Here is an 82,482-nt window from a genome sequence, read left to right as displayed (position 1 = left end):
AGAATCACTTCCATGTATCGTGCTCAATGATCTGATCGCAGTTTTCGAGAAAGGTTCCCTATTTAGTCAACAACGCCAGTTGAACAAGCCAACGCTGCGTATTCTAGTTCGAATGATTAAGTTAACAAATTGGTGAGTAAGCATAACTTGTACGTCACTTTATTAATAAGTTGAGAGCTTTATCACTTAATCTTTGTGAGCTTTTTTTGATATCTTCTTGTGCGATTTATTTAATAAAGTTAATTAAGGAATAGTTATGCAGTGGTACATCAACGTTTGGAAGAATGCGTTTAATTTTTCCGGTCGTGCGCGTCGTAAAGAATATTGGATGTTTTATTTAATCAACATGTTGGTATCTCTTGCGCTGGTTTTTGTCGATATGGCAATCAGTGGTGGTTCGCTAGAATCTGGCGTCGGTATTCTCAGTATTATTTATAGTTTTATCTTGGTTATACCCGCTCTAGCAGTGACGTTTCGTCGTTTACACGACACCAGTCGCAGTGCTTGGTGGATATTAATTTGTTTGATCCCTTTGGTGGGCGCAATTATATTGCTTATTTTCATGGTGCTTGATAGCTCTGAAGATGAAAATAAGTGGGGTGAAAACCCAAAAGCACAATAACCCACATTCGCAAGGAAGCAATATGCAAACCGTTTTAATCTCGGGGGTTGGCCGAGGGATTGGCCTAGAGTTGTGTCGCATTTTTTTAAGCCGTGGTGATAAGGTGATAGGCACTTACCGCGGTAATATTGGTGCTGCGCTGCAAATGTTAATTGGCCCGCACCTTACTTTAGTGGAATTAGACGTCACAGATAACGTCGCCATTACTGAATTAGGCAACAAGTTTGCCGATACTGCCATCGATTTACTCATTAATAATGCGGGAGTGATTGGCCCTGAAGGCAGTTTAGCGCAAGATATTGACAGCCAGCAATGGCTGCATACTTTTCATGTCAATACCATAGCGCCATTTCAGCTAACGCAAGCATTATTGCCCGCTTTACAGCAATCATCGAAAGGGCGTGTGATGACTCTTTCTAGTCAAATGGGCTCACTGCATCGAGCAACGACAGGCATGGTGGCCTATCGCACTTCAAAAGCCGCAGTAAACAAAGCCATGCAGGTTTTAGCCCTAGAATTAACCCCTATGAAGATCGCTATGTGCATGGTTCATCCAGGTTGGGTGCAAACTGATATGGGCGGCGCAGACGCCGATATTAGCGTGGTAGAGAGCGCGCAAGGTTTGGTTAAAGTGAGCGATCAGCTCAATATGGATCGAACCGGTCAATTTTTAACTTGGCAAGGCGAAGTGCATCCTTGGTAAATGCCCTTTGCCCTGAGCAAGGCTTACTTTCTGTAGAGCTGGTTATCAAGCTTACGCTACTGTAGTTTGACTGACGTGGCTATCAATGTAGCGACTACGCTTGTTGGCTTTAAGCTGATTAAGATCAACCAAGACCAAGCCGTCGATGCAATTATTAAAGTCTGGGTCGACCCCAAAATCCAAAAACTGCACACCGCCAAAGTCACATACTTCACTGTATTGCTTATAAAGGGTAGGCACGGCGGTACCCATGTTATCTAACACGGTTTTTAAGGTCGTAAAATCTTTCTTGTAGTCGTTTCCGACAAACTCAACGCCCAAGGATTCGGGCAAATTTTTATCTACCAAATAAGGTACGTTCGCTGTGGCTAAGGTTTGCGGAGCGGAAAAGTAAAGCTGGTAAAAATATATTAATAAGTCTTTGGCGTTTTTAGGCAATTTATCGCTGATGCTTACTGGGCCAAATAAATAGCGGTACTCCGGGTGCTTGGCAATAAAAGCGCCGATGCCAAGCCAGAGGTAATCGAGACTGCGCCTGCCCCAGTATTTGGGCTGCACAAAGCTGCGACCAAGCTCAAGGCCTTGCTCAAAATAGGGGGCCATTTCATTCTGATACTGAAACAGCGTTTGGCTATACAAGCCTGTATCAGCGGCTTGTTGCAAACACTTCTTAGCTTCTGCAAAACGATACGCTCCCGCTATTTCAAGGTCGTCAGGATCCCACAAAACTAAATGCAAATAATCACTGTCGTAATGGTCTATGTCTCGCTTGGTGCCGGTACCTTCCCCGACGGCTCGAAACGCTAGCTCTCGTAATCTACCAAGCTCTCGTAAAATGGCTGAGCTGCCACTGTGGCGATAAAGGTAAATATGTTTGTTATCTGGGGTGAAGCCAAGCGCTTCGCACTGTTCTATTGCTTGTTTTAACACTACCCTATTCTCGGGGTGGGCAATGGGGCTTTCTGTGCGAAAGTAACCATTTTTACCCTTGGCCACACGGTAGGTTTGTTTTTGAAACAGCCTGACCTTGGCGCTCTTAGACAGCTGCGGCCCTTGATAACTGTCGTAAGGCACCATTTTTCCCACCGTCATTTTCACCGTGTTGGCATTTTGTTTGAACATCTCTTTGACTAACAACATGGTGGCCAATGGTTTATACAGCATGGAAGTACCGTAAAACAGCGCGGAGTTTCGGGCTTGAATATGAATGGGCAAAATAGGAGCTTGAGCGCGGCTGGCAATGCGCAAAAAACCACTGTTCCATTTTGTGTCTTTGATGCCGGTAGGGCGCAGACGTGAGACTTCGCCCGCAGGAAAAATAATCAGAGCACCTTCGCTTTGCAGGTGGTTATGAATGTTTTGCAGATTGTCTTTGACCGTCAGTCCATTCATGTTGTTAACGGGCAGCAGGGTCGGGCGCAGTGGTTTAATCGACATTAACAGCTCATTGGCAACCACTTTAACGTCGGGGCGAATGCGTTGCAGTAATTGTAATAATGCGAGACCGTCTAAAGAGCCGATAGGGTGGTTGGCGATAATCACAACCTTGCCGGTGACAGGAATACGGGCGATTTCGCGGTCTGTGGTACGATAGCTAAAGTCAAAGTAGTCGAGCACTTTCTCAACAAAATCATAGCCACTGAGGTGGGGGTATTGTTGTTCAAAGTCGATGAATTCTTGCTCGTGTAATAACCGGCGTAAAAAGTAAGTTAAAGGTTTTCTAAGCCACGGCTTATTGTTCAGTTTTGGAAAGTGCTGAGAAACGACTTGGTCGACAGAGAACATAACATTGATTCCTTTTTGTACGACCATAGGTAAGCAATGTGACAGTTCAGCGGCAAAAAAATGGCAGCTTGATGAAATGTTGCGCAAATTGTGATGAAAGCAGCGTTGTTTGACTGGCAGATCAGAGGGATGTGTTATCCTTAGTAGAAATAGTTTAATGCTTGGTTTTATTTATGTTTTTTTCGTCTAAGACATTGCTTGTCGCGACCATTGTGCTTGCTAATAGCCCCGTTTTTGCTGCACCTTGCTCAGATGTTGATTTACCCGCGATAGATGCTTCCGAGAAATCCCTTACCGCGCTAAATGCGCAGCTGCAATCTGCGCCCATATTGTTGGATGAAGAGAAAGTGTTTGATATGCAAGGCAGCGCTGATGAAAAGCTGGTCGCGATCATTGAAACCTTGGCGCAGAGTTATTGCCTTGCCGGGTTCAGTTTTGCCGCAACCGTGCAGCAGCTGGCGAGTGACCCAGAAGGGCAGATCTATCCTTTTAACGGTATCGGCAATGAGATCAGAGGCACCATGACGACCCTTGATTTCCTATTGCAATCTGAAGAGGGACAAACGTTGGCTCAACAACGTGGCTGGGTGGATAAAGCGTATTTAGAGTGGTATAGAAAGGCGGGCATGTAGAAACAAAAAAACCGGCAACTGCCGGTTTTTTTAGAACTGGAGTTGTAGATTATGCGAAGTTCGCAGCTACAAATTCCCAGTTTACAAGTGCCCAGAAACCTTTTAGGTAATCAGGACGTACATTGCGGTAATCAATGTAGTAAGCGTGCTCCCAAAGATCCACTGTTAGGATTGGGGTAACGCTTTCGTCTGTTAGCGGAGTAGCAGCGTTTGACGTGTTTACAATCGCTAGGCTACCGTCAGCATTTTTCACTAACCAAGTCCATGAAGAACCGAAGTTGTTCACAGCTTTGTCGTTTAGCTCTGCTTGGAAAGCTTCGAAAGAACCAAAGCTTGCATTGATAGCGTCTGCTAGTGCGCCTGTTGGCTCACCGCCACCGTTAGGGCTTAGGCAGTTCCAGTAGAACGTGTGGTTCCAAACTTGAGCAGCATTGTTAAAGATGCCACCTTCAGAAGTTTTTACGATCTCTTCTAGAGATTTTTCAGCTAGCTCAGTACCTTCAACTAGGCCGTTAAGCTTAGTAACGTAAGTCTGGTGATGTTTACCGTAGTGGTAAGACAACGTCTCAGCTGAGATGTGTGGTTCTAGTGCATCTTGTGCATAAGGTAATGCTGGTAGTTCAAATGCCATTGCTCTTCTCCATTGCGACGCTTTGCTTTGGCAAAGCTTATTATTTTTCCGGCTACACTTTAGCGTTTTTTCGTGGTTTGATCTAGAACAAGATGCGGACAATTGCATAATCCTTTCAAAACAGAAAGTGGCCTTGAATAGCCCTATAAAATATGCGTTTTTTGTCGCTTGGCTTTCCGCTACAATAGTGCGCAAATATTGCAGTGTGAGAAAATCATGGAAACATTAGACAAGATCAAAAGCCAAATTGAAGAAAACACCATCCTTCTATACATGAAGGGATCACCTAAATTCCCAAGCTGTGGCTTTTCAAGCCAAGCTTCGCAAGCCTTGATGCAATGCGGTGAGCAATTTGCTTACGTTGATATTCTACAAAACCCTGATATCCGTGCTGAATTGCCAAAATACGCTAACTGGCCAACTTTCCCACAGCTGTGGGTGGAAGGCGAGCTGATCGGTGGTTGTGACATCATCATGGAAATGTTCCAACAAGGTGAATTGCAGCCTTTGATTAAAGAAGCGGCTGCAAAAAGCCCTGCGCAAGACGCAGAGTAACCAGAGATACAGATGTAAGGGCGTGGCTGCGGCTGAAATCGCATGACCATTACCCCATAAAAAAAACGGCGCCGAATGAGGCGCCGTTTTTGTTTGCTGCCTTGTGTTACCACACCATGGCGGCAACCCAGCCAAATATCAGCAATGGAATGTTGTAGTGAATAAAGGTAGGCACTACCGAGTCCCAAATATGGTCGTGTTGGCCATCGGCATTTAAGCCTGACGTAGGTCCCAAGGTGGAGTCGGATGCTGGCGAGCCGGCATCGCCCAAAGCTGCTGCCGTACCCACTAGTGCCATAGTTGCCATCGGCGAGAAGCCAAATTGCAAACAGAGTGGGACATAAATAGTAGCGATAATCGGAATCGTCGAAAATGAAGAGCCTATACCCATAGTAATGAGCAGGCCCACCACAAGCATTAGCATGGCGGCCAACGCTTTGTTGTCACCTATCATGCCGCCAATAGACGTTACCAAGCTGTCGACGCCATTGGTCGCTTTCATCACCGCTGCAAAACCGGCGGCGGCAATCATGATAAAGCCTATCATAGCCATCATACGTACACCTTGGGTAAAGGCGTCTTGGGTTTCTTTAAACTTGATCACACCGCCCAAAGTGAAGATGGTAAAGCCGGCAAGAGAGCCTAAGATGATGGAGTCTGCATATAATTGCAAAGACAGGGCCACCACAATCGCAATCACGGCAACCACGATATGCGAAGGGCGAAAGGTTTTGTTCTCCGGCTCAGCTTGCAGAATTTTCTCTTCTGAGTAATGGCGCGGTTTGCGGTAAGTGTAAAACAGCGCTACGAACAAACCCAACACCATGCCACCAACGGGTAACGCCATGGCCAAAGGCAAATCGCCTGCGACCGCGTTTAAGCCGTTATCGTTGAGGTTTTTCAATAAGATATTATTTAAGAAGATACCACCAAAGCCAACGGGTAGTAGCATGTACGTAGCAGTAAGACCTAAAGTGATCACACAAGCAACCGCACGGCGGTCGATTTGAAACTTGGCCATCACGTGCAGCAAAGGCGGAATCAAAATCGGAATAAAAGCTATATGAACCGGCACCAAGTTTTGTGAACTCACCGCAACCAGCAAAATAGAGCCAAATAATACGGTTTTAAACCAAAAGGTATTATTATTGTTTGCGCTGCCGCCAAACGTTTTGATCACCTTTTGAGCCAGTAAATCTGTGATGCCAGAACGCGAAATGGCCACCGCAAATGCGCCCAGCATGGCATAACTTAAGGCGATGGTTGCGCCACCGCCCAGGCCGCCATTAAATGCGGCGATGGTTGCCGTCAAATCTAAGCCGCCAACCAAGCCGCCGACAATGGCACTTAAGGTTAACGAAATAACCACATTGATTCGAAGTAAACTTAACAGCAGCATTAAACACACTGCTATAACAACCGCATTCATCAACTATTCCTTTTTGTTTGGGCAAAAAATAAGTGGCCATATTAGCCACTTAAGAACAGTTGTTATGGTAGCAAACATCGCCAGTTAAAAGTGGCATTAATGCTAAAACATTGACTGAGCGCAAGCCTGTTAGTCTAGTAAAGGCCAGCCACCCAGTGCTTTCCACTTGTTAACCATGTGGCAAAATAGCTCTGCGGTCCGTTCGGTGTCGTACAGGGCGCTATGGGCTTCTTTATTATCAAAAGGAATTTTTGCGCTTTGGCAGGCTTTGGCTAGCACGGTTTGGCCTAAGGTGAGACCGGCCAGCGCTGCGGTATCAAAGCTGGCAAAAGGATGAAACGGTGAACGCTTGATGTTGCAACGCTCTATCGCGGCATTCACAAAACCTAAGTCAAACGCGGCATTATGCGCCACCATAATAGAACGATTACAGCCAATCGCTTTTTGTTGCTTGCGAATGGCCTTGAAGATTTCTTTTAAGGCATGGTCTTCAGACACCGCGCCGCGCAGCGCACTGTGCGGGTTAATGCCGTTAAACTCCAATGCGGCAGGATCTAAATTTGCCCCTTCAAATGGCTCAACGTGAAAGTGCAAAGTTTGACTCGGCACCAGCCATCCGTCTTCGTCCATGTCGGTCAATACGGCTGCAATCTCAAGCAAGGCGTCGGTTTTGGCGTTGAAACCGGCTGTTTCAACGTCAATGACAACCGGAAAGTAGCCGCGAAATCGTTTTGAAAGAGGGTGAACAGTTTTACTGGTGTCAGTCATAGCAATCTTGGTTTGGGATAAAGGCGCATATTATGCCAGAAATTTTCAAATGGAATGAAAAAACATTAAAGAAAGCCTGTCTGTTGCCGATAGCAGTATTATGGTTACGACTGGATATCGACAATGAAACAATGGCAATGGCTTGCTTTGGCGGTGTTATCACCGGCAGCAATGGCTGGCAACAAAGTATTTAAAGCGGATTTAAATAATTCTGTATGGGAAATTACCCAAGCGAATCCGATCCAGTGTACTCTAGACCACAATATTCCACGCTTTGGCCACGCTCGCTTTACTGTGCGGGCGAGCAAGTCGGTTAACCTCGACTTTGCCCTTGACGCCAGAAGGGACACCCCGGTCACACGGTCGGTAACGTTGCGTTCAGTGCCACCTGCTTGGCGACCCGGCGTAGCCGCCCAAGACATAACCTTGGCAAAATTTCATGAAGGCTTTGACGGCTACATTAATGGCCAAAGCGCTTGGGCCATGCTGAGCGAGTTGGCCGACGGGCATTTCCCCACCTTCGTTTATCGCGATTGGTACAACAGTGATAAAGTGACCCAAGTCGCCCTGTCATCGGTTAACTTCAGAAGGCAGTACAACGACTTTGAAGATTGTGTGTCGCAGCTATTACCTTATTCGTTTGAAGACATTTCTTTCAGTATTTTAAACTATGAGAAAAATGGCGCCAAGCTTACGCGACGCTCAAAGCAACGCCTGAAAATGATAGGTGAGTACATCCGTCATGATGAAGCCGTTAATGTTATTTTGGTGGACGGTTATTCAGACAGTTACGGTGGTCGTTGGCACAACCAAGAGTTATCGGAAAAGCGGGCCAATAGCGTTAAAACGTATCTTACCGAACTGGGCATTAATGACAGCAAATTCAAAATTGAAGGTTACGGCGAAAAACGCCATATTGCCGATAACCGGATGAGCTTGCAGCGACCGAAAAACCGTCGCGTGGTGATTTCTTTAGGCAGAGAAGAAATATAGCCAGAAGCTGATTACAAAAAGCCGTTAGATAACAAAAAAACCATACCTAACGTATGGTTTTTGCTTTTACGCTGGAAAAGTATTAGCCATTATCTGTTTTTGTGTAAGCTCAATATCTGCTCTAGGTGCATCGGCTTGTAGAAATAAAAGCCTTGTACCACTTCCACCCCGAGTGACTTGATTAAATCGAGCTGTTCTACCGTTTCAACGCCTTCTACGACGATGCGCTTATTGAGCTGTTGGCAGATCTGCAGCATGCCTTTTAAAATGGCTAGCGCGCTGTCGCTGTGGTCGATAGAGCTGACAAAAGAGCGGTCTATTTTAATCACGTCAAGGGGTAACTTAGCCAAGTAAGCAAGGGAAGAGTAACCCGCGCCAAAATCGTCGAGGCACAACACAAACCCTAACTCCTTCAGCGCGCGCAAATGCAAAATGGCCATGTCGCTGCGGATCAAGGCGTTTTCGGTGATCTCAATTTCAATGCGCGCAATGTCGACGTCGTATTGCGCCATTAACGTTTTTAACTCGCTGATAAAGTCGTGATGATGTAACGAATTGGCTGATATATTGATAGATACAGGCAAATCAATTTCTGGGTGATTGGTCAGGAGCATCAACGCTTGTTTGAATACGTACAAGTCCAACTCAAAATACAGCCCAGAATGTTCCACAATAGGGATAAACGCGACGGGCGGTATCAAGCCTTTTTGCGGGTGTTGCCAACGTATAAGAGCTTCGTAGCCAATAATGCGCTGATGATGTACGGCAACTTTGGGTTGCAGCACCAAGAACAGTTCATGATGGGCTAAGCCATTTCTAAAGTCGGCCAGCATGTCCAGGCGACTGCGCTTGTCTTGTTCAAATTGCGGTTCAAAGCACTTTCCGGCGCCGCGGTGCTCTTCTTTGGCTACCTTTAGTGCGATCTCTGCGTGGCGCAGCAATTCGTCGGCATTAAGTTTATATTGTCCGGCATTTTCATGAGCTTCCCCGAGGGTCACACCAAGGCGAATAGAGTTGCCTTCAACGATCAGGGGTTTTGAACATATTTTGCTGATGGCTTTAATGTCAAATTTAGAATCAGGTAGGGCGATGGCAAACACGTCAGTGTGCAGGCGCGCAATAATGGCTTCGCTGGCAAAACTTTGCCTCAGCTGAAAGGCCATTTTCTTGAGCACTTCACTGCCAAAGTCGTAACCTAGGCTGTCGATAATTTCGTGAAAGTAGTCGATATCAACAATAAAAAGCGTCAGTTTTTCTTCACAGCTTGGATAGCGCTGCTGAGCGTGTTCCATTAAACCGGTACGACTGTATAAGCCCGTTAAATTGTCTGTGTAGGCGGCCTCATTTAAGTGGCTAAAAAATTTCGCATTTTCTAAGCCTAGAGAAATATTTACGCAAAAGACTTTGAGGATTTCTTGGTCGATAACGTCGGGATCCAGGTTGCCTTTCGTGACAATGACCCCTTCCCATTGCGACGGCGTAGACAAGTACAACGCGCTGTATTCTGAGCCAAATATATGTTGTTTTTGTTGCAGCGCGGATTCAACTAACTCGGTTTCTAGGCTGCGGTCGATGTCTTGTAAGGTTTTGCCGTGAATTGTGTTGTACTGCGGCGACGTGGCAACGATTTGAAATGCATTTTGCTGGTCGCTAGCAAGCTCTTCTGGGCCTTTTTGTGGTCGCTGAGAAACGCAGAAAATCCCCTGCGCGCGTAAATTAAACATGGCATTGATTTGTTTTAATACGCCATTGGCAAATTCGTGCACAGAGCGCTCTTTCATTAAGTTGGCCGATGCTCGGATCACGTGACGTAAGCCTTCTTTACTTTCTTCCAAAGAGCACAAATGCACATAAGAACGAATAGCGGTTGCAATTGAGGTATACAACTTGTTGTGGGTTAATTCACTTTTAGTCTTGTAGTCGTTTATTTCGTAGCGGGAGATCACGTCTTCTTCTGGAGCGTAGCCTGGTTGACCAGTGCGCAAAATAATTTGCAGGTTGTTTTGCTGCAAGTCGGTGCGAATGCGGTCAGCAAGTTTTAGGCCTGAGTCGGCTTCTTCCATCACCACATCGAGTAACACCACGGCGCAATCCGGGTGTTGCTGTAACAGTTTAAAGCCCTCTTCGCCGCTATAGGCGCTGATGAACTCCAACTTTTTATCGTTAATGATAACGTCAGCTAAGGCGAGTTTTGTCACCTGATGGACGGCATCTTCATCGTCAATGATGGCAACTTTCCAGCTGCTGAGGTCTTCTCTTTGTTCGTCTTTGATGGCTTTCTCGGCGGAATCATCGACGATATTGATTAACAAATCACTCACTGTCGGCCTCACTCCTTGGGGCTATTAATGGCAGCATCAGCTCAAACGTGGTGCCAAGACGACTGTCCACGGTGACGCTACCCCCTAGTAACCCTGAGATAATATTGTGGACGATGTTTAAGCCCAGCCCTGAACCACCGCGCCCTAACTTAGTGGTAAAAAACGGGTCAAACACTTTGCCGATATTCTCTGGTGGAATACCTTGCCCATTATCAGAAAATAAAATCTTCAATTGATCGCTTTTTTGCTCAAACCGTATTGTGATTAAGCCTTCACCTTGTTCTTCAAATCCATGCAGTACCGCATTGTTAAACAAGTTAGTAATAACTTGGCCAAAGGGACCGGGGTAGCTGTCCATAACAATGTGCTCGCAACCTTCTATTTTGCATGATATGTGGCTGCGTTTGATTTTGTGTTGCAAGGTCGACAGAATTTCTTCCAAGGTTTCTTTCACTTCAAACTCTCGCCTTTTTGAGCTGGTTTGATCGGTGGCAACTTGCTTAAAGTTATGGATCAAGTGAGAGGCTTGTTCCAAAGAGTTATTTAATAATTGCAGCGATTGCAAGGAGTCCGCTTCAAACTTGTCTAAGTCGCTGAGTTTGATTTCGCCAGACTTCACTTTTTCTAAGAAGTGTTCAAAGTTTCTTGCGAGGGTTGTGGAAATTGTCACGCTGACGCCTATAGGGGTATTAACCTCATGAGCCACGCCCGCCACGAGCGCGCCAAGAGAAGCCATTTTCTCTGTCGCAATCAACTTACTTTGGGTGGCTTGTAGCTCTTCTAGGGCTTCTTCTGCCTTTTCTTTTTCCGAGGTGATTGCTTTTTGCATGCCTTGTTCTTTGGATCTTAGCTGGTCAAGTTCTACCAGCTCGGCTTGAAATTGCTTAAGGCTGACGATGACGTCGCTTAACTCGTCATGGCGGCCACTGTCTGGGATCTCAAAGTTGCGTTCTCCCTTACGCAGGGCATCAATTGTTTGGGTGATGGTGTTTATCGGACGAAAAATGTAGCGTCGGGTATACACTGTAATCGAAATAACAAACAGTAATGTTGCAAGACTGGCGATGCCGATCACCCAAGTGATTTGGTCAGCTAGTTCACTTAAGCCCAACATGGCTCGGTCAACTTCACTTCTTGATTGGTATGAAATGTCGTCGAGTAAATCTTCTGCATCTTTAAAGTTTTGATGTTCAAGGTCATCAATTGCTTCTAAGGCTTGCAGCTTAGTGCGAGCTTGGTAACCGTCAAATATGCGGGTTCCGCCTTCTTTAAGCTCGATAAACAGGCGTTTTATTTCTCTTAGCTTGATGATTTCTTCGGGTTTGTTCTCGATTTTTTTAAGTTGCGCTAGGTAGGTTTCAAATTGCAGCGCGTTTTCAAAAAAGGATCGCCGAGCGTTGGAGTCGCCTAATACAAAGCGGTCTAAGTCGGCTAACATATCGCCGGCTTCGTCGACGAGCTCGAGGTAAAATCGAATGCCGGGTAAATCATCTGAAATGACTTCATTTAAGTCTTCTTGGGTACCAATATCGGCTATTTCTTCCTCTTTCATCTCGTTGAGCAGTTTTTCTAATGGTCGGCCAACATTGATCAATAATTGATTTATCTCATTTGCCGCATGGCTTTCTGCTATCGGATTGTAGACTTCAAATACCCTCAGGCGAGCAATTTCTTCATAGGCATCAACGATGCGCTCGAGGTGTTCAATGGTGTTATTGCCGACAAAGTTTTCGGGTATCAAACGACGGAAACGGTGGAATTCATCGAGGTTTGAATAATACTCATGCTTTTCTTCTTTCTCTCCAAGCACGTATTCCAGCATGTTGGAGTTCATGTCACCGAGCTCTTCCAGCATGGCTAAGGTGTTTAATGCCGCGGGCATGTCATGGGCAATCACTTTTTCGGATGCTTGATTAACTTGAGTGCCCAGGTACACCACAGTCGTGGAGAACAGCAAAATGACGAGGGCAATGCCTCCTAATATGAGATACAAACTTGAGGCAATGGAATGTCGCTTCATACACACTTCCTATTAGGCGAATATTACAAGTCTAGTAGAAGTCATGGTAACGACGAGTGGCAAAGGTTGAGATTGTCATTAATTTGATACACTTCACTTTTGCTGCGCTGTAGAACCATGGCTTTTACTGAAATGCACAAATAGTTGGCGATTTATTTGCCTGAACGTCAGAAAAAAAGATAAAAATAATACCTGTTTCACGCTTTAATCTTTGTGAAATTGGCTCAAACCCTTGGAGTGTTAAGCTAAATGCTCGGATTTGCATTGTTAATTTTGCTCATATTTAGAAGGACTTTCACTTGTTTAAAACGCCTGCCTTTTCATATCGCCCCGTTGTCTTGGGAATGATACTCAGTGGCTTGACTGGCTGTGCCACCAATGACGGAGTAAACAAAGAGCTGATCCCGGTAGAGGGGCGTGGGCTTTATGTGATAGGTAATTCATCGCCAGAGTCTTTGATGCATTTACAATATGGCACCATCAAGGAAGGGGTGTTTTATGAGCAACCTTTGTATCAACCGGATTACCAGCGCGTAGGCCCAGATAAGTACATCGTTGGCAGTGCGCGACCGGGGGATGTATTAGCGGTGACGCGTATCGATTTATCAAAAGACGGTATTCATGCCTTTGGCTCGTATGCGCCTTGCGGAGATACCCCGACCTTGGTGTTTGAAATGCCCGCAGAAGGTGGCATTTTTTACATCAATACAGGTCGCTTTGATTACTACATGAATTACATCGACATTGATTATAAATACCAGGCGCAGCGAGCAAAAGATTATTTAATAAAACACTTTCCTGCATACGCAGAGCGAGAAAAGGCAAAAACCGCGCAACAAGTTGCGGCTGCCTGGCGCGCGATAGAGCAAGACATTGCAGAGAAAGCGGAAGCGAGTACCGCAGTTGATGAGCTTGAGCCACTGGCTGAGCCTGTTGTGTTAACCGACATGCCGGCATCTGAGCTTGCTGCAAGCGACACTGGCTTCGCGGAATCGGTCAGCGACTCTGATGACGGACAGGCGGTAAGTGACGGCCTCAACCAATCTGCGACCCTGCCTGACTCGAAAAACACAGACGTATCACAGGTGAATGAGCCTTTATCCCAGGAGGCGACTCAACTTTCCGAGCTACAGCCTGAGCCAGAGCTTGAGCCAGAGCCTGACCAAGAGATTGACCAAGCTCACTCTGCGGAGCAAGCAGAAGCTGGCACACTGGAGGGGGACAGTGTTTCCCCACAAGATGACGAGATTGCGATTGAGAGCGCCCTTGAAAAAGAGGGAATAGGTGATTCTGAGAGTCTTGTCAGTACTGAGATTGATATTGTTGGCGAGCACTCTGCGCCGCAACAAGATGATTCAGATTTACCTCTTGTCATCATTAATGAAGAGGTTGCCATTACTGCAGAATTGAATGCAGCAGCGTTTGATTTTAAAGACGTGGTCGATGCAGACAAGATGGCCAACGTTGACCTTGCACCCAACCTTGCCACTGAATCGAGTACTTTAGTGGTCGACGGCGCTGCAGCGTCGCAAGATACCCTAGAAACAGAAACAGAAACAGAAACAGAAACAGAAACAGAAACAGAAACAGAAACAGAAACAGAAACAGAAACAGAAACAGAAACAGAAACAGAAACAGAAACGCAGTATGCGGCAAATGGCCTAGCGCCCAGCGTTATCGATAACCAACCGGCAAATGACGCACCCGCTCCAGCAGTGGAAGGCGTCTTCGCAAGTGCCGAAGATATTTCAGTGCAGGCTGTTGATGCGGATATAACTCATCAAGGCGTTGATGCCGCAACTTTAGATAAGACGAAGAACGCAGAAATTGCTGCGAGTATGGACTCAGCAGGTATCGATAAGCCGCAAGGTAACCGCGAAGCTGTAACAGACTCGCAACCCGATGGGCAAGACGGGGAGTTAATACAAGAGAAAGTGGCCTATGTGATGCAAGGTGGCAGTTTTATGATGCTACCCACCAGTGTTACTTGCCCTGTAAATTGAGAGAGGTTCGAATTTAAGGTAAAAAAAGGCCATACGTCAGGGTATGGCCTTCATCAGCTAGTCAGGTTTTGCTATTGGCCGTAACGTTTGATCCATTCTTTTTCAATGTATCCTACCCAGCTTGGGTGAAGCTCAACCAAAATGTGCCCCAGTTGCACCGGCGTTAAACTGGCTGGATGGCGTTCAATGGCGTTGAAGCTTGTGGTTTGCTGCGGGGTTAATTTATTTAATGCCAATACCGTTGGGTCGCCCCAAATTGCGGGATCCGCTTTTCTTGCTTGAGCTTCTGGAGATAACAAGAAGTTAGCGAACACTTTGGCACCGGCTTTCGCGTTAGCGTTGTACGGAATAGCAACAAAGTGGGTATTGCCTAAGCTGCCCGCTTTATGGACGTAGGTTTTCACCGTTTCAGGCAGTTCCCCGGTTGCAATGCTGTTGGCTGCATCATTAGGGTTAAAGCTGAATGCAATGGTGATGGCTTCATCATTGAGTTTAGCTTTGAGTTGCGCTTGGCTGCTTACAAACGTTTTACCTTGGCGCCACATTAGCGGGTGCAGTTGGTCTAAATAGTGCCAAAGCGGCGCCAAAACTTGCTCAGGGGACTCGCTTTGTTCGATATCTTGGTACAAGGCCGGGTGTGCATTACTGGTTTCAATCAGCATCTGTTTTAAAAAACTCACACCATGAAAATCAGGCAGCTTAGGATAGCTGAATTGCCCCGGGTTTTGTTTTAAGTACGCCAATAACTCTAACGCTGAGGCGGGAAATGGTTTCACTTTAGCGCTGTCCGCCATAAATACAAACTGTGCCATGCCCCAAGGTGACTCATACCCCTCCACTGGGGTGCCAAAGTCGAACGCGATAGACGGCTTTTGTTCAATATCCACCAAGACAAAGTTAGGCAATGATTCAGCAAACGGGCCATGGAGCAGTTCGTTGGCTTTCATGGAAGCAAAGTTCTCGCCGTTAATCCACACTAAATCCACGCTGCCTTGGGCATGTTTCCCAGCTGTTTTTTCGGCTAATACCTGATTAACCACATTTGCTGTGTCGGCCACTTTGACGTGTTTGACTTCAATACCATATTGAGACTGCGCGGCGCGAGCAGCCCAGCGAATGTAATCATTGATACTTTGAGAGCCGCCCCAAGCATAAAAATACACGGTTTGCCCTTTGGCTTTGGCTAAGGTCTCAGGCCAGGTCTCTTGACCCCATGAAGAAGCGGATATAAAGAAACATAAAAACACCCATAACTGCCGCATTGCTGGCTCCTAGTTAACGTTTGTGGTTTGATGGCACACATTACTCAGTGAGTGACTCACTGCTTCGGCTTCTTTTACGCCTTGAATGCCTAAGTAAGTCATTAAGTTTGTGGTCTCAGTTTGTGTTGAAAGGGGAAGTTGACTTGCCAGGGTGTCAATTTGCTGCTGTAAGTCTCGCTCTAAACCCAGTTCGGTTATGAGTATGTGTGAATATTGCTGTGGCGCAAGCTGTTTTACTTGCATTCGCACCGCTCGCAATGGCCGTAATATACTCTGTTCAAATATTTCAGCACAGTCTCGGCATTGTTGCCAGAAACTCTTTGAATAAAATAGCGTTTTCTCATCTAATTCAATGGCTAATAGCAATAAGTTAACGTTGCATTGATGCGTATTTTGCAGCGCGTGTAATGGCCCTTGGCTGTTGCTGTGATACCGCCGCTCAATCTCTGGCCATTGCCAAGGGCATGTCATTGGCTGCCTTTTTTAAGCTCGGTGGCACATTTTTCGGAAGCACCTTGGTTGTTTGGGTGGAGCTGTTTAGGGGAGTGGGCGACATCTTCTTGGCTTAGATCGCTGCAACAACTGCCAAAATGCACTTGTTCAAGCCATTGCTGTAATTCTTCTTCGCTGACCTTGTTAGTTTTTGACATCATATTGCTCTTAATGGGGTTACGATACTAAGAATAACAAACATATTTGTCGCTGGGCAGGCTTGTATTTGCTTGCAACGATACATTTCGTTAAAGTCCTAGCAAAATGAAACAAGAGAGAAACACATGAATATTACCAAAGATGCTGTGGTGCAATTTGCTTACGAGTTAACGGACCAAGCCGGGACGGTGTTGGAATCGAGCCAAGGTGAGTCTATTGCTTACTTGCATGGCCATAACAACATGTTATCAGGCATTGAAAAAGCGTTAGAAGGTAAAGCTGCAGATGAGCAAATTAATGTGACGCTGGCGCCTGAAGAGGCTTATGGTGAGCGCAAAGAAGATGCTGAGCAACGGGTGTCGGTCAAGCACTTACAAGGCGCCAAAGTGTGGAAGCCAGGCATGGTTGCACAAATTAATACCGAGCAAGGCCCTCGTCAGGTCACGGTGATCAAAGCCGGTAAGTTCATGGTAACTGTGGATACTAACCATCCTTTTGCTGGTAAAACGGTGACTTTCGACCTGACAGTTAAACAAGTGCGCCCTGCCACTGAAGAAGAGTTATCCCATAAACACGCTCACGGAGAAGGTGGCCATCAGCACTAATTTTGTGCTTGGCCGCTGTATCGCTTGACCCTGAAAGGAGCTTTTGCTCCTTTTTTTGTGCAAAAAATTGGGCCAAAACCGTCCCTAGGCCATGACCTGGAAAGGGTTTTAATTTACACTTAGCGCCAATTTTTGGCAGTGAGAGCAGTAAGTATGACAACACAAATAACCATAACTCGTCCTGATGATTGGCACGTACACTTACGCGACGGAGAGGTGCTTGCCGATACCAGTCGTGATATTAGTCGTTACATGGGCCGCGCTATCATCATGCCTAACCTAGTACCGCCTGTCACCAATACCGAACTTGCTTTGGCGTACCATGAGCGCATTATGGCGACGCAACCGGCTGCTACTTTTACGCCGCTAATGACGTTATATTTAACCGATAACACAAGCCCTGAAGAAATTCGTAAAGCCAAAGCCAGCGGTAAAGTTTACGCCGCGAAACTTTATCCCGCAGGGGCAACGACTAACTCAGATTCTGGCGTGACTTCGGTAGAGAAAATTGCCCCGGCGTTAGCCGCGATGGAAGAAGTAGGCATGCTGCTGTTGGTTCATGGCGAAGTGACGACCGCGGAGATTGATATTTTTGACCGTGAAAAGGTCTTTATTGAACAAATCATGCAGCCGCTTGTAGCCAGCTACCCTCAGTTAAAGATTGTCATGGAGCACATTACTACCAAACACGCGGTAGACTTTGTTGCTTCAGCTAATGACAATGTGGCTGCAACCATTACCGCGCATCATTTATTGTTTAATCGTAATCATATGCTGGTGGGCGGCATCAAGCCGCACTTTTACTGCTTACCGATACTCAAGCGTAATACTCATCAACAGGCGCTACTTGAAGCGGCTACCAGTGGCAGCAAAAAATTCTTTTTAGGCACTGATTCTGCGCCGCACGTCAAGCACGCGAAAGAAGCGGCTTGTGGTTGTGCCGGTTCGTATACTGCTCACGCTGCCATTGAGCTTTACGCGCAAGCGTTTGAAATGATGAATGCGTTGGATAAACTAGAAGGTTTTGCGAGTTTTAATGGCCCTGACTTTTATGGCCTGCCGCGTAATACCGATACCATTACGCTCACACGCACGCCTTGGCAAGTGCCGGAGTCTTATCCGTTAGGCGGTGACAAAGTGGTGCCAATCTTTGCGGGTGAACAAATTGACTGGCAAGTTATTTAATTAGATCCAATGTGCAGTTGAGACAATTAAACTAGCCAAACCTCAGGGTTTGGCTTTTTTTTGTCCGTATCACAACAGTAATAGGCCTACACTAAAAACAGCAGCGGCGACGAGTAAGGCTGCAGAGCAATAACTGATGAGTTTGTAAATGATGTGTTGTTGCAGCTGTAAGACGCTATAAAGGGCCAGTAATAAGGTAAAGCATGCAGCTAATAAATAGCCTCGGCCAGTCTGGGTGTCAGATAATTGTTGTTTAAAATTGACAAAATCTAAACTGCTTTGCTGGTATAAATAGAAACTGGTGTCAAACCAACCATATAACAGTACGGCCATGGCCAACAAAAACATAATAGCAACGGCCAAAGGGTGGGCTTTAACGCCAGAAAAAGTTAAATCTCGCATATTACAACTGTTAGCTCTTGGTTAATACTTTCATAAAGGGGCGAAGTTTGAGCGAATTGGCTAAGCTTCTTTAATAGACGGCTATTATGCAAGCTATGGAATATATTTCAATTATCAGAGGTAGCAATGGCGAATATTCTTGAAACCGTTGACCAAAGGACACAACTGGTTGGTGAGAACCGATTAGAGCTGTTGCTATTTAGGCTGCAAACGCATCAGCTTTTTGCCATCAATGTCTTTAAAGTCAAAGAAGTGGTGCAATTACCTAAACTTAATGCCATGCCCAATGCCCACCCGAAAGTCTGCGGTGTTGCGACGTTACGGGGTCAAAGCATTCCGGTGATCAATTTACGTGAAGCTATTGGCATGAACCCCATTGACGTTGATCAAAAGTGTAATTTAGTTATTACCGAGTATAACCGCAGCGTGCAGGGTTTTTTGGTGGGCCAAGTTGAGCATATTGTTAACTTAACCTGGCAAGACATCATGCCGCCGCCCAGTACAGTGGGTAAAAACCATTACTTAACTGCGATAACGCAAATTACTCATCATGACCAGCAGCAATTGGTTGAAATCATTGATGTTGAAAAAGTCCTGGCGGAAATAGTTACTTACAACATTGAAATTTCTGAAGATACCTTAGATGAAAATATCATTAGCGAGTTTGCCGGGCGAAAAATTTTGCACGCTGATGACTCTTCAACGGCCAGAAGGCAAGTATCTGATACTTTAGCCCAGCTTGGAATAGAGGTCATTAGCGTTAATAACGGCATGGAAGCACTGAACATGCTAAAAGGCTGGTGTGACGCAGGTATAAACATTGATGATGAAATACTAATGATGATCACTGACGCAGAGATGCCAGTGATGGACGGTTACAAGCTTACATATGAAGTGCGTAACGACCCTCGCATGAACGATTTATACATTGCGCTCAATACTTCTTTAAGTGGCAGTTTTAACAATGCCATGGTAGAAAAAGTGGGTTGTAACGCCTTTATTTCCAAATTTCAGCCTGATTTATTGGTTGAAGTGGTGCAAACGCGATTGAAGCAAGTCTTACCTTAAGGTCTTAAAATCCACTGATTTTTCAGCAATAACCTTGTTATCGGCAGCGTTATTGCGACTCCCTTCACTATTTGGCTCATTTGTGGCCTCGACTCATTGCCAAAGCGCAGCTATAATGCTGCGTCAAATTTTAGGTTGATTCACTCAATCGCACCAAATTTTACAAGTCAGACCCGCTCTGGCTTGACTTTTAACACGTAAAAGGTAGTTTGCTACCTTTTTATAGAAATAATTCGGCCAATTGATGCCGAAAAGATTTGAGGTAATACAATGCAAGCATCAGTAGAGACGACTCAAGGTCTAGAACGCCGTCTTACGATCACCGTTCCAGCTGAAAAATTCGATCAAGAACTTGATGGTCGTCTTCGTCAGCTAGCTAAAACACAACGCATCGACGGTTTCCGTCCTGGTAAAGTTCCAGCGAAAGTTATCAAGAAGCGTTTTGGCGCAGCCGTGTCTCAAGATATTGCTGGTGAACTAATGCAACGTAACTTCTTCGAAGCGATCATGGCTGAGAAGTTAAACCCTGCGGGTGCACCGGCTCTTGAGCCTGCGGCACGTCAAGAAGGTGAAGACTTCACTTTCGTTGCAACGTTTGAAGTATACCCAGAAGTGGCTATCGGCGCGTTTGACGAACTATCAGTAGAGAAGCAAGTTGCTTCAGTTGAAGACGCTGACCTAGATAACATGCTAGAAACACTGCGTAAGCAACACGCTACATGGTCAATCGTTGATGCAGCTGCAGCAGACGACAACCAAGCGACTATCGACTTCGTTGGTACTATCGACGGTGAAGAGTTTGAAGGCGGTAAAGCAGAAGCGTTCAAACTGGTTATCGGTTCTGGTCGTATGATCCCTGGCTTTGAAGAAGGCGTTAAAGGTAAGAAAGCGGGTGAAGAGTTCGACATCGATGTAACTTTCCCTGAAGAATACCACGCTGAAAACCTAAAAGGTAAAGCGGCTAAATTTGCTATCAAACTGACTCAAGTTGAAGCGCTTGAGCTACCAGAGATCAACGAAGAATTCGTGAAGAAATTTGGCGTAGAAAGCGGTCAAGTTGAAGATCTTAAAACAGAAGTTGGCAAAAACATGAAGCGTGAGCTTGAGCAAACGCTGAAAAACAACACTAAAGAGCAAGTACTTGATGCGCTAGTAAACGCGAACGAAATCGAAGTACCTAAGTCATTGCTTGCAAGTGAAGTTGACGTATTACGCCAGCAAGCGGTTCAACGTTTTGGCGGTCAAGTAGATCCTAAAAACATGCCTGAGCTACCTGCGGAGCTGTTTGAAGAGCAAGCTGCACGTCGCGTAAAAGTAGGTCTACTACTTGGTGAAGTGATCAAAGCAAACGAGCTTAAAGTAGAAGAAGCACGCGTAACTACTATCATTGAAAACGCGGCATCTGCTTACGAAGATCCACAAGAAGTAATCAGCTACTACCAAAGCAACAAAGAAGCGCTACAAAACATTCAAAACGTTGCGCTAGAAGAGCAAGCCGTTGAGTTCATCTTAGAAAAATCAAAAGTGGTCGAAAAAGAAACAACTTTTGAAGAAGTTATGAATAAAGCAGCAGCTAACGCACAATAGATTTGACAATTAGTCGAATCTGACGCTTATAATGGCTCGTGTGATGATCACCCGAGCCATTTTTGTTTAAGGACAACCATCTATGTCAAAAAGTTACGATCCTATGTTTGATGCGCCAAGCAATGCCCTTGTACCTATGGTGGTAGAGCAAACCTCTAAAGGTGAACGCTCTTATGATATTTATTCTCGTTTATTAAAAGAACGGGTTATTTTCCTTACCGGTCAAGTCGAAGATCATATGGCGAACCTAGTCGCCGCGCAGTTACTATTCTTAGAGTCGGAAAACCCAGACAAAGATATTTTTCTTTACATCAATTCGCCAGGTGGCTCAATCAGTGCGGGCATGTCAATCTATGACACGATGCAGTTTATTAAACCAGACGTAAGCACTGTATGTATGGGCTTAGCGGCGAGCATGGGCGCTTTCTTATTAGCCGGTGGTACTGAAGGCAAACGCCACGTATTACCCAATGCTAAAGTTATGATTCATCAGCCCCTTGGTGGCTTCCAAGGTCAGGCATCTGACTTTGAAATCCATGCTCAGGAAATTTTGCGCACCAAACGTCGCATGAACGAGTTGCTCGCACATCACACTGGCCAAGAATATGATGTCATCGCCCGTGATACGGATCGCGATAACTTTATGACAGCTCAACAAGCCGTTGACTATGGCATTGTTGACTCTATCCTAGAGCGAAGAGATTAAGCATTTTTTAGTAACTGCATTAAACTTTAATGAAGCGTAGGTTCAAACCGTCAGTTTGAACCAAAATGGCACATTGCCAAATTATGAGGTTAACGAATGACAGATAAGCGTAAAGGAGAGGGTGATAGTGGCAAACTTCTATATTGCTCCTTTTGTGGCAAGAGCCAACATGAGGTAAGGAAGTTAATTGCTGGCCCTTCCGTTTATATCTGTGATGAGTGTGTAGAGCTTTGTAACGATATTATTCGTGAAGAGATCAAAGAAATTGCACCTAAGCAAGAAGGTGACCGTCTACCCACACCACACGAAATCCGAGCCCACTTAGATGATTACGTGATAGGCCAAGAGCATGCCAAAAAAGTCTTGGCGGTAGCCGTTTACAATCACTACAAGCGACTGCGTAATATCGACGCAGTAGCTGACGGGGTTGAGTTAGGCAAAAGTAACATCTTGCTGATTGGCCCAACGGGCAGTGGTAAAACATTGCTGGCAGAAACACTGGCGCGCTTATTGGATGTGCCTTTCACTATGGCGGATGCCACCACCTTAACCGAAGCGGGTTATGTGGGGGAAGACGTTGAAAACATCATCCAGAAGTTACTGCAAAAATGTGACTATGACGTTGACAAAGCGCAACGTGGTATCGTTTACATTGATGAGATTGATAAGATTTCACGTAAATCAGATAACCCGTCAATTACCCGTGACGTGTCAGGTGAAGGTGTGCAACAAGCCTTACTGAAACTGATCGAAGGCACGGTTGCTTCTGTGCCGCCGCAAGGTGGACGCAAGCACCCGCAACAAGAATTCTTGCAGGTAGATACCAGTAAGATCTTGTTTATCTGTGGCGGTGCATTTGCCGGCCTAGATAAAGTGATTGAACAAAGGGTTCATACGGGCACTGGGATTGGCTTTGGCGCCAATGTGCAGTCAAAAGATAACAAGGCAAGCTTGTCTGAAATCTTTACCAAGACCGAGCCAGAAGATTTGGTCAAATATGGTTTGATTCCTGAGTTTATTGGTCGTTTACCGGTTGTGGCAACCCTAACCGAGTTGGACGCGGATGCCTTGATTCAGATTTTGAAAGAGCCGAAGAACGCGCTGACCAAGCAATACGCGGCATTATTTGAGCTTGAAGACGTTGAACTTGAGTTCCGAGATGACGCGTTGCAAGCAATCGCGCAAAAAGCGATGGACCGTAAAACGGGTGCACGTGGTTTGCGTTCAATTGTTGAGCAAGTGTTGCTTAACACTATGTATGACCTGCCGTCTGCGGTAGACGTCAGCAAAGTAGTGATTGATGAAACAGTTATTAAAGGTGAATCTGATCCTATCTTGATTTACGAAAGTAATGATAATCAAGCCGCTTCATCAGAATGATGCTTTTTCAAACAATTATTTAGGGGCCAATCGGCCCCTTTTTTGTTTTTTCACTTTTTTGCTTTATTAGCCATTGAATCTTTCTTTTAAGCCCCAATATACTGGTTAATAGTGCCCTAGAATTCAAACAGAGAGGACATAATGAGTTTAGAGCGTTCCGAGCGCATAGAAATCCCAGTCTTACCATTAAGGGATGTGGTGGTTTATCCACATATGGTTATTCCACTGTTTGTAGGCCGTGAAAAGTCTATCTCTTGTCTTGAAGCCGCCATGGACAAGGGGAAGCAAGTATTATTGGTTGCCCAGCGTGATGCGTCCACTGACGATCCTGATACCAGTGACATGTTCGATGTGGGTACCATTGCCAACATTTTACAGTTGTTGAAACTGCCTGACGGTACAGTAAAGGTATTGGTAGAAGGTAATCGCCGTGCCAAGGTTGAGTGCTTCTTAGACAAAGAAGAATTCTTTGTTGCCGAAGTTGAAGAACTGGCTCATGAAGAAATTGATGAGCGCGAAGAAGAAGTCCTTATTCGCAGCGCAATTGGCCAGTTTGAAGGCTATGTAAAGCTTAACAAAAAAATTCCACCTGAAGTAATGACTTCGGTGAGCGCAATAGAAGACGCAGATCGCTTGGCAGATACCATGGCTGCGCACATGCCGCTAAAGCTTGAAGACAAGCAAAGTGTATTAGAAATTGCGTCTATTCCTGAGCGCCTAGAGTACCTCATGGCGATGATGGAGTCTGAAATTGACCTGCTGCAAGTTGAGAAAAAAATTCGCAGCCGAGTTAAAAAGCAAATGGAAAAAAGCCAGCGCGAGTACTATCTGAATGAGCAAATGAAAGCCATTCAAAAAGAGCTTGGTGAACTGGATGACGCGCCAGATGAGTTTGAAGCGTTAGCGAAAAAGATTGATGAAGCGGGCATGACTGAAGAGGGTAAAGAGAAAACCCTGGCAGAATTGCAGAAGCTGAAAATGATGTCGCCAATGTCAGCAGAAGCCACCGTCGTTCGCGGTTACATCGACTGGATGATAGGCGTACCGTGGAAAAAACGCTCTAAGGTGAAAAAAGATCTCGCCAAAGCGCAGCAAATACTGGACACCGACCATTATGGTTTGGAGAAGGTAAAAGAGCGTATCCTTGAATACCTGGCGGTGCAAAACCGAGTCAATAAATTAAAAGGTCCCATCTTGTGTTTGGTTGGTCCTCCTGGCGTTGGTAAAACCTCTCTAGGCCAATCGATTGCCAAGTCAACAGGGCGTAAGTACATTCGCATGGCCCTTGGCGGCGTGCGTGATGAAGCAGAAATACGCGGCCACCGCCGTACTTACATTGGTTCTATGCCAGGTAAGCTGATTCAAAAGATGTCAAAAGTGGGCGTGAAAAACCCATTATTCTTGTTAGATGAAATCGATAAGATGGCATCAGACATGCGTGGTGACCCAGCATCTGCGTTGCTTGAGGTATTAGACCCAGAGCAAAACAACAGTTTCAATGACCATTACCTTGAAGTGGATTACGATTTGTCGGACGTCATGTTTGTGGCTACGTCAAACTCGATGAACATTCCGGGGCCACTGCTAGACAGAATGGAAGTGATTCGTCTATCCGGCTACACCGAAGACGAAAAGCTCAACATTTCGAAGCAGCATTTGATTGACAAGCAAATCAAACGTAACGGCCTTAAAGCTAACGAAGTAGTGATTGAAGACAGTGCAATCGTAGGCATTATTCGTTATTACACTCGCGAAGCGGGCGTACGTGGCCTTGAGCGTGAAATTTCGAAGCTGTGTCGTAAGGCAGTGAAGAAAATTTTGCTTAATAAAGACATCAAGCAAGTGACAATCAATTCGGACAACCTTAAAGAATTCTTGGGTGTGCAACGTTTTGATTACGGCAAAGCCGATGATAAAAATCAAATTGGCCAAGTTACAGGCTTAGCATGGACAGAGGTCGGCGGTGATTTACTGACTATCGAAACGTCTGCGGTACCGGGTAAAGGTAAACTGACCTACACAGGTTCATTGGGCGACGTGATGCAAGAGTCGATTCAAGCGGCCATGACTGTAGTACGCTCACGAGCAGAGAAATACCGCATCAATGGCGATTTCTATGAAAAACGTGACATTCATGTTCACGTTCCTGAAGGTGCGACGCCAAAAGACGGCCCAAGTGCGGGTATCGCAATGTGTACGGCATTGGTTTCAACCCTAACGGGGAACCCAGTTAAAGCTAATGTGGCCATGACAGGTGAGATCACCTTACGCGGTGAAGTGCTACCCATTGGCGGACTGAAAGAGAAACTGCTAGCGGCGCTACGAGGTGGTATCGATACGGTATTGATTCCTCATGACAACACGCGTGACCTTGAAGACATTCCTGATAACGTCAAAGATGCCCTCGAAATCATTCCTGTTCGTTGGATTGATGAGGTGCTAAACGTAGCGTTACAAGAAAATCCAGAAGGTTTTGAAGTCGTTAATAAATAAAAAGTTGATGATCCGCAAAATTAGCGGGTCTGAAGGCTGAATTTTCTTGCCAGCCCCAAGTGCTGGCATTAGATTTAACTAGTTGATATTTTGCTTTGCAGTCGTACGCGAGGGGTCAAAGTGTCAAACTCACGAATCAATTCGATTAAGGGTTCCAGAGGAGACTGGCAAATTAATCGAATAAATATAAGAAATATAGGGGACTAACTGTGAATAAAGCTCAACTTATCGATAAGATTGCTGAGGGTGCTGACCTTTCAAAAGCTGGTGCAGGACGTGCATTAGATGCATTTGTTGAATCAGTGACAGAAGCACTGCAACAAGACGATTCTGTAGCCTTGGTTGGCTTCGGTACTTTTTCTGTAAAAGAGCGCAGTGCGCGTACTGGTCGTAACCCACAAACTGGCGCAGAGATTCAAATCGCTGCTGCTAAAGTACCAGGCTTTAAAGCCGGTAAAGCGTTAAAAGACGCAGTAAACTAATCTATTCCGTTTGCTGATTTGCAAACGGAAACTTGATACAATTGGACTAAGCTGTCCAATCTGAGAGACAGGTAACAGCGCATCTAATTCAGGTGCGCTTTTTTTATCTAGGCTTGGTCCAAGGAATAAAGAGAGAAGTAACATGTTGGATAAGTTTCGCGAAGGCGCACAAGGGCCCGCGGCAAAAATAATTTTAATTGTGGTCATTCTATCGTTTGCATTAGCAGGGGTAGGTGGGTATCTCGGCTCAACCACAGAGCAAGCAGCGGTAACCGTCAATGGTGAAGACATCTCACGCCAAGACGTTGAAACGGCTTATCAAAACGAACGCTCGCAAATGGAAAACCAATACGGTGATGCCTTTGCCAATATCGCAGCAGATCCTAACTTCTCTCAACAATTACGCAGTAACGTATTGCAGCGTCTTGTCAGTGAACGTTTAACTGACCAAGCGATTGATGAACTTGGCTTACGCGTGAGCGACGAGCAAATCAAGCAAGCGATTCGTCAAATGCCTGAATTTCAGCGTGACGGTCAATTTGATAACCAAACGTATCTGGCGGTATTGAGTCGTGCGAGCTACTCGCCGGAGCAATTTAGAGATTACTTACGCCAAGACATGTCTCGTCGTCAATTGCTTAACTCTTACATTGCCAGTGAGTTTAGCTTACCGGTAGAGACTGAGCAGCTGTTAAAACTGCAAACGCAAGAGCGTACTATTCGCCAGCTAACGATCCCTGCAGACAAATTTGCGGCAGATGTTAAAGTGACTGACGAAGAAGTGCAAAACTACTTCGATATGAACCCTATGCAGTTCCAAAACCCAGAGCAAGTTAAACTGGAGTTTGTACTGATTGACGTTGCAACGTTAGCCCAAGACATTACCCTGTCTGATGATGAAATCAGCAAGTACTACAACGAGCACCAAAAAAGCTACAAAGCGGATGAAAAGCGTCTAGTGGCTCATATCTTGGTGGATGGCAGCAAAGAAAATGCCGAGCAACAAGCTTATGCCTTACTTGAAAAGCTTAACCAAGGTGAAGACTTTGCGGCATTGGCTAAATCGGACTCCGATGATACCTTTAGTGGTGAAAATGGCGGTGAGTTAGATTGGTTTGTAAAAGGTGATAATGACCCTGCGTTTGATGACGCGGCATTTGCCTTGACTGCAGCAGGCGACCTTTCTGGCGTCGTTAAAAGTGAGTTTGGTTACCACATTATCAAGCTTATTGATGTTCAAGCTGATGCAGTAGCACCGCTTGCTGAAGTAAAAGACAAAATTGCGACCACGCTGAAGCGTGATAAAGCAATGGCGGTATTCTACGAGAAGCAACAACAGGTCAGCGAGCTTGCATTTGAAGTGCCAGATACGCTATCAGAAGCAGCGGACGCTGCCGGTCTTGAAGTGGCGACTACAGAGTTCTTCAGTCAAGCTTCTGCTGTGGGTGAAATTGCTAACCCTCTCGTGTTAAACCAAGCGTTTTCAATCGATTTCCGTGAGGAAGGCTTAAACTCTGAGCTGGTTGAATTATCACCTGAGCAATCGATTGTGTTTCGCGTAACGGATTATAAAGCGCAGTCTGCGAAAGAATTAGCAGAAGTTAAAGACCAAATTGTGGCGCAGCTAAGCCAAGAAAAAGCCGGTCAAGCGGCCGCTGACTTTGCTAAAAAGTTGTCTAATGACCTGAGTGCTGGCAAAGACATTACTGCTGACATTGAGACTTTGGCGCTGAGCTTCAAGCCAGAAGAAACGATTTCTCGCATTAACCCTGGTTTTAACCAAACCGTGGCTAATACAGTGTTTGCTATGGCTAAACCTGCGGCTGGCGCAATGAGCTATGAAACCGTTGAGCAAATGAATGGTGACATTGTATTGGTTGAGTTAAGCCAAGTAGCAGACGTGAATAACTCAGCTGAGAGCACCAAAGAAGTTGATCAATTGTCACAGTTTATCCAACGCGCTCAAGCGGACGGTAGCTACCAAGCCTTGATTAAACTTTTACAAGACAAAGCAGAAATTACGTACCCAACCGCAGAATAATTGTGTGAAAGGGTGTAGATTTAAAAAGGCAGCGTTAAGCTGCCTTTTTTATTGGGGGAAACTGTGCTGAAAATTGTGTTGATCATCTTTGTTTCATTAGGCGTTATTCTATTGGGCTCTGCCGGCTTTTTGTTGGTTTCGAACCCTAATGTAGAGCGTGGCAGTGGTGAGCGAGTATCCGGTTCAACCAATCAAGAAATCACGGTGGCGAGCATTTACGGCAAATGGCGCAGTGAAGATAAGCCTTATGGCGATTATGAATACTTTGAGTTCACTCCAGAAGGTTACACTTTTGAAAACCGCTTTTTCCCCGCGACTTATACCCTAGAGGATAAGAGTGTGACTGTGAGTAAAGTCAGTGAATCTATCACGTTTCGTTTTCTTAATGATGAGCTGATAGAGCGTAAAGTGCCGCGGTTAAAGCAAATACGTTATGTTCGCCAACTACCACCCGGTGCAGCAGAGTAGTAGAAGCGTTCAGTCAATGTGAATTAAGTAAGCCAAGCTCAGCCAGCGGTTTGGGCTTACTTGCGGATCTGTATTTTTTGGTTTAATAAAATCCGCTTGGTCACTATGTGCTGAGGATCATTCAATACCTGTAATGTATCACCATATTCCACCATTTGCCCTTCGTGCATCACCAGAATTTTATCGCTGATGTGACGCACTATGCCGATATTATGGGCCACCATGATAAAGCTAATGCCTCGCTCTTTTTGTACCTGTAAAACCAAGTTAATGATTTGCGAGCGCACCGAAACGTCTAAAGTGGCTAATACTTCATCGGCCACGATGATTTTGGGATCCAGTATTAATGCCCTGGCCAAGGCAACCCTTTGCTTTTGACTACTGGACAACATAATGGGGTAAAACGCTTCGTGTTCTGGCAACAATCCCACTTTTTTAAGGGTGTCTTCAATTCGCTGCTGCGTTTGCTCTGGGGTTAACTCTGAGTTGTTTAACGACAGTGGCGCTTCCAAAATACGGCCAATACGCGCTCTCGGGTTTAATGATGTATTCGGATCTTGAAAAATCATTCGAATTTGCTTACAGCGCTTTTCGTGTTGCTGCACTGAATGATTGATACCATCGATGCGTATGTGCCCGGTGGTGGGTTTCATCACCCCCGTTAATACCTTGGCTAAGGTACTTTTGCCCGAGCCACTTTCACCGACGATGGCAAGCGTTTCACCGCGCTCTAAATCAAAACTCAATGGCGCAAATGCCATGACTTCCTTTTTACGAAAAAAACCTTGGTGTTGAATAAAGCTCTTGCTTAAGTTTGAAACATTAAGTAATGAGGTCATTTTTTCACCATGGTCACATTCAGTGGGAAATGGCAGTTAAACTGGTGGCCTTTAATGCGTTTTGAACGCGGCTTTTCGACGCATTTTTTTTGCGCATTGGGGCAGCGAGGGCCGAGTCGACAGCCTATCGGCAGATGTTGCAGCGGCGGTATGCTACCGGGCAGGGCGTATAATTGGCTTTTACGCTCTACCTGAAAGCTAAAATCTGGCACTGCGAGCAATATGGCCTCGGTGTAAGGGTGGCGAGGCGTGCGCAGCACTTGGTCTTTTTTACCTGATTCTACTGTTTGACCACAATACATCACGGTCAGGCTGTCAGCTAAATCTGCAACGGTTTCAATATCATGACTGATCAGCAAAATACTGGTGTTATTGACCTTATTGATTTTGTTCAGCAGCTTCATGATTTGCATTTGCGTCGTTGCTTCCATCGCCGCGGTGGGTTCGTCAGCAATCAATAGTTTAGGGTTTTTAGCTAACGCCATGGCAATCATGATTTTTTGGCAAATGCCTTCGGACAACTCATGGGGGTAACTTTTAAGCACGGATTGATGATCTTTGATGCCAATCCTGTGCAACAAGGCAATGGCGCGCTTTTGACGCCACTTATACATTTTCCACCATTTTCCCTCGTAGGTTTTGAAAGGGATAGCTTCAACAATTTGCTCGCCAATTTCTTGAGTGGGGTCGAGGTGACTGCTTGGCTCTTGGAAAATCATCGCGATGTCACGAGCCATCAGTTTACGCCTTTGCCGTGGGCTCAAGGCGAGCAGGTCGATGTCACCTAGTCGCATCCGGTCTGCTTGCACTTCCCAGTTGTCTTTTTGCAAACCTAAAATGGCTTTGGCCACCAAGCTCTTGCCTGAGCCTGATTCACCCACCAAACCTCGAATTTCGCCTTCTGTCATGGTCAGGTTTACACGCTCTACGGCTTTAAAGCGCCCTTGACTGGTATGAATGTGAATGGTGAGGTTGCGAATATCAATCAGTGCCATCAGTCCATTCCTCTTAACACAGCTTGGCGCATGCCTTCACCGACCACATTGATGGTTAAAATGGTGAATAGAATTGCCAAGCCTGGCAAAGTCACGGTCCACGGTGCGAGAAAGACAAGCTCCATGGTATCGGAGAGCATAGTGCCCCATTCGGAATAAGGTCTTTGTGCGCCCAGCCCCAAAAAGCCCAACGCAGAGATGTCCAAAATGGCCGCTGTCACGGCCCGTGTGGTTTGGCTGATTAAGGTCTCAGGTATATTGGGCAAAATACCGTAGCGAAAAATACGATAATGGGTCGCGCCATCCAGTTTCAGGGCGACGATATGCTCTTTTTGCAACTCGTCATTAACGGCGCGGTACACGGCGCGGATAAATTGCGGCAACAGCGCCAAAAATATTGCCAGCAAGCAATGGATATAACCCGGCCCCATCACAGACACAATAATAATGGCGATGAGCAACGAGGGAATGGATAAAAAGGTATCGAGAATATGATGTAAAACGCTGGCTTTAATGCCATGGCTCATGCCGCCGATGACGCCAATCAATGCGCCAAACAGCAGTGCCAAGAGCGCGGTAAGCACGCCTCCACCGAAAGTTAATTGGGCCCCTAAAATCATTTGCGACAAAATATCACGACCTAAATCATCGGTGCCAAAAAAGAAGTCGATTTGGCCTGCTTCATACCAAGATGGCGGTTGTAACAGATTGGTAACGTCTTGATAGCCTAAATTATAGGGCGCAATCCAGGGAGCAAATAACGCCAACAGCGTCATCAAGCCAAGCACCCATAAGGCCACCATTGCCAGCGCATTTTGTTGGTAAATGTACCAACTGTGGGCGAGCGGCGAGCGTATTTTTTCCTCACTAAAGATGTTCGTGCTTGCCATATAACTCTTTTCTCTTTAATGGGTCTAAGATGAGGTGCAATAAGTCGGTCATGACGCTGACCAGCAATACGAAAGTGGCGATGAAGAGTAAGCCCCCTTGAATAGAGCTGTGATCGCCGGCAGCGATACTGCTTATCATCCAAGGGCCGATACCGGGCCATGAAAATACCGTTTCAGTGATCATGGCGGTGGTTAAAATACTGCCAAATTGCAAGCCAAGATTCGGGATGACCGGAGGCAATGCATTGCGCAGGCCGTGGCGACGAATGATTTGAAACGTTGACAGCCCTTTGGCTTGTGCCGCCTTAATATAATTTTTGTTCATTTCTTCGCCAATCGAATACCGCACCTGGCGGATGACTTCGGTGGCCGGCACTGTGGCAAGCACCAAGGCTGGTAAAGTGAGATGGCGAATAGCATCGAATAAAGCTTCTGATTTATATGGCTGGGTTGAAATGAGAATATCGACCAGTTGAAAGCCAGTGACGTGGGGGATTTGATACAACAAACTTAAGCGACCAGAAACGGGAAACCACTCTAAGTGCAATGAAAAAAACATAATCAGTAGCATCGCCAGCCAAAAAGTCGGGACGGATATACCGAGCAAGGTAACGGTCATTATGCCGTAGTCTGAGCGACCGCCGTGGCTTAAACCGGCAAAAATCCCTAAGGGAATACCTACCAGCAAGGCAATAAACACTGAAATTAAACACAGCTCTAAAGTGGCAGGGAAAATGCGTAAAATCTCATCCAATACGGGCTCGCCGGAAATGGTTGATATGCCCAAATCTCCCGACAGAATAGCAATCAAATAGCGTTGATAATCAGCAAATACATGGCTTGAGTTGATAAAGCTAGTATCGACTTGGCGCTGCAAAAAGAAGGCCACGATGGACAATAAAAATAAGGTGATGACCAGTAAGTTTAAACGACGGATTAAATAAACCAGCATGGTCTAATTCCTGTACACGCCGGAGAAATTGATCCCCCCGGTGTCCGTGGTGGTTAGGCCTTGAATATCTTTGCGGTAACTTTGAAACTTCAAAGAGTGAGCGATTGGCAGGAGCGGCATCTCTTGTTGCACGTGTTTTTGTAACTCTCGGTAAATACGGATCCGCGGCACCATTCGACTTTGCTTGATACCCCGCTGAATTAAGCCATCCGTTGTGGGGTCACACCACTGGCTGGCGTTGGTGGCATTTTTAATCGCTTGGCAACTGAGCTGAGCCCGAAAAAAGTTATCTGGGTCGCTGGTTACCGCATTCCAACCTGTTATCACCGTTTGGTAGTTGCCTTGGGCTAAAATGCTGGCAAGCTGGTGACGCTCTACCACAATGATTTCTGCTTCGACGCCTATTTTACGCAGGTCTGCTTGGATAAACTCGGCGGTTTTAAAGCCGTTAGGGTTAAATGCTGTGCCAGTAGAAGTCACATGAATAGTAAGCCGCAGTGGTAAATTAATATCGGCTTGTTGAAGCAGTTTTTTGGCCTTGATAGGCGCGTATTGATAGTCGTCTACGTTGGGGTTATAAGCCCAAGAAGTCGGCGGTAAAATGCTGTTTGCTAATACCCCTGTATTGTAATACACCGCCCTCAAAATGGTGCTGCGATCCACAGCAGCAGCCAGTGCGCGTCGAACTTCAGGCCTATTGAACGGCGCCTTTTGAGTATTAAAGGCCCACACTGCGACGTTAGATCCGGTTTGAGCGTTGAGTAACAAGTCTTCATGATTGGCTATCATGTTGACTTGGCTCGCAGCCGGGAAAGCCATCGCGTCACATTCCCCAGTAATCAATTTCGCTAAGCGCTGTGTCGGTCCTGCGGTAATATCAAAGACTAATTGTTGCATTGGCGCGCCGCCTTCCCAATAGCCCCAATGGCGCTCAAAGCGGATCATGTGGTCAGGTTTAAAGTCGTTTAATTTAAACGGTCCGGTGCCGATGGGCAGCTGATCAATTTGCTCTGGTGAAGCAGTGCGTATTAATTGTTTGCCATATTGAGCCGACAACACTACTGCAAATTCGGTCGCCAGATTGGCCAGCAATGAGGTATCTGGGTGATTAAGCTCAAATTCAACTTCGTACGGGCCGAGTTTGCGAATAGCTTTGATTAAGCTCGGGAACTGGGTGTTATTGAAAAACGGATAATCACCCCCTGAGACCAGAAAGTAAGGGTGCAGTGGATCTAAAATACGATTGAAACTAAACAGCACATCGTCCGCGTTTAGGGAGCGGCTAGGAGTGAAGTACTGGGTGGCGTGAAATTGTATGCCTTGTCTTAGTTTGAAACGATAACGCAGGCCATCACGGCTGACTCGCCAGCTTTTGGCTAACCCCGGGATAACCATCTGTGTATTGGGGTCAATGCGCACTAAGGTACTGTAGAGTTGCGCAGAAATATCCAGATTAGACTCGGTTTGCGCCAACTGCGGATTAAAGCTGCTCGGGTTGCCTCGAGAACAATAAACCACACCGGTGTCTTTCACCGCGTTAGTTTGCTTGCAGCTCATTAAAAAAGGCAAGGTTAACAAAACGCTAAACAATCGAGTTATAGACTTCATGCCAAAGACTGGTTCTACCTACATTGAGTGACGAGCAAGGCGCACATACTAATATAAAGTTAGCTCAACAACTTATATTTTTTTAATAATCCACGTAATTGGTGGTAACTCAAGCCCAGAGCGTCTGCAGCTTGCTTTTGATTATATTGTGCGTGTTTCAACGCTTGGGAAATTAGATCTACCTCATGTTTTTCACTCAATTCTTTAAAATCAATAGGAAAGTCATAGGTTTTCTGAGGCTTATCGACACTTTGCTGGGGTCGCCAAGGTGACGCAAAAGGGTCAAAGATTAATTCGGGTAAAGGTTTACCGGCTTGATATAGGCGATAAATACTGCGTTCAATAACATTTTTTAATTCGCGCACGTTACCTGGCCACTGATATTGCAACAGGCTTTTTTGAGCCGCGCTGGTAAAGCCACTGAAATAATCAAATTTCAGTTCTTGGCATATTTTTACTGCGAAGTGGTCGGCGAGTAACAAGATGTCTTGTTGCCTTGCTCTGAGAGGCGGCAAGGTGATCACGTCAAAGGCTAGCCGGTCCAGCAAGTCTAAGCGAAACTTACCTTGCTCTGCTAACGTTGGCAGATCTTCATTAGTAGCACAAATCAAACGTACATCAGCTTGTAAGGTTTGACTGCCACCCACGCGTTCGTATTCGCCATATTCAATCACTTTTAGGAGTTTTTCTTGTACCGACAATGGTGCGGTGGCGAGCTCGTCTAAAAACAAGCTACCACCGTCAGCCCGTTCAAATCGGCCTTGGTGCTTTTTGGCTGCACCGGTAAATGCGCCGGTCTCATGACCAAATAACTCAGAATCGAGCAAGTTTTCATTTAATGTGGCGCAATTAAGGGCGAGGTAGGTTTGATCCCAGCGGCGGGATAAATAGTGCAACCGCGCGGCAATGAGCTCTTTACCTGTGCCTCGCTCACCAATGACAAGCACAGGTTTGTTCAAAGGTGCAACACGTGATACTTGTGCTAAAACCGCTCCGAAAGCTTCTGATTCGCCTATCAGGTTATCTTGTTTCATACTTGGTCTTTTTAACTATATTTTGGTCAAATATATCACTGTGATTGCTATCTTGCATGCCTGTTTTTCTAACTATCTGTATTTAAAGGTATTAATTTTGTTTTTTTATTGGCACGCAGATTGCTAACTTATGAGTAAGGGTAAAACCTGTTAACTAATATTATCAACCGGAGGCGTTATGGGCGTTTTTTCAAGACTAGCAGACATTATCAATGCAAACATCACAAGTTTACTGGATAAAGCAGAAGATCCAGAAAAGATGATTCGTTTAATCATTCAAGAAATGGAAGATACCTTGGTTGAAGTGCGCTCTACTTCAGCAAGAGTATTGGCAGAGAAAAAAGATTTGGCTCGTAAAATTGAGCGTATCGTTGGCGTGCAACAAGAATGGCAAAGCAAAGCTGAGCTTGCGATCCGCAAAGACAGAGAAGATCTTGCTAAAGCGGCATTGCTTGAAAAGCAAAAGTTGGCGGATTTGATTGGTTCGTTAAACGAAGAATTAACGGCTACCGAAGCGAGCTTGGCGCAGCTGGCCGGAGAAATTGATCAGTTAGAGAAGAAGCTGATTGAAACCCGTGCCAAGCAAAAAAGCATTGAAATGCGTCATAAAGCAGCTTCTGGTCGTTTAGATGTTAAAAAACAGCTAGATAGCCAAAAAGTTGCGAAAACCATGGAACGCTTCGATCAATTTGAGCGTAGAATTGACGACTTGAACAGCAAGGCTGACTCATACGATTTGGGCAAACCGGACCTGTCTGATGAATTTGCAGAGCTACAAGCGGATGATGAAATCAGCCAGCAGTTAGCTGAACTTAAAAAGAAAATGAATAAAGAATAATAAAAGGAGCAAACATGACTGGATATATGGTAGCACCACTGATTGTATTTTTGGTCATCGTTGCCCCCCTTTGGCTAATATTGCATTACCGCAGTAAAAAGCAAATTAGCCAAGGTTTGTCTGCAGAAGAAAAAACTCAGCTTGGTCAGTTGCTTGACCGTGCTGAGCAACTGCAACAACGGGTGCATACGTTGGAATCCATCTTGGATGTTGAATCCCCTAATTGGCGTAATCATCATGAAACAAGATAAAACTTTATACCGAAACCCTGTTAGAGGAAAAGTGGCAGGTGTGTGCGCTGGTTTAGCTGAGTTTTTTAACATGGAAACTTGGCTAGTACGGATTATTGTCATCAGTGTGTTTTTGTTCAATTTCCCTTTAGCCGCGCTTGCTTATGGCGCAGCCTGTTTATTACTGGACAAAAAACCGCCATCGCAAGCTTCAGAGTATGCCCAAGCAAAAGGGGATATTCATTTGAAATCTAAGGTATGGCAAAGTGGTGAAACGCCCAAACAAGCTTTGACTGATTTAGACCGTCAATTTTCTCGCCTTGAAGACAGTGTTAAACAAATGGAGAAAACGGTCACTTCTGAGGCGTTTCAAGTTAACCGAGAAATTAACCGATTGTAGCCGCTAACTCGGCGTAATAAGCGCTCAGTGCCCGGTTGATGTATGCTGGAGTCTACATGGCGAAACACGTTTTAAAACAAGTGAAAAGTGGTGCGAAAGATATTCTTAACCGCAGTCTTGATCGCCATGTGCGGTTAGCGGTGACGGGGTTAAGTCGCGCCGGAAAAACCGCTTTTATCACCTCTTTGGTGGATCATTTATTACAAGGACCGGTGCAGCATCAGTTGCCACTTTGGCAAGTTGCAAGAGAAGGGCGTTTTTTGGGCGCGCAGCGCATGCCGCAAGTTAACTTTCATGTGCCAAGCTTTGACTATGACAACGCTAAGAAAGCCCTTAAGGCGCCGCAACCATTTTGGCCTGAATCAACGCAAGGGGTCAGCGAAATCCGCCTCAAGCTCAAGTATCAACCCAAATCCGTGTTATGGCGCAATATCAATCACAGCGCTGAGATGACGTTAGACATCGTGGATTATCCAGGTGAATGGTTGTTAGACCTGCCTTTGCTGTCTCTTGACTATTTATCATGGAGTGAGCAAATTGTCGCGAGTTTAGAGCAAAATGGCCGTGCCCAATTAGCCCAAAGCTGGCTAAATAGTGGGGCTCAGTTAGACCCGTTCGCGCCGGCAGACGAAGCCTTACTAAATGACATTGTCCTGCAGTACACGGATTACCTACATGCCAGCAAAGACACCCTAGGACTTCATCATATTCAACCCGGGCGTTTTGTGCTGCCAGGTGAACTAAAAGGCGCGCCGGTACTGGCGTTTTTCCCGTTTGTTTGGTTGCAAAATACGCCGCAAGAAGAGCTGAAGAAAGCCGGCAAAGACAGCAACTTTGCGTTATTGAATGCGCGATTTGAGTATTATAAAAAACACGTTGTGAAACAGTTTTATCAGCAACACTTTGTTAAATTTGATCGTCAAATTGTATTGCTTGATTGTTTAACGCCCTTGAACGAAGGCAAGCAAAGTTTTGTTGATATGCAAACGGCCATTAATCAGATTTTGCAGAGTTTCCACTACGGCCGCTCCAGTTTGATGAAGCGATTATTTTCCCCGGCGATTGATAAACTGGTATTCGCAGCCACCAAAGCCGACCATGTGACGCCAGACCAGCACGAAAACTTATTAACCTTGATGTCGAACTTGGTATGTGAGGGGCAAAAGCAAGTGGCTTTTTCGGGCATCGAAACCCACAGCTTGGCTTTGGCTGCAGTCAAAACGAGCCAAGCAGGGCACGTTGATTTTCAAGGGCAGGCACACCCAGCGCTAACGGCCAGGCAGAGCAGCGATGGAGAGTCGGTCAGTTTATTTCCAGGCGAAGTGCCTGCGCACCTTCCAAATGACGACTTCTGGCAAGGACAAGGGTTTGAGTTTGTCGATTTCTTACCGCCTATTCAAACCAGTGCTGACAGCTTAACGCCGTTACCGCATATTCGGCTAGATTTAGCCCTTGAGCACCTATTGGGGGATAAATTGTTATGACAGAAACACCTAAAGGTAAAATTGTCTTTTCGCAGCCCGCTGCTGCAGAACAGCCACCGGAAGTTGAGCTCAAAGCGCAGCAAGTATTTACCGAGCAAGATTTTGTGGCTGAGCCCGAAGCGGATACGCAGCTGCCGATAGAAGCTGTATTGCACCCTAAAAAAGTTAATTGGTGGTGGCGAATTGGCAGTGTAGGCGTGTTACTTGCAGTGGTATTTGAAACGGTTAATTGGCTGCAACAGGTGATGTTCTTGTCACCGTTAACGGGCGTTTTTTATAGCGTGATTTTAAGCTGTTTAGTCATCGCTATGGGGCAACTGTTGTGGCAAGAAGTGCGCAAGCTGAGTCGCTTGAAACGCAGTCGTGAGTTACAACGTTTAGGCGAGTCATTGCAACAAGAGTCTGGCAGTGACGCAATGGCGTATTGCGATAAATTAGCGAGTCTCACAGGGGTAAAAGATACGGCGGCTTACACGCAATTTAACCAAGGCCTATCGGATAGTCACAGTAACCGAGAAATCTTGGACTTATACCGCCATCATATTTTGTCTGAGCAAGATAAAAAAGCTAAGCAAGTGGTGGCGAAGTGGTCAAGTGAAGCTGCGTTAATGGTGGCTATCAGTCCGTTAGCGTTTGTCGATATGCTCATTATTCTTTGGCGAAATACCAAAATGGTTGAGCAGGTTGCCACCGTGTACGGCATAGAGCTGGGGTACTACAGTCGGTTGCACTTATTTCAAATGGTATTAAAAAACATGGTGTTTGCAGCTGGCGTTGAAGTGGCCACAGATCTTGGTACAGATATGTTAGGCACAGAGTTGGCTGGCGTCATGTCTGCTCGGGTTGCACAAGGCGTGGGCGCGGGCCTGATCAGCGCTCGACTAGGCTTTAAGGCGATGGAGCTTTGCCGCCCTATGTGCTGGCAACAAGGGGAGCGGCCTAAAGCAAAAGAGCTCAGACAAAGTTTACTGAGCAAGTTGAGCCAAGCCATTTAACAGGCCTTGACTGAACCGGCACAAACAATGCTGGTGACACGGCGCGCTACCATTTTGGCAAACAAAAGCTTTATAACCAGTCTGTTTGCCGATTTATCTCTTAATAAAGGCGTGTTAATCTGGTTAATTGTTTCAACTTTAGGCATTATTGGTCAGTGATTTACTGAATTGTAGTGATATAAACCCACGTAATTATGCAGCTTCGCACCTTATTCCGCCGTATAGGCTTGAGCGTTTTAGCCTTGATCATTTGCCTGGTTTCCGCCTTGGCAATGGTGGATGTGTACGTCACTTGGCAAGCTCGCGACAAGGTTTATACCCAAGTGGAAGAGGTGCCAGAACAAGACGTGGCCTTATTACTGGGCACCAGCAAGTACATAGGGAAAAAAATAAACCTGTTTTACCCGCCAAGATTACAATCCGCGTTAGACCTGTTTACCTTAGATAAAGTCAAAGCCATTATTGTCAGCGGCGACAATGCCACACGTTATTATAACGAACCGCAAACCATGGAAAACGATTTGATAAGGGCAGGGGTTCCGGTGAAATACATCGTCAAAGATTATGCCGGTTTTCGTACCCTTGATTCAGTGGTGCGCGCCAAAGAAGTATTTGGCCAAACAAGCATTACCATAGTGACGCAACGCTTTCATTGTGAGCGCGCTTTGTACTTGGCCCGTGCCATTGATATCAATGCCGTATGTTACGCAGCTCAGGATGCCACAGGTTTAGGTGCATTGAAAATTCGTCTGCGAGAAGTATTAGCAAGGGCGAAAGCCGTAGTAGATATCAATATTTTAAATAAGCAACCTAAGTTCTTAGGTCAAAAAGAGTCGGTGACATTAAAATTACCTCACTCCCTCGAAACCAGTGCAGATAATCCGTAACGTGATTGCACCTGCGATACCTCTGCGTGAGCGATTACCTTCATAGAATAAGTGCTCCTTATCACCGCAAACCGTGAACGGCTTATTTCTCGAGTTAGTCATTAAATTAATGGTAATAAATAGTATCGATAGGGCCTGGCAAGCTTTGTAACGCGTCAAAACGTATAGCTTGGTTAGTTTTTAACTGTCCTTCATATGTCTGAGCATTGCGTAACACAAGTTCAAATACGCTTCTGACCTTGCAATCGCCAACCAAGCTGTCAGAAGAGAATCTAACGAGACCATTCGCGACTTCGCTCAATAGACGTGCTGTCTGATGACAATAGGCTTCCACTTAATCGCTTTATAAAGTCAATATTAACGCTTAAGCCAACCTCAATATGAACTCGGACTGTGTGAGTATAGGGGGTATCTCGTTTGATGGCAGTTCTCAGCCGTTGGCAACTCGCGTAAACGGCGAAGCGGTTGGCTCGCGTAAAAGGCCATTTGCCAAAAGTAATCTTGTATAGCGTTAAAGGTTGAGCCAAAACAGTGAGTAACCGTTAGCTAACCTGTTACGCCTTTATAGGGTTACATCAAAGCATACAGGCCAGGCAACCCGCTGAAAAATTGTTTTTGAACATAAGTTCAATTAAAATTAAGTCATGCTCTATCTGAGTAAGCCTCAAGTTCTGGCGCTTTAACATTATTGATGCGTGATACCTCGTTTTCTAGCAGTTGAGTAGTATATGGCTAATAAAGCAAAGTTTAATCGGTCCGATGTGGTTGAAAAAGCCACCAATTTATATTGGGAGAAAGGCTTTAACGGCACTTCGATGCGCAATTTACAAGACGCGATCGATTTGCGGCCAGGCAGTATCTACGCCACATTTGGCAGCAAAGAGGGTTTGTTCAAAGAGTCCTTGTCCCATTATGCCGCGGCAGGAGAACAGCAGTTGCAGCAATGTCTGCAACAAACAGACTCCGTGCTAGAAGCCTTAATGCTATTTACTCGTCGAATCGTGGTGGACTCACAGCAAAGCAGTCCCAGTGGCATGTGTATGTTGCAAAAAACCGTGGCTGAGCTTACTGATGAACAATCAGAGTTACTGGCATTTGCGCAACAACTCATGCACAAGATGGAACAAAAATTCGCAGAATTGTTGCAACAAGCGATAGTACAAGGCGAGTTAGCACCAGATAAAAACCCGGCTTATCTTGCGCGGCATTTACAAATACAGATCTTAGGGCTGCGCAATTATGCCAGAGTACAGCACGATCACCTTGAGCAGGCTGAGTTACTTGGCTTGGTGGATGCGACATTTAAGCAAGCGCCGTTCAAATAGCAGGTTATCTCCTCAAACGCATTCATTAAACCGCCTCACTGGGCGGTTTTTTTATGCGCGATAGCTATCAAAATCAATTTTGAACGACCGATCAAAATATTATTGATTGATCGTTCAAGTTGTTCTATAGTTTTTCCATGCCGCGAGTATTAATCAGGTGCGATTTATTGACTGTTTGATGCTTGCAGAAGACTGACACGGATATCAACCAGAGAGACAATCATGCTTAAGTTTTTTTTCCATCAAACTCCAAACCCGATGAAAGTGGCGTTATTTATGGCAGAAACGGGTCTGCCATATGAGCTTGTTGCAATCGATACGCTTAAAGGTGAGCAACACAGCCCTGAGTATCGTGCGGTGAACCCTAATGGGAAATTGCCCGCCATCCTTGATGATGGCGTGCGAGTATTTGATTCTAATGCCATTTTGCTCTACCTGTCGGAGAAGACAGGTCAGCTAGGCGGCAAGGCAGAAGATCGCGCTGAGCTGCTGTCGTGGATGATGTTTATTGCTTCTGGGCTAGGACCATTTTCTGGCCAAGCCGTGCACTTTCGGCATGTTGCACCTGAACACCAATATGCTCAAAACCGCTATGCACGAGAGATTGAGCGTCACTATGAAGTACTTGATGAGCACCTTGAGAATCGCCAATTTATCGTTAGCGAACAACTCACTATTGTGGATTTGGCTGCATGGGGCTGGCTTGATAAAGCTCAAGTTGTGATTGGGGACGCAGGCTTAAGCGCGTATCCGCATTTGCAGTCTTGGTTTGAACGAATTAATAGCCGCCCTTCCGTGGCAGTAGCACGAGATATTGCCAAAGATATCGATTTTAAATCTGCAATGGACGAAGAAGCGCGCCAAGCGTTGTTTACGTCGAACTACCCTAAACAACGTCGTGGTCAGTGATCAAGGTGCACATTATGACTCAATATATTCCCCCTGAAGTATGGGTTCATGACGCAGCCAGCGGCGGCGAATGGGCTAAAATTAATCGTCCGGTTTCGGGCGCTACTCACGATAAGGTGCTACCCGTTGGTAACCACCCACTGCAGTTGTATTCACTGGCAACGCCTAATGGTCAAAAAGTCACCATAATGCTAGAGGAACTATTGGCAGCGGGTCATGTTGACGCCGAATATGATGCGCACATTATTAACATTGCTGAAGGAGATCAGTTCTCATCGGGTTTTGTGCAGCGGAACCCTAACTCCAAGATTCCCGCTTTATTAGACTCCAGTGTAGAACCGGGTATTGAAGTATTTGAGTCGGCTTCTATTTTATTGTACCTGGCCGATAAATTTTCAGCTTTTTTGCCTGCACAGCCGCACGAGAGGGTAAAAGTGATGAACTGGCTGTTCTGGTTACATGGCTCAGCGCCATACCTTGGTGGGGGCTTTGGTCACTTTTATCATTATGCTCCCGAAAAGTTTGAATACCCGATCAATCGCTTTACCATGGAAACAAAGCGCCAGCTAGACGTACTGGATAAGCACCTTGCCCAACATCAATATTTGGGGGGAGCAGCATATAGCATTGCCGATATTGCTACTTGGCCTTGGTATGGCAATTTGATGCTAGGAAACCTATACCAAGCGAGTACTTTTCTTGACGTTGGGAGTTACCCAAACCTGATGCGATGGAGCCAGCAAATTGCGGCGAGGCAAGCTGTTAAGCGAGGCGTGATTGTTAACCGTACGTGGGGCGAAGATAGCGCACCGCAACTGGCCGAGCGACACAGTCACTCGGATATTGATAACGCGCTGAATGCTTAGCCGATATAAAGCGGCAAAGGCCAAGGCACCGGTAGCAAGGCATAATCCATTGTTAACTATTAAATAATTGATTATGCAGTCGCACTGCGTGACCGTCTGTCATCCCAGAGATGTAATCTGTGATGATACGATTACCAGTATGGCCTGCGGCGGTGCGCTTTAACCAACGGGTTTTGGTATCGTTGGGTAACAAACGCTCTGGGTCGGCAGCAAAGGCCTCAAACAGCTCCATGATGATCTGTTGGCCTTTGTACTCGTGGATTTGCAAGTTGGTCTGCAGGATCACAAAGTGCAAGACAAACTGTTTTAATATAGTGAGCACTTGCTCCATGGCAGGCGTCAACCTCGCATTGTATTTCAATAATGGGTCGTGAAAGTCCGTCTCTACCGTGCCTAATTTTACTGAGGTGATCAAGGCATTGACCATTGCGCCAATGGCATCTTTTCGTTGGTAGTGTTGATCTGAAAAAAGCTGCTCAGTTAAATCTGGGATCACCTTAGCCAGCCAAAAGCCGTCAATGTCGACTAACTTACTGGCCACTTCTTCTTGCCATTGCTTTTTAGTGACTAGCCCCATTGTAATGGCGTCTTCTAAATCATGAATACCATAGGCAATGTCATCCGCCAACTCCATGATGGAACAATCGAGTGACTTGTGCAGCGTCTTGAGGTGGCTATTGGGGTTGGGCTGGTAAACTTGCGTAAAGTGCGCTTTATCCTGCTCGTCCAGCGGCGCCAATAACCATGTGAGTACGTCATCGTCATCGTCGTAGATGCCTTTTGCCGGGCTCCATTCGCTGGCTTTTAATTGCCGAAACGATGGTGTGGTATCAACTTGCTTTTTCACCATGGTGAGCTGGCTTAATTTGGCAGGGTATTTCAGTAACCCTAACAAGGTGCGCCGGGTTAAGTTCATGCCATGGTCTGGGGTATAAGGCTCAAGCTTGGTAACTATGCGCAGGGTTTGGCCGTTACCTTCAAAGCCACCGTGTTGGCGCATCATATAATTGAGCGCGACTTCGCCGCCGTGACCATAAGGAGGATGCCCAATGTCATGGCTCAAGCAAATTGCTTCGATAAGGCTGTTTGAAGGCAGTAAGTGCGCCAGTTGGCCTTGCTTTTGTTTGAGCTGAGCCACAATGCCACTGCCAATTTGGGCGGCTTCCAACGAGTGAGTTAACCGGGTGCGGTAGAAATCATTCACGCCGGTACTCACCACTTGGGTCTTAGCTTGTAAACGGCGAAATGCGGCACTGTGAAGAATTCTAGCGCGGTCGCGTTGAAACGGGCTGCGATGGTCTGACTGGCGCTTTTTACCGCTTTCATCTCCTTGGCGAACTAACCAGGCTGAAGAGATATCTATCTGGGATTGTTGGCTCATGGCGTTCCTTGTGTATAAACCGTTAGGCGTTAATCTGGGTCTTCTTCGCTGATTTCATCTAGGGTTAATTCAAAACTGGGTAAAAACGTGTCGATAAAGACTTGCAGCTCGGGGCTCATGCGTTTGTTTAGCTGTTTCTTAAGGCGCTTTTTGGCTCTTGAAAACTCTTGGTTTCCGGCAGCTAACTCATCCAAACATTTGATGTAGGCGCACAAGGTATCTGCGTCTTTAACCACGGCCTTATAGACAGGGTCGAGTTGTTCACTGTCAATTAAGGGGGCAAACTCTTGTTGCAGATCGGCCGGCAGCATGGCGATAAGTTTACCCTCTGCGTAGCTTTCAATCTTTTTGTATTCTTTGGCAATTTCTGGGTTGAAATACTTTACTGGGGTGGGTAAATCTCCCGTGATGACTTCGCTGGCATCATGGTATAACGCCATAGTGGCGGCTTTGTTTGGATCGAGTTGGCCGTCAAAGCGCTTATTTTTTATCACCGCCAGCATGTGTGCCACCATGGCGACTTGATGGCTGTGCTCGGCAATATTCTCGGCGTCTACGTTGCGCATTAAGGGCCAACGGTGGATAAACTTCATCCGAATCAAGTGGGCTAAAAAATGGCTCATGAACCTTGTCTTCCTCCATCAGTGACCCGATAATCGCAAATGTATTCAGGGAATTATTGTCTGTAACCGTCTAAAAAGTTGGCCATGCGGCCAATGGCTGTTTCGAGATCCAACACGTTAGGTAAAAACACCAACCTAAAATGATCGGGCTGAGGCCAGTTAAAGCCAGTGCCTTGCACCAGCAACATTTTCTCTTGTAATAATAGGTCCAATGCAAGCTGTTGATCATCTTTGATATTAAACTTCTTTTGATCCAGTTTAGGGAATAGATACAAGGCCCCTTTAGGCTTAACGCAAGACACGCCAGGAATGTCGTTCAACAAACGCCAAGATAGCTCTCGTTGTTCATACAAACGGCCGCCAGGGCGAATAAGTTCATTGATACTTTGGTAGCCGCCTAGCGCAGTTTGCACTGCGTGTTGCATAGGCACGTTGGCGCATAAACGCATCGACGCTAACATTTCTAGACCGCTGATATAGTCGGTGGCTTGGGCTTTTGCACCGCTTATCATCATCCAGCCGACACGAAAACCACAAACCCGGTAGGATTTAGACAAGCCATTGAACGTCACCACCAACACATCATCTGCCAAGGTACACAAAGGCACATGCTCAGCGTCGTCATAAATGATTTTGGAATAAATTTCATCGGCAAAAATAATCAGCCCGTGCTGGCGTGCCAGCTCGACAATTTGCATCAATAGTTCACGGCTGTAGACTGCGCCTGTGGGGTTGTTGGGGTTGATTAACACTATGCCTTTAGTAGCAGGGCTGATTTTCGATTTAATGTCTTCGATGTCTGGAAACCAATCCGCGGCTTCGTCGCAAATATAATGCACCGCTTGGCCGCCAGATAAATTCACTGCCGCTGTCCATAAAGGATAGTCAGGCGCAGGTACCAACATTTGATCGCCATTATTTAGCAAGGCTTGCATCGCCATCACAATCAATTCACTGACGCCGTTGCCGATATACACGTCTTCTGTGTCCACGTCGCGCATGCCAAATTGTTGGTAATGTTGTACCACGGCTTTACGCGCTGAAAATAATCCTTTGGAGTCACAGTAACCTTGGCTTTGCGGCAAATTTTGCAGCACGTCCATGACGATTTCATCGGGGGCTTCAAAACCAAACGGGGCAGGGTTACCTATGTTGAGCTTTAAGATGGTTTGACCTTCATCTTCAAGCCGTTTGGCGTGCTTAAGAACGGGACCACGAATGTCATAACAAACGTCGTCCAATTTGTGAGATTTTTTGATAGGTAACATGCTCAGTGTCTACTCGGCTGAAGGTGATTCAATACAATCAAACTACCTGATATTAAACAGATAAGAAACGCTTTTACGGTAATAAAAAGCTGGTTTAATTCAGGTTATCGCATTATCATGAATTTCGTTCACTTAAATTTAACATTTATTGGGTTTTCTTAATGATTGAGATAAAACATTTAAACACTTTGGTGGCTTTACGCAGTACCGGTTCATTGGTGGAAGCCGCCCAGCGCTTGTTTTTGACTCAATCGGCTTTGTCTCATCAATTAAAAGATTTAGAAGAAAAGCTCGGCACCAGCTTGTTCGTACGTAAAACACGGCCTGTTCGGTTCACTGTTGCCGGACAAAGGCTGCTCGATTTGGCCGATGATATCTTTCCTAGCATCGCCAGCGCAGAGCGCGATATCAGTCGCCTGAACTCTGGAGAAGCAGGACGTTTGCACATGGCCATAGAGTGCCACTCGTGTTTTCAATGGTTAATGCCGGCAATCGATAAGTTTCGTGACAGTTGGCCGGAAGTGGAGCTCGACTTAAGTAGCGGCTTTAGTTTTGCGCCTTTACCTGCGTTAGCGCGAGGCTCATTGGACTTGGTGGTGACTTCCGACCCCGTGACGATGGCCGGCATCAGCTATATTCCTTTATTCAGTTATCAGCCTATGTTGGCGGTCAGCCGCCATCATAGGTTTGCCAAAATGCCTTATATTCAAGCTCAAGACTTGGCCGAGGAAGTGTTGATCACGTATCCGGTTGAAAATGATCGTTTGGACATTTTTAACTTGTTCTTAGAGCCTGCAGACGTGCAACCGGCGCAGATCAGGCACGCTGAGATGACGGTCATGATGTTACAGCTAGTGGCCAGCGGGCGCGGTGTTGCGGCATTGCCAAATTGGGCTTTGACCGAGTATCTAGAGCGAGATTACGTGATGGCGAAACACTTGGGCGAAAAAGGCATTTGGAATACGCTTTACGCCGCGGTGCGGACTGAGCAAAAAGACTTGCCCTTCATGGCTGATTTTTTAACCACAGCAACCAGCTCAAGCTTTGAACATTTGAAAGGCATTAAGGCCGTGCGTCAGAGCGACTAGTTACACCTTAACCAAGTAACACGCGTGACGGATAAAGCGGCAAACTATGCCGCTTTATTGGTTAGGCTGACGTTAGAGGTGATCAAGGGAATATGTACCTGAGAAGTGACCCCACCGTCTTCATTTTCGAAAATTAACAACTTGCCTTCGCTGTTAAACAAACTGTTAAGCCGGTTGCGAATGTTGTTAAGGGCAATGCCGTTGCCTTTTGTTGGGCTAGAAGCAAAACCAATGCCGTCGTCGGCGATTGACACCACTAATTGGCCGCCTTGCTCAGTAAATTGAATACTGATTTTACCGCCTTCGGTTCGTGGGCCTATGCCATGTTTAATCGCATTTTCAACTAAGGGCTGCAGTAAGAGTGGGGGAATGCGGCAGCCGTCTGGTAAGGTATTGTCGACTTCTAACTTAAATGTTAATCGCTCACCCAAACGAATTTGCTGAATTGACAGGTAGGAGCGAATAAAACTGACTTCATCTGCGATGGCGATAGAGTCTTGTCGCGTTTTAGTCAGGCTTTGTCTTAACAAGTCGGTCAGGTTAGACAGCAGTTTACTGGCGACGTCAGGGTTATGAAATATCATTGCCTGAATGTTGGCCAAGGTGTTAAACAAAAAGTGCGGTTCAATTTGGCTTTGTAGCATTTTTAGCTGGCTCTCAACCAAGGCTTTTTCGTGCCGGGTTTTTTGTAACAGGGTCTCGTTTAGCTTGTTTTGGATCATGACGGTTTTGTCACGGGTATAGAAAAAGAAGGTGACCACCAAGCCCACAGAAAATGAGATGATCAGGGCTTTTTTCATTCTCTCAGCAAACTCTGGTGACAGGTCCGTGTCATAATAAATCAAAATGAAATACGTCAGTAAGGCACCAAGTGGCATGCCGATCCCCGCAATCGTGAAGGTCTTCTTCTTTTGGCGCATTTTCGGGTAAGCGTGATCCATATAAATTGCCACTGCGATACAGCTCATGCCAAAGGCGTGAGAGATCCAAGCCGCACGCGCAAAATTGGTGCTTAGTTCGGTAACGTATAATATAATTGCTATAGCAAAACTAACTAAACTGGACACAACAAGGTCAACTAACACGCCTTTGCTGCGCAGTTTTTGGGTGTGGGGATCGAGTCTGAATGACATTTACAACGTGCTCACTAAGTTAGTTTTCGAAAATCGATGACGTGAAATGGTATTTAATTATTCAAAAGCGGCTTGAATAATAGCAAGCTTATCAATAAAGCTACAGCTAATTATCACATTAAAATCAATTATTTTTTGCCGTATAATCAGGATCACACCGAAGCTACAATAGTGTTAAGTCGGTTGTGGTTTGAATCACACTCTCGGTAAAAAAACTATAGTCCCACGCGAGGCTCTGGCACTATTAAGGCTAGCAATAAGTCGAAAGGAAACGACAATAACGAAATGAAATTTGTGAGGCTTTATCTTCTAGTATTGTTGTCTTTGATGGTGGCGCCGGCTTCGGCTTCATTTTATCAATGTGATTTTGGAGATAAGGTAGTTTATTCGAGTCAACCTTGTGACCTGGATGTTGCCGACCCTTCTTATGAAAAAGACCGCAAAAAAAGCAAAGATAGAAAAGACATAAACAAAGAGTTTTTAGTCGTCACCCCCTTTCCAGGCTGGGGCAAGTGGCAAAAGATTAAAGACGAGCGCCTTGGCACCTTCAGAGAAATAGAACATATTCCAGAGGGGCAAGGACAGTTTAATTATTCTGATTTGCTCAATGAACAATGGTTAACCGCGTTGCCTAAAAGCATGCCCGCAAAACGCTTTGCCCACTCTCTCAAAGACATTGTTAACAGTGTGTGCGACGGCTCAGTGAATGAGCCTGTATTTGCTACCATGGAGCGTGATATTAACGTCGCCTACGGCAAGTACTATTGTGGCCGCCGACGAGGCACAGAGCAGGGCGTAGTGGCGTATTTTAAAGCAATACGCGGCAAAGACGCGATTTACCTGGTGACCCGAGAGTGGCGAGTTGAGCCATTTGACGTCATGGCGATATCCATTGACCGTTTAAAACAAGATATTTTTCCATCGAAGCAGGCGCTCAGACAATTTGAGCGAGAAGCCAATGCGACGGAAAAGTATTTGAAATGGAATGTATTTATTTGTCCGGTAGGGGATTTCAGCAAAAGCTGTCGTGGCTGATCACCGGTTAATCATGGTGCTTTATTCGATTAAAACAGGCGAGCATGGGCTCGCCTGTCTTGTATTAGTCTTCATGATCGCTTAAGTGTAAATTAGCAGCGGCAAAGGCGGCCTTATTTCTTACCGCCTGCGGCAAGCTTTCATCATTGGCGATATCATCAAGTGTCGTGATGGCGCATTTAATCGACTTAGCAACGTAGCCAATGTCACCACTGGCAATTTGGTTTACCACTTGCTTGGTTGTATTACTGATGTCTGTCATTTCGTTCCTCTCGGGCTAAAGCAAGTCTTTAGCTATCCTTTAAGTATCAAGGTTATTGTCCGCAGTGTACCCGTTGATTACGCCAGTACTCGGTTTCGTAGCCTAAGTACTGGCTTACGCCATTATTCGCTAGGTTTTATCACCATCACGCTCATTGGCGCGCGATCAACCACTCTGGCGGCCACTGAGCCTAACATTACTTTATCTAAACGTGAGCGTTTATGACTTGGAATAACAATTAAGTCTGCTTGGCAACTTTTTGCGCAGCGTACTATCTCTTTCGACGGTTTGCCTTGCTCGACGTGGATGACCACGTCGATGTCACCTTTTATGTGCTGATGTGCAAAGTGCTCAAGTTGCTTACGGCTGTCCTTGGCAATTTCTTTCACCACGCTTTCCGGAAAGTAAGACGCGACCATCGGCATATTAACCCCAGGGATCACCGTTACTAAGTTGAGCGTTGCTTTGCTTAATGTTGCTAAAGTGACCGCTTGCTTGACGGCTTCAGCCGAAAAGCTGGAGTCGTTTAAGTCAATCGGAACGAGAATATTTTGGTACATACTAGGCCTTAGCTGGAGTAGGAGTAGGGCGGCGCATAAATTGCAGTTTTGCTAGCAGTGCTAGCAGCAATAATGCAGGTATAAACATCCACTGTTTAGCCGGGCGTTCAGCGGGTTTTTCTATGGCTTCAATGGTCCAATCAAAGTCAATGCCTTCACGCTGGGCAGGACTATCAAAGCCAACCATATCCACCACCATTTTGCCATCGTCATTGCGCAGCTCTAAGCCGGTGCTAAACAGTCGGTCTTGACCGCTCTGCGCGTCTTCAGCAAATGGCAAACGCACGATTTTGGTGATGAAATCGCCATCAATGGTTTCGCCGGAAACTTTCAGTTGCAATGGCTCACCAATCGGTAACTCTGCCATCACTTGTTCAATCTCTGTTGCCGCCACTTCTGTCGAAGGCGGATAGATTTCATCCCAGAAAAAGCCAGGTCTGAACAAGGTGAACGCAATCAGTAATAGACCAAGGGTTTCCCACCATTTCGACTTTACAAACCAAAAGCCTTGAGTCGCCGCTGAAAAGACCAACATGGCGGTCACCGCACTAAAGATGGTTAACGCCAGTTGCCATGCCGAGTCGACGCCTATTAGTAGCAGTTGGGTGTTAAAGATAAACATAAAGGGCAAAATCGCGGTACGAATGTCATAGGTAAAACCTTGAATACCGGTCTTGATGGGATCTGACTTGGCAATGGCGGCTGCGGCAAACGCTGCGAGACCAACGGGCGGCGTATCATCTGCCAAAATGCCAAAGTAAAACACAAATAAATGCACCGCAATCAAAGGCACGATCAAGCCCGCGTTAGCGCCCAAGGTAACTATCACCGGTGCCATCAAGGTTGAGACCACAATGTAGTTAGCCGTGGTGGGTAAACCCATGCCCAAGATTAAGCTGATGATGGCGGTAAACAGTAATATTAAGAAGATATTACCGCCGGAGATAAACTCCACAAACTCGGTCATCACTAGGCCAATGCCGGTTAAGGTCACTGTGCCCACCACAATACCTGCCGCAGCGGTCGCTACGCCTATGCCTATCATATTGCGAGAGCCCGTTACCAAACCGTCAAACAAGTCGATAAAGCCCTGTCGAGCAGCAGCTGCAGGCGCTTCGCTTTGGCGAAAAACGGCTTTTAGTGGCTTATGGGTAATGACGATAAACATCATAAACAGGGTCGCCCAAAAAGCCGATAAGCCTGGAGAGAAACGCTCTACGGTTAAACACCAAACCAACACCACGATTGGCAAGAGGAAATACAAACCGGATTTTAACGTTGGGCCGGGCTCGGGCAGCACGACCACGTCTTGGTTTGGATCATCGATTTCAAGCTCAGGGTAACCCGATGAAAACTTGACCAAGCCAACGTATGCCAATAAAGACACGATGGCTATCATCCAAGTTGCCGCATCACCAAAGGCTTGTTTGGTCCAGCCAATGCCATAATAAATGATGGCGCTCAGTACCAGTAGGCCTACAAACACTGTCATAAAGCTAAAGATGCTTTGACTGATGGTGGGTTTGTGGCGACGCTCTAAGCCTTGCATGCCCGCTTTTAGGGCTTCAAGGTGAACGATGTATATCAAGGCAATATAAGAAATCAGCGCGGGTAATAACGCATGTTTGATGACTTCAACATACGAAATGCCAACGTATTCCACCATTAAAAAGGCCGCCGCACCCATGATAGGTGGCGTTAACTGACCATTGGTAGACGCTGCGACTTCAACCGCACCGGCTTTTGTGCCGGGAAAGCCGACACGCTTCATCAGTGGAATGGTGAACGTACCTGTGGTTACTACGTTTGCGATGGATGAACCAGAAACTAAGCCACTCAAGCCCGATGCTACCACTGCCGCTTTGGCCGGGCCGCCGCGCATGTGGCCAAGCATAGAAAAAGCGACCTTAATGAAGTAGTTACCTGCGCCGGCTTTATCTAACAAAGAGCCAAAAAGCACAAACAAGAATACAAACGAAGTTGAAACGCCAAGCGCAACGCCAAAGACCCCCTCGGTAGTAAGCCACTGGTGTGAAATCAGCTTGTTTAAGCTGGCGCCTTTATGGGCAATGATGTCTGGCATATGGGGGCCAGCGAGCGCGTAAGTGAGAAAGACCGCCGCAACTATCATTAGCGGTGGACCTAAGGCGCGTCGTGTGGCTTCTAGCAAGAGTAAAATTCCAGCCACTCCTGCGCACACGTCTAACGTGGTCGGTGCGCCTGAGCGGTTGGCGATTTGTTCATAAAAAATCAAAATGTAGGAAGCACAAAACGCGCCGACCAAGGCAAACAGCCAATCTTGCACCGGCACCTTGTCTTTGGGCGACCGTTGCAGCGCAGGATAGGCGGTGAACGCAAGAAAAATGGCGAATGCTAAGTGAATCGAACGGGCTTCGGTGTCGTTAAGTACACCAAAGTTAAGCATAAAGGGTAGCGGTGATGCGTACCAAAGCTGGAACAAAGCCCACAGAAAAGGCACAAGTATCAGGATCTTGCCAGCGGGGCCAACAGGTTGCCTCGCGCCGGTGTCTGACTGCGCTAACATTTCCTGCAGCTCTTGATCCGTATCTTGTTTAAAGGATTTTGCCATTGCTGCCTCCATGGCGAAATAGGGGTCTTATAAGAATAATCGAATGAAAAAAAGAGGAGCATAAGCTCCCCTTAGATGATTATAGAAAAGCTGGAGCTCTACTTCAGTAGGCCTGCTTCGTTATAGTACTTTTTAGCGCCGTCGTGCAATGGCGCAGAAAGTGAGTCTTGCACCATTTGCTCTTTTTCTAAGTTTGCAAACGCAGGGTGAAGACGTTTGAACTGGCTGAAGTTTTCAAATACTGCTTTCACCACTTCGTAAACCACTTTCTCTGACGTATTGGTAGAGCTTACAAACGTTGCACCTACACCAAAAGTTTTAGTGTCTTGCTCGCTGCCTTGGTACATGCCACCTGGAATCGCCACTTGACGGTAGTAAGGTTTGCCTTCTACTAGCTTGTCAATCTCTGCGCCAGATACGTTAACCAGAACGGTTTCACATGACGTGGTCGCTTCTTTGATTGAGCCATTTGGGTGACCGACCACGTAAACGATGGCGTCTACTTTGTTGTCACATAAAGCTTGTGATTGCTCAGCAGGCTTTAGCTCAGAAGCTAAAGAGAAGTCTTTATTAGTCCAGCCGTATGCCGCCATTACTAATTCCATCGTGCTGCGTTGGCCTGAGCCTGGGTTACCCACGTTTACACGCTTACCTTTTAGGTCAGCAAAGTTTTTAATGTTAGCGTCTTTGCGTGCAACCACAGTGAACGGTTCTGCGTGTACTGAAAATACAGAGCGTAGGTCTTTGTAAGCTCCCGCTTTTTCAAACTGCTTTTCACCGTTGTATGAGTAGTATTGAGTGTCGGACTGGGCGACACCCATGTCCAATTCACCCGCGCGAATAGTATTTAAGTTGTAAACAGAGCCACCGGTACTTTCTACTGAACAGCGAATGCCGTGCTCTTTTTTGCCCTTGTTAACCAAGCGACAAATCGCGCCACCGGTTGGGTAGTAAACCCCTGTCACGCCACCCGTACCAATGCTGATAAATTCTTGCGCACTGGCGCTAGGCATGCTTAAACCAAGAGAAAGGCCTGTAGCTGCAAGGGCGAGAGACAGTTTCTTTTTAATGGACATGTTGAGGGTTCCTTTTCAAATATTGTTGCGTAGGGTTGTCGGTTGCGAAAATGATGCCGCCTGGCAATGATTATAGAATTAGATTGAAAGATTCGCTAACCGTAGGAAAGTTAAATAAATAATCTAAATACCTCCTAGGTTCATTGCAACTGTAAAGACGAGTTTCGTGAGCTAGCTTATAAAAACGAGGAAAGGCTTAATACTGATAAATATTGTGGTTTTGGTAAATAATGGCAGAGCCATATGCCATTTGTTGCGTACTATTTGGGTGATTATTCGACGAATAGCTTGATGCCACAAAGGGAAAAGATCACGGGTTTTACTGTACTTATTTTCTAGTCTGGTTAGACTGGCGCGCAATCTTAATGAAGGAGGTAAGCCATGGCGGTTCATTGGTACCCAGGGCACATGCATAAGGCGCAGCGGGAAATGCGCGAAGCAATGCCAAATATTGATCTTATCATTGAAGTAATCGATGCGAGGATCCCTTACAGCAGTGAAAACCCTCTGATTGCCGACGTGCGCGGTAATAAACCTTACATTAAAATTCTCAATAAGTCTGACTTGGCCGATCCGGCGATCACTCAGCAGTGGCTTGATTATTATAATCAACAAGATAACGTGACGGCCGTGGCGTTAACCACCCAAGAGCCAGAGCAGGTAAAAGGCATTTTGGACTTATGCCGCCAGGCGTTGCCAGAAAAAGAGCAAAGCCTTTCCAATATTCGCGCCATGATCATGGGGATCCCGAACGTAGGGAAATCAACCACTATCAATATTCTGGCGGGACGCATTATCGCGAAAACCGGTAACGAGCCAGCGGTCACGAAGGCGCAGCAGCGCATCAATCTAAAAAATGGCATCGTGCTGCATGACACCCCAGGAATTTTATGGCCCAAGGTTGAAAACGATAATTCAAGTTATCGTTTGGCGACAACCGGCGCCATCAAAGACACCGCCATGGAATACGAAGACGTGGCATTTTACGCCGCAGAATATTTGATTCAAGCCTATCCAGATTTACTGAAGCAGCGTTATCAACTGGATGAAGTGCCTGCCACGGAAATTGAGTTGCTTGAGGCAATCGCTAACAAACGTGGAGCCAAGCGAGCGGGTGGGCGCGCCGACCTTCACAAAGTGTCTGAGATTTTATTGCACGAAGTGCGCTCGGCAGCCCTTGGCCGCATCAGCATGGAAACGCCGGCAATGATTGAAGAAGAAATGGTTGAGGTAGAAGCTAAAATGGCGCTGCGGGCAGAGAAAAAGCAAAACCAAAAGAAGAAGAAAAAACGCCGCCGTTAACCTCTAAGCCTACTCCACCAAGTATCGCGGTCTATCTCAGGTCGCGATAACCTCAGTTCATACCGGTTTGCCCGCTGCCTTTACACGGACCTTTTTGTTGGAGCATTCTTACCCAGTTTTCACCGTGGTATTTAGCTCGCGTGCTTAGCCTTTGCGCCAATAGATTGCACTGGCGCGAATAACCGATCAAAAAGGCAATTCAAAAAAGCGATACACTTGCTGCAAGGACTGGCGCGCCGCTGCGATGTCTGTCAATGCAAATTGCACCGTGTCTTGCGGCCTTAATTGAGCCACTTGCCAACAGGCTTGGGTGGTGAGATTAGCGATTTTGGCGTAGCCGCCGATGGTTTGTCGGTCGTTTAATAGCGCAACGGGTTGGCCGCTTGGCGGCATCTGTATGGCCCCTAAACTCACTCCCTGGGAAACAATGCCCGCAACGCGGTGCTCTAAAGGCTCTGCTTGTAAACACAATGCCATGCGATTACTGGCGGGCAGCACGCTATATTGCTGGGCGAGAAAGTGGCGCTGCTGGGCGTGGTTAAACTGACGCCATTGCGGGCCTTTAAACACCTCCAGCGTGACGCTGTTGGCATACGCAGGTTGGTAAGCCGAAGGCACTTTTTGCTGGTTTTCTACTCGCGTCTTGTGCTGTTGGTCACGCCCGCGGCTCACAGGGGTAAAACTCAGTGTTTCTTTGGCTTTAATGGCTAAGCCTTGATTTAAGCCACCAAGCTTTTCTCGTTGCACCGTGCTGACGCTGCCAAGGGTGTGAGCGGTTGTAAAGCCGCCTTGCACCGACAAATATGCTCGCATACCTTGTTGGCATACGCCAAACCTGAGCTCGTCACCTGCTGCTAACGAATAACTGCGCCAAGCTGTGATAGGGCGGTGATTGATGCTAGCGTGCATATCTGCTCCCGTAATGGCGATAACCGTGGCCGCTGTGGCCCGAGCGCTAAATTGACCTAAGGTGATCTCTAAGCACGGTGCGTTAACCGGGTTAGCCAACAATTTGTTGGCCCAGCAAAAGGCTTTTAAATCAAACGGGCCGCCGGTGGTAATACCCACGTGCTGGTGGCCAAAGCGTCCTAGATCTTGCAAGCTCGTGTGTAACCCAGGATTGATCACCTCAAAACTCATTTATTTGGCCCCCCATTTTAATAAAGCGGGCTTGGTCGATGGGCTCAAATTGCACTTCGTCGCCCACTTGCAACAGGGATTGCCAATGTTCATCAAACAGCGGAGTGGGGCAATTGCCAATGATTTGCCAGCCGCCGGGAGAAGCATTGGGGTAAATGCCGGTCTGGTTATCGGCAATGCCCACGCTGCCTGCGGGCACTTTGCTGCGAGCTTGGCGCAGCCTTGGTGTGGCAATACTCGGGTTTACTTCGGCCAGATACGGAAAGCCTGGACTAAAACCGATGGCATACACCCGATAAACTTGCTCGCAGTGTAACTTGATAACTTGCTCAACCGAGAGTTGGTGGCTCTGGCTAAGATGGGGCAAATCTGGACCCACTTGAGCGCCATAAAACACGGGTAAGGTGATTTGGCGGTTGCTCGGCGCTGACGCGGTTTGGCCTTGTTGGCGCAGCGTATGTTCAATAGCTTGCTCGCATTGTAGCGGGTCGATTATATTGAGGCGAAAGCTCACCATCACGGTTTGGTAAGAAGGCACTATATCTAGCAAAGCCTGCTCGCCATAGGTATCACGAACCCAAGCTTTAAGCCGGTGGCAAAAGTGTTGTAACTGGGCAATGCCTGCCGCGTTAATTTCGCACTGAAAGCTGACCAACCAGGTATTTTCATTCACGGCCTGAACCTGGGTGGCGGCGTTTGAAGTCGGTGTCATCTTAGCGAGGCCAATGAGTGTTGCTCAGCAGTAATTTCAACTTAGCAATTACCGCCACAGTAGCGGGGTTATCGCCGTGCACGCATAAACTGTCGACGGGGAAGGTTAAAGCATGACCACTTTCGGTTGTTATGATGCCTTCACTGGCCAGCAATTGCGCTTGGCAGAGCATTTGCTCAGCGCTGAGTACGGCACCGGCTTGGCTGCGCGGAGTTAACTGGCCATTGTCTTGGTAACGGCGGTCAGCAAAAGCTTCAAATAACAGCGTTAGCCCACTGGTTTGCGCTAATGCTTGATGGTGTTCATGCTGGCTGCTGGCTTGGATCATTAAAGGTAACGCAGGCGTAAAAGCCGCCACGGCTTGCATCACTGTGGTTAATATGGCTTCGTCTTGCATCATGTCCAGATATAAAGCGCCGTGGGGTTTCACGTACTCTAAAGTACCCCCTTGCAGTTGACACATGCCTTGCAACGCACTGATTTGATAATGCAGGTAATGGGTCAGTTCGGCGGCAGATAGCTTCATGCTGCGGCGGCCAAAACCAAGTAAGTCGGGGTAACCGGGGTGGGCGCCAATGCTAACGTGGTGAGTTTTTGCCAAGCGAATGGTGTTGGCCATGTGCTCAGGATCACTGGCATGAAAGCCGCACGCAATATTAGCTTGGTGCACGTGAGGCATGACTTTTTCGTCATTGCCCATTTGCCATTGGCCGTAGCTTTCGCCCATGTCGCAGTTGAGTTTCATTGACGAGCCTTATTTCCTTGATTGTTGAATGGCCATTATTTACCGAGTGTAGCAGGCGTGCTTAACGGCGCGGTTGGCTGTGCCATTGCGTGATGTTGTTTAACGATATGCTCAGCGAGCGCTTTAGCGCCGGGACCAATGTGGTGTTCGTCGGGCAATACTAAGTGGGTAAAGGTGCGCCTTGATTCGCCTTGTTGCAGCGGCAAAGCCACAAAATCGCCGCTGGCAATCTCTGCTTGTATCATGTGCTCAGGCAGCCAGCAAAACCCAATGCCACGGGCAACCAATGCTTTGGCTTCGTGAAAATTACTCACTGTCCAGCGGTGTTCTGACTTTAACCAGCCGGTTGACTCGTCTGGAGATTGCGAGGTGTCTTTAATGACAATTTGCGTGGCTTGTGCCAATTCAGCCACGTTGACTTGTGCTTGCTGGCTTAAAGGGTGCGAGTGACCGGCGCAAGGTAATAGATTGACGGCCGCAAGCGGCTGACCCAATACGCCCTTTGGCAATAAGCCGGTGATGACAATGTCGGCTGTTTTTTGGGTTATGGCGTCTTTGGTACCGGTAATCACTGTGTCTAGCACTTGAATACGGCTGCCGCGGCTGGCAGGCAAAAACGCTGCCAAGGCATCATACAAGATGGCTTTTGGGTAAATGACTTCTACCGCTATGGTTATTTCAGGCTCCCAACCTTGTTCTAAGTTGGCGGCCAGTTGCTCTAATTCAATCGCGCTTTGGGTGAGCAAGCGTGAGCGCCGCAACATCACTTCACCGGCCGCGGTGAGGTAGGCTTTCCGGCCATGCACTTCTAATAACGCCACGCCCATTTGCTGCTGCAGTTTGCTGACTGCATGATTGAGGGAAGACTGGCTTTTATTTAATGCAGCGGCGGCTTTACTGTAGCCGCCATGGTCGACCACGGCTTGTAAAATGCGCCACTGCTCTAAGGTAGACTTGACCCGAGTAAGTTCCGACATCAGTAATGGCTTTGCTTACTGCGCATTAAGGCTTTGGCCATTAACGTCAGCGCTGTCGGCGCCCATCAGGTATAAGTACGTTGGCATTAAGTCAACAGCTTGCTTTAATTGCGCTGCGTCTTCAGCTGGATATGCCTTGGCACGCATATTGGTTTGGGTTGCGCCAGGGTTAATGCAGTTTGCCCGCACTTGGCTGCCCGCCAGTTCGCTGGCCAGAGTTTGCATCATGCCCTCGGTAGCAAACTTGGAAATGGCATACACACCCCAATAAGCACGGCTTTGACGACCTACGCCAGAGCTGGTAAATATAATCGCGGCTTGAGGCGATTTTTCCAGCACGGGTAACAAGGCCTTGGTCATCAGAAATTGCGCTTTCACATTAACTTGCATTACCTCGTCCCACATCTCTTCGCCAATTTGTGCGAAAGGACCTAATACACCTAAGGCACCGGCGTTGTGAACCAAGCCATCAAGCTGGCCAAATTGGCCTTCAATGGTGTCAGCCATGTCGCGATAATGCTGCTCAGTAGCACCTTTTAAGTCCATTGGGATAATCGCCGGCTGCGGCGCGCCGAGGGCTTCAATTTCATCATAAACAGCTTCCAACTTTGCCACTGTACGGCCGAGTAAGATGACGCGAGCGCCATGCTTGGCGTACGTAATGGCCGTGGTTTTGCCTATGCCAGCGCCTGCACCTGTGACTAAGATGGTTTTGCCCGCTAATAGGTCTGTTGCTGCTTGATATTCCAAGTTAAATTCTCCACCAATATTTTGCGCAAATTCTAACGCCTTCGGCCAGATTTTGCTATGCTGGCGCGCAAACTCTATCAATATGCAGACTGTGAAAAGGAGCTAACGCTTGGAATTTTTATACGAATATGGACTCTTCTTTGCAAAAGCGCTGACATTTGTCGCTGCTATTTTAGCCATCATAGTGACAGCCGTCACTTTGGCCGCAAAGCAAAAAGCGCAAGCGGGCGAGTTGGTTATCACCGATTTGTCAGAGCAACTGGACGACAACAAAAAACAATTTGAAGAGCAACTGTTGTCTGACAGTGCGTTGAAAGAAAGACAAAAAGCAGACAAAAAAGCCGCGAAAGAAAAAGCCAAAGCCGACAAACAAGCGGCTAAAGTGGCCAAACAAAATCATCAAGACTTGCCTGAAGAAACCAAGCCGCATTTATACGTGATCGACTTTAAAGGCAGTATAGATGCCAAAGAAGTTGGCGCATTGCGTCAAGAAGTGACCGCGATATTAGGCGTGGCCAAAACCACCGACGAAGTGTTAGTGCGTCTTGAAAGCGGGGGGGGCATGGTACACGGCTATGGTCTGGCGGCATCTCAGTTGCAGCGCCTGCGTGACAAACGCATTCCATTGACCGTTGCGGTGGATAAAGTCGCTGCCAGTGGTGGTTACATGATGGCGTGTGTGGCGCCGAAAATTATTGCTGCGCCATTTGCCATTCTAGGATCGATTGGCGTGTTGGCGCAGATCCCGAACTTTAATCGCTTGTTGAAAAAACACGACGTGGATTTTGAGCAAATGACAGCCGGAGAATTTAAACGTACCGTGACCATGTTTGGTGAAAACACGGAAAAGGGCAAAGAGAAGTTCCAACAAGAGTTAGAAGAAACTCATGTGCTGTTTAAGCAATTTGTTGCTGGCAACCGCCCGAAGTTAGAGATTGACCAAGTCGCTACCGGTGAGCACTGGTATGGCCAGCAGGCCATAGACCTTAATTTGATTGACCAAATTCAAACCAGCGACGACTACTTGCTAGAACAAAACAAAGACAAAAAAGTGGTCAGCGTAAAATACACGGTGAAAAAGAAGCTGGCGGATAAAATCGCCCACGGCGCGTCTATGGCGATTGAGCGCAGCGTGATGAAACTGTGGCAACAAGGGCAAATACCGTTCAAATAAAAGGTGCCTCGCTCTTCGCCATAAACAGGCTGAGGTGCCCAAGACATCAACGGGGGTAGGTTTCAAATCCCTATCCCTTCGCCACATTAAAAACAAAAAAGCCGTTGATTATCAACGTTTTTTTGTCTGGGTACTTTGGCTCAATCAAAATAGGATTGACTGAGACAATGTACTTATTCAAATCGCCATCTGGCACTTACTATACGTGTCTTTGCGTACCTAAAGCGTTAATAGTCAAAGGCTTCCATTTTTGACATCAAAACGTCGTTATTAACAAAAGAGTGTCATATTGCGAATTACCGCAATGTTTTGATTGTGGAGAAATTACACCCTGTCGTTCACAGTACTCTCAATAATGCCTCTCTTGAGTATTTCAATATTCAGATTTCCGAAGCTATCGATGAAGTAAGAACCTGTTTTGATTCAACAAGCTTTGAGTGAATTCATTCAATTGAAGAAATTAAAAAGCACTAACCATCTTTCACTGTCGCAACTAGAGAAGCGTTGCCACTACTTTATTGCAAAGATGGTAATAAATACGCTTAAAGAGATCAGTACAAGTCTTGCTGCTCATAAGTATGTTGATGAGTTGCTTCGAGATGGTCGAAAATGTTGATGAATTTAATGAGTTCTTCAACTGCGTCGGTGTTCTTCGCGTTCGCTGTACTAGTACAGCTGCGGACTGGTCTGTTTACGAATGAGGCGTAAATACTTTACAGGAGAACTCACAAAATTGTGGCCAATCTTTGTTGACCACAACACTTCAAAGACTGTGGCCCACAGAGAGAGAAAACGTCCTATCATTATTTCTAAGGTTATGACAGACGCCTAATCTAATCAAAAAGGGAGGTGTTATGGACGATAAATGGTTACCTTTGACTGCCAATAAGTGGAGTCTTGTAGTGCACGAAGTATCAAAAACAAGTGCGCTACTATGGTTTGGAACTCTCTATCATAATCTGCGTATGCCAAGAAAAGTAAGCATCATAGTTTCAAGTGATGTCGACAACATGACCAAAACGCTCACGATAAATAAGGCAGACTGGGAGCGACCGTTTAAGGGTATTACTAGTCAACGTTTCTACAAAGAAACAGAAGTGGTTAATCTCTCCCCTGGGCACAGATATTGGGTTAAAGTTATCGAGCATTTTCGTAATGACGTTACTGAACAAGACCAGGATCTCGTCTTGGCCAGAGGGAGTTTCTGGACACTCCCTACTGATGTAAACAGCTTAGAGGAGGGCTTTACCGTATCACTGGGAAGCTGTTTTTATGAAGAATATGATGGGGGTCAAGTAAGTACAAGCTATCAAGCTTTGATGTCTAACGATAAAGTGCCAGCACGCCCTCACATCACATTCTTAACTGGTGATCAAGTCTACCTCGACATAGGACTCGATTCTTTGAGCCCAAGACCCAAAGAAGTAAGAGACCGAGTCGCAGATGATTACGCAAAGCAATGGCAAGGTCTTCGAAATGTCCTCTCCCATGGCGGAACTTGGTTTATCGCAGACGATCACGAATATTGGAATAACTACCCATTTGTTGAAGGTTGGTCTCCATTTATTCAGGCTCTAAGGATCCCAAAAATTAAAAAAGCGTGGAAAAGTACTGCGCGGGATGGACTTGTGCATGTGCAACGAGTGCAACCGGTGAGGACTTTCGACATTGGCAAGGACGTTTCCTTTTGTGTTGCAGATCTTCGGAGCTATCGCGAGGAACAACGCATTCTCCCACCCTCTGACATAAAGAAAATTTGCAGCTGGATAAAACAGTTACGCTCCCCTGGAGTACTTGTACTTTCGCAACCCGTTATTGAACCTAAAGGCGCTGAATCTGATCGTAATTTCGTTTCCTACACTAAGGATTACAGTAAGGTTGTGCGAGCAATTCAAGATGCACCACATGATATATTGGTGCTAAGTGGTGATATTCACTACGGTCGTATTTGCAACGTGAAATTTAAAGGCCGTAAGAACCGTCTGTATGAAGTGGTTTCCTCTCCCATGTCTAACTTAAGTGGCATCAGCAGCATTGCTGTTGCTAAGGCCGAAGAGAAAGACCGCCTAGAGTATTTTCCCTCTATCGACATTGATGGTGTCGCTAAGGTCAAGGTCGATTATGGTAACCCTTGGTCCATTAGCACCGAATACAAAGTATTTGATTTCAGGTATTTGTTCGAGCGGACAAAAGAGCATTTTATGACACTGCGCTTCAATCAATCCGATTTAGGTGAGTTAAAAGTGGAGATAAGAGCATGGCTCTGCCGGGAGAATAATTCCACTAATGGCCTACCCCTAGAAGAGTGGGAGAAACCGATTCAACTGTCTTTGAAATAAAAAATGAGATGTATTAGTTACGACTAGATCTGACAGGCACCAAGCCTCAATATGGGCAACTGTCAGATCCGACCTGAATTAATACACCTTAGTGAATTCTTTCAATTGATGGTGGGATGAACTTAAACCATTCTTCACTTGGCCCATACATACGAAATAGTGAGAACCATTCCTCGCCTCGATTGAGTGGCATGCAGTTTTTCATTTGGTCCGTACAGTTTGCTGACCAATGAATATCAACAGAGCCATCTTCGTTGATCTCAAAATCGGTTTGGTTTGATGCAATACCAATTTGAGTGCCTGCACCTTTCAAATATGCCCCGGTCTCCATCGAATAGGTTAGGAACGAATAAAACTGCTTGGCTGGTACTGCAGAGGAATCCTCAATATGCACACGGTAGTCGTGATCGCCAGACAACGGGCGTCCTTCACTATCAAGCACACCTTTGATGTAAGTGGTCGACTTTGATTCGGCTAACGATGCAGGAGGTGCAAAGTAATAGGTGAATGTGGTGCCGCGACCTGAATAATCATTCCAATTGTCACTTTCGTAAGTGGCATGGGTCGTCATCATTTCTTGGTTTACCGGAATGGTCCATTGTGATGCCTCTCCCCACAAACCAGGGGCGTAATAAGTGAAGTCGTGCTTCATTTCGTCTTGCAGTTCCACTATCGCGCTTTCTAATATTGCTCTTTCTGAGGCACTGGGCTCAAATGATTGGCCTTTCTCAATGCCAATCATTTTCATCATGCCATAGAAGCCTTTTTCATCGGCTTTAATTTTTTCTTCTTGAATGGCTTTATTGGCTGATTCCCAAAACGACATATCCCACTTGATGTGGCCGTCATATTGCACATCATCAAGAGTGACAAATTCGGTTTGTAACTCGGAACCGAGCGGGTAAATTTTCATGCTTTTTACATAGTCAGAATGAGCTTTCATGTCCTCACTTGACGTGGACTTTGTTAATGAACGAATCGATATGTAACCGCGATCAGTTGGCTGTTCAACAACGATATAGCCATCTGTTTCTCCTTGGTAGCCTTTTGGCACGATGAGGTATTTGCCACCTTCACCTTTGTCTTCACCACCTGGACCAACATCCATGATAGGTTTGTGCCAAGAGGTGAGGAAGGTACCAAAAAACGCATTGCTGTCAGTTGCGGGTGGAATTTCCACAACCACAGGCCCATCTGCAATATTGTGGTAAGTGTGAACGTATGGAGAATTGTTGTTGCCCGTTACCATAGCCGCTTCAGACGTCATTGGTCGCTCGTAAAAGTAAATCGTGTTGTTACGTTTGTCTTCATTACCAAAGGTGTCGAATGCAACTTGTGCCATACGCTCATACATCACTTGAGGCACGATCCAAGTGCCGGCTTCGAGAGCACGACGCTGAAAGCGTTTATCATCAATATTTTGAGTTGCGGGTTCCACCAAAGCTGAAGAAGCTGAGGTTGAGGCTACTGCGTTTACTGAAGCGATAGAAAATACTGTTGCAATAGAAATAGATAGAATAGTACGTTTCATGCAAAACCTTTAATGAGTGAGAGATTGAAACCATTGAAGCGGTTCGCCTCAACAACATGATGCTATCGTATTCGCTCACTCAACTTTGAATTTCGCACGGTGCGAAATCTAACGCATTATTTCTACTTTTTTATACATCTGCTTAATAACCCCTTGATTATCAAGTTCTTTCATTACTCTAGATACTTTATGTCTGCTGACACCCAGATACGATGCAAGGTCATCGTGTGAGACATGAATGATGGATTCGGAGCCGGATAGTTGTTTGAGCCGATGAGTCAGCCTTTCTCTGAGTGGGCGTGTTGCCATGCTATCGAATTTGTCATACATGATTCGTAACCTCGCCACGACCGAGTGGGCGACAAAACGATAGACTTCGTTTTCAAGTTCAATGTTTTTGAGAATATGTGAATGGCTAACACTGACGACCGTTAATGGCGAAAGAGCTTGTGTGCTATAGGGGAGGGCTTTGCCGTCAATAAAAGACGCGTCTCCGAACCAAAACCCCTCAGAGCACCTTTCTATGATGACGTAGTTTCCTTCCTTGTCGACATACGATACTTCAAGCTCACCGCTAATCGTAACGGCAAGTTTGTTCGGCGTGTCACCTTGGCGAAAGAGGAAGTCGCCTTCTTTGACATCAATGCTCGTGGCATGGCTTAAAGCGTGAAAGAGCAGAGGATATCTCTTTTTATCAATAATCGAGCTCAGCATCTCGGCCCTGTCACTCATCATAGCGTCGTAACCTTTAAGAATTGAATCATCACTGAGTCTAATCGACTTACCTTTGTCTTTCTAACACTCCCAATCAAGAGTTAAAAAAATGCGTCATGTTCAGTGGCAAACAAGCAGCTTGATGATCCTGCCATTTTTGATGATGGAGTAATAGAAACGCTCACATCAATATAGCGGTGAGCGTTATTTTAGGAGCTGGTATTAGTGCTTGTTATTTCCACGTTTGCTCATAAACTCGCATTAGGTTACCCCCAAATAGCTTGGCTAAATCCTCATTTGAATAGCCCATTTCCCACAAGCTATCTACCACACCTGCCATGTGTTTTGACAGCTCCGCACAGCCAGTAGAGCCTTTGTTAAAAGCGCTCACCATGTAACCGTTGTCTGCATACTTGTCTGGGTTGGCAATGGTAAAAGGCACAACTTTCGCAGTGGTCATCATATCATCGGTGGCGATACCCACATGATCTATGCCGGCTATTTGCACTGCACCATCAATCATCTCTGCAAATTGCTTAGGCGTAATATCTTCAGGCCAAACACCATCCATCATCCATTCGGTAGCGGTTACAGCAATTACCCCACCCATATCTGCAACGGTTTTTGCTTGCTCATCCGAAATCAGACGGTAACACGCAGCTAGACGAAAATCAGGGTCGCCTTTTTTCAGGTTCTTCTGCGCCATGCGCTTTTCTGTTTCCGTCAGTGTTTCATGTGGCTCACAATCATATGTAGAAGCGAGTGGTGAGTGAGAGTAGATGACAGGCACGCCTTTGTGATGCTTTTGCATGTAGTCCGTAATATCTTTGGTTGTGTGGTGAGAGGTGTGAGACAGGTCAACCGTAATGCCATGCTTAACCATCTCATCAAGTACTTCTTTACCAAAGTCTGTCAAACCACTGGTATCACCGTTGATCATTGAAATCACGCCAGAGCCTGTCAGTTCGGTTTCATTGTAAGTGAGTTGCATAGTTTTGACGCCATACTCAGCCATGACCGCCACGTTTGCGGCGTCACCTTCTAGCGGCATGGTCGTTTGACTGGCCCACATAATGGCGTATTCACCATTGTCATGGGCTTTTTGAAAATCATCGACATGCTTAACGTAACGAATCGGTGTTTTTGCTGCAGAAGACGCTTTGGTCCATTTTCTGTGCTCAAATTTGAACGCAAGTAGATTCGGCGTGTGGGGGGCGCCAAGGGTAACCGATGCACCAGTAATGCCACGCTCATGAGCCAAATCAATATAGTTCGCTACTTCAGAGTTTTTGCTAAACCCTGTGCCGCTGGGCGAAGCGTAGAAGTCGAGCACAATATTGTCAGCGACGAATTGTTTGGCTTCTTTAGACGCAAACTCGTGCCAATCTTTTGTCTCAATGGATGCGTGGGTGTTAAAGGTTGCTGCGGAGATTAACGTTGCGATAAGTAGCTTTTTCATTTGTTTACCCTCGAATTAGTTTACGAGTGTAAATATATCGGTTTGAATGGCCAAAAATGTGCAATTTACGACAATTTTAAACGGCGCACTGAATGGTTAAGGTTGTTGATTCTGTTTAAGCCATTGCAGTTTGTTCTGGTCAAACAAAACCTTCTATGCAAATGCAAATCATAAACTCAAATATCTCAGCCAATGCCTGTTAGCAAAAAAGTCACCGAAACCTTGTGAAGCCTATGTCTATAAAAGGACAGGGCGAGATTGAGTCGAATTCCAAGACCAACAATCTCGCCATTTTTTCGCTCATATTTAAAACCCGAGGTAATGAGGCTTCATTTATGATCTGTTACGTTTACGTCGTTATAATGATTACTGCTTAACCTCTTTGACGAAAGGCAAAATACGAAAACCATCCATCACGACTTTGCTTGGCGTGTAGTGGCGAATACCTAGATTAAACTTGCCAGTATCATTGCCATCCGTTGTTGTAATGTTATTTACAGCATCTTCACCACAACCAAAACTGAATGTTAATGTACCATCTTGATTATACTTTGCGGTCTCTGTAGAGATGTTAGCATGATCATTGAACATAAAACCTGCGCCGTTGTACACAGTAATTGACAAAAAGGCTTGGTTTTTAGGGTCTTCAAAGGTCGCTTGGTAACATTTAGAATTGTCAAAGTTTCCAGAGACTTCATAAATGTTATCTTGCAGTTGAGCACCACCCCAACCAATAGCTGCGCCTACTTCATATTTTTCTTGCACGAAAAGCTCTTTAGATTTATCCGCAGGATCTGTAAACATACCGACTAATGCATTTGCACCATCACGTTTTAGTATTGAAGGGACCTTAGACTTAAGCTCACGCTCTGTCTGTTCAAACGTTGCTCGGTCGTATGTTTGAGATGCTGAAAAAGGCACATTTGAACCGGCTTCAATGATCATCTTGTCCTGGATAGCATTCGCTTCTTCTACACTAAAACCAGCATCTAGACGAATAACAATGTTTACATGCTCACCTTCATGCGTGTTAAGTGAGTAGGTACCCGAACCATATTGCATTGCTTGAATCCTGTGCCCTTCAGTCACAACCATCATGGTCATGTATTTGCCTTCAGGAATTTCAGGCAAAGTAACGGTTGCGCCCTCAGAAACGTTTATCGTTGCGAATGAGTAGTAGGTGTCGCGATTCATGCGAACAATTTCTTGCCCTTCGGTTGGGGTTAGTACACGTTTATGGTTGAACTTATTAACACCCGCAATATCTTGGTGCTTCAAGAACTGACGCTCTGTCTCAACAACAGGGTACATTTTGGCTGTAACTTTGGTTCCACCTTCTACGAATAATTCTTTTTCAGTGTCAATCAAATCACTTGCAATTACAGTGGATGAAGAGAGAGCGCCAATGGTGATGATGGTAGCGATAATTGATTTATTCATTTGGAATCCTATTAAAATATGGTGCAAGACACTCGAAAGAAAACCTTGCTTAATTAACTGACGTAACCCCTTCGCTTGAAAGGGCTATAGCTGTTACTTGACTTCTTTTACTAGTGGTTCAAGACGCAAACCTTTAATCACTGCATTGCTAGGCATATAGTGGCGGATAACGATATTGAATGTGTCTGTCTTATTACCTTCTGCGATAGGTAGATTATTCGGAGCTTCTTCGCCACAACCTAGTGAGATAGTATAAGTGCCATCTTTATTTTGCTCTGCAACATCACCATTGATGTTAGCTAGATCGTTAAACATACGGCCGGTTGCATCGTAGACGGTGAAAGACCAGAAAGCGAGATCTTGAGGGTCTTCAAATGTTGCCTGATAACATTTTTTTTTATCGAACTGCTTAGTGAGTTCGTAGATGTTATCGTCGATCTGAGCACCACCCCAACCAAGAGCCGTACCCACTTCATATTTTTTTTGTACAAATAATTCTTTTGAGGCATCTTCAGGTGAAGTAAACATACCGTAAGTAAAACGAGTCGGATCTTCTTTCATTAGAGCTGGCGCCTGTTTTTTCAGGTTTAGCTCAGTCTCATAGAAAGATGCCTTATTAACTTGCTCAGCCTTGAAAGCTTTCGCTGATTTTGCATCAACAGACATACCATCTTGGATAGCATGAACCTGCTCAAGTGGCAGTGTTGCATCTGTTCGTACAATGATATAAACGTGACTGCCAGTGTGGGTAGACAAGTAATATGTACCAGAACCATACTTCATAGGTTGTGGTCGGTGATCTTCCGAGATAACTTGCATAGACATATAAGCACCCTCTGGAATCTCAGGAAGAGTGATCGTAGCGCCTTCGCTCACATCAACGATTACAACTGAATAATAAGTATCTCGGTTCATTCGAACCACTGGTTGGTTATCTGTCGGAGTCAAAACACGGTCATGTTTAAAGTTGTTAACACCTACCAACTCTTGCTTCAGTAACATTTGACGACTGGTTTCATGGATTGGATAGTTAGCTTCGGTTGTTAAAATACCGTCCTCAGCGAAAAACTTAGATACTTTTTCAACTTCTTCAGCCATAGCTGAAGAGGTGAAAATTGTTGCCGCAAGTATTGTAAGTGGAATTAACTTTTTCATTGTAGACCTCTAAATAAATCGAAGATGCTAAATTATTGCACAGTCCATTTGTCTGCTCTGAAACAGTTAATTCATTAACTGCTCAACTTACGAACAATGTTAACAACCCACTATGAATACACAAATGACAATGGCGTATAGTTGAAATGCACTAAAGTAATATCAAATACACACAATTATGCTTGAATAATATTGAACCAATGCATTAGCTTATTTATAGATCATACGAATCACATTTCCAATGGTGGGGTGTCTGCGATAAATATGCATCACCCTAGAGTCACTCATTTCCTACTACTGTTAGTGTAGGTGATCTTAAATAATTGCTTTTATTAGTAATGTTTTTCTGACCAAACCCATAAGCACGCTCTTAGTGGATAAATAGTCAATAGGTAAGCAAATGAATCCAACGTTAGAATCAATATCACAGCTAAAGCAACAGATGGAATCCTCAGTCATCGGCCAGCAACATATGGTGGACACATTACTGGTAGCACTGCTCACAAATGGCAATGTACTGCTTGAAGGTTTACCCGGAACTGCAAAAACTCGTTCCATTAAATCATTAGCTTCTGCCTTGCAGGTTGACCTTGGTCGTGTTCAATTTACCCCCGATCTTCTGCCTTCTGATGTGACGGGCACCGAGGTGTATCAAGACGTAGACGGCAAACCGACACTCACCTTTCAGCCGGGTCCGGTTTTCAATAACCTACTACTGGCTGATGAGATCAACCGCTCCCCTGCAAAAGTACAAGCAGCTTTATTGGAAGCCATGGAAGAAAGACAAATCACTGTGGCAGGTAAAACCTACCAGCTGCCTGACTTGTTTATGGTTTTAGCAACTCAAAATCCTGTAGAGCAAGAAGGAACTTACCCACTGCCAGAAGCGCAAATGGACAGATTTATCATGAAAATAAATCTCGATTACCCAGACGCCGATGCCGAAGAGCAGATCATCAAGATGGTGCGTAGTGAGGAAAAACCGACGACAGAAAAACCGACACCGATCGACCCTCAATGCATTTTTGACGCTCGTGAACAACTGCGAGAGGTTCATTGTAGTGATGCAGTTCTTAAATACATTGTGGCGATCATTGTGGCCACAAGACAACCTGAACTGTATCCCGACTCACCCCTTTCGCAGTGGATAGGTGTCGGTTCAAGCCCCCGAGCCACGATTGCACTAGACAAGTGCTCAAGAGCGATGGCTTGGCTAAACGGCAAAGATTTTGTCGACCCAGATGATGTTCGTAAAGTCGTTCATGGTGTGCTGCGTCATCGTCTAATTCTGTCTTACGACGCGCTTGCAGAAGGCATCAGTTCAGACTGTGTTATTGATGAGATTTTGTCTCAGGTAGCAGTCGCATAATACGAGAGGTCACCATGGAGACAAAACCAACACTTGATCCCGATATCTACACGGATCTAAAGGCATTACGACGTTTGAAATACAAAGCGCATGGTTTTGATTTTCTGCCGGCTCAGCCAATCAACAGTGCATTAACAGGTCGCCATGTGTCCAAACTTCGTGGACGTGGATTGAACTTCGAAGAGATGCGTCACTATCAGATCGGTGATGATATTCGTACCATGGACTGGAAAGTGACGATGAGAACGGGCAAGCCACACGTCAAGATATTCTCTGAAGAGCGCGAACGTAATGTTTATGTACTGGTCGATCAACGAACCAGTATGTTCTTTGGCAGTACCGGCCGAATGAAGTCAGTGGTTGCCGCTGAAATAGCTGCTTTGATCGCTTGGAAAGTTGTAGACAGCACCGATCGTATTGGTGCTATTGTCTATAACGACCGCAATGCCCTGCCTATTTCACCGCAGCGCAGCGCCAATCACGTACTCAAAATACTCAATGAGATAGCGATTAAAAACCATCAACTCAAAGCAGGCAAAGCCGAAGAGTCACAGTCTAACTCCTTCGCCAAGCTATTCCATCAAGCTCAAAGGTTAGTTAAGCATGATGGTCTGGTGATCTTGATTACCGACGGCTATGGCTACAACGAGCGCAGTGAAGAGCAGATAAAAGCGCTGTGTCAGCACAACGATGTGGTGTTGTGTCATGTCACCGACCGACTAGAACATGACCTCGCCACACTCAATAAGATGGTGCTCAGTGACGGTCAGTTGCAGTTATCTATATCAGGCCAAGAAGCCCAGTTACGCGATGCGTTCGCAAAAGATGTAAACCAAGCCATCGATAATTTTACGGCGGTGGCGAAGAAGTATCGAATCCCTGTATTGCCATTTAACACCTTAGATCCAACCGATGTTCAGCTTAGAAAAGCACTCGGTGCAAGTCAAACCAACTGAGAATACAGATTATGACGACGAATACAGGGCTTGCGCCTTTACAGCCTGAGAATGTAAATCCGTTAATGGCTTCACTGTCTGAGCCTTCTTTGCCAGACAGTATCTCGTGGATGCCGAATGCACCAGGCTGGTACTGTCTGCTATTTTTGCTGTTTTGCTTGCTGTTGCATCGTATTTATCTGAGAGTTCAGACATATATTGCCAACACCTACCGACGCGCAGCCCTGGTAGAGCTCGAACAGCTCTCTTTAGAATCTCTCACTGGTGAGAGAGCCTCTCTCGAAAGACTGCCGCAGCTATTACGAAGAACAGCACTCTACGCTTATCCTCGTGCGGAGATTGCCCCATTAACGGGCATAGATTGGGAAAAATGGTTAGATCAACATTGCACTAAGCGTCCATTTTCATCTGGGTTCTCCAAATCTGAACTCTCAGGCGTACTCGCTCAGCTCGCCTATTCTCCAGCAGCGTCATTAACGGAAGAAAAAAGAAAAGCCATCATGGAAAACGTTGCACTTTGGATAAAACATCACGAGGTGTCACATGATTGAATTTGACTACCCGATTGTTTTTGTATTGCTCTGTATGCCCTTTGCTGTGTATTGGTTATTACCGGCTTACAAAGAGTCAAAAAGCGCGATTCAAGTGCCTTTCTTTAATCGCCTTATTGCCGTCTCGTCACAAGAGCCGTCTGAAGCTGCAGTGAAGATAAAACGCCGCAAAGTTCAATGGTTACTGGTTGTCATCAGTTACCTTGCCTTAGTGGTCGCGATTGCCAAACCCATGTGGGTGGGCGACCCAATCGAACAAAAGAAATCTGCGAGAGAAATTATGGTGGCACTTGATCTTTCAGGCTCCATGTCAGAAGAAGACTTTACGGATAAACAAGGCAACAAACACGACCGCTTAACCATCGCTAAGCAAGTATTGCATGAGTTTGCTGCACAGCGAAAACACGACCGTTTAGGACTAATCTTATTCGCAGATTCAGCGTATGTTCAAGCGCCATTTACCGAAGACATTAACGTTTGGCAATCGCTGCTGGAGGACGTTGAGCTTGGTTACGCTGGATTTCAAACCGCTTTTGGTGATGCTATTGGCTTATCAATCGCGGTGTTTGAACAAGAGCAGAGCCGCCAGAGAGTCATGATTCTATTGACCGACGGTGATGATACAAGTTCGAAAATGCCCCCCATAAAAGCAGCTGAAATCGCGGCTAAACATGGCGTTAAGATTTATACCATTGCCATTGGTGACCCTAGCACAAAAGGTCGCTACAAAATGGATCTTCCAACGTTAGAGAAAGTATCAGCAGCAACCGGCGGGCAAATGTTTCATGCCATGGATCGAAAGCAACTCGAACAAGCTTACGCGGCAATCGATAAACTTGAGCAACAAGAATTTGAACTGTTGTCCCACCGCCCTAAACATAGCTTGCACCACTACGCGTTTGGCGTGTGCCTGGTGAGTAACCTATTCGCGGCCTTCATTGTGTTTGGTGCTAATTTACGTCGCCAAAGAGCAATAAAACAGATCATTCGCCGAAGAGAGGAGCTGACCAATGACTGATTTAACTACATTGCTTGGTGGCGATATTGCCCAGTTTCATTTCATGCGTCCATTGTGGCTATTGGCACTGATTCCATTCGTTCTGTTTTATCGAGCACTCGTTCAACAAGACGATTTAGCTGCCCAATGGCAACCAGTGATGTCCAAAAACATGGTCGAGCACCTGACTCTAAACCAACATCGCGCACGGATAGTGTCTCCCAATCGATTGTTTTTGGTGTTTGCCGTTCTTGCGACACTCATTATGGCGGGGCCAACGTGGCAGCAACAAGCTTCACCATTTTTTGAAGATAATTCAGAACTAGTGATCGCTTTAGATGTTTCTGAATCCATGAATAGCACAGATATTCAGCCATCACGATTAGAGCGTGCTAAACAGAAGATCAACCAACTTGTTGAAATGCGCGGCGATGCAAAAACAGGATTAGTGGTCTACGGCGGCAGTGCGCATGTGGCAATGCCCGTCACCAAAGACAGAGCGTTAACGCGATACTTCCTTGATGTATTAGATGGCAGCTTGCTGCCAGATAATGAAAGTAAACCAGCGTCAGTATTAAAGCCGACGTTACAGCTACTTTCGCGATCAAAAGCACCATCCACCGTTTTGATCCTAACGGATAAAACCAGCGCTGAAGCGATAGAAAACTTCGCTACCGAGTTTGAACAGCAGCAACACCAAGTGATCGTTTGGGCGATAGGAGAAAACCCGCAAAGTGGCGGCAATAGCACAGAAGGTTTATCAGACACTCAACTAGCGTCACTGTCACAACTGGCGAATGCAGGTCACGGTAAAATGATCCGCTTCACTCATGACGCTAGTGATGTAGAAAGCGTTTATCAAGGCATTAAAAACAACTTATTTGCCGTCAGCGACACTGCTCTCCCTTGGTTAGATTCGGGCTACTGGTTGCTATTCTTGTTGCTGCCAGTCCAATTAATGTGGTTTAGAAAAGGGTGGACACTTCAATGGTAGTGGATGAAATGAAAGCCGATGAAAAAGTCGACAGTAAATTCGTTACGAACACGATGACACTTTCCTCTTCAACTGCAAAAAAATCGAATCGTTTACGCTGGTTTGCCAGACTGAAGACAACGCATCTTTTGCTTTTGATCGCAGTAGGGAACTTGGTTTGGGTGGGAGCAGATAAACACGCATTTTTGGATTTTTGGCTATCCAACGATCAGCATGCGTATGTTGAATTCAAGCGAGGCAACTATGCAAAAAGTGCCGCTCTATTCGATGACACCACGTGGAAAGGATACAGTCGTTACCTGTCTGGTGATTTCCTCGGCGCTATCGACCAACTCAGCTCGCACCTAAGCCCGAAAACAAGTGAGCAATCTAAGATACAGATAAATGAACAAAAGCAACCGATTGACCTCACCAAATTGATCGTCGCCAACAGCTACGCTCATACCACTCAATTTGAAAAAGCCACGACGCTTTATAATGAGCTATTAAATAGTGATGCATTGGCAGAACAGGCAAGAAATAACTTAGCCGTTGTTGCAGCCGCCATCAAAAAAATAGAGGAAGCACCACCGGCCAAGCAAGATGCAGAAAAGGTCATTGATGATAGAAAGTTGGTCGACGACGAACCAGAAAAAGAGACTCAGAAAGCACTCTTTATCTCTGACCAAATTTGGTTAAAACAAGTTAGACAAGATCCATCTAAGTTTCTAAGGCAAAAATTTCAGCAGGAATACAGCAATGAGCAGAAATAGAGCGTTAAACCCAGTGTTCACCCTTCTGAAATGTTGGTTTTCTATCTTAGCTGCGATGATGGTGTTCGTCTCAATGCCTGCTAGTGCCAGCAACCTAGATCAGCTTATCAGTGATGAAGAGTTGAAGCTCAGCGTGGAAATAAAGACCCAAGATGTCGCAATCAAGCAGCAAGTTGTCCTTGAGGTTGAAGTGCTGAGTAGCCGCACTTTTAGAGATGAACTGGTATTACCTTATGTGGATATTCTCAATGCGGTCGTCAAGAAAAGTGAGCAGAAAGTTGCTCGCTCAGTAAAAACGGTCGAAGGAAAAAAGTGGTTTACGCAGAAATCTCACTATTATTTGTACCCGATGCAAGAAGGTGAGTTTACCGTTCCTGAGCTGAGTATTCCCGTTAGCATTGAGTTAGGCGATGATAAGAGCAGTGAAGGGGTTATTCAATCACAACCCATCGACTTTACGGCTAACATGCCCGTGAGCAACGTTGAAACAGACGCTTTAATTGTTAGTCCAAGTGCTGAGTTTTCAATATCAACCGATCGTCCACTGACCGACGAGTTTGAAGTTGGCCATGCTATCACGGCGACTTATGCGTTGAGCGTGGCAAACTCACACATGATGTTGCTTCCCGAGATCAGCATTCCAGAGATTTCTGGTGTTGAGCTGTATCGCAAACCTGCCGTCAAAGAAAACGTACTTAATCGCCTGAGTAAGAGCAACACTGCGACTCTCAAACAACAAGTGACGTTAATCCTGCAAGAAGAAGGGAAAGTCGTCTTACCAAAACAGACCGTGACATGGTGGAACACAAAGACCAATCAATTGGAATTACTGACGGTAGAGGCACAAACAATACAAGTCGGTGATGCTAAATTTCTCGACTCACTGAGTGCAGCATTGGGCTTTAGCAACGGGGTTAAAACGGTAACTAGCGTATTGAAAAAACATTGGTACTATTTCGTCATCGCCGCCATTTTCATTGCCGCAATTACCCGTCTGATCGTCAATCACTCTGCTGATTTGAAACGATATTTTGTTGCACGGCAACAGTTGAAAACCAAGAGAATCAGTATTCAATACTACCAGAATATTGAAAAAAAACAGTACAACAAAGCCGTGCAAGATATCTATGTTATTGTGGGCCAAAGACACTTTTCAAAAGGCTCGCTCCAATTGCATTTAAACTCCGAGCCAAACGACATCTGGAAGAGGTTATTGAAGCTTGGTTACTCAAAAGAGGCTGAGTGCTCGGATTCAGACGCGTGCTCAGTGTCAATGGCAGAAGCCAAAACGTTGTTAAAAGCTATCAATGACGCGCCTAAAACTCGTCGTTCACCGTTCAGGTTTAGTTGGAGTTTGAACTAAACTTTTGCGCCTCTTTACTGAGTTTCTTTGTCATTTTCCGACTTCAAAGGCTCTGCTTAAATAACGTCTTTACTCGACGATAAAGGCTCAGCGTTTCTGCCGTAACGACCTTAGCAGGTCGTTTTATCCGTCATAATTGGCAGAACGGCTTATTCTTATTACCGAACACAGCGGCGTTGTTGAGCAAATAATTTTTGGTCAGGCAAAGGCTTAGAGCGCTCAAGCTTTATGCCGCTTCCTTTCTTTCAGGCATACCTACCAGATAACTTTGTTTATCGCTTTTACATTCGCCGACACTTTGCTAGCCTGGCCGTTGTAGCATCGAAGTGATAGCTTTCTGCGCCGCCATTGCATCATTTCTCGGATGTCCTTTCTTCCCCAGAATACTGCATTTTCTCTCGGGGGAATAAGTCGCGTAATCCCTTTATGTTTCAGTACTGCATAACAGGCTGTGGTGTCATAAGCGCCATCCGCAGACAACTCAGCAGTCTTCTGTAACGCTTTGACTTCCTTAAGTAGTCGCTTGAGCTCATCCCGCTCATCACCTGAAAGCTCAGAGCCTTTAAGTTGAGCTTCGACTCTTTTCCTTCCACTTGTAGAAGACGGTGGTTGTAACGGCGCAGTGAATGGTTAAGGTTGTTGATTCTGTTTAAGCCATTGCAGCGGCGTTGTGCTCTCCGATTTTCTAAAGGCTCGAATAAATTGCGATGTGTCAGCATAGCCAAGGTGCTCTGCCACATCAGCAATGGAGGCATTGCGATCAACTAAAACGCGTTTTGCAAAAGCGATGTTTAATGACTCTTTAATTTCTCTAAAGGTATTACCCTCAGCCTGTAAATATCGTTGAATCGTGCGCTCATTGACCTCAATGATTTGGCTTAGCTGTTCAATCGAGAGGCTCTCTCTGCCTATATAGCCTTCAAGCACGGCGGAGATTTGGTCCGAATAATTGCGCTGCTTGCGATCAAATATCATGGGGTAAGTGCCATTGAGGCATGATTCAAGCTTAGCTGTCTGCTGGTAGAAAAGAGCGGTGCACTGCTGGCCCAAGAACTGAGGAGTTTGGCTGTCGATGTTGAGTTGCTCAAGTTCAGAGGCGTGAGGGTGCTTTAAGTGGTATTTAATCGGTGCGTCTAAATGGGCGTCTATCCTTTTGCAGTAACAATGTGTAATAACTAACAAGTAGAGCTCAGTAAAACATAGAGAGGTTTTTTTTTGCTGTGTCTCAAGTTCTACAGAGCAAGCATTAGCGCGTTTATTTAAGGTAATTGAATGGACAGGTATAAGCTCTACAAGGTGTTTTAATAAAGGTGTTTTTTGGCCATTGCTAGGCAGAATTTGCGTAATGAATTTTTCCCCAGCCCGCTGTATAAGTGGGATGAATGTTGCGCAGGGCAACTTATCATACGCCTCTTCAAGTAACTTGGAGAAGGCTGCAAATGAAGTGAACTGAGCTGAACTGGTTTCTAAGTAAATAGGCACGCGGGCAGTTTTCACCAATGGCCACACATCGTTTACTTCACTTTTGAGAGACTCAATCAAAGTAATGACTGCGTATTTATGGATCAGAGGGATCAACTCACATTCTCCTACCGCTAGTTTTATAGCGCTTATCGAGACCAGGTAAGTGTCAGTTTAATGCTCGCGTTGAACTCTTTGGTAAGGCCTGAAATTACTAGACACTTTCTATATTCTCAAAATACTGTGGTTCAAAGTCAACAAGAGACATTCGGCCATTGTTTGTATGTCGACGCTTCGGATTGTAGAACATTTCGATACAGTGGAACATCGCTTGCTTAGCCTCATCCCTCGTTTTGTATTTCGTTTTGCGTACTTTTTCTTTCGTTAAGTTACTAAAGAAGTTTTCTGCCACTGCGTTATCCCAACAATTTCCCCTGCGGCTCATACTGGGTTTATATCCAATTCCGCCAGCAGTTTTCAACGTTACGGCTGAAGTAATAGGTACCCTGATCTGTAGGTTGGACAATTAATGTAGGCTAGGGCAGGAGCTAGCTTCTTAAACGAATATGCGCTACTAGTTTCCAACACTTTCGAGTTCGTAGCCTAAAACGCTCAGGCCTTTCTTCAGAGCTCATCAGATGCTTAAGTACTGTGGCTTTCTGACTTAAAAAGTGAGGGAAATTTAAATCAGCTTTTTAAGATATTAAGAATAAAAATGGCAACGTTCTGATGAAACCGTTGCCGTTTTAGTTTTCTAGTTATTTCCAAGGTTGTGCAGGTTGGTCTGGACCCGATGCCCATTTGTAGCAACCGCCGCCAGATTGTTTACCGCCATCGCCGCAACTATTTAGATCATAACATTGTTGCTTGCTCAGCTTCCCTTGAGGTGCCGACACCCAAGAAAAATTGCCGTAATTTTCCATCCAGTAGCAGCTCAAACTGGGCAGCGAGTTCGCCAAACTAAATACAAATGAATAGTCGCTGGCGTAAGACTTACCTAGTTCCTCTTCGGCCTTTTGAGCCACACTGGCAGAGGCATGGCAAGACAAACAGTTAAAACCCTGAGCATAGGTCTCTAGCATGGTGTTTGCCACGGGGGTTTCACTCAAGGTTGGCGTTATACCACTGATAGATAGCGGCGTAACTGGTGGATTCCCTGGAGGTGAGTTGTCGTTAACCGCCGCAGAAGACCAGAGGGTATTCACTAGTTGGTAGTTAGTGAAAACAGAGTCGGCGTTGGCAACTGCAATCAGAGCTTGAGCGGCGGCATTAATCGAGGCCACTTTATTGTCTGTGGTATCCTTGATCTTGAATAAACGTGACACTTGGATAGGGTAGGGAGCACAGTCTTTCGTATTATCCAGATAAAATGCGGGTGACACATTAACGTCACAACTGGTTTTAGTTACCGGCATATTATTCACTGTTTTCGCTGTGCACTGGGATGGCACGTTCATCTCCGTACAGCTTTCAGAATAAAAGTTATAATCCTTCAAATTTTTAGCAGTTGCTAGATCAGCGTTGTCTGGCGCATTCATTTTGTGCTCAAAAGTTGCCCAAACCCATTGCGGTTGAGAAGCGGTCTTATGGATAATGTGCAATCCTACCAAAGCGAGTGTTTTATCACTGCACGTTTGTGTTGTTTCATCGTAGATAGATGCTGTTGTCAGTTTGTAATCTGTCTTCCAGTTGCCCGCGTCAGGGTTTTCCAATTCCAACCAAGCGGCTTTTAGTTCTAGTCCTCCCAGAGTGATATTATCTGAAGGTTTCACCCCGACTCCCAGAGGCATAGCGATGTTTTTGTGAGCTTTAATCATATCCACCTGACCATTGGTGTTGTAAAGCTCATTATCTACGATGAAATCGTACTGGTCTTTGCTGAACAAGATCTCGTAATACACCAGGTTACCGCGTTTGTCTGCCAGCCAGTTTGGGTTATCACTGGGGAATGCCTGAGCTAAATCGCCGGACATATTGAAGGTAGCATCACTTCCCTTGGAGAAACTGACCTTACGTGAAGAGCTCATGATGCGGTAGGCTTTTTCATCGCTAGCGCAACTTTCTGGGGCCGGTCCATCTCCCCAAGGAGATGATTGCGCACCAAAGGGCTTGGGTTTTGCGCCGTCAGGTAAAAATACAGCATCAGAGTTGGCGTATGTCTCCCACGTTGATACTGGTTGCGTTTTACCATTACCCGGTTTGCCAAAGTCTGTGTCCTTAGCGCTGGAGCTGGGTTGTCCGGGAATAGTGGTATCGGCTGGCCAGTTGAGGCCAATGAAGACCTGCCAGGCAAAACAATTCACGCCATTTTGTGAGGTGATACTGGTGTCACCTGGCACAAAGTCAGATACGGATGGCGGGTTTAAACAGGCAAATGAAGGCATTGACTTTTGTGTTGATGATTCACCAGAAGATGCTGCGGTAGCCATGGAGGCAAACCAGCTGCTCATAACTGTTAATGCACAGACAGCAGCTTTTAAATTTCTCTTAGCTTTTACTTTATTTAGGCGCTTAATTTCCATGATTGGCCCTCCTATGCATTGATGTAGATTAAGCCTGGCATGGGCTGGTGTGAGTCTGTCGATGCGGGGTTGATGAGCGCGAGTCCTCGAAGTCCGGTTTTCGCGGAGGCTAAGACTTTCACTGTGATGTAAAAGTTGAAATAGCCGCCTTGACTGCCAGAGCCACCGCCTACAGGTGTACCGTCAGATGTCAGCACTTTATTGACTACAACACTTATGTTGGGGTCAATCGTAGTTCCATCACCTTCATATACTTCGATGGTTGCTGTATCGACATTATCTGAGTCACTGATATAGAAGGCTTGCAAAAGCACATCAGAATAGGTCTGGTTTGCGTTCATGGTGACAGGCAATGACACAAATGGAGGGTTGGGATTGACGTTAGTCATGGCTTTGTAAACTGCGTTACCAATGAGTAAAGCTGGATAGCCATTCGGCTCACCGGTTTGTTGTCCCACAGCAGGCAGCGGTGTTTGCGGCTCTGCATCACCCGCTGGCACTGCCGTAGCGGCAATACCTACTTTGAAAGTATCGGCAATTTGTCCCGCATATTTGATGGGGAGGGGTTGTTGACTTGGGCCGTCGCTACCGCCTTCCACTAAGGTCCCGATGGTCACATCTTCTAAAGTGTGGCCTTGTGGTGCTTCAAATCGCATGTGCAGTATCTGATCATAGGTTTGGCCATCTTCGCCGGCCCGGCGACCACGTACCACATTAAACCAGTCGTCAACGGTGGTGCCTTTGGGGAACGTATAGTTACTAAAGTCTGGTGACTGTAAATACAATCCAAGTGGGTTAGTCAGCATAATTTTGACGCCAACGTTTTTAATCACTTGGTTCACCTGCTGGCCAATGTGGGGATCACTGTTGCGATAGGGGCGTCCAAAACTGCCCGCACAGACGAGACTTTGCATGTTGTAGTTTTCAGGTGCTAGGACCCTAAGTAGAGTTGCTTGGGAAGCCAGCAAGATTTCAGCGCCAATGGTATTCGGCGGACTAGTCAGGTGAATGGCTCCGCCACCATCTTTTGTAGCAGTCGTGCCGCTATTCCATTTGTTAAGTGGATTATAAGCTGGGGCTCTCGTGAAGGGGTCGTTAACAACATCACCGTTTTCATCGGTGAGCTGTAAATCTTCTACTTTGATGATGTTACCAGTGTTGAGTAAATCGTTATACAGTTCGGCCACTTTTTGCGGTGACACTTTCCAAAGGGTGTACCAGTATTCAGGGTTTTCGCAGGTGTAGTTGATTTGAGTAATTTGGCCCTTGTCGTTTCTCACTACAGACCATTCACAATATTCATCTAACCAGCCTCTTGGTCCAAGTGGATCGTAACCCTTCCAGGAATCTGGGAGTTCGGTTGAATCACTGGTGACCTTTCCCCAAGACATTTGTGGGCAAGTGTTACTGGGAATTTTGAAGGGAAGCCCATTATTGGTTGGATACTTGGGCAATTTACCTGAGTAATCCACATCACCAAAATCAGCTAGATGAAACACTTCTTCATCTGTCATGTTGTAGGGGCTTTTCTCATCGGCTGAAAAATAGATTTTTAAGCGGTTTGGAAAGGCTGTCCAAAACACTGATTCAACGACATTGATGGCAAGTGGAAATTGAATTTCCGCCCTATTTGCATACCAGTCACAAGGCGCCTGATAGGTTGCGGTCCATGGGTTGCTTACAATAGCGGCTTGGTTAGCAGCATTCAAACCCGTGTTCCACAATTCATTCAGTTTACTTTGTAGTATGGGATCATTAGGAAAGTCTTTTACTAATGCAGGAGTCAGATATTTATTGGAAGAGTCCGCGTTGTCATTTTTACCCACAGTTAATAACCTTTTTATTAATATGGCTAATAGTCATGTAAGCTTGGTCGTTATTTCGCCAGTTTTCCAATAATTCTTTTCTATTCATTAGCACTCTCACCGTAAACTTCGCCCGATGTTCTGGTCTAATTCAATTGGACACTTAATTTTGAGACAATATCGTCAATAGATTAAGGAAATGATATGAGCCTGA

General features: G+C 45.9%; 75 protein-coding genes and 2 pseudogenes. 38 read left to right on the top strand and 39 right to left on the bottom strand.

Annotation, left to right across the window (positions count from 1 at the left end):
* Positions 1 to 256: 256 nt before the first annotated feature.
* Together D1Z90_RS14735 and D1Z90_RS14730 are read left to right on the top strand one after the other, a co-directional pair.
* The gene (locus D1Z90_RS14735; protein WP_119911547.1) at positions 257 to 622 is read left to right on the top strand and encodes a DUF805 domain-containing protein; all 366 of its coding nucleotides are present in this window, start codon (positions 257 to 259) and stop codon (positions 620 to 622) included.
* A gap of 22 nt (positions 623 to 644) precedes the next feature.
* On the top strand, positions 645 to 1,325 hold the full coding sequence (locus D1Z90_RS14730) for an SDR family oxidoreductase (protein WP_119911546.1): 681 nt from the start codon (positions 645 to 647) through the stop codon (positions 1,323 to 1,325).
* A 51-nt stretch (positions 1,326 to 1,376) separates the two neighbouring features.
* On the opposite strand, the gene olsF is transcribed toward D1Z90_RS14730, so the two are convergent.
* Entirely contained in the window at positions 1,377 to 3,110 is a 1,734-nt protein-coding gene (gene olsF / locus D1Z90_RS14725) for a bifunctional ornithine lipid synthase OlsF (protein WP_119911545.1), read from the bottom strand.
* A gap of 173 nt (positions 3,111 to 3,283) precedes the next feature.
* Between olsF and D1Z90_RS14720 the strand changes: the two genes are divergently transcribed.
* A complete protein-coding gene (locus D1Z90_RS14720) occupies positions 3,284 to 3,742 on the top strand; it encodes a hypothetical protein (RefSeq protein ID WP_119911544.1) in 459 nt (152 codons plus the stop codon).
* Positions 3,743 to 3,791: 49 nt separating this feature from the next.
* Here the strand turns inward: D1Z90_RS14720 and sodB are convergent, their stop codons facing one another.
* Complete coding sequence (sodB, locus tag D1Z90_RS14715) at positions 3,792 to 4,373, bottom strand: superoxide dismutase [Fe] (RefSeq protein ID WP_119911543.1); 582 nt, start codon at positions 4,371 to 4,373, stop codon at positions 3,792 to 3,794.
* A 216-nt stretch (positions 4,374 to 4,589) separates the two neighbouring features.
* On the opposite strand from sodB, the gene D1Z90_RS14710 reads away from it, so the two are divergent.
* Positions 4,590 to 4,928, top strand: a complete 339-nt coding sequence (locus tag D1Z90_RS14710; protein WP_119911542.1) for a Grx4 family monothiol glutaredoxin — start codon at positions 4,590 to 4,592, stop codon at positions 4,926 to 4,928.
* Positions 4,929 to 5,034: 106 nt separating this feature from the next.
* Here D1Z90_RS14710 and D1Z90_RS14705 read toward each other — a convergent pair whose 3' ends face one another.
* Both D1Z90_RS14705 and rnt read right to left on the bottom strand, forming a co-directional pair.
* Positions 5,035 to 6,357 carry a Na+/H+ antiporter family protein gene (locus D1Z90_RS14705; protein WP_119911541.1) on the bottom strand — a complete coding sequence of 441 codons (1,323 nt, stop codon included), beginning with the start codon at positions 6,355 to 6,357 and terminating at the stop codon, positions 5,035 to 5,037.
* A gap of 129 nt (positions 6,358 to 6,486) precedes the next feature.
* Positions 6,487 to 7,125 (bottom strand): ribonuclease T, encoded by a 639-nt coding sequence (gene rnt / locus D1Z90_RS14700; protein ID WP_119911540.1) that lies wholly within the window; start codon positions 7,123 to 7,125, stop codon positions 6,487 to 6,489.
* A 32-nt stretch (positions 7,126 to 7,157) separates the two neighbouring features.
* Here rnt and D1Z90_RS21345 point away from each other — a divergent pair, with 32 nt between their 5' ends.
* On the top strand, positions 7,158 to 7,319 hold the full coding sequence (locus D1Z90_RS21345; protein WP_158587150.1) for a hypothetical protein: 162 nt from the start codon (positions 7,158 to 7,160) through the stop codon (positions 7,317 to 7,319).
* Positions 7,249 to 8,118: a flagellar protein MotY gene (locus D1Z90_RS14695; protein WP_119911539.1), complete on the top strand. Its 870-nt coding sequence runs from the start codon at positions 7,249 to 7,251 to the stop codon at positions 8,116 to 8,118. The genes D1Z90_RS21345 and D1Z90_RS14695 overlap by 71 nt, the downstream gene beginning before the upstream one ends.
* Positions 8,119 to 8,207: 89 nt before the next feature.
* Here the strand turns inward: D1Z90_RS14695 and D1Z90_RS14690 are convergent, their stop codons facing one another.
* A complete protein-coding gene (locus D1Z90_RS14690) occupies positions 8,208 to 10,439 on the bottom strand; it encodes a GGDEF/EAL domain-containing response regulator (protein ID WP_119911538.1) in 2,232 nt (743 codons plus the stop codon).
* Positions 10,432 to 12,459 (bottom strand): sensor histidine kinase, encoded by a 2,028-nt coding sequence (locus tag D1Z90_RS14685; protein WP_119911537.1) that lies wholly within the window; start codon positions 12,457 to 12,459, stop codon positions 10,432 to 10,434. The genes D1Z90_RS14690 and D1Z90_RS14685 overlap by 8 nt, the downstream gene beginning before the upstream one ends.
* Positions 12,460 to 12,758: 299 nt before the next feature.
* Between D1Z90_RS14685 and D1Z90_RS21340 the strand changes: the two genes are divergently transcribed.
* Positions 12,759 to 14,462, top strand: coding sequence for a hypothetical protein (locus D1Z90_RS21340; RefSeq protein ID WP_158587149.1), 1,704 nt, complete (start codon positions 12,759 to 12,761; stop codon positions 14,460 to 14,462).
* A 71-nt stretch (positions 14,463 to 14,533) separates the two neighbouring features.
* On the opposite strand, the gene D1Z90_RS14675 is transcribed toward D1Z90_RS21340, so the two are convergent.
* From D1Z90_RS14675 to D1Z90_RS14665, 3 genes are read right to left on the bottom strand one after another with little or no spacing between them, the layout of a single operon-like run.
* A complete protein-coding gene (locus tag D1Z90_RS14675) occupies positions 14,534 to 15,724 on the bottom strand; it encodes an ABC transporter substrate-binding protein (RefSeq protein ID WP_119911536.1) in 1,191 nt (396 codons plus the stop codon).
* A 9-nt stretch (positions 15,725 to 15,733) separates the two neighbouring features.
* Entirely contained in the window at positions 15,734 to 16,195 is a 462-nt protein-coding gene (locus D1Z90_RS14670) for a TIGR02444 family protein (RefSeq protein WP_119911535.1), read from the bottom strand.
* A complete protein-coding gene (locus D1Z90_RS14665) occupies positions 16,192 to 16,377 on the bottom strand; it encodes a hypothetical protein (protein WP_147378774.1) in 186 nt (61 codons plus the stop codon). The genes D1Z90_RS14670 and D1Z90_RS14665 overlap by 4 nt, the downstream gene beginning before the upstream one ends.
* Before the next feature lie 123 nt (positions 16,378 to 16,500).
* On the opposite strand from D1Z90_RS14665, the gene D1Z90_RS14660 reads away from it, so the two are divergent.
* Both D1Z90_RS14660 and pyrC read left to right on the top strand, forming a co-directional pair.
* The gene (locus D1Z90_RS14660) at positions 16,501 to 16,980 is read left to right on the top strand and encodes an FKBP-type peptidyl-prolyl cis-trans isomerase (protein ID WP_119911533.1); all 480 of its coding nucleotides are present in this window, start codon (positions 16,501 to 16,503) and stop codon (positions 16,978 to 16,980) included.
* A gap of 153 nt (positions 16,981 to 17,133) precedes the next feature.
* A complete protein-coding gene (gene pyrC, locus D1Z90_RS14655) occupies positions 17,134 to 18,165 on the top strand; it encodes a dihydroorotase (protein WP_119911532.1) in 1,032 nt (343 codons plus the stop codon).
* Between the two features lie 69 nt (positions 18,166 to 18,234).
* On the opposite strand, the gene D1Z90_RS14650 is transcribed toward pyrC, so the two are convergent.
* Positions 18,235 to 18,567 carry a hypothetical protein gene (locus D1Z90_RS14650; protein WP_119911531.1) on the bottom strand — a complete coding sequence of 111 codons (333 nt, stop codon included), beginning with the start codon at positions 18,565 to 18,567 and terminating at the stop codon, positions 18,235 to 18,237.
* A 126-nt stretch (positions 18,568 to 18,693) separates the two neighbouring features.
* Here D1Z90_RS14650 and D1Z90_RS14645 point away from each other — a divergent pair, with 126 nt between their 5' ends.
* From D1Z90_RS14645 to D1Z90_RS14610, 8 genes are all read left to right on the top strand, one after another.
* The gene (locus D1Z90_RS14645; RefSeq protein WP_119911530.1) at positions 18,694 to 19,635 is read left to right on the top strand and encodes a chemotaxis protein CheV; all 942 of its coding nucleotides are present in this window, start codon (positions 18,694 to 18,696) and stop codon (positions 19,633 to 19,635) included.
* 270 nt (positions 19,636 to 19,905) lie between these two features.
* Entirely contained in the window at positions 19,906 to 21,222 is a 1,317-nt protein-coding gene (gene tig / locus D1Z90_RS14640; RefSeq protein ID WP_119911529.1) for a trigger factor, read from the top strand.
* Positions 21,223 to 21,304: 82 nt separating this feature from the next.
* Positions 21,305 to 21,928, top strand: coding sequence for an ATP-dependent Clp endopeptidase proteolytic subunit ClpP (gene clpP, locus D1Z90_RS14635; protein WP_119911528.1), 624 nt, complete (start codon positions 21,305 to 21,307; stop codon positions 21,926 to 21,928).
* Positions 21,929 to 22,024: 96 nt separating this feature from the next.
* The gene (gene clpX / locus D1Z90_RS14630; RefSeq protein ID WP_119911527.1) at positions 22,025 to 23,308 is read left to right on the top strand and encodes an ATP-dependent protease ATP-binding subunit ClpX; all 1,284 of its coding nucleotides are present in this window, start codon (positions 22,025 to 22,027) and stop codon (positions 23,306 to 23,308) included.
* Positions 23,309 to 23,449: 141 nt separating this feature from the next.
* Complete coding sequence (gene lon, locus D1Z90_RS14625; RefSeq protein WP_119911526.1) at positions 23,450 to 25,801, top strand: endopeptidase La; 2,352 nt, start codon at positions 23,450 to 23,452, stop codon at positions 25,799 to 25,801.
* A 209-nt stretch (positions 25,802 to 26,010) separates the two neighbouring features.
* Entirely contained in the window at positions 26,011 to 26,283 is a 273-nt protein-coding gene (hupB, locus tag D1Z90_RS14620) for a nucleoid-associated protein HU-beta (RefSeq protein WP_119911525.1), read from the top strand.
* A 142-nt stretch (positions 26,284 to 26,425) separates the two neighbouring features.
* Complete coding sequence (ppiD, locus tag D1Z90_RS14615; protein ID WP_119911524.1) at positions 26,426 to 28,324, top strand: peptidylprolyl isomerase; 1,899 nt, start codon at positions 26,426 to 26,428, stop codon at positions 28,322 to 28,324.
* Positions 28,325 to 28,387: 63 nt separating this feature from the next.
* Complete coding sequence (locus D1Z90_RS14610; protein WP_119911523.1) at positions 28,388 to 28,792, top strand: hypothetical protein; 405 nt, start codon at positions 28,388 to 28,390, stop codon at positions 28,790 to 28,792.
* Between the two features lie 56 nt (positions 28,793 to 28,848).
* Here D1Z90_RS14610 and D1Z90_RS14605 read toward each other — a convergent pair whose 3' ends face one another.
* The 6 genes from D1Z90_RS14605 to pspF are packed head-to-tail and all read right to left on the bottom strand — an operon-like array spanning position 28,849 to position 35,110.
* On the bottom strand, positions 28,849 to 29,631 hold the full coding sequence (locus D1Z90_RS14605; RefSeq protein ID WP_119911522.1) for an ATP-binding cassette domain-containing protein: 783 nt from the start codon (positions 29,629 to 29,631) through the stop codon (positions 28,849 to 28,851).
* Positions 29,628 to 30,626 (bottom strand): peptide ABC transporter ATP-binding protein, encoded by a 999-nt coding sequence (locus tag D1Z90_RS14600; protein WP_119911521.1) that lies wholly within the window; start codon positions 30,624 to 30,626, stop codon positions 29,628 to 29,630. The genes D1Z90_RS14605 and D1Z90_RS14600 overlap by 4 nt, the downstream gene beginning before the upstream one ends.
* Complete coding sequence (locus D1Z90_RS14595) at positions 30,626 to 31,516, bottom strand: ABC transporter permease subunit (RefSeq protein ID WP_119911520.1); 891 nt, start codon at positions 31,514 to 31,516, stop codon at positions 30,626 to 30,628. The genes D1Z90_RS14600 and D1Z90_RS14595 overlap by 1 nt, the downstream gene beginning before the upstream one ends.
* The gene (locus tag D1Z90_RS14590; protein WP_119911519.1) at positions 31,494 to 32,468 is read right to left on the bottom strand and encodes an ABC transporter permease; all 975 of its coding nucleotides are present in this window, start codon (positions 32,466 to 32,468) and stop codon (positions 31,494 to 31,496) included. The genes D1Z90_RS14595 and D1Z90_RS14590 overlap by 23 nt, the downstream gene beginning before the upstream one ends.
* Before the next feature lie 3 nt (positions 32,469 to 32,471).
* The gene (locus tag D1Z90_RS14585; protein ID WP_119911518.1) at positions 32,472 to 34,076 is read right to left on the bottom strand and encodes an ABC transporter substrate-binding protein; all 1,605 of its coding nucleotides are present in this window, start codon (positions 34,074 to 34,076) and stop codon (positions 32,472 to 32,474) included.
* Between the two features lie 59 nt (positions 34,077 to 34,135).
* Positions 34,136 to 35,110: a phage shock protein operon transcriptional activator gene (gene pspF / locus D1Z90_RS14580; RefSeq protein WP_119911517.1), complete on the bottom strand. Its 975-nt coding sequence runs from the start codon at positions 35,108 to 35,110 to the stop codon at positions 34,136 to 34,138.
* Positions 35,111 to 35,288: 178 nt separating this feature from the next.
* Between pspF and pspA the strand changes: the two genes are divergently transcribed.
* The 9 genes from pspA to yghU all read left to right on the top strand — a co-directional run bounded on the left by pspA (position 35,289) and on the right by yghU (position 43,044).
* Positions 35,289 to 35,948 carry a phage shock protein PspA gene (gene pspA, locus D1Z90_RS14575; protein ID WP_119911516.1) on the top strand — a complete coding sequence of 220 codons (660 nt, stop codon included), beginning with the start codon at positions 35,289 to 35,291 and terminating at the stop codon, positions 35,946 to 35,948.
* Between the two features lie 14 nt (positions 35,949 to 35,962).
* Positions 35,963 to 36,199 (top strand): envelope stress response membrane protein PspB, encoded by a 237-nt coding sequence (pspB, locus tag D1Z90_RS14570; RefSeq protein WP_119911515.1) that lies wholly within the window; start codon positions 35,963 to 35,965, stop codon positions 36,197 to 36,199.
* Complete coding sequence (pspC, locus tag D1Z90_RS14565; RefSeq protein ID WP_119911514.1) at positions 36,186 to 36,578, top strand: envelope stress response membrane protein PspC; 393 nt, start codon at positions 36,186 to 36,188, stop codon at positions 36,576 to 36,578. Before pspB ends, pspC begins: the two co-directional genes overlap by 14 nt.
* A 56-nt stretch (positions 36,579 to 36,634) precedes the next feature.
* Positions 36,635 to 38,062, top strand: coding sequence for a YcjX family GTP-binding protein (locus D1Z90_RS14560; protein WP_119911513.1), 1,428 nt, complete (start codon positions 36,635 to 36,637; stop codon positions 38,060 to 38,062).
* Complete coding sequence (locus D1Z90_RS14555) at positions 38,059 to 39,057, top strand: YcjF family protein (protein ID WP_119911512.1); 999 nt, start codon at positions 38,059 to 38,061, stop codon at positions 39,055 to 39,057. Before D1Z90_RS14560 ends, D1Z90_RS14555 begins: the two co-directional genes overlap by 4 nt.
* 194 nt (positions 39,058 to 39,251) lie before the next feature.
* A complete protein-coding gene (locus D1Z90_RS14550; RefSeq protein WP_119911511.1) occupies positions 39,252 to 39,944 on the top strand; it encodes a SanA/YdcF family protein in 693 nt (230 codons plus the stop codon).
* A gap of 728 nt (positions 39,945 to 40,672) precedes the next feature.
* Positions 40,673 to 41,269 (top strand): TetR/AcrR family transcriptional regulator, encoded by a 597-nt coding sequence (locus tag D1Z90_RS14540; protein WP_119911509.1) that lies wholly within the window; start codon positions 40,673 to 40,675, stop codon positions 41,267 to 41,269.
* A gap of 222 nt (positions 41,270 to 41,491) precedes the next feature.
* Complete coding sequence (locus tag D1Z90_RS14535) at positions 41,492 to 42,178, top strand: glutathione S-transferase family protein (protein ID WP_119911508.1); 687 nt, start codon at positions 41,492 to 41,494, stop codon at positions 42,176 to 42,178.
* Between the two features lie 11 nt (positions 42,179 to 42,189).
* Positions 42,190 to 43,044, top strand: a complete 855-nt coding sequence (gene yghU, locus D1Z90_RS14530) for a glutathione-dependent disulfide-bond oxidoreductase (protein WP_119911549.1) — start codon at positions 42,190 to 42,192, stop codon at positions 43,042 to 43,044.
* Positions 43,045 to 43,096: 52 nt separating this feature from the next.
* On the opposite strand, the gene D1Z90_RS14525 is transcribed toward yghU, so the two are convergent.
* Genes D1Z90_RS14525 through D1Z90_RS14515 form a run of 3 tightly spaced genes read right to left on the bottom strand, consistent with a single transcriptional unit; the run spans position 43,097 to position 46,316 of the window.
* Positions 43,097 to 44,425 (bottom strand): anti-phage deoxyguanosine triphosphatase, encoded by a 1,329-nt coding sequence (locus D1Z90_RS14525; protein ID WP_119911507.1) that lies wholly within the window; start codon positions 44,423 to 44,425, stop codon positions 43,097 to 43,099.
* A 29-nt stretch (positions 44,426 to 44,454) separates the two neighbouring features.
* Positions 44,455 to 45,048: a 5'-deoxynucleotidase gene (gene yfbR / locus D1Z90_RS14520; protein ID WP_119911506.1), complete on the bottom strand. Its 594-nt coding sequence runs from the start codon at positions 45,046 to 45,048 to the stop codon at positions 44,455 to 44,457.
* Between the two features lie 53 nt (positions 45,049 to 45,101).
* Positions 45,102 to 46,316, bottom strand: coding sequence for a pyridoxal phosphate-dependent aminotransferase (locus D1Z90_RS14515; RefSeq protein WP_119911505.1), 1,215 nt, complete (start codon positions 46,314 to 46,316; stop codon positions 45,102 to 45,104).
* Between the two features lie 161 nt (positions 46,317 to 46,477).
* Here D1Z90_RS14515 and D1Z90_RS14510 point away from each other — a divergent pair, with 161 nt between their 5' ends.
* Entirely contained in the window at positions 46,478 to 47,404 is a 927-nt protein-coding gene (locus tag D1Z90_RS14510) for a LysR family transcriptional regulator (protein ID WP_119911504.1), read from the top strand.
* A 44-nt stretch (positions 47,405 to 47,448) separates the two neighbouring features.
* Here the strand turns inward: D1Z90_RS14510 and D1Z90_RS14505 are convergent, their stop codons facing one another.
* Positions 47,449 to 48,537 carry a sensor histidine kinase gene (locus D1Z90_RS14505; RefSeq protein ID WP_119911503.1) on the bottom strand — a complete coding sequence of 363 codons (1,089 nt, stop codon included), beginning with the start codon at positions 48,535 to 48,537 and terminating at the stop codon, positions 47,449 to 47,451.
* Positions 48,538 to 48,822: 285 nt separating this feature from the next.
* Between D1Z90_RS14505 and D1Z90_RS14500 the strand changes: the two genes are divergently transcribed.
* Complete coding sequence (locus D1Z90_RS14500) at positions 48,823 to 49,572, top strand: hypothetical protein (RefSeq protein WP_119911502.1); 750 nt, start codon at positions 48,823 to 48,825, stop codon at positions 49,570 to 49,572.
* A 64-nt stretch (positions 49,573 to 49,636) separates the two neighbouring features.
* Here D1Z90_RS14500 and D1Z90_RS14495 read toward each other — a convergent pair whose 3' ends face one another.
* From D1Z90_RS14495 to D1Z90_RS14480, 4 genes are all read right to left on the bottom strand, one after another.
* Positions 49,637 to 49,834: a YaeP family protein gene (locus tag D1Z90_RS14495; RefSeq protein ID WP_119911501.1), complete on the bottom strand. Its 198-nt coding sequence runs from the start codon at positions 49,832 to 49,834 to the stop codon at positions 49,637 to 49,639.
* 122 nt (positions 49,835 to 49,956) lie between these two features.
* Positions 49,957 to 50,394 carry a universal stress protein gene (locus tag D1Z90_RS14490; RefSeq protein WP_119911500.1) on the bottom strand — a complete coding sequence of 146 codons (438 nt, stop codon included), beginning with the start codon at positions 50,392 to 50,394 and terminating at the stop codon, positions 49,957 to 49,959.
* A 1-nt stretch (position 50,395) separates the two neighbouring features.
* The gene (locus tag D1Z90_RS14485) at positions 50,396 to 52,984 is read right to left on the bottom strand and encodes a TRAP transporter permease (protein WP_119911499.1); all 2,589 of its coding nucleotides are present in this window, start codon (positions 52,982 to 52,984) and stop codon (positions 50,396 to 50,398) included.
* 98 nt (positions 52,985 to 53,082) lie between these two features.
* A complete protein-coding gene (locus tag D1Z90_RS14480; RefSeq protein WP_119911498.1) occupies positions 53,083 to 54,060 on the bottom strand; it encodes a TAXI family TRAP transporter solute-binding subunit in 978 nt (325 codons plus the stop codon).
* 381 nt (positions 54,061 to 54,441) lie between these two features.
* On the opposite strand from D1Z90_RS14480, the gene ylqF reads away from it, so the two are divergent.
* The gene (gene ylqF, locus D1Z90_RS14475; protein ID WP_119911497.1) at positions 54,442 to 55,362 is read left to right on the top strand and encodes a ribosome biogenesis GTPase YlqF; all 921 of its coding nucleotides are present in this window, start codon (positions 54,442 to 54,444) and stop codon (positions 55,360 to 55,362) included.
* Positions 55,363 to 55,548: 186 nt separating this feature from the next.
* On the opposite strand, the gene D1Z90_RS14470 is transcribed toward ylqF, so the two are convergent.
* Genes D1Z90_RS14470 through D1Z90_RS14450 form a run of 5 tightly spaced genes read right to left on the bottom strand, consistent with a single transcriptional unit; the run spans position 55,549 to position 59,686 of the window.
* Positions 55,549 to 56,502, bottom strand: a complete 954-nt coding sequence (locus D1Z90_RS14470; RefSeq protein WP_119911496.1) for a 5-oxoprolinase subunit C family protein — start codon at positions 56,500 to 56,502, stop codon at positions 55,549 to 55,551.
* Positions 56,492 to 57,175 (bottom strand): 5-oxoprolinase subunit PxpB, encoded by a 684-nt coding sequence (gene pxpB / locus D1Z90_RS14465; protein WP_158587148.1) that lies wholly within the window; start codon positions 57,173 to 57,175, stop codon positions 56,492 to 56,494. The genes D1Z90_RS14470 and pxpB overlap by 11 nt, the downstream gene beginning before the upstream one ends.
* A gap of 40 nt (positions 57,176 to 57,215) precedes the next feature.
* The gene (locus D1Z90_RS14460) at positions 57,216 to 57,959 is read right to left on the bottom strand and encodes a 5-oxoprolinase subunit PxpA (RefSeq protein WP_119911494.1); all 744 of its coding nucleotides are present in this window, start codon (positions 57,957 to 57,959) and stop codon (positions 57,216 to 57,218) included.
* 35 nt (positions 57,960 to 57,994) lie between these two features.
* Entirely contained in the window at positions 57,995 to 58,936 is a 942-nt protein-coding gene (locus tag D1Z90_RS14455; RefSeq protein WP_119911493.1) for a LysR family transcriptional regulator, read from the bottom strand.
* A 15-nt stretch (positions 58,937 to 58,951) separates the two neighbouring features.
* On the bottom strand, positions 58,952 to 59,686 hold the full coding sequence (locus D1Z90_RS14450) for a YciK family oxidoreductase (RefSeq protein WP_119911548.1): 735 nt from the start codon (positions 59,684 to 59,686) through the stop codon (positions 58,952 to 58,954).
* A gap of 109 nt (positions 59,687 to 59,795) precedes the next feature.
* Here D1Z90_RS14450 and sohB point away from each other — a divergent pair, with 109 nt between their 5' ends.
* Entirely contained in the window at positions 59,796 to 60,860 is a 1,065-nt protein-coding gene (gene sohB, locus D1Z90_RS14445; protein WP_119911492.1) for a protease SohB, read from the top strand.
* 854 nt (positions 60,861 to 61,714) lie between these two features.
* Positions 61,715 to 63,199 carry a metallophosphoesterase family protein gene (locus tag D1Z90_RS14440; protein ID WP_119911491.1) on the top strand — a complete coding sequence of 495 codons (1,485 nt, stop codon included), beginning with the start codon at positions 61,715 to 61,717 and terminating at the stop codon, positions 63,197 to 63,199.
* 88 nt (positions 63,200 to 63,287) lie between these two features.
* Here the strand turns inward: D1Z90_RS14440 and D1Z90_RS14435 are convergent, their stop codons facing one another.
* From D1Z90_RS14435 to D1Z90_RS14415, 5 genes are all read right to left on the bottom strand, one after another.
* Positions 63,288 to 64,730 (bottom strand): DUF1254 domain-containing protein, encoded by a 1,443-nt coding sequence (locus D1Z90_RS14435; protein WP_119911490.1) that lies wholly within the window; start codon positions 64,728 to 64,730, stop codon positions 63,288 to 63,290.
* Positions 64,731 to 64,838: 108 nt separating this feature from the next.
* A complete protein-coding gene (locus D1Z90_RS14430; RefSeq protein ID WP_119911489.1) occupies positions 64,839 to 65,465 on the bottom strand; it encodes a Crp/Fnr family transcriptional regulator in 627 nt (208 codons plus the stop codon).
* A 211-nt stretch (positions 65,466 to 65,676) separates the two neighbouring features.
* The gene (locus tag D1Z90_RS14425; protein ID WP_119911488.1) at positions 65,677 to 66,903 is read right to left on the bottom strand and encodes a dipeptidase; all 1,227 of its coding nucleotides are present in this window, start codon (positions 66,901 to 66,903) and stop codon (positions 65,677 to 65,679) included.
* A gap of 366 nt (positions 66,904 to 67,269) precedes the next feature.
* Positions 67,270 to 68,343, bottom strand: coding sequence for a DUF1254 domain-containing protein (locus D1Z90_RS14420; protein WP_119911487.1), 1,074 nt, complete (start codon positions 68,341 to 68,343; stop codon positions 67,270 to 67,272).
* A 93-nt stretch (positions 68,344 to 68,436) separates the two neighbouring features.
* Entirely contained in the window at positions 68,437 to 69,498 is a 1,062-nt protein-coding gene (locus D1Z90_RS14415; protein WP_119911486.1) for a DUF1254 domain-containing protein, read from the bottom strand.
* Positions 69,499 to 69,898: 400 nt separating this feature from the next.
* Here D1Z90_RS14415 and D1Z90_RS14410 point away from each other — a divergent pair, with 400 nt between their 5' ends.
* Genes D1Z90_RS14410 through D1Z90_RS14380 form a run of 7 tightly spaced genes read left to right on the top strand, consistent with a single transcriptional unit; the run spans position 69,899 to position 76,480 of the window.
* Positions 69,899 to 70,867 (top strand): AAA family ATPase, encoded by a 969-nt coding sequence (locus D1Z90_RS14410; RefSeq protein WP_119911485.1) that lies wholly within the window; start codon positions 69,899 to 69,901, stop codon positions 70,865 to 70,867.
* 14 nt (positions 70,868 to 70,881) lie between these two features.
* Positions 70,882 to 71,823 carry a DUF58 domain-containing protein gene (locus D1Z90_RS14405; protein ID WP_119911484.1) on the top strand — a complete coding sequence of 314 codons (942 nt, stop codon included), beginning with the start codon at positions 70,882 to 70,884 and terminating at the stop codon, positions 71,821 to 71,823.
* Between the two features lie 11 nt (positions 71,824 to 71,834).
* Positions 71,835 to 72,374: a DUF4381 domain-containing protein gene (locus D1Z90_RS14400; protein WP_119911483.1), complete on the top strand. Its 540-nt coding sequence runs from the start codon at positions 71,835 to 71,837 to the stop codon at positions 72,372 to 72,374.
* The gene (locus D1Z90_RS14395; RefSeq protein WP_119911482.1) at positions 72,367 to 73,392 is read left to right on the top strand and encodes a vWA domain-containing protein; all 1,026 of its coding nucleotides are present in this window, start codon (positions 72,367 to 72,369) and stop codon (positions 73,390 to 73,392) included. Before D1Z90_RS14400 ends, D1Z90_RS14395 begins: the two co-directional genes overlap by 8 nt.
* Positions 73,385 to 74,365 carry a VWA domain-containing protein gene (locus D1Z90_RS14390; protein WP_119911481.1) on the top strand — a complete coding sequence of 327 codons (981 nt, stop codon included), beginning with the start codon at positions 73,385 to 73,387 and terminating at the stop codon, positions 74,363 to 74,365. The genes D1Z90_RS14395 and D1Z90_RS14390 overlap by 8 nt, the downstream gene beginning before the upstream one ends.
* Entirely contained in the window at positions 74,359 to 75,117 is a 759-nt protein-coding gene (locus D1Z90_RS14385) for a hypothetical protein (RefSeq protein WP_119911480.1), read from the top strand. Before D1Z90_RS14390 ends, D1Z90_RS14385 begins: the two co-directional genes overlap by 7 nt.
* Positions 75,104 to 76,480 (top strand): BatD family protein, encoded by a 1,377-nt coding sequence (locus D1Z90_RS14380; protein ID WP_119911479.1) that lies wholly within the window; start codon positions 75,104 to 75,106, stop codon positions 76,478 to 76,480. Before D1Z90_RS14385 ends, D1Z90_RS14380 begins: the two co-directional genes overlap by 14 nt.
* A gap of 255 nt (positions 76,481 to 76,735) precedes the next feature.
* Here D1Z90_RS14380 and D1Z90_RS22085 read toward each other — a convergent pair.
* The 5 genes and pseudogenes from D1Z90_RS22085 to D1Z90_RS14360 form a co-directional block, all read right to left on the bottom strand.
* Positions 76,736 to 77,008, bottom strand: a pseudogene (locus D1Z90_RS22085) (transposase); the annotation flags it as partial.
* Between the two features lie 102 nt (positions 77,009 to 77,110).
* The gene (locus tag D1Z90_RS14375; RefSeq protein WP_119911478.1) at positions 77,111 to 78,058 is read right to left on the bottom strand and encodes a helix-turn-helix transcriptional regulator; all 948 of its coding nucleotides are present in this window, start codon (positions 78,056 to 78,058) and stop codon (positions 77,111 to 77,113) included.
* Positions 78,059 to 78,155: 97 nt separating this feature from the next.
* Positions 78,156 to 78,389 (bottom strand): annotated as a pseudogene (locus tag D1Z90_RS22080) (IS3 family transposase); the annotation flags it as partial.
* Positions 78,390 to 78,699: 310 nt separating this feature from the next.
* Positions 78,700 to 80,463: a hypothetical protein gene (locus D1Z90_RS14365; protein WP_119911476.1), complete on the bottom strand. Its 1,764-nt coding sequence runs from the start codon at positions 80,461 to 80,463 to the stop codon at positions 78,700 to 78,702.
* An 11-nt stretch (positions 80,464 to 80,474) separates the two neighbouring features.
* Positions 80,475 to 82,289, bottom strand: a complete 1,815-nt coding sequence (locus D1Z90_RS14360) for a DUF8225 domain-containing protein (protein WP_119911475.1) — start codon at positions 82,287 to 82,289, stop codon at positions 80,475 to 80,477.
* Positions 82,290 to 82,482: the final 193 nt, after the last annotated feature.

The sequence above is a fragment of the Motilimonas pumila genome (genome assembly GCF_003596335.1).
Taxonomy (GTDB): Bacteria; Pseudomonadota; Gammaproteobacteria; order Enterobacterales; family CBDFNC01; genus Motilimonas; species Motilimonas pumila.
This window is presented reverse-complemented; position numbering and strand designations above follow the sequence as displayed.

Coding starts and splice junctions, on each gene's coding strand:
- D1Z90_RS14735 (WP_119911547.1), top strand. CDS start 257: ATGCAGTGGTACATCAACGTTTGGAAGAATGCGTTTAATTTTTCCGGT.
- D1Z90_RS14730 (WP_119911546.1), top strand. CDS start 645: ATGCAAACCGTTTTAATCTCGGGGGTTGGCCGAGGGATTGGCCTAGAG.
- olsF (WP_119911545.1), bottom strand. CDS start 3,110: ATGTTCTCTGTCGACCAAGTCGTTTCTCAGCACTTTCCAAAACTGAAC.
- D1Z90_RS14720 (WP_119911544.1), top strand. CDS start 3,284: ATGTTTTTTTCGTCTAAGACATTGCTTGTCGCGACCATTGTGCTTGCT.
- sodB (WP_119911543.1), bottom strand. CDS start 4,373: ATGGCATTTGAACTACCAGCATTACCTTATGCACAAGATGCACTAGAA.
- D1Z90_RS14710 (WP_119911542.1), top strand. CDS start 4,590: ATGGAAACATTAGACAAGATCAAAAGCCAAATTGAAGAAAACACCATC.
- D1Z90_RS14705 (WP_119911541.1), bottom strand. CDS start 6,357: ATGAATGCGGTTGTTATAGCAGTGTGTTTAATGCTGCTGTTAAGTTTA.
- rnt (WP_119911540.1), bottom strand. CDS start 7,125: ATGACTGACACCAGTAAAACTGTTCACCCTCTTTCAAAACGATTTCGC.
- D1Z90_RS21345 (WP_158587150.1), top strand. CDS start 7,158: ATGCCAGAAATTTTCAAATGGAATGAAAAAACATTAAAGAAAGCCTGT.
- D1Z90_RS14695 (WP_119911539.1), top strand. CDS start 7,249: ATGAAACAATGGCAATGGCTTGCTTTGGCGGTGTTATCACCGGCAGCA.
- D1Z90_RS14685 (WP_119911537.1), bottom strand. CDS start 12,459: ATGAAGCGACATTCCATTGCCTCAAGTTTGTATCTCATATTAGGAGGC.
- D1Z90_RS14675 (WP_119911536.1), bottom strand. CDS start 15,724: ATGCGGCAGTTATGGGTGTTTTTATGTTTCTTTATATCCGCTTCTTCA.
- D1Z90_RS14670 (WP_119911535.1), bottom strand. CDS start 16,195: ATGACATGCCCTTGGCAATGGCCAGAGATTGAGCGGCGGTATCACAGC.
- D1Z90_RS14665 (WP_147378774.1), bottom strand. CDS start 16,377: ATGATGTCAAAAACTAACAAGGTCAGCGAAGAAGAATTACAGCAATGG.
- D1Z90_RS14660 (WP_119911533.1), top strand. CDS start 16,501: ATGAATATTACCAAAGATGCTGTGGTGCAATTTGCTTACGAGTTAACG.
- pyrC (WP_119911532.1), top strand. CDS start 17,134: ATGACAACACAAATAACCATAACTCGTCCTGATGATTGGCACGTACAC.
- D1Z90_RS14650 (WP_119911531.1), bottom strand. CDS start 18,567: ATGCGAGATTTAACTTTTTCTGGCGTTAAAGCCCACCCTTTGGCCGTT.
- D1Z90_RS14645 (WP_119911530.1), top strand. CDS start 18,694: ATGGCGAATATTCTTGAAACCGTTGACCAAAGGACACAACTGGTTGGT.
- tig (WP_119911529.1), top strand. CDS start 19,906: ATGCAAGCATCAGTAGAGACGACTCAAGGTCTAGAACGCCGTCTTACG.
- clpP (WP_119911528.1), top strand. CDS start 21,305: ATGTCAAAAAGTTACGATCCTATGTTTGATGCGCCAAGCAATGCCCTT.
- clpX (WP_119911527.1), top strand. CDS start 22,025: ATGACAGATAAGCGTAAAGGAGAGGGTGATAGTGGCAAACTTCTATAT.
- lon (WP_119911526.1), top strand. CDS start 23,450: ATGAGTTTAGAGCGTTCCGAGCGCATAGAAATCCCAGTCTTACCATTA.
- ppiD (WP_119911524.1), top strand. CDS start 26,426: ATGTTGGATAAGTTTCGCGAAGGCGCACAAGGGCCCGCGGCAAAAATA.
- D1Z90_RS14605 (WP_119911522.1), bottom strand. CDS start 29,631: ATGACCTCATTACTTAATGTTTCAAACTTAAGCAAGAGCTTTATTCAA.
- D1Z90_RS14600 (WP_119911521.1), bottom strand. CDS start 30,626: ATGGCACTGATTGATATTCGCAACCTCACCATTCACATTCATACCAGT.
- D1Z90_RS14595 (WP_119911520.1), bottom strand. CDS start 31,516: ATGGCAAGCACGAACATCTTTAGTGAGGAAAAAATACGCTCGCCGCTC.
- D1Z90_RS14590 (WP_119911519.1), bottom strand. CDS start 32,468: ATGCTGGTTTATTTAATCCGTCGTTTAAACTTACTGGTCATCACCTTA.
- D1Z90_RS14585 (WP_119911518.1), bottom strand. CDS start 34,076: ATGAAGTCTATAACTCGATTGTTTAGCGTTTTGTTAACCTTGCCTTTT.
- pspF (WP_119911517.1), bottom strand. CDS start 35,110: ATGAAACAAGATAACCTGATAGGCGAATCAGAAGCTTTCGGAGCGGTT.
- pspA (WP_119911516.1), top strand. CDS start 35,289: ATGGGCGTTTTTTCAAGACTAGCAGACATTATCAATGCAAACATCACA.
- pspB (WP_119911515.1), top strand. CDS start 35,963: ATGACTGGATATATGGTAGCACCACTGATTGTATTTTTGGTCATCGTT.
- pspC (WP_119911514.1), top strand. CDS start 36,186: ATGAAACAAGATAAAACTTTATACCGAAACCCTGTTAGAGGAAAAGTG.
- D1Z90_RS14560 (WP_119911513.1), top strand. CDS start 36,635: ATGGCGAAACACGTTTTAAAACAAGTGAAAAGTGGTGCGAAAGATATT.
- D1Z90_RS14555 (WP_119911512.1), top strand. CDS start 38,059: ATGACAGAAACACCTAAAGGTAAAATTGTCTTTTCGCAGCCCGCTGCT.
- D1Z90_RS14550 (WP_119911511.1), top strand. CDS start 39,252: ATGCAGCTTCGCACCTTATTCCGCCGTATAGGCTTGAGCGTTTTAGCC.
- D1Z90_RS14540 (WP_119911509.1), top strand. CDS start 40,673: ATGGCTAATAAAGCAAAGTTTAATCGGTCCGATGTGGTTGAAAAAGCC.
- D1Z90_RS14535 (WP_119911508.1), top strand. CDS start 41,492: ATGCTTAAGTTTTTTTTCCATCAAACTCCAAACCCGATGAAAGTGGCG.
- D1Z90_RS14525 (WP_119911507.1), bottom strand. CDS start 44,425: ATGAGCCAACAATCCCAGATAGATATCTCTTCAGCCTGGTTAGTTCGC.
- yfbR (WP_119911506.1), bottom strand. CDS start 45,048: ATGAGCCATTTTTTAGCCCACTTGATTCGGATGAAGTTTATCCACCGT.
- D1Z90_RS14515 (WP_119911505.1), bottom strand. CDS start 46,316: ATGTTACCTATCAAAAAATCTCACAAATTGGACGACGTTTGTTATGAC.
- D1Z90_RS14510 (WP_119911504.1), top strand. CDS start 46,478: ATGATTGAGATAAAACATTTAAACACTTTGGTGGCTTTACGCAGTACC.
- D1Z90_RS14505 (WP_119911503.1), bottom strand. CDS start 48,537: ATGTCATTCAGACTCGATCCCCACACCCAAAAACTGCGCAGCAAAGGC.
- D1Z90_RS14500 (WP_119911502.1), top strand. CDS start 48,823: ATGAAATTTGTGAGGCTTTATCTTCTAGTATTGTTGTCTTTGATGGTG.
- D1Z90_RS14495 (WP_119911501.1), bottom strand. CDS start 49,834: ATGACAGACATCAGTAATACAACCAAGCAAGTGGTAAACCAAATTGCC.
- D1Z90_RS14490 (WP_119911500.1), bottom strand. CDS start 50,394: ATGTACCAAAATATTCTCGTTCCGATTGACTTAAACGACTCCAGCTTT.
- D1Z90_RS14485 (WP_119911499.1), bottom strand. CDS start 52,984: ATGGCAAAATCCTTTAAACAAGATACGGATCAAGAGCTGCAGGAAATG.
- D1Z90_RS14480 (WP_119911498.1), bottom strand. CDS start 54,060: ATGTCCATTAAAAAGAAACTGTCTCTCGCCCTTGCAGCTACAGGCCTT.
- ylqF (WP_119911497.1), top strand. CDS start 54,442: ATGGCGGTTCATTGGTACCCAGGGCACATGCATAAGGCGCAGCGGGAA.
- D1Z90_RS14470 (WP_119911496.1), bottom strand. CDS start 56,502: ATGAGTTTTGAGGTGATCAATCCTGGGTTACACACGAGCTTGCAAGAT.
- D1Z90_RS14460 (WP_119911494.1), bottom strand. CDS start 57,959: ATGAAACTCAACTGCGACATGGGCGAAAGCTACGGCCAATGGCAAATG.
- D1Z90_RS14455 (WP_119911493.1), bottom strand. CDS start 58,936: ATGTCGGAACTTACTCGGGTCAAGTCTACCTTAGAGCAGTGGCGCATT.
- D1Z90_RS14440 (WP_119911491.1), top strand. CDS start 61,715: ATGGACGATAAATGGTTACCTTTGACTGCCAATAAGTGGAGTCTTGTA.
- D1Z90_RS14435 (WP_119911490.1), bottom strand. CDS start 64,730: ATGAAACGTACTATTCTATCTATTTCTATTGCAACAGTATTTTCTATC.
- D1Z90_RS14430 (WP_119911489.1), bottom strand. CDS start 65,465: ATGATGAGTGACAGGGCCGAGATGCTGAGCTCGATTATTGATAAAAAG.
- D1Z90_RS14425 (WP_119911488.1), bottom strand. CDS start 66,903: ATGAAAAAGCTACTTATCGCAACGTTAATCTCCGCAGCAACCTTTAAC.
- D1Z90_RS14420 (WP_119911487.1), bottom strand. CDS start 68,343: ATGAATAAATCAATTATCGCTACCATCATCACCATTGGCGCTCTCTCT.
- D1Z90_RS14415 (WP_119911486.1), bottom strand. CDS start 69,498: ATGAAAAAGTTAATTCCACTTACAATACTTGCGGCAACAATTTTCACC.
- D1Z90_RS14410 (WP_119911485.1), top strand. CDS start 69,899: ATGAATCCAACGTTAGAATCAATATCACAGCTAAAGCAACAGATGGAA.
- D1Z90_RS14405 (WP_119911484.1), top strand. CDS start 70,882: ATGGAGACAAAACCAACACTTGATCCCGATATCTACACGGATCTAAAG.
- D1Z90_RS14400 (WP_119911483.1), top strand. CDS start 71,835: ATGACGACGAATACAGGGCTTGCGCCTTTACAGCCTGAGAATGTAAAT.
- D1Z90_RS14395 (WP_119911482.1), top strand. CDS start 72,367: ATGATTGAATTTGACTACCCGATTGTTTTTGTATTGCTCTGTATGCCC.
- D1Z90_RS14390 (WP_119911481.1), top strand. CDS start 73,385: ATGACTGATTTAACTACATTGCTTGGTGGCGATATTGCCCAGTTTCAT.
- D1Z90_RS14385 (WP_119911480.1), top strand. CDS start 74,359: ATGGTAGTGGATGAAATGAAAGCCGATGAAAAAGTCGACAGTAAATTC.
- D1Z90_RS14380 (WP_119911479.1), top strand. CDS start 75,104: ATGAGCAGAAATAGAGCGTTAAACCCAGTGTTCACCCTTCTGAAATGT.
- D1Z90_RS14365 (WP_119911476.1), bottom strand. CDS start 80,463: ATGGAAATTAAGCGCCTAAATAAAGTAAAAGCTAAGAGAAATTTAAAA.